Origin of the sequence: Xenorhabdus sp. TS4, assembly GCF_014467265.1 — a bacterium.
In the GTDB taxonomy this organism is placed as follows: Bacteria; Pseudomonadota; Gammaproteobacteria; order Enterobacterales; family Enterobacteriaceae; genus Xenorhabdus; species Xenorhabdus ehlersii.
In genome coordinates this window covers 1-115,343 of the sequence record NZ_NKHQ01000003.1, presented here as the reverse complement: position 1 = coordinate 115,343, position 115,343 = coordinate 1, and the positions used below count along the sequence as shown (strand labels likewise).

Below are 115,343 nucleotides of genomic sequence, written 5' to 3'. Positions count from 1 at the left end.
AAAGTCAATGACACGACTGGTAATCTGACAGTGAAAGGGGGTTCTGGTTTCACTTCAATCAACAAGACACAAAGTGGGCTAATCAGATTTGAGGGCGCCGCTGGTGGAGTGAAAATCAATCATACCGGAGACAAGAGTGGCATCTCTTATTCTGGCGCTGCTGGATATAATAGTATCACTCGTAAGGGCTTACAGGGTGATATTAGCTTCAAGGGAGCTGGTGCATACAACGAATTCTGGCATGAAACTAATCAGGGAAATTTCTATTTCGCTGGAGCTGGTGGCGCAAACAAGATCGATCGTACCTGGTTTAACCGTTATCAGGGTTCACGTGGTGATTTGACATTCAAGGGTGCCGGAGCTGCAAATATCATTAGCTCCCGAGTTGAGAATGGCAACATTGATTTTGAGGGGGCGGGAGCAGCCAATAATATTGTCCGTAAAGGTAAAATTGGCGACATCACATTACGTGGTGCAGGCGCATCTAACCGTGTTGAACGTATTCGTCAGGTGGATGACGTCTACTCTGAAACCCAAGGAGATATCCGGTTTGAGGGGGGGGGTGGATACAATAGCCTCTATTCCGATGTTGCACACGGTAATATCTATTTTACGGGTGTCGGCGCTTATAACGAAATTACCCGTAAAGGAACAGCCAATGATTTCAATAGTGAAGGGATAGAATACGCTAAAGCGGAAGAGGTTGTGCTGACAACGGCAACCATGAGTGGTTCATGGATTGGCAACTCCCATCAGGTGGCAGGGTTTAAATCGACGCGGGAGTTGAATACTTACCTGTTTGCGTTTGAAGATGGGACTTACACTAAAATCAACAAGGTTCAGCTCCGTAATGATCCCGAAACGGGCAAGCTGAGATACGTTTCGACCGCCTGGTATAAAGAAGGAAAGCATCTTAAGGGGTTGGAAAAACAAGATATCTCAAGGCGAGGGGGATTTAATTCAGTCGGTGAAGACGGCGCATACACGTTGTCAAACCTGACTGTTGAGCAGCGGAAACAGGTAACGGTTTATACGGTTGAGAAAAAACTGACGGAAAACCAATGGGTGAATTATGGCAATGGTGTCCAGATCGACGCGGCAGATATCACTTTATCTGATGCCAAAATGGGGGGTTATGCTATTTACCGCGATGGAACCACCGTTGATGTAAAAGCTGTCAAATCCAACCGGATGCCAAACACCTATATTTATGGTAAGCAACTTGGCAAACATACCAAGGTTGTGGTGGTTGAGCTAAGGAACGACCCAAAAACAGGAATGCTGCAATATCTTGCTCGTCCCTTATATAAAGAAGGCTACCATACAGCAAATTTGGCGAACGAAAATATCTCCCCCGCCAATGGCTACCAATATATGGGAACCGGCAGCTACTCGCTAAGTGATCTTCATTACAGTGTTAATGCTGTGCGCACAAATTCCAGTCGTGTGCCTGATATGCATGAATATAGCGATCTGGAGCTGTTCAAATCGGCAACTGGCAATGGTGACAGTTCTGGGGATATTCATTATGCCGGTGCGGGTGGTGGTAACATCATTAAATCTAACGTTACCCGTGGTAATGTCAGCTTTAAAGGTGCAGGCATTGCGAATGTGATTGAACATAGCTCTGAGTTTGGTAACACCGAATTCGATGGTGGTGGTGGGGCAAACGTCATCATCAAAAAAGGCAAAGAAGGTAACCTGAATTTCAATGGTGCTGGCATTGCCAACGTATTGCTGCACCAAAGCCAGCACGGTGATATGAATGTCAATGCGGGTGGGGCAGCAAACGTATTGGTTCGCGTTGGGGATGGCCGCTATCTTGCTCACCTTCTGGCTGTTGGCAATATCTCCATTCATAAAGGCAATGGCAACAGCCGTATCTCAATGGGTGGTGGTTTTAATACCCATACCCAAATCGGTCATGGTAATGCTTTCTGGACTGGTGTTGGTGGTGCTAATGTCCTGACCCAAATGGGGAACGGTGACGTTTCATCAATACTGGTTGGTGGCGCCAATGTTCTGACCAAAGTGGGTAAAGGCGATTTGCAGTCAGCCATGTTTGGCGGTGCCAATATAATTACCCACATTGATAATCATGATGCTTCTTATTCCGGCTCTTCAAATACATCAGCAATTGCGCTGGGCGGTGCCAACATTCTGACTAAAAAGGGCAAGGGTGATGTACAGGCTCTCATGGGCGGTGGCGGCAATGTCCTGACACATATTGGTGATGGTAAAACCACCGGTATTATGCTGGGCGGCGCGAATATCCTGACCAAAGTCGGCAATGGTGATACTACAGGTATTATGTTAGGTCTCGGTAACGTTTTGACTCATGTTGGTGATGGGCAAACGTTAGGCATTATGGGGGCAGTAGGCAACATCTTCACCAAAGTGGGTGATGGCACAACCATTGCGGCTATGATTGGTGCTGGCAATATTTTCACCCATGTCGGAGAAGGAAATGCCTGGGCGCTGATGGGGGGGAAGGGCAATATCTTCACGAAAGTTGGCAATGGTGATGCACTGGCACTGATGCTGGCATTGGGTAACGTCTACACGCATATTGGCGATGGTATGAGCGTTGCCCTGATGATCGCCAAAGGCAATATTGCGACCAAAGTCGGCAATGGTGATGCGCTGTCAGCCATGATTGGCAAAGGCAATGTCTTTACCCAGATTGGTGATGGTTCCACTTTCGCAGCCATGATTGGTGGGGCAAACGTGTTGACCAAAGTGGGTGATGATCTGACAGCGGCACTGATGGTGGGTGAAGCCAACATTTATACCCATGTCGGAAACGGCACCAGCATTGGTTTGTTTGCAGGTAAAGCCAACATCATGACGAAAGTGGGTGATGGCACAACATTGTCTGCCATGTTTGGCGAAGCCAATATTATGACCCATGTCGGTGATGGCTTGACCGGTGTATTGGCATTAGGCAAAGCCAATATTGTGACAAAAGTTGGCAATGATTTCATGGGCGTTGTGGCAGCTTCCGAAGCTAACGTGGTGACTCATGTTAATAATGAAGGCAATAGCACCACGGCAGCCTTGTTAGCGGGTAAAGGCAATATTCTGACCAAAGTGGGTGATGGAACCGCGGTCGGCCTGTTGATTTCTAAAGTCGGCAATATCATGACCCATGTTGGTGACGGCACGACGGTCGGGTTTGCGAAAGGTGAAGGCAACATTATCACCAAAGTGGGTGATGGGTTGGGCATCAATGCCGCCTGGGGCAAAGCCAATATTTTCACCCATGTTGGTGATGGTGATCGCTATAACCTCGCCAAAGGTGATGCGAATATCATTACCAAAGTTGGCGATGGTCAGGAAGTTAGTGTTGTTCAAGGGCAAGCCAATATTTTCACCCATGTTGGCAATGGTGATGACTATACCGGCGCCTGGGGTAAGGCTAACGTAATGACCAAAGTCGGCGATGGTCGCAATGTTGTGCTCACCAAGGGCGAAGCCAATATCGTGACTCAGATTGGTGATGGCGATAGTTTCAACGCGTTATGGAGCCAGGGCAATGTTGTCACCAAAGTGGGTGATGGCATACAAGTGACCGCTGCCAAAGGTAAGGGTAATATCACAACCACGGTGGGTAATGGCCTTAGCGTGACTGCGGCTCATGGCGACCTGAATATCAATACCAAAGTCGGTGATGGTGTTTCCGTCAATGTGGCTTGGGGTAAATTCAACGTCAATACTCGTGTGGGTGACGGCCTGAATGTTTCAGTTATGAAAGGCAAGGGCAATGCCAATATCCGTGTGGGTGATGGCCTGAATATCAATGCTTCTTATGCCCGTAACAACGTGGCAATTCAGGTGGGTAATGGTGATTTCTATAGCCTTGCGGTGGCGGAAAGCAATACACAGAGCAATAAACTGGATGCGCTGTTTGACAATATCAAACAGACAGTACTTGGTAGCGCCGGCAGCCAAGGCATCAATTATCTGGTAAATGGCGATGAAGCGAATACATCGGGAACCCATAAAGGACGTGGTGCCATTGAGCTGCCGGAAGTTTCCTCTCTGAATGGCTTTAAGCTGACAGAGATGGATGAAATCACTTCTGACTTGAAGGACAGTCTGAAAGGTTCTGTGACGGGTGTTGATACCCCGGATATGGGGAGTATCGAGAAGACACTCGGCAACGAAAAACACCTGAATCCAAAAAATCAGTCACGCAACTTGATCGTCAATGGTGATTTTGAGCAAGGCGCCAAGGGATGGACATACACCAATGGCATTGAAGCGAGTCATTCAGCTAAGTCATACGGCCTGAGTGCAGAAGGGCATGGCGATCGCGTCAGTGAGCTTGATGTCAAGGGTAACACGCATATCTGTCAGAATATCCAGAATTTGACAGAGGGTGAAGAAATTACCGTCAAGTTCGATTTTGCAAGACGAGTTGGCAGCTCTGCGGATAATGGGCTGGAAGTGTGGTGGAATGGCGAGTTTGTTTTTGCAGCTGCCAATGGTAAAAGCGAGTGGCAAAACAAGACACTGACCTTAACCGCCAAGGCAGGCAAAAATCTACTGGGATTTTCTGGAATCGGCTTGGGTGATGGTTTGGGTTACGTTCTGGATAACGTTTCTGCAACTTCATCATCTTATCTGTCAGACCGTGCCATTACTGACCATATGCAGCAGGATAAGGCTGCCCATAACGCCTTGCAGGATAAGGAAAAAGCAGAAGCTGGTCGCCAGCGTTTGGTTCAGGAAAAAGATAAACAACTGGCAGCGATTGCTGGCACCCAGGCACAACTGGAAGCTACCGATCTGGATATTCTGAACGCTAATGGTCAGACGCAGCGTGATGCGATCAAGGGCGAAGCCCAGGCGGTAACAGATGAACTGATGGCGAAAGTCAAAGGTTTGGAAGCGCTGGAAACCCATGCCGCCTATCATGGAGAATCAGGCCAACAATGGCGTGATCAGTTTGCTGTTGGTTTGCGGCAGCGTATTCAGTCCGAATTGAACAACGCTAGCGAAATTGCGCAAAACCAACTGGATAATTCACAAAAAGCGGCAGCGGAACATCTGGATAATATCAAGGATGCCGTCGCTAAATCAGAAGCAGGTGTACTTAAGGCTGATCAAAACCATCAACATGCTGAGCAGGATGTTGAAGAAGCGTTGATCCAAGCCAGAAACAGGGAAAAAGAAGCTCTTGATCGTGAGCTAAGGGCCAGACAAGCAGAACATGATGGCAACGTAGCAGCGCAGCAAGCAGAGCAACATGGTCAGAATGAAGTCTCCGTGGCAGACAGTAAAACTGTGCAAGTACAAAATGATGCCAAGGGTTCGAAACTGGATGGTAGCTATCAGCCGACCCGTACCGGCGCAAAAGGCAGCGGTTTGTCTGGTAAAGCCTATGAATCCCATTACTATGACGACGTTGAAAAGGCAGAAAAATCCAAGAGTAATATCAATTCTGAATTCACTGTTCAGGCAGATGGCCGATTCAGCAAAGAATTGCAAGATCTGGATAACGATCTGAGCGAACTGAACGATGCCAAAGAAGCCCTGAATCGCTTGCAGATCAATGCGGGAATACGCGCTAAAAAAGAGTCTGGCGCCTCTGCTCTGACATCTCTGCATACCGAAACATCAGTCGATCAGCCTGTCAACCAGTCCATGGATACCGTGACTGAATGGGTCAGGAATACGCCGAGAATTTCAGGATTAGATCTCAGTGGCTTGCAAGCACTGGGTGAAACTTTGGCTCAACCAGAATCCATTGATACGTCAAAAGTGTCTGCGACGGCAATAAAGGCACAAAAAGTAGCTGATGTTTATCGCTGGCTGGATAGTGACAATGGCGCTGCGACAGATAGCTACATTCCTGTCCCTGGTTTTAACCGTGTTGATGCGGATATTCCTGCTGATCTCAGACAGAAAATGGTGACCTTTGTTGAAGGCTACCTGAATGCTACGGAAAATAGCGTACCGAAAGATCAGGTTATTTCACTAGCGAAACTATTTGTTGATGCCACAATTGATTACGACTGGGATAAGCGCGTCGAATTCGTCTCAAGACTGGAAAGCTATGGCTATAGCTTCGAACCTGTACATGGCGATAAGAGCATCGTTTCATTTTGGTCTGGTAGAAACTTCAAGCAATACCGTGAAGTTCTTGATGCAGTACAGACTGATGGCAAGAAGGTAGTTTACGATATTGATGTAAAAGGTAACTCTTTTGCCATTGATCTGAACAAGACGCTGATGCGTTGGGGAGGGATATTCCTCGATTCTGACATTGCGGAACAGAAAGCCTTGCAATCGACCATTAACGCTTCGGCATACAGCAATACCGGATTCTGGAGTTCCCTCTATGCAACCGGATCACGTGATGATGTCTATGTCATTGCGGAAGGCGGATTACGTCTTGGCAACTATTTCTGGAATGTTGAATTACCTGTATTGCGTCAATTGCAGCGTGAAGGCTTGGTAGGGGAAATTCGCCTGCTGGATAAAACGGCCAAAGCATATCAAGGTATGTCACCTGAATCCATTGGACGCAGATTGACAGAAGCGGGTGTTTCTGTAAAAGCGCGTTTTGATTCACTCAGCTTTGCAGAGCAGGAAAAGCTGCTGGCATTGAACCCTGACAAGTATAAGCCGGATACATTGGTTGATCTGGATATCAAAACCAGTGCCATTGATAACCTGCTGAGCCAAGCATTGCCATTCTATGGATTGCGTACAGAACGCAATTTGTTGGTACGTGCATCTGATACTAAAGGCTTTGAAATTCGTCCGTGGCCGGGTAATAACAATGATAGTTTCAAAACTATTATGATGGAAAACCCAGAAGATTCAGCTCAGATTAAATCTATTGAGCGTTTTATTCTCGCCAACTATAACAATTACGACCAATTGCCTGATGAGTTGCATCTGGTGAAAGATCGCATTGTTTCCCACGATCATGGGCGTACCCGTATTATTGCGGAAAAAATCGACGGTAGCTGGAGCTATAAACCGAAAACTGATTTGATGTCTGTAGGGGAGTTGCGGGAAGCCGCTTACGTTAAAGGTAAGATCCTTGGTGACAGTTATCGGCATGTGTTAGATGCCCTCAGTAACTATCAAAATACTTTGCAAAACAGCAAGGATAATGACTTTGAAGCAGTGGAAAAATTAACTGATCTGCTGCACCAGGTTGAAAGTTATTTGAAGGGGCATCCAGATTCAAAACGAGTTCCTGCGTTACAAAATTTGTTGTCACAAGTGAGTGTCCGTCTGGAAGAATCGCTGGTATTAACGGAATTTACGGTGAGAAGTGGCGAAAAAGTTGCCATTAATAATGATGGTACGCCACCGCGTGACAGAGAACCGTTCAATCCAGTGACTCGTTTCCTGAACGATGAGCTTTATGGCTCCAGAGAAGATCGCCGTAATATCGATAATCACACCCAAATAATATTGGATGCGGCTGTCGCCAAAGGTGCCGCGGATAAGATCACCCTACAGGGTGAAGCCGGGCGTCTAACGGGTTATTACCATAGTGGTGCTCAAAAAGATCAGGGTGAACATAGTCCAGCGAAAAAAGTTGTACTTTTCATTCACGGTTCCGGCTCATCTGCGGAAGAACAAGCCAGCATTATCCAAAATCATTACCAAAAACAGGGTGTGGATATGTTGGCGGTGAACATGCGGGGTTATGGTTCCAGTGATGGTCATCCAAGCGAAAAAGGGCTTTATCAGGATGCCCGTACCATGCTCAGCTATTTGGTTAATGACCGTGGCATCAAGCCTGAAAATATTATTATCCATGGCTATTCCATGGGTGGGGCGGTAGCGGCGGATCTTGCCCGTTATGCAGAGCGCAACGGACAGCCAGTTTCGGGTTTGTTGCTTGACAGGCCAATGCCAAGCATGACCAAAGCGATTACCGCCCATGAAGTACCAAACCCTGCGGGGATCACGGCGGGGCTGGCTAAATTTGTTAATGGTCAGTTCTCGTTGGAGAAAAATCTGCAAGGCATCTCGAAACAGACGCCAATCATGCTATTGACCGATAATGAAGGATTGGGCAAAGAAGGGGAAAAACTGCGTGCCAAGCTGGTTGTAGCGGGTTATCAGGTATCGGGTGAACAGACCTTCTATGGCCATGAAGACAGTGGATTGATACGCCAATACGCCGATCTGATTGTCTCAACACTTTCCGAACCTAAGCGTGAAAGTGGTAGCGTGAAGGCAGGCTTGTTGGAAAAAATGGTTTACACCCTGTTTGATGTGAAATCAGGTGGAAAAGAGTTGGATAAATACTCATTCCATTTCACGCAGGGAGAGTCTCTGCTAAATAATCTTGAGAAATTGGTACCGGAAATTGGCAATGTACTCCTGACTAATGGGAATCACGTTGAGTCAAAAGAATTTCTGGAAGGCATCTGTTTTGCCTTATCTGGCCGTTACCTGATAGAAGAGCGAGTACATGGAGTCGGTGGTGGTAAAGCGTATTTATCGTGGCTGACGGATGCGGTCAAAGCCTACAATGACAATAGTGTGAATAAAAAGAGTGATATCAATTCGATTGAAGCCTCTTTGCTTAATCAGTATCGCCGCCAAAATATTGGTCCGGCAATTCAAGATCTGCTGTCAATGCAGTATAGCCAGACGCAAAATATGTCTAATTTGGTAAACCGCAGGAAAGCCAATCAAGCTTATGGCGGCAAGCTAAAAGCCAACGGGCTGACAGGAGATAGAATTGACCGCTCGATGAGCAATGATGTTGCTGGCTATGAGTCTGTCATGGAGCAACTACGCAATGTGGATAAGACGACATATATGTCCTTTATGTCTGAAGATCACGCAATGGCCGTTGTTGTGCATAAAGGGGAAAATCAAACCGTTTGGTCATTCTATGATCCTAACTTTGGTATCAAGTCATTTGATAACTATAGCGATTTTGAACACTTTATGGACTCTTTCCATAAAGGAATACTAACGGGATATCAATCCAAATTGGGTTATGAATATGTCGCCAGCAGAGAAGAAAACCAAAGTTTCTATGTTAACTACAATACGTTTGAAGATGGCACCATTACCCATTATGACGGAGTCTGGAAACAGGCGCGTGCAGGTGAACAACAGTACGTATTGCGTGCACTGAAAGAGCAGGGTAAGGCATTTAAGCTGGGTTCAAATGTCACAGGACGAGTGGTTGATTACGGTAACGATGCCGTGACGTTAGAAGTGACAACGAAGAAAGGTGAGAAAGTCCTGGTTGAAGTTGAAAGTAACAATTTCAGGCAGGCGGCTAACCTTGTGCAGTCGAATATCGATAAAGTCGTTGCTAATTCGGAAAATGGTAAATTTACACTCAAAGCGTCGGCGGAAAATATTACCAAACAACCAAATGCAGGGCAGAGTGCGACTGATGCGTTTGATGTGAAACCTCAGTCTGATGAATCAAAAGTACTCAAAGGTATCAAGAGCGACCTGAAACGTTACGGCGAAGCACTAAAACCACAGTCATCCAGCCCAGGTAAAAAACCGAAAGATATTCGCACAACGGAGGATTTTTTAGCCGGCTACAAGCAGGGTCATGCGGAGCAGGTGGTGAATGGCTTCCGTCCAAACATGAATATCAAGCAATTGGTAGATTTGCTGGTTAAAGGTAACTGGAGTCCAGAACAAAAAGGGGCTTTGGCCTGGGAAATTGAAAGCCGCGCCTTAAAAGTCACCTTCCAGCCAAGAGCTGAGAAATACAATCGCTTGTTCCGTGATGTCGCTTCAACGGGCATTGCTGATACTAAGGCAAGCGAACAACTGGCACCACAGTTGTTATTGTTGAATCTGTCAAATGATGGTTTTGGCGGACGTTGTGATCCATTATCGAAACTGGTTCTGGTTGCGAAACAACTTGAAAATGATGGTCAGGATGGTGTTGCCCGTCAATTGCTGGAAAAAATGTATTCTTCGGCGGCTGTACTTAGTAATCCAGATCTGTATTCTGCAACTGAGCGCGCCAACGCGGATAAGCTGTTGGGCTCTTTAGCAGCACTGCATGCCAAGAACCCGATGGCAGACACATTTATCAAAGTGTGGAAAGAGAAACTGGAAGACACGAAAGCACTGACAGTAGATGGCGTGATCCAGAGAATTACCGCTGGCAATACAGAAGATAAACCCGTGTTGCTTGAACTGGATGGACCAGACCATGCAATGGCGGCGTGGGCCAAAGGAAATAGTGAGGATCGTGTTTATGGTTTCTATGATCCAAACGTGGGGATTGTTGAATTTTCGTCAGCGGAGAAGTTTAGTGCTTACGTGACGCGTTTCTTCGGTGAATCCGATCTGAATATGGCACAAAGCTACAGGTTGCCGAAGAACGCAGCAGGGGAAAGTGTTTTCGAGCGTGTAGCAGTCATTGATGGTGAGGTTTTGGCAACTTATCGTCCAAGAGCGGCTGATAAAATCACTATGCGAGACATGTTAGAACTGCCGGTATTTGATGATACCTCAATCAAGAAACCGATAGGGATTGATGCGGCTGATGGTGTAAAAAAACCATTAAGTGATAACTCGCTGGAAAGCCATATGCACGTGAATAACCAAGATGTTAATTCTTGGGAAGATATTGCGGTCAAACCACAGCCTGAAGGTGGCGATAGCCGCTTTGCTGGTCAGGTTATTATCCAGACAGAAAATGATCCTGTGGTTGCGGAAGCCGCTGCGAACTTGGCGGGTAAGCACCCGGATTCCAGTGTGATCGTTCAGCTTGATGCCAACGGTCAATATCGCGTGGTGTATGGTGATCCGGCTGTTTTGTCCGATAAATTACAGTCCGGCAAATTACGCTGGCAGATTGTTGGGCATGGACGTGAAGAGTTAGCGCAGAATCATACGCGCATGAGCGGTTACAGTGCGGATGAACTGGCCTTGAAACTGAAACAGTTCCGTACTGATTTCAAACAGGTGGGGAGGCCAGATCATATCAGCCTCGTGGGTTGTTCTCTGATAGGCGATGATAACCGCAATGGTTTCGCCCATCACTTTATTTCGGAACTGGATAAGCTGGGTATCCGTACCACCGTATCGGCGCGCAGCAGTGAGGTTGCGGTAGACAGTATTGGCCGTAAATACACCAAAGATGCGCAGGAACAGTGGGTACACAAACTCACGGATAATAAGCTCGTGTTGGGGTGGAATGACAAAGGTGAATTGGAAAGTCACTCTGAACGTGTTCGCCGTGGTATCGCTGAAAATGACATCAACTTATCCCGCGTGGGTCAGACTGAGGTTGCTGCAAAAGCGCAAGGCGCTATTGCGGACAATGCCGAGACATTCCATGCGCCAAAACAACGTGATACGGCAGATAACCATTCAACAGTAGTATCATCAAATAACCAGCTGAGTTATTCCGGTAATATTCAGGTACAAGCTGGTGATGGTGAGTTTACGGTCATTAACTGGGGAACCACCAATGTAGGTATCAAGGTCGGTACAGGCGGCTTTAAGTCCATGGCCTTTGGTGATAACAATGTGATGGTCCACATTGGTGAGGGTAACAGCAAACACAGTGTTGATATTGCCGGTTATCAGGCATTGGAAGGAGCACAACTGTTTGTAGGCAACCGCAACATCAGTTTCAACATAGGACGCAGTAATGATCTGATCGTCATGCTGGAAAAATCCATTCCGACACCACCGTTGGTTAACCCATTTGACGGTGCAGCACGCATTTCTGGTGTATTGCAAAACATTGCCGGATCGTTTAACTCACCGGACTGGTTAGCTACACAAAACCAGCAATGGACATTGGAAAGTGCGAAGAAATATGTCAGTGATCTGTCCGGTCTCGATTTAACCAGCAGTGTAGACTATAAAACCCTGACAGATCTCGACTCGCAAAATGAACGTAGCAGCCGTGGCCTGAAAAATGATCTCGAAAGCACATTGAACAAGAAATACAACCAATGGCTGAGTGGAAATGGCAATACTCCTGAAATGGGCAAAATCAGTCGGGCGGATAAGTTCCGTCAAGCGAATGAAAAACTGGCCTTTAACTTTGCCGTTGGTGGGCAGGGTGCTGATATTCAGGTAACGGCGGGTAACTGGAACTTTATGTTCGGTGACAATATTCAGTCGATTCTGGATACCAACCTGGGATCGCTGTTCGGCTTGATGACGCAGGAATATACCTCAACGGGGATGGCAAAAACCACGTTTACCTTTAGCCCAACGGACTTGCCTCGTCAGCTCAAAAATAAATTGTTGGGGGATCTGGCAGGCGTCAACGCGGATACCACGCTGGCAGATATCTTTGGCGTAGATTATACCCCGAAAGGTGATATTGTCTCCCGTTCAGGCCAGCCTGTTGATGGTGTCGCTATTCTGCGTCAAATGCTGGAAATCATCGGTGAATTCAGTAGTGATCAACTGCAAGCCTTCACTGATCAAGAAAAACTACTCGATAGTCTGAAAGCTAGCTTGAATATGGGGGCTGATGGTGTGAGATCTTTTGCTGAAAGCCACGGCCTGAAAGCAAAAGCACCTGATGAAAGTCAGGAAGGGCATGTATCCATCAGCAAAGGGGATGAATCAACACCGGAAACAGCAGATGTACAGGCAGATCGCCCCGTTGGTTTGACTTCCCTGAACCTGCCAAACCTGTTTGCAACGCTGTTCAATCAGGATAAGCAGGCCGAGATGAAATCGCTGGTCACTAACCTGAAAAAGAACCTGACAGCTGATCTGTTGAACATAGAGGATAAAACCTTCGACTTCCTGCGTAACAGCGGCCATCTGCAAGGAGACGGTGATATTCACGTTTCCCTTGGTAACTACAACTTTAACTGGGGGGGTGATGGTAAAGATCTCGGTGCGTATCTGGGCGATAACAACAACGTCTGGGGCGGCCGTGGTGACGACGTCTTCTATTCCGTAGGAACCTCGAATATTTTCACCGGCGGCCAGGGTAATGATGTGGGTGTTATGATGGGGCGTGAAAACATGATGTTTGGCGGTGCGGGCAACGATGTTGCGGTATTGGCTGGACGGATTAACTACGCCTATATGGGAAGTGGCGATGATCAGGCCTTTGTCTTTGGTGAAGGTGGCATGGTTGATGGCGGCAAGGGACGCGACTATATCGTGGCTTCCGGCAACTTTAACCGCATTGATGCGGGAGAAGATCAGGATTACGTTGTAGCCATTGGTAATAATAACCGAGTGGATTTAGGCGAAGGTAACGACTTTGCGACAGTATTCGGTAACTATAACCAGATCGATGGTAATGTGGGCAACAATGCCATCAAACTGATGGGTTATCACGCTATCATCAATGGTGGTACAGGTAATGATCACCTGATTGCCGATGTGGTATCTAAGTTCAGCCAGCTTAACGGCGGTGATGGTGATGATCTGCTGATACTGGGCGGATACCAAAACCGCTTCAAGGGTGGCACGGGCGTGAATAGCTTTGTGGTCAGCGGTGATGTGATTGATAACGTAGTTGAAGATATCAAGCAAGGTGACAAGATTATTTTCAATGATATCAATGGGCAAAACCTGTGGTTACAACGCAGCGGTTACGACTTGGTGCTGTTGACCCAGCGTAATGTCAAAGATACCTCTGCACAGGGGCAGTTTGAGGCAATGGGTTCTGTGACGTTCAACGACTATTTCAATGGTAACCGTGCGGATATCATCACCCAAATGGGGGATAAAGATACACAGGGCGAGCGTGAATATACGGTACTTTCTGCCAATGCGGTAGATTCTCTGGTGCAGGCTATGAGTGGATTCGCGCCTAATATGGGAGACAGCGGCTTTATTGATTCGCTTGATAGTAAAACGAAGTCAACCATTATGACGGCGTGGTCTGATACCATAAACGGGAAATCTAAACTTGCCTGATAGTTTTATTAACTGATCTTGATTAATAAATGGCCCATGAATGTGGGCCATTTTTCAATTAACGTGTTATCGGGATTTACGTTATCCATCTATGATTGCTTGTAAGATGGCTTGCCTCTTTTGTAACTTCTTCGGGATCTTCCTTTTTCACTGTCGTAGCTTGGGTGGAACGGTTAAAATTATGTGCTTATTTCCAGCTCTTTTTCGGTATTGCCGATAGTTGATGTGACTTGAACATCTAATTTCAGCATACTTTTAATAACCAGATTCGCTACATTTGCGACCACGAAGAGGGCATTAGGTACCCATAACCGCTTATGCGCAGGCGTTCCGACAAACCAAATACTTTCTTTTTCCTTAAAGTCAGGAGGGATGACTCCCATTTCTGGCGAGATCGATATGGCGCGTTCTGAACGCTGGCCGTGAGTATCAATCTCAAGTATCCCATCCTCGTCAAGGATAAAGTCAGGTTGGTGATAACCAACAGCAGCGACAATCGCATCAAATGGTTGATAATCCTGCCCTAAGTTGACTAACCAGGTATTTGCCTCTCCTTCTTCTATAACAACATTTAGAATTTCTCCTTTCTGAATGAGCAGAGAACCACTATCCATATAGTGCAGAAGTTTCTGTGCATTGGGCAAAGCAATGGCGGTGATATATCGATGAAGCATTTTTTCGAAGTTGGGATGAAATGAACCGCCAAAATAGGTGTTATCATTTAAATGCACTTCGTTAACGACATACACGAAATTGACTATCATATCTTGCCATTGACTCTTCCCTTGCTCGGCAATAGCGATTTCTTCACGCAGACGTTCCCGACAACTATTGGCATTAGAAAACTGTTCTCGCCAGGGTATTTTTGTGTATTTTTTGAGTGCACGGTAGAAATATTTTAGATACGCGTGCTTCAATGAGTCAGGAAAAAAATGGGTCAATTGATTCCCCTGACGGTTCATTATCGACATTGTATTTTTATGCTCAAAGAAGGTTCCAGGGCTTTTTACAAGCCGCGAACGGACAGCGGGAATATCTCCTGATGGCGAAATCATGGTGACGCTATGGCCTTCACGACAGAGAAGAATAGCCGCATCGATTGCTGCAAGTTTACTGCCGATAACCAATACCCGCGATTGCGGGGGTATTCTGGCTAACATCTCTTTCTCTGGATAGGGGCTGTGGATAAAAGTTGGGCGAGTCAAGTGGGGTTTCAACACCTCAGGGAGCCGAGAAGCACCTAAGCCTGTACAGAAAATGACATCAGTCACTTCCAGTGATTGAGGTGTCAAGCTATCACCATGCCAGAGTGTGTAACAACGATGTGGATTGACCTTCAACCCCCTAAATAAATGGGGCATATGGAAAACATCGATTCCTGTTTTGAGAGCAATAGTGCTAAATTCCAGAAATCTTTGATTCAGATAGTTTCCTACCCACTGCCGCGGCACGAAAGATTCCGGTGTAACGATATGGCCGTGTTTATGCAAATAATCCAGAAAGTCCAGAGGATTATCAGCCACGACTGACATGGTATCGATCGAAGTATTGCAGAGTACATCGCCATCCAAATTGAAAAAGGCCATTCCTGGGCCAACCGGCCCAGGTTCAATAACATAAATGATTTGCGCTGCACGATGTTGCACTGCTGCGATGAATGTCGCCACCCCAGCAGCCCCGCCTCCGACAATGGCAAGACTTCTTTTGTGAAAGGACATTACTATTTCCTCAATATATTGTGAAAATAAGGAAGTTTTACCTGGCTGACTTAATGCGCAGGAACTCATTCGGCAATGGCTTCAACAATCGAAATGTGACAGCCTGTATCAATGACACGATTGAGTTTTAAGCCTGCGTTAGCCAACAATTGTCGTAGTTCATCCTCTGTGCGTTCACGTCCTTCTTCGTAGATCCCCATACAGAGAAGATCCATTTCTTTACCTGCATGTGAAACGTTGCCATTAGGGATCACAGGGTCCATTACCAATATTCGTCCATCAGGGGACATCGCTTGTCGGCAGTTACGTAGAATTTGTATACATTGTTCATCAGACCAGTCGTGCATAATGTACTTGAGCAGATATATATCGCCCTGAGGACATGACTCGAAAAAGTCGCCAGAAGTAATCTCCCACCGCGTATCATCACCTAGCGCGCCAAGTTCATGTCTGGCGAGTACGTGTGGTTGGTCGAAAAGAACCCCTCGCAGGGTTGTATTAGCCTGTAATACTTCTAATAACAGGCTACCAAACCCGCCAGCTATATCGACAACTGTTGCGTTTTTCGGGAAATCATAACTGTGCACGAGAAACAAATTTTCCACTTTAGACATTGAGGACATACCGACGTGAAAATCATCAGTCTGCGTGTCCGTCTGCGCCCAATAATCAAAGAAAGGAAGTCCGTAGAGGTGTTTGAAGGCAGGATTGCCGCGGACGCTTTCTACAATCTCACCAAGAGGTTGCCAAAATGTCCGGTCAGTCATCATCAATACTGCGGCTCGGAGGGAATGGTGTGTGTCTTTGCGCAGAAACTCTGCGGCTGGAGTGAGTGAAAACCATTTATCTTCGGTTTCATGAAAGATATTCCGTGTGGCAAGCAGCCGCAGAACTCGGTGTAACTGCTGCTCTTGGGCTCCGACAGTTTTGGCGAGTTCATGCACTGTTTTTGGCCCATTGCTTAAATGATCGGCTACACCGAGAACCGTGGCAGCACGAAGTGCCGCTTGATAGGTATACCCCATTGTTTGATTAAGTAAATGTAAAGCTGCTGATGTGTAATTAGAAATTGCTGTGTTATTATTTAAAATGTTCATATAGATCTCATTTATAATATAATTATTAAAATAAAAATTAAAGAAACATAAGTTACCTTATTATTTCAATTATATTATTAATCAGAAAATTGTTCATTTTTCAACCACAAAAAATCTTATACGGAAGTATATTGTTATAATGATTATTATTAATAAGGATGATGAATAAGGTTGTTTTTACGAGAAGGTTATGCTGTGTTTGTAGTGAGAATTTTTAGGGGGTATATTTATTAAATAGCACAATAGAAAAATACATTAAGGTATAATAAAAACGCTATCATAAATAACATCAGTAATTTATATTATTTGCGTAATGAAATTTTTTGTTAGTTTGATAGCATATAAAAATATTTCATAAAGTACCCCCCTAAAAACCGTGGGGGATTATTTTGTTAGAGTTGACAAACAAGGGCTGCATCAATGCTATTTCTTTGAAAATCATCCCAAAAACCTGGTGGATAACTTTCAATATCGCTCTCCAGTAGCATGGGTTTATGCCATTCAAATTTTAATCCCGCCTTAGTGATTGCATCCTTATATTGTTCACGGCTCCAACGATGCATAGTAAAAGGGCTGGGTGGGGTAGTAAGAAATTCAGCCCTCACAAGAGTTGTATCTTTCACTGGCTCTTCACTTAGAACCTTTATGCAATAATTTTCATAGTTCCCTTTTTCTAAACGATAATCAGGTTCAAATGTATAAGCGATGAGTTTACCGGAAGGTTTAAGATGATCTGCAATTACACGAAACATACTTTCAAGTTGTTCAAGTGTTTCCGCATGGCAAAATAACCAGGCGGCAACTATCAGATCAAATTTGCCAAATGACTCCATTTTGTTGACATCTCTGATATGAAATTCTATGTCGTCGCCATATTGTTGCGATTTGTTTTTAGCAATTTCTATCATCTTATCTGATATATCAATACCAATAACTTTTGAAGCGCCGCGATTTCTGAATTCCCGACTAAATAAGCCATATCCACATCCTAAATCTAACATCGATTTTCCTTTTACATCCCCTGCCAGATTTAAGAGGGTACGAGTGACTATTTTGATTTGAGCACTAGAGTCTGAGAAATCTTCGTAAAGATGTGCAATGGGATTATATAAGATGTTATCTTTCATAATTCTTTGTCCTTAATTAAAGTCAAGATGTTTTATTTATCTGTAGGATATATTATTTAATATTGGTGTGATGATTACTAATTGCTTTTTTATTTTTTACATATTAAGGTGCCAGTAATGAATTGGATATAATTATTTTTATATTAACTCTTTATTTTATCAACCCATATTCAGATGGGTTGATATCCATAATTATTTTGTGTCTAAAAAGCGATGAATTGCCCTGAGTACAGCTTCAGGTTTTTCTGCATGTACCCAATGCCCACAACCAGCTACAACCCATGCTGTTGCTTGTGGAAATTGGTTGATAATATCTTCCCGATATTCTTCAGTAATATAATCTGAATTTCCACCACGGATAAACAGGGCGGGTTCATACCATGCAGGAATAGTTTCCCAGCCGATAATTTTTTCGTACTCTTTTTGCAAAACGGATAAGTTGAATTTCCATTCCCCTTGACGGAATGATTTCAGTAAAAATTGAATAACACCCTCTTCCCGAATATCCTGGTGCATAATATCTGCTGCTGCTTGTCGGGTTTGTACACCGGCGGTCGTGACTTTGTTCAGTGCTGCGAAAATGCTGTCATGGCGGCGAACCGGGTAAGCGACAGGAGCCATATCAATCACCACGATTTTTTCAATCCGTTCTGGCGCAATAGCTGTCATGGTCATGGCGATTTTGCCACCCATGGAATGCCCAATAATAATGGCGTTGGGCACACTTAGCTCATCAAGCAGTGTCAGGACATCCTGTGCCATATCGTGATAATCCATATTTTCCATACGTGGTGAAAGACCGTGGTTACGTACATCGATTTGAATCACCGAATAATGTTGCTGTAAATCACGCCCCAATACTCCCAAATTGTTTAAATCTCCAAAAAGCCCATGAATCAAGACAATGGGAGTTGAAGATTGCGGATTTTCTACAGTGTGAAGATGATAATTTAATTGACGATTTGATTTCATGATTTGCCTGAATTTAATACCATTTATACAATGTTTAATATTGAGATGCTTAATATCATGATGCGTGAATTGTGACAAACTCAATGGGATGAAATAGTTGTAACTAATTGATTTATTTTAAAGGAAAGTCGCTTTCCTAAAGATTCTCAATTTTTAAAGGAATCACTTTAAGTTATTGAAAGTTTAATTGTTTTGTTTTGTGGCATTATATCTTATAATCCCAAGATAATTTTTTCATTAAGAACAGTACTGGATAGAAATGAAAACGATAGAAGTTGATGAAGAACTTTACCGCTTTATTGCAAGCCAAACTCTGCATATCGGTGAAAGTGCATCTGATATTTTACGGCGCATATTGAAGTTAGACGCCGGGCAGCCAGTACAAATTACAGAGCCTGCCAACGACCCTGCACCTGTTGTTAAAACCCCTGTTGCCCGTTCCCGTGATGCTGTCCGTGTTATTCGTGAATTATTGCTTTCTGATGAATATGCTGAAAAGAAAAAATCTGTTGAACGTTTTATGCTGATCTTGTCGGCATTGTATAGCCTGAACAGCGAGAATTTTTCTAAAGCAACGGAAGCGATGCATGGCCGCACCCGTACCTATTTTGCCGGTGATGAGTACACCTTATTGGCTAGGGGTAAGCAAACTAAGCCACGTCATATTCCCGGTACACCTTTTTGGGTGATCACTAATACCAATACTGACCGTAAACGTAGCATGATTGAACATATTATGCAGGATATGAAGTTTCCGGCAAATTTGATTGAGAAAGTGTGTGGCACTATTTAATTCAGTTAGTTGCCCTACTACTAATACAATCGCTTAGTTTATTAGTACTGCGCTGGCGATAAGTCAGTGCGGTTTCCCAGGAGAAATAATAAAGTGGCAATTCATCCAAGGGCAGGGCAGCTCGCCCAGCAGCATGATTTAATCAATATTGCTCAGCTCACTTCACAGTATTACACCTTACAACCACATCCTGAAAATCCAGCACATAAGGTCAAATTTGGTACTTCTGGCCATCGTGGCAGTTCTGGGCGTAGTAGTTTTAACGAAGCGCATATTCTGGCTATTTCGCAGGCGATTGTGGAAGTTCGTTCGCAACATGGGATTACTGGACCATGTTATGTGGGCAAAGATACCCATGCACTTTCAGAAGCGGCATTTATCTCCGTATTGGAGGTGTTAACGGCAAATGGTGTGGATGTAATTGTGCAGGAAAATAATGGGTTTACACCGACTCCTGCCATTTCTCATACCATCTTATGCCATAACCGTCAGGGAAAAAGTTCGGCTGATGGTATCGTGATTACGCCATCCCACAACCCGCCAGAAGACGGTGGTATTAAATATAATCCGCCTAACGGCGGACCCGCCGATACCGATTTGACGGCAATCATTGAACAACGTGCAAATGAATTATTGGCCGTTGGTCTCAATGGGATCAAGCGCCTGCCTTATGAACAGGTATTAAAAAGTGAATATCTGCATGCCCAGGATTTGATCGATCCTTATGTCACTGCTCTGGGTGAAGTTGTGGATATGGCGGCGATCCAACAGGCAGGTTTAAAGATTGGTATTGATCCACTGGGCGGCTCAGGGATCGCCTATTGGCAGCGGATTGGGGAATATTACAATCTCGATCTGACACTGGTTAATGATAAGGTCGATCAGACATTCCGTTTTATGACATTGGATCATGATGGCGTGATCCGTATGGATTGTTCATCCCGTTGGGCGATGGCGGGGTTACTGGAGCTGCGTGGTAAATTTGATTTAGCCTTCGCCAATGATCCTGATTATGACCGTCATGGGATTATTACACCGGCTGGTTTGATGAATCCCAACCATTACTTAGCAACGGCTGTCGATTATCTATTCCGTCATCGTCCACAATGGCCGAAAAATATCGCAGTGGGTAAGACACTGGTTTCCAGCGCCATGATTGATCGTGTTGTAGCCGATCTGGGACGGGAATTAGTAGAAGTTCCCGTCGGTTTTAAATGGTTTGTGGATGGATTATATAAAGGCCAGTTGGGCTTTGGTGGAGAAGAAAGTGCCGGAGCATCTTTCTTGCGCTTTGATGGCACTCCGTGGTCAACCGATAAAGATGGTATCATTCTTTGCTTGTTGGCTGCTGAAATGACCGCAATGACTGGTGAAAATCCACAGCAACGTTACGATAAATTGGCGGCCAGATTTGGCACACCAAGCTATAGCCGTATTCAGGCTCCAGCGACTCATCAGCAAAAAGCATTGCTGTCTAAATTATCACCGGAAATGGTCAAGGCCGACATATTGGCAGGTGACCCGATTACTGCCCGTTTGACCACTGCATCGGGCAATGGTGCTTCCATTGGTGGCTTGAAAGTGATGAGTGACAATGGTTGGTTTGCTGCCCGTCCTTCTGGTACGGAAGAGGCCTATAAAATCTATTGCGAAAGCTTCCTTGGTGCGGAGCATCGTGAAAAAATTGAACAAGAGGCACAGGAAATCGTCAATCAGGTATTTGCTGCGGGTTGATTGGTTTCTATTTCTGGCTGGAAAAACACAAGCCGTAGCAGTTGCTGCGGCTTCTTTGCTTTTATCCCAAAGCAACCATCAAAGCGCCTATGGCAATCAGTACGACGCCAGCGGAAGTCACCAGAGAAATTTTCTCGCCAAATAGAATTACCGCCAGAACGACGGCAAATACCACGCTCAATTTATCGATAGGAGCAACCTGGGAAACATTACCATGTTTGATCGCTAAAAAATAGAATAGCCAAGAGAGGGCTCCGGCAAGACCACTTAATAGGATAAACAGCAGCGCCTTACGATTGGCAAGAATTTCACTGATAAGAGTCAATTTTCCCTGCACAGCGACAACGCCAACCAGAAACAGTGCCATAATGACAGCACGAATAGCGGTTGCCGTATTGGCATCCAAATTTTGCAACCCAATTTTTCCAAAGATAGCCACCAGCGCTGCTGTTAGTGCGGAGAGTAAGGCATAAATCAGCCATGTACTCATATTCAATTAATCCTGTGTTTGATATTAACGTGTTTGTATCAGAGGAGTGAATCATAGGCTAATTTTGTTGATCTGAATATATAGAATTCCATTAAAATGCTAAAAATTTTTATGCGCTTTATTCTTCGAATGGCTGCAACTTTTAATTATGTGAAAGTACCATTAATTAAAGATCGCCCAAAGAGTTGTAAATTAATCCATGCAAAAAAGCAGACCAAGTTTTTTTGCAAAATGCCTTTTATGATGAACATCACAGAAAGTAACTCATCCTTTATTCTCCTCCTGATATTTATTAATAAAGGATGAGGTGAACTTATCTAATACAATGTTTAATCATTATTTTCATTTTATTAAAAATAAAATAGTTGATGTGATCTTTCTATTAAAAAGGTTTGACTATGAAATCTGACTTTTGGAGAAAGGTTTATCTTATTGTATTCGGCAGCTTATTCATTTTATCACTGACAAGTTGCGTACAAGATAGCGGTATACAAAATAAAAATCATTCGCTCAAAACCCAGGAGGAACTGATGGCACCTAGTTTGAAGCAAATATCTGGTAGTGAACAAATCTACCGTTGTCATTCTGAGTCAGAAATTTCTCAAGCTTCCGCACATTGGGTTGATCGACAAACATTATTATGGTCAGGTGGGGCAGGCCAGCCTATTGTTCGCTTATACTACAATCACGACACTAAGGTAAAGTCCAATGACCAAGGTTATTTTACCGATAAGTATCTGGCGTTAACACCGACAAACTTAAATCAAGAAACAGCGAGGAGATTTCCTCATCTGGCAAAATGGGCAGCATTCCGTCTACCAGAAGGAACAGATATTGATCTTCTTCTGACCGGAGATTTGGTGGCTTTGGCTGCTAATGAGCAAGGTTTGCTAATATCAGCAACTCAAGTACAAACGGCGGGTGTGTTGGATGATCGTTTCGCTGATGCTGCTGATAAGCTGGAATATGGGGCACGGATAAACGATAAGGGGGTGATTTTCCGCTTATGGGCACCAACTGCCCAAGAGGTGGACTTGGTTCTTTATAATCAAGATAAGCAAATTATCGCCAATTATACAATGGAACGCGATACCGCGAGTGGCTCTTGGTCATGGCAAGGCGATAAGAAATTGATTGGTGCTTACTATCGTTATGCCTTAAAAGTCTACCATCCATCTTCCCGTAATGTGGAACGTTATGAAGTTACCGATCCCTATTCTTATAGTCTGTCCACTAATTCAGAATATAGCCAGATTGTTAATTTGGATGATACATCCTTAAAACCACAAAACTGGGATAACCTGTTGACGCCACGCCCGCAAAATACACCAATGGATATTGCCAGCATGGCTATCTATGAAGCACATATTCGTGATCTTTCCGTTGCAGACAGCACGATACCAGCAGCCTGGCGTGGTAAATATCTGGCTCTGACTGACAAGAATAGCGATATGTTCAAGCATCTTAAGGCATTGAGTCAGGCGGGAATGACTCATATAGAGTTATTGCCTGTGTTTGATATCGCTTCCATTAATGAATTTAGCCATCAGGTGGCTGATCTTGATCACCCTTTTAAACGTCTATGTCAGGTCAATCCAATGGTGAAAAATAGCCGTTTTGCGGGTTATTGCCATAGCTCATTGACTGTACGGGAGGTTTTGCAGCAATTGCGGTTTGATGACAACATCAATAATCCGCAGGTACAAGAATTAAATACGATGGTGGCAAAGACGGATTCCTATAACTGGGGCTACGATCCGTTTCACTATTCAGTACCGGAAGGTTCTTATGCCACTGATCCAGAAGGTTCCAGTCGCATAAAAGAGTTTCGTTCTATGATACAGGCTATCAAACAGCAATTGAGTATGAATGTGATCATGGATGTTGTCTATAACCATACCGATGCGGCAGGCTCTGCGTCCCGAACGTCAGTGTTGGATAAGATCGTGCCTTGGTATTACCACCGTTTAGATGAAATAACAGGCAATGTTGAAAATAATACCTGTTGTGCTGACACTGCGCCTGAACACCGTATGTTTGCCAAACTGATTGAAGACTCACTGGTAACCTGGGTTAAAGATTATAAGATAGATGCATTTCGGTTCGATTTAATGGGTTATCACCCCAAAGCGCAAATTATATCGGCACTAGAAAAAGTACGAACTATTAACCCATCGATCTACTTTTTCGGCGAGGGCTGGAATTCTGGGCAGGATGATCGGTTTGAAACCGCATCACAAGTTAATCTTAAAGGGAGTGGTATTGGGACTTTCTCTGATCGGTTACGAGATGCGGTACGTGGTGGCGGGCCTTTTGATGTTGCCGATAGTATTCGCAGTAATCAGGGAGTAGGCAATGGTGCCGAAATATTACCCAACGAAATTTCTGACTTAGATACAGATCAAGTTCATCATTTATGGGATCTGGTACGTCTTGGCATGGCTGGTAATTTGGCGGATTTCGTCATGATCGATAAAGATGGAGAGGTAAAAACAGGCAGGGAAATTGATTATAAGGGTACTGCTGCGGGTTATGCATTAGATCCCATTGAAGTACTGAATTATGTATCTAAGCACGACAATCAAACATTGTGGGATATTATTAGCTACAAAGCTGCCCAAGAGGCGGATTTGGTGACGAGGGTTCGTATGCAGGCGCTCTCTCTTGCAACGGTATTCCTTGGGCAAGGTTTGGCTTTTGATCAACAAGGGTCAGAATTATTGCGTTCAAAATCATTTACCCGTGATTCTTATGATGCTGGCGATTGGTTTAATCGTGTTAGCTATGACTATAAAGACAATAATTATGACGTGGGACTACCTGAACGTGATAATGACGGCAAAAATTATCCACTGATTAGTCGGGTGAAAAATCAGGTGGAAAAACCAGGCCAAAATGAATTATTACAGATGATGACGTTTTATCAGGAGCTATTGCGTTTACGTCAATTTTCACCACTGATGACACTTGGCGATGGTGTTGCTGTCAAGCAGCGTGTTGATTTCGTTAATGTTGGTTCTCATCAGCAACTTGGTTTACTGGTCATGACGATTGATGATGGCAATATGACGTCGGGTGATCGTGATTGGCGGTTTGATGGTTTAGTCGTCGTCATTAATGCTGCACCTTGGTCGGTAACTGTCAACGAGCTTAATGTCGAAGGGCTGAAATTAAATGATATTCAACGTGAATTAGGCGAAGCATCTTTGGCGGCGGGAATACAAATAACAGAAAATGGTGAGGTAATCATGCCTGCATGGTCAGCAGCCGTGTTGGTTCTGCCACAAGAAGGAATCCGTGGAACAGGTTTGCCTGTTCGTAAGAAGTAACGAAATCAGGTATGGTATTTGAGTAATTGAGTTTTGGGGCGGACTCATTTTTATTTACATCTTATTGAGAGCATTTTCAATTTTTGGTGGCTCTTCCAACGGCAGAAGAAAATGAAAACTGATCCCGCCTTTTTTATTGTTAGCCACCCATATTCTTCCACCGTGGATTTCAATAATGGAGCGACAGATCGCCAAATCTAATCCGACACCAGGGATAGTCGCTTCTTTGCTGGCGCGTGAGAACTTATCAAAAATAAGCTTTTCTTGCCTTTGTGGAATTCCTGTGCCTGCATCCCAAATTTCAAGATGTATCTGTTTTTTTTCTATTGTGGCTTGTATACCCAAGGGAGTTTGTTCATTGGTGTATTCAATGGCATTTTCCAGCAGGTTGATAAAAACACGTTCCAGTAAGGCGGCATCACAGTGCAGCAATAAATCATTAGGTAAAGAAAGTTCTACAGTATAGCGATTGAGGGTATGTTCCAGAGAGTGCAAGGCATTGCCGACAATGTCTTCCAGTGGATACCATTCAAGATTAAGCTGAATGCCACCTGATTGCAGTCGTGCCATATCAAGCAGGTTATTGACCAGTCGCGAAAGGCTGAGAATTTGTTGGCGAATTTGGTTAACTTGTTGGGTATGGGGTGAACTTTCTGTCGATAAATCCAACATCAGTATTTCAGCCTGCCCGAACAGTACGGTCAACGGAGTAAGTAAGTCGTGAGATAGTGCTGCCAGTAATGAATTACGCAGCTGCTCCCGCTCAGTTTCTAACCTGGCAGATTCTGCACTGCGGGTAAGGTGCAGGCGTTCCAGCGCATTGGCAATGAGTCCCGTGAAGATTTGTAATAGCCGCTGTTGTTCCGGTACTAGTAACTGGCGCTGGTTAGGGGATTCAATAGCCAGAACGGCAAAAACCTGCGAGGGCGTAGCGATAGGCAATAATTGATAAGGGACACCCGGTAATGTATCAGTACCAGCTCCCGCAGGTTGTTTTTTCTCAAAACACCATTTGGCGATCGCTTCATCGATCTGCATTTGACCACCATTATGGGATTTAACTTGATATAAATGTCGGTTGCTATCTGGCAGCAGCAGACCCGTTTTTGCCTGAAAGCTATCGGAGAGAAAGTGATAGCTGATACGGGCTACGTCTTCTTCGTTCAGAACTTTGCTCAGTGTCCGAGTTATTTCATATAAGTGCCGTGTTCGTTGTTCGCGATAACGGGCTACTCTGGCTTGATAGCGTATACCTGCGGTAAGGTTTCCAACAACTGCCCCGACAATCAGCATTACAACCAGTGTGAGCAGATATTGTATGTTTTTGACTTCCAATGACCAACGTGGTTGGACAAAGAAAAGATCAAAACTGATGACATTGACAAAAGCAGCAAAGACAGATGGCCAACGACCATAAAACAGCGCGATGATGACAACACCGAGCAGGTAGAGCGCCACCAGGTTGGCTTTATCAAGGGTCAGTAAGAAGGTTCGGGAAAAGAGGGTAATCAGGGCACAGAGTACAATAGCCATCAAAAAACCCTGAATCGGGACTCGCCATTTATCATTGAATGTTCGGTTATCTTTTGGCTCTTTGTCTCCGTGTTTTTTATCTTCCAACGCGACAATAATCAAATCCAAATCAGGGCCGAGTTTTCCCAGACGCTCTGAAAAGTCACGATACCATTTAAAGCCGAGAAAATTTACCTGTGAATTGTAATAGCGGCCAATAAGGATTTTACCCAAGTTATGTTCTCTGGCGTAGCGCAGGATGGCTTTTTCTTCATCAGAATCGGAGAGTGTTGCGGTTTCAGCGCCCAGATCTTGTGCTAACTTTAAGGCTTGCAAAATGGTACGTCGTTTACCTTCTGGCAATCGATGTAGTTTGGGGGTTTCAACGTAAACAGCATGCCAGGTACAGTTGAGTTTTGCTGCCAGGCGAGCGGCTTTTCGAATCAGTTTTTCATTGCCGGCGTTGTAGCCAATACACAGCAGTAAATTCTCTTGTGTATGCCATACGGGTTCTTTTCCTCGAGTATCACGAAAAGCACGCATTTGGTCATCTACGCGATCTGCTGTGCGACGCAGGGCCAATTCACGCAGAGCAATCAGGTTCCCTTTGCGGAAAAAATGTTCAATGGCACGCTCTGCCTGACCTGAAATATAAACCTTGCCGTCATTGAGCCGTTGACGCAGATCATCAGGCGGAAGATCGACCAGAACCACATCATCGGCCTGATCAAATATATGGTCAGGAACGGTTTCCCGTACGCGAATACCGGTAATACCGCCGACAATATCATTCAAACTTTCCAAATGTTGCACGTTGATGGTTGTCAGTACATCAATGCCAGCTTCCAGTAATTCTTCGACATCTTGCCAGCGCTTCGGGTGGCGGCAACCTCTAGGGTTACTGAATGCCAGTTCATCCATCAGAATAATGGCCGGATGGCGGGCAAGGGCGGCATCAATATCAAATGCCGCTATCCTGCGTTCATTATGGCGGAAATATTTTGCGGGTAATTGGGGTAACCCTTCCAGTAGGGCTGCGGTTTCTTGTCGATCATGGGTTTCAACAACACCGACAATGACATCTAACCCTTGCGCCAGCAGTCGTTGAGCTTCTTGCAGCATGGCATACGTTTTGCCGACCCCCGCACAAGCACCAAAAAATATTTTTAGTTTGCCACGTGGTTTTTCGTTTGCCAGTGTCAGTAATTCATCAGGATCAGGGCGATGTAGTTCATTTTGTTCCATATCTTAATCTGCCTTTTTGGTTCAGATTATCCAACGCCAGATTCAGTTCCAGTACATTGACTATGGGCTGCCCCATATATTCCAGCAGGGGATATTGAATATGTTGCTCAATGAGCTTATGGATGATTGCAAGTGGCATATGACGGGCTATCGCCACTCGTTGTGCCTGGAATTCAGCCGCTTCAGGGGATATATGGGGATCGAGCCCACTACCCGATGCCATGATTAAATCAACAGGGATTGGAGAATTTTCGGGATAGTTAAATAAACGTACCTGGATAATGTGTTGGTGTATTTTACTGCTCAATGCAGGGTTGGTTATAGCAAGATTACTGCCTCCAGATGACAGGGTGTTGTACGGTTTTTCGGCTGTCATAGAAGGTCGCCCATGAAAATAGATGGCTTTGGTAAAATTTTGACCAATTAATTCAGAGCCAATCCATTTTCCATTCTGCTCTATTAGCGAGCCTTTAGCTTGATGGGGAAATAAAAATTCTGATATTCCCGTCACCAGTAGTGGATAGGCAATCCCCGTGACTAAGCTAAGAAACACCAGCAGAACAATGGAAGAACGTAACCAGATCATTTTTCATCACCTTATTTGAAGCCCGATTTTTAAATACGCTGTAGTGAAAAGATCGTTAGTTAAACATTAAGGCAGTGAGCAATATATCAATCAACTTGATACCCACAAAAGGCACCAGCAGGCCACCAAGGCCATATACCCACAGATTCCGGCGTAAGAGTGACAATGCATTCATTGGGCGATAACTGACACCTTTTAGAGCCAATGGCAGTAAAAAGATTATGATTATTGCATTGAAGATAACCGCAGACAGTACCGCAGATTCTGGAGAATGCAGATGCATGATGTTCAACACATTAAGTTGTGGATATGTGACCGAAAAGGCGGCGGGAATGATGGCAAAATATTTAGCAATATCATTGGCAATACTGAATGTGGTCAAAGCCCCGCGGGTCATTAGCATCTGCTTGCCGATATGGACAACCTCGATCAACTTGGTGGGATTGGAGTCCAGGTCAACCATATTGCCCGCCTCTTTCGCTGCTTGTGTGCCTGAATTCATGGCAACGGCAACATCTGCTTGTGCCAGCGCGGGTGCGTCGTTTGTACCATCACCCGTCATGGCAACCAGGCGCCCTTCGGATTGATATTGGCGGATAAGAGCGAGTTTCGCTTCGGGAGTGGCTTCTGCCAGAAAGTCATCAACACCCGCTTCGGCGGCAATTGCCGCAGCAGTGAGGTGATTGTCACCCGTGATCATGACAGTCTTGATCCCCATTTTGCGCATTTCACTGAAGCGTTCTTTAATTCCGCCTTTCACAATATCTTTTAAGGCAACAACTCCCAAGACTTGCTGATTCTCAGCAACAACCAAGGGGGTTTCTCCCTTATGCGCAACTTGCTGTACCAATTGGTCAATCACATCTGGGAAATGGCTATGATTAGCTTCAATATGGCGGCGAATAGCATCGACAGCACCTTTGCGGATCATGCGATTACCAATATTGACGCCACTCATGCGGGTCATTGCAGAGAAGGGGACAAATGTCGCTTTTAATTCTCGAAGATCACGTTCACGCATATTGAAACGTTGTTTCGCCAAAATCACGATACTACGCCCTTCAGGGGTTTCATCTGCAAGGGAAGAGAGTTGAGCAGCATCAGCCAACTGCCGTTCCGTTACATCTGGTGCAGGTAAAAATTGGGATGCCTGACGATTACCTAGCGTGATAGTGCCAGTTTTATCGAGTAGCAAAACATCGACATCCCCAGCGGCTTCAATGGCTCGCCCGCTGGTGGCAATAACATTGGCTCCCAACATCCGGCTCATACCCGCAACGCCAATCGCTGACAGTAATCCACCAATCGTGGTGGGGATTAGGCAAACCAGTAAGGCAATCAATACCGTAAGTGTAATAGGTGCGCCAGACTGGTTAGCCTGGACACTGAACAAGGAAAAAGGCAGCAAGCTTATACAGACCAGCAGGAAAATAATGGTCAGTGCAGTGAGCAGAATGGTGAGGGCTATTTCATTGGGTGTTTTACGTCGCTTAGCTCCTTCAACCATTGAGATCATTCTGTCTAAAAAGGTTTCTCCCGGATTGACTGTGCATTCGATGATTAACCAATCTGATAAAACTCGCGTACCGCCAGTGACAGAAGAAAAATCGCCGCCGGATTCGCGGATAACTGGTGCAGATTCTCCTGTAATAGCGCTTTCATCAACGGAAGCTCCTCCTGCAAGGACTTCTCCATCACAAGGAATAATTTCTCCTGCTTCCACTAGCACAATATCACCTTTGCGCAAAGTGTCAGAAGTGACTTTTTCTTTTGTAGCCTCACGGCTGGATGATGTCAGTTTGGTCGCCCAATTAGTTCTTTTTACACCTTTCAGGCTGGATGCTTGAGCTTTGCTGCGTCCTTCAGCCAGCGCTTCTGCAAAATTGGCAAACAGTACGGTAAACCATAGCCAGAGAGCAATGGCACCGGTAAAGAGCGTGCTGCCCGTTAATTGTCCTACTAATATACCGATCCATAAGATAGTGGTCAGGCAACTTCCCACATAAACCACGAACATGACCGGATTGCGCCATTGTTGAGCCGGATGGCATTTTTTTAACGAATCGATAAATGCATGACGAATTAAAGTCGGTTCAAATAATACTTGTTGTTTATTTTTCATACGTTATCTCACATTCTCACGGCCAAAGTTGTAGGTGTTCTGCGATAGGGCCTAGAGCCAGGGAAGGAATAAACGTAAGGGCACCAATTAGTAAAATGACCAGAATTAATAATCCGATGAAGAGCGAGCCGTGGGTCGGTAAAGTGCCACTGCTAATCGGCTGGCGTTTTTTGTTAACCATGGAACCTGCGATTGCCAGAACAGGCAGAATGAGACCAAAGCGCCCAAGAAACATGATGACGCCCAACAATAGGTTGTAAAAGACATTGTTGGCGTTGAGTCCGGCAAAAGCACTGCCGTTGTTGTTGGCTGCGGATGAGAAAGCATAAAGCACTTCGGTGAAGCCATGAGCGCCGGGATTTGCAATAGCACTGCGACCTACGTCGATTGAAATTGCTAGAGCGGTGCCCAATAAAACAAGCGAAGGAGTGATTAAAATCGCCAATGCGACCATTTTCATGTCATAGACATCGATTTTTTTGCCTAAGTATTCTGGTGCGCGGCCAATCATTAAGCCCGCAATAAATACAGCAAGCAGAACGAACAGTAATATGCCATAAAGGCCAGAACCTGCCCCACCGAATATGACTTCCCCAATTTGCATCAACCAGAGCGGTATCATGCCACCCAGTGCAGTAAAGGAGTCATGCATCGCATTTACGGCACCACAGGAAGCGGCTGTCGTCACAACGCTATAGAGAGAAGAGGCAAGGATACCAAAGCGGGCTTCTTTGCCTTCCATATTAAAGTGGTTACCGATATTGGGATGTATGAGCTGGGCATTGCCTGCGGTTTCGGCATACATCACAACGCTGGTAGCAATAATGAAAATAATGCTCATTGCCCAGAGCAGGGTATATCCCTGTCGATTGTCGCCAACAACCAGACCGAATGCGAAACATAATGCACAAGGGATCAGGAAAATGGCCAGGATCTGGACAAAGTTACTAAGTGAAGTTGGGTTTTCAAATGGATGGGCTGAGTTTGCCCCAAAAAATCCTCCACCATTAGTGCCCAAAAGTTTTATAGCTTCTTGGGAAGCGACTGGTCCCATAGGCAGCAATTGTTGTTGCCCCTCAAGAGAGTGGATGAGGACATAGGGAGAAAAGTTTTGGATAACGCCCTGACTGACAAAGAATAAGGCCACAATAATCGCAAGCGGCAGCAAGAGATATACAGTGATGCGTGTGATGTCGATCCACGCATTTCCCACTGTTTTAGTGCCTTGACGGGAAAACGCCCGCATTAAGGCAAAAGCCACAGCAATTCCCGTTGCCGCAGACAGAAAATTTTGAACAGTCAATCCGGCCATTTGGCTCAGGTAACTGAGGGTATTTTCTCCGCTATAAGCTTGCCAATTGGTATTAGTGATAAAACTGATCGTGGTATTAAGGGCCAGATCCCATCTCATGCCAACAAAATGTTGTGGATTCAGTGGCAGATGACCTTGGTTGATCAGCAGCATAAACAGTAGTAATAGTCCGGCTATGTTGAATATGAGGATGGCGAGAGCATACTGCCACCAGTTCATTTCTTTGACATTACTACCAGGTTTCTTCAGGCCACAACAACGCCACAGGATGGTTTCTGTTTTTATCAGCCAGCGAGGTAGTTCTCCTTCGACGAGCCTGGCAATCAGGATACCAAGCGGTTTACCCAATAGAAATAGTATGAGCAGGAAACTGGCAATCAGTAAAAAAGCGGATATTGCCATTTAGAAATCCTCCGCATTCAATAACGCATAAATGAGATAGCCCAGTAATAGCGTCACCAGAAAAATGCCAAGGATCAGGAAGATATTCATGGTGGTGTATCTCCTTGCTTATTTCTTCAAGAAATAGTCAGTTACAGCATAGAAATACCATACAAAGAAATTATTAAAAGGGTTCCTGAAAACGTAAAAAAAGTATAAGTGATCTGTGGAATTCATCGACAAAGCATCATAAGGCAAGTGTAGCAAACCATGTCGAGTTAATTTTTTGTTTTCAATTTGTTTGTTTTGTTTCTGTTTAAGTGTGATTTTGTAATTAAATTACGCAATCAGAGAAAAAAGGTGATTTATATCACTAAAAAAGTGGTCGGATGAGTAGTAAATTTTCATTTTATCAGATAAAATTTTATGCATATTACAGGTTAAGCCCATGAGGGGGTATCAATGTCTATATATCGTGCATACTCTTGGCATCAGATTCTCTTGCGGCGTATTGGCGCTATATCACTGGGTGCCATTGCGCTTCCTATTATGCTGTTTCGTCGTGATCGTGCCCGCTTTTATAGCTATCTGTATAAAGTATGGCGAAAAACCAGTGATAAGCCAGTATGGCTGGAATGTTTAGAAATGACTTTAGAGACACGGAATCGCTAAAATAGCATTATGACTGAGAGCCTAACCGGGCATTTTGAATATAACATCTTGAACTGTAGTATCTTGCATATAGTATCTTGGCACCTTGTCGGTTTATGCTGGCAAGGTGTTTTGTTTTATATTGGATTTATAACTAATCTATTTTGACTTAATCCATGGCAGGTATGTATTTTATGATGAAGAAAATGCTAAGTGACAAGGGGAATGTGATGAACAATGTTGAATTGGAGCATGTGCTCAATACGGAATTGAAGATCCGCGAATTTCAAGATTACGCTCCCAATGGATTACAGGTGGAAGGCCGCCCTCATGTTCAACGGGTAATTACAGGCGTGACAGCCTGTCAGGCACTGTTGGATGAAGCTGTTCGCCTTGAGGCGGATGCTGTCATCGTTCATCATGGATACTTTTGGAAGAATGAATATCCTGTTATCCGTGGCATGAAGCGTCGCCGTTTGCAAACACTGCTTTGCAATGATATCAACCTGTATGGCTATCATCTTCCGTTAGATGCCCATCCTGCTTTGGGTAACAATATCCAATTGGCGCGTCAGATGGGAGCAAAGGTTATCGGCGAGATTGATACTCTTCTTCCTCATGGTGCTTTTGATCAGCCTATTACACCGACAGAATTGATTGAACGTCTTGAAAAAAGCCTGGAGAGAAAGATACTGCATTGTGGTGATAATGCACCAGAAGAGATCCGCACACTGGCATGGTGTACAGGCGGTGGTCAAAGTTTTATTGAACAGGCGGCAGAGTTTGGTGTTGATGCCTTTGTGACAGGAGAGGTATCAGAAAAAACGATCCATGTTGCCCGTGAAATGGGACTGCATTTTTTTGCGGCAGGGCACCATGCGACAGAGCGCTATGGCATCAAAACGCTCGGTGAATGGCTGGCAAATAATTATGGATTGGATGTGACTTTTATCGATATTCCCAATCCGGCTTGATTTTTTAGCTAATCTATATAGCCCCTGGATTTTATTTCCATTTTGGGAGTTGGGGCTTTTTATCTTGCAAGAGAGATAAAACAATCATTGCGATCCCACAACATATTAATACGCTGCCTAATGCCTGACTCCAGCCTGCCAATGCCAAACCAAGTCCCAGCAGCAAATAGTAAAATAACCCAAGTAAAGCACCGGCTGTACCTAGCCTATCTGAATAGTTGGTCAATGCAGAAGCTAAAATATTCGGGATCGCCAGCCCATAAGCGATAACTATTCCCAATATCGGAAAAATAAAGAGCCAGCTATTTTCGAGCAGGTATACACCGATCCCACTGAATAAACTGATTAATGAGGCAAGGGCAACTAATTGGGTTGATATCCATTGTTGCTTTAATAGATATTTGTTTAATAGCGAGCCTAATACAACGCCGAAAGTTAATAACAAGCCAGTATAACCAAATATTTTCTGTGATAACCCAAATTGTTGGAAACGAAATGGCGCTAATTGGTAATAGCTGAATAAACAAATATTGAAAAATGCGATCAAAAACGCATTTCGCCAAATTGAAATATCTTTAAGCATCATAATTACTGTGCTGAATAAAGCCACTTTTGTTACGTCAGTCGGCCTGGTTTCTGGTAATCGGGCAATAGACCAATAGATCAGGATAATCGCCAGAATAATTAACCCAGCAAAGACTGCTTTATAGCCAGCAAAATAGTTCAATGTTGAACCACTGAGCATGCCAATGGCAGGGCTGATTGCTAAGGCAATTCCCATGACAGAAAAGACACGTGCTAACTCTTCCCCACGATAAGTATCACGCATAATGGTTTGTGTGCCGACAGAGCCAACTGCGGCCCCGAAAGCAGACAGCATTCGGGCAACGAGTAATAACCAAAATTGTGGTGTCAATAATGCCAGCAGGGAAGCGAGGCCATAGAGTGATAGACCAGCAATAATAGTTGGGCGTCTGCCAATGACATCACACATACGTCCCCATACGACAACACCAAGGGCAAAAGCAAAAAAATAGAGTGATAATGTTTGAGCAGCTTGCTCTGGGTTGACGGAAAATCCAGCGGCAATATTGGTTAATGCGGGACTATAGATGGTTTCTACGATCTGCGGGAACATCATCAAGGCAATAGCAAGCCAAAGTGATGGTTTAGTTTGCATGATTTTTTTCTTTTGCTGATAAGTAATGACTTGAAAGATTAGCATTATAATTTTTGTCTTTTTATGATAATAAAGACTATTTGTTTATTTAATCGGACATTAAATCAGTAGGAATGAGCATGGCATGGTTGCAACAAAGTGATTATTTTGATCCTGATAGCTTGGATATGCCTGTGATAGGGATCGCAGCAGAGATGGGGCAACACGATTCTGGCTTTCATCAACATGATATGGGGCAATTATTGTTTACCCAGCGGGGCTGTATCAAGATCACATTGGCAAACCAGATTTCTGTTCTGCCTCCAACCAGAGTGGCATGGCTCCCTCCAAAGACACGGCATCGGGCAGAAATGCGTGGCTCAGTAGGTTACCGTTCTATTTATTTAAATTCTAATTACTTGAAATCTCATGAATTGGAGTTACTTTCGACACAAAGTGAAGTATTGGAAGCCACACCACTATTACAGGCTCTTTTAGAGCGTATCGCAGTGTCTTCTTTTGACTCTGATTGGGAGCAGGGAAAAGGAGCAAATTTGTTGGCATTATTTTTTGATGAAATTCGCGAGGCGCGTAGGGAACCAACCTTATTGCCGCTGCCGTCTGATCGGCGGTTAACACATTTGCCATTTGATCAGTTGCCATCACCATTACACAGACTGGCTACTTATATTGGTGCCAGTGAGAAAACCATTACCCGGATATTTCAACGTGAAACAGGAATGAACTATCAACAGTGGCGGCAACAATGGCGATTGGTAAAGGCGATAGAGTTATTGGCGCAGAATAAAACGTTATCCTATGTTGCACAGGAACTCGGTTTTGCCAACGATAGTGCATTTGTGACATTTTTTCGCAAAATCATGGGGAAACCGCCAAAGGAATATATGGCTGGCTCAGAGAGATAAAGCAAAAATACACCCCTAATCTCAGAATAAAAACTGGCATAAGAGGTGCAGAAATACACTATTCAACATGTGCCAGAATATGAATAGTGTTATTGATCAAATTACTTTTCCAACTGGCTCTTGAAATCGCGTTTCGTGTGACCAGTATAAAGCTGCCGTGGACGTGCGATCTTCAAGCCTTCATCGTGCATTTCATTCCAGTGTGCAATCCAGCCAATAGTACGGGCCATAGCGAAAATCACGGTGAACATGGTTGACGGAATACCCATGGCTTTCAGGATAATGCCTGAATAGAAGTCGACGTTTGGATACAATTTTTTCTCAATGAAGTATGGGTCATGCAAGGCAATGCGTTCTAACTCCATGGCCACTTCCAGCAGACTGTCATTCAGACCAAGCTCATTTAGCACTTCATGGCAGGTTTCACGCATCACTGTCGCGCGAGGATCATAGTTTTTGTAAACACGGTGACCAAAGCCCATTAGGCGGAAAGAGTCATTTTTGTCTTTGGCGCGAGCGATGAATTCAGGAATGTGTTCGACAGTTTGGATCTCCTCCAGCATCCGCAAGCAGGCTTCATTTGCTCCACCATGTGCTGGTCCCCAGAGGGATGCAATACCCGCAGCAATACAAGCAAATGGGTTGGCACCAGAAGAGCCCGCAGTACGTACTGTTGAAGTTGAAGCATTTTGCTCATGATCTGCATGCAGAATGAGAATGCGATCCATGGCGCGTTCTAATACTGGATTAACCTTATACTCTTCACACGGTGTTGAGAACATCATGTACAGGAAGTTAGCAGCATAAGACAGATCGTTGCGTGGATAAACGAAAGGTTGCCCAAGGGAATATTTGTAACACATTGCCGCAACAGTTGGCATTTTGGACAGTAGACGGTAAGCAGTGATTTCACGGTGACGAGGATTATGGACATCCAGGGCATCATGATAGAAGGCAGCCAGTGCGCCTGTAACACCACAAAGTACGGCCATTGGATGGGAGTCACGGCGGAAACCGTGGAACAGACGAGTGATCTGTTCGTGGATCATAGTATGGCGAGTCACCGTAGTTTTAAATTTTTCGTATTCTTCGGGAGTGGGTGGTTCGCCATATAGCAGAATGTAACAGACTTCCAGATAGGTCGATTCCGTTGCAAGCTGATCGATGGGAAAACCACGGTGTAGCAAAATGCCTTCATTGCCATCAATATAGGTGATTTTCGACTCACAGGAAGCAGTGGAAGTAAAACCTGGATCATAAGTATAGAAGCCTTTTGAGCCGAGGGTACGAACGTCAATCACTTCAGGACCTAGGGTTGGCGTTAGTACGTCTAGTTCGATAGCAGCTGAACCATTTATGTTCAACGTAGCCTTTTTATCAGCCATTTATATCTCCTTAGCGCTTATTTTTATAACCCCTAACAACCAGATAGGCGCAATTTATACTGTGCCGAAAGCATTGTGCTACCGGAGAGAATTTAAAATCAGGCTGGTATCACATTTAACGCTGAAATCTCATTACGGACGACAATGGTTTTCAGGTTGTTAAAAAGTTTTTGGAAGTTATGTTTAAAGTATTATTGACATAAAATGTTATCATTTTGTGCTTATATGATACTTTTGCATAACTTTTATTTTTCGTTAAGATTAATTTTGCATCATAAAATGATGGCAAATAATATATAACGACATATATGTAAGATAAATGTTTAATCTTTGTCAAATAAGATTGTTAATTTTATGAAAAATGTTTGAAGCGTGATCTTTCTCACTGTTCAAGCTAAATGTTAATAATCATATTGTGTGGCAATTGTAATAACAATGTGAAGTACTTATACTTCTGGGAGGTCTCCGGATTATCCTGATGTAGGAGCACCCAGCGTAACCAAATCACAACTTTTGATGAACAGTAGGGATTGTTTAAGTTAATTATGTTGTGTCTTTGTATCCTCTTCGCGCTGTCTGATTCCCGCCCAGGACCGGAGGATGGAAAATAAAAAAAGCTTTGTGGGCAAAATTGTGAAAAAACAAAGACCTGTCAACCTTGATCTGCGGACGATTAACCAACCCGTCTCCGCGATAGCATCGATCTTGCACCGTATCTCAGGCGTCATCACCTTTATCGCAGTTGGCATTCTACTGTGGTTACTAGGGATGTCTCTGTCTTCGCAAGAGGGCTTCCTGCAAGCATCTGAAATCATGACTGGCTTCTTCGCCAAATTTATCCTGTGGGGGATATTGACGGCGCTGGCTTACCACATCTGTGGAGGCATTCGCCATGTGTTGATGGATTTTGGTTTCCTGGAAGAAAATCTCGCTACCGGTAGCGCATCTGCCAAAGTAGCAATAGCAATCGCGGTTATTCTGTCTATTCTGGCTGGGGTATTATTATGGTAAGCAACGCATCCGCTTTGGGTCGTACAGGTATTCAGGATTGGCTGCTATTGCGCGCATCCGCAATTATTATTGTTTTGTATGTCCTTTATCTCGTTGGTTTTGTCGCAACAACGTCGGATATTACTTATGAAGTTTGGCGTGGTTTCTTTTCTTCATCCCTCACTAAAGTGTTCACCATATTGACTCTGTTTTCTATTCTGGTTCATGCATGGATTGGAATGTGGCAGGTACTGACAGATTATGTCAAGCCACTCGTACTGCGTCTGGTTTTGCAACTGGTGATTATTGTAGCGCTGTTAACTTATTTGATTTACGGAACAATTGTTGTGTGGGGTGCATAAATGAAACTGCCAGTAAGAGAGTTTGACGCTGTTGTTATTGGTGCTGGTGGCGCAGGTATGCGTGCTGCACTGCAAATTTCACAAATGGGTTTATCCTGTGCTTTGATTTCCAAGGTATTTCCAACTCGTTCCCACACTGTTTCGGCACAGGGAGGGATCACTGTTGCGTTGGGCAATTCCCATGAAGATAACTGGGAATGGCACATGTATGATACGGTGAAAGGCTCCGATTATATTGGTGACCAGGATGCCATTGAATATATGTGTAAGACTGGCCCAGAAGCTATTTTGGAACTGGAACACATGGGGCTGCCATTCTCCCGTCTGGATGATGGCCGTATTTACCAACGTCCATTTGGTGGGCAATCCAGAAATTTTGGTGGTGAGCAGGCCGCTCGTACTGCTGCCGCTGCTGACCGAACTGGTCACGCTCTATTGCATACTCTGTATCAGCAGAATTTAAAAAATCACACGACTATTTTCTCTGAATGGTACTCGTTGGATCTGGTGAAGAATCAGGATGGCGCCATTGTCGGTTGTACCGCTATTTGCATTGAAACCGGTGAAGTGGTCTATTTTAAAGCTAAGGCGACTATTCTGGCAACGGGTGGTGCTGGCCGTATTTTCCAATCCACAACGAATGCACATATCAATACCGGTGATGGCGTGGGAATGGCATTGCGTGCAGGTGTTCCTGTTCAGGATATGGAAATGTGGCAATTCCACCCAACGGGTATTGCTGGCGCAGGTGTTCTGGTTACAGAAGGCTGTCGTGGTGAAGGTGGTTACCTGCTGAATAAAGATGGTGAACGCTTTATGGAGCGTTATGCACCAAATGCTAAAGACCTTGCTGGTCGTGATGTGGTCGCACGTTCTATGATGATCGAAATCCGTGAAGGCCGCGGCTGCGAAGGCCCATGGGGTCCGCACGTCAAACTGAAACTGGATCATCTGGGTAAAGAAGTATTGGAATCTCGCCTGCCAGGTATCCTTGAATTATCCCGTACTTTCGCTCACGTCGATCCGGTAAAAGAGCCGATCCCTGTTATCCCAACCTGTCACTATATGATGGGGGGTATTCCAACTAAGATTACGGGTCAGGCGCTGGCAGTAAATGAGAAAGGCGAAGATGTGGTGCTCCCTGGGTTGTTTGCCGTGGGTGAAATTGCTTGCGTATCTGTTCACGGCGCAAACCGTCTGGGTGGTAACTCACTACTTGATCTGGTGGTATTTGGTCGTTCTGCGGGTCTGCATCTGAAAGAATGTCTTATGGAACAAGGTACTAGCCGTGATGCCAGCGAATCTGATGTCGACGCAGCACTTCAACGTTTGAACCGTTGGAATAATACCCGTTCAGGTGAAGATCCAGTGGAAATCCGCAAAGCATTGCAAGCTTGTATGCAGCATAATTTCTCGGTATTCCGTGAAGGTGATGCGATGGCAAGAGGATTGGAAGAGCTGAAAGTGATCCGCGAACGTCTGAAAAATGCTCGTCTGGATGATACTTCATCGGAATTCAATACTCAACGCATCGAATGTCTGGAATTGGATAACCTGATGGAAACGGCTTATTCAACTGCGGTTTCTGCAAACTTCCGTACAGAAAGTCGTGGTGCCCATAGCCGCTTTGACTATCCAGAGCGTGATGATGCTAATTGGCTGTGCCATAGCCTGTACTTACCGCAAACTGAGAGCATGACTCGTCGTGAAGTGAATATGCAGCCAACGTTGCGTGAAGCTTTCCCGCCGAAAGTGCGTTCTTACTAATTGCATTGCTGATGTTCCAGTTGCGGAGAAATAGATTATGAAACTTGAATTTTCAATTTATCGTTATAATCCAGATGTCGATGATGTACCTCGTATGCAGGATTACACACTGGAAGCAGAGGAAGGGCGTGACATGATGTTGCTGGATGCGCTCATCCAGCTAAAAGAGCAAGATCCAACCTTGTCATTCCGCCGCTCTTGCCGTGAGGGTGTTTGTGGCTCTGATGGCGTGAATATGAATGGTAAAAACGGTTTGGCATGTGTTACACCCATTTCAGCGTTGCGTCGTGGCAATAAGAAAATTGTTATTCGTCCATTGCCTGGTTTGCCAGTGGTTCGTGATCTGGTTGTTGATATGGGGCAGTTCTACACGCAATATGAAAAAATCCGTCCTTATCTGATTAATGATGGTAAAAATCCACCCGCACGTGAGCACCTGCAATCACCAGTGCAGCGTGAAAAGCTGGATGGTTTGTATGAATGTATCTTATGTGCTTGTTGCTCAACGTCTTGCCCATCATTCTGGTGGAATCCGGATAAATTTATCGGTCCAGCGGGTCTTTTAGCGGCATACCGTTTCCTGATTGATAGCCGTGATACTGAAACAAGTTCACGATTGGATAATCTGAATGATGCATTCAGTGTTTTCCGTTGCCACGGAATTATGAATTGCGTCAACGTATGCCCTAAGGGATTGAATCCGACAAAAGCGATTGGTCATATTAAATCTATGTTGCTGAAACATAGCGCATAGCAAAATAAAAATTTGTGCATAAATAACACATAAATAGTGTGTAAATAGTGCATATAATGTTGCCCTCCACAATTTTGAAATAAATATCAAATCAGTGGAGGGCATTAAAGAATGAAAAATGATAAATTGCCTACTGCTAAAGACGAAATGTGTTTCCAAATAAAGGGATCTTTAAAAACTGATATTCGGTTTTTAAAGGTTCCTTGATGGGTAGGAAAACCCAAAGAAGAACATGCATTAAGCACGTCCAAATGAACCTTTTATCAACACCGCTAATTAAGCGGTATTTGTTAACCACGGCGAAAACTAAAGCTTTTAAAGCTTAAGGGCTCACAATGCAGAACGGCGCAATGAAGGACTGGCTGGACTCAAGCTTTCTGGCTGGTGCAAACCAGTCTTACATAGAGCAAATCTATGAAGACTATATAACTGATCCTAATTCTGTTGATGCAAGTTGGAGAGAAATTTTCCAACAATTACCGGATGCAGGACTTAGCGGCGAACAGCTTCACACACAGACACGCGATTATTTCCGTCGTCTGGCAAAGGATGCCACGCGTTACCACACTTCAGTCAGCGATCCAGCAATGGATGCAAAACAAGTCAAAGTTTTGCAGCTCATCAATGCATTCCGCTTCCGCGGACACCAACATGCAAACCTTGATCCATTGGGATTATGGAAACAGGAACCTGTACCCGATCTTGATCCTGCTTTCCATAATTTAACAAAATCGGATTTTGAAGAAACGTTTAATGTAGGCTCTTTTGCCATTGGCAAAGAGACCATGAAATTGGCTGATCTGTATGACGCGCTGAAACGCATTTATTGTGGTTCAATTGGTGCGGAATATATGCACATCACCAATACGGAAGAAAAACGTTGGCTCCAGCAACGTCTGGAGTCAGTGACAGTAAGTTCACAGTTTAGTGCAGAAGAAAAACGCCGTTTCCTGAAAGAATTAACATCAGCGGAAGGTTTGGAACGCTATTTAGGTGCCAAGTTCCCAGGGGCGAAACGTTTCTCCCTGGAAGGTGGCGACGCACTTATCCCTATGTTAAAAGAGTTGATCCGTCACGCAGGTAAACAAAGTACCCGCGAGGTGGTATTAGGAATGGCTCATCGTGGTCGCCTCAACGTTCTGGTCAATCTCTTGGGCAAAAAACCGATTGATCTGTTTGACGAATTTGCGGGTAAACATAAAGAGCATCTGGGTACAGGTGACGTAAAATACCATCAAGGTTTTTCTTCTGATTTTGAAACCGAAGGCGGTTTGGTGCATTTGGCACTGGCCTTTAACCCCTCTCACCTTGAGATTGTCAGCCCTGTTGTTATCGGCTCTGTACGTGCCCGCCGTGATCGCCTTGATGAAGGTCGCAGTAACATGGTTCTGCCTGTCACCATCCACGGTGATGCCGCAGTCACAGGGCAGGGGATTGTTCAGGAAACGTTGAACATGTCTCAGGCTCGCGGTTATGAAGTTGGCGGTACTGTTCGTATCGTAGTGAATAACCAAATTGGCTTCACCACTTCTAACCCGAAAGATGCCCGTTCAACACAATACTGTACTGATATTGTGAAAATGGTTCAGGCACCGATTTTCCACGTTAATGCAGATGATCCGGAAGCTGTTGCATTCGTCACACGTCTGGCGCTTGACTTCCGTAATACCTTCAAACGTGACGTGATGATCGATCTGGTCTGTTACCGTCGCCACGGTCATAACGAAGCTGATGAGCCAAGTGCAACTCAGCCACTGATGTACCAGCAAATCAAAAAACAACCAACTGCACGTAAAATCTATGCAGATAAGCTGGTAGCGGAAGGTTTGCTGGAGGCCAATGACGTTACTGAGATGGTGAACCTGTACCGTGATGCACTGGATCATGGTGAATGCGTTGTCGATGAATGGCGCCCAATGGGGTTGCACTCATTCACATGGGAACCCTATCTGAATCACGAATGGGATGAAGAGTATCCACATAAGATGGATATGAAACGTCTGCAAGATCTTGGCAAAAGCATCAGCACTGTTCCTGCCGAAGTGGCAATGCACTCACGTGTTGCGAAAATCTATGGCGACCGTGCAGAAATGGCGAATGGCAATAAATTGTTTGACTGGGGTGCTGCGGAAACACTGGCTTACGCGACTTTGGTTGATGAAGGTATTCCTGTCCGTATCTCTGGTGAAGATGCGGGACGTGGTACTTTCTTCCACCGTCATGCCGTTATTCATAACCAAAACAATGCTTCTGTTTATGTGCCTTTGGCGAATATCCACAATGGACAGGGTGTATTTAATGTATGGGATTCTGTCCTTTCAGAAGAAGCTGTACTGGCATTTGAGTACGGTTATGCAACAACTGAACCTCGTGTCCTGACGATTTGGGAAGCCCAATTTGGTGACTTTGCCAACGTGGCTCAGGTTGTGATTGACCAATTTATCAGCTCTGGCGAACAGAAATGGGGCCGTATGTGTGGTCTGGTTATGCTGCTGCCACATGGCTATGAAGGGCAGGGACCAGAGCACTCATCGGCACGTCTGGAGCGTTATCTGCAACTGTGTGCTGAACAAAACATGCAGGTTTGCGTACCATCGACTCCAGCTCAGGTTTATCACATGCTGCGTCGTCAGGCTCTGCGTGGTATGCGCCGTCCGCTCATCGTTATGTCACCAAAATCACTACTGCGTCATCCATTGGCAGTGTCTACTCTGGATGAATTGGCGCACGGCAAATTTGAACCAGTGATTGGTGAAATTGACGCCTTGGAGCCAAAAGGTGTTAAACGCGTTGTGCTTTGTTCCGGTAAAGTTTATTACGATCTGCTGGAACAGCGTCGTAAGAACGAACAGACTGACGTTGCTATTGTGCGTATTGAACAGCTGTATCCATTCCCACGTCAGCACTTGCAAGCTGAGCTTGAGCAGTATGCCCATGTTCATGACTTCGTCTGGTGTCAGGAAGAGCCACTGAACCAAGGGGCTTGGTATTGCAGTCAACATAATTTCCGTGAAGCGATCCCATTTGGGGCTTCTTTACGTTATGCAGGTCGTCCGGCATCTGCTTCCCCAGCTGTGGGATATACGTCTGTTCACCAGCAGCAACAGCAAGCACTGGTTAATGACGCACTGAATGTTGAATAAATTAAGGATAGAAAATGAGTAGCGTAGAAATTCTGGTCCCAGACCTTCCTGAATCTGTTGCAGATGCCACTGTGGCAACATGGCATAAAAAACCAGGTGACACCATAGAGCGTGATGAAGTGCTGGTTGAAATTGAAACGGATAAAGTTGTTTTGGAAGTACCAGCAAGTGAAGCCGGTGTTTTGGAATCCATTTTGGAAGAAGAGGGCGCCACTGTTCTGTCCAAACAACTGTTAGGTCGTATCCGTTTAGGTGACAGCACGGGTATACCTGCCGAAGTAAAAGCTAAAACAGAGGCAACGCCAGCACAGCGGCAGACTGCGTCTTTGGAAGAAGAAAGCAACGATGCACTAAGCCCTGCTGTTCGTCGTCTGATTGCAGAACATGATTTAGATCCTGCTGCCATTAAAGGCAGTGGTGTTGGTGGCCGTATTGTCCGTGAAGACATTGAAAAATATGTCGCTGCGAATAAAAAAGAGAGTGATAAGCCTGCTGCATCTGCTGAACAGCCATCCTTATTGCCACACCGCAGTGAAAAACGTGTCCCAATGACGCGTTTGCGTAAGCGTGTTGCAGAACGTTTACTTGAAGCGAAGAACAATACAGCAATGCTGACGACTTTCAATGAAGTCAACATGAAGCCAATTCAGGAATTGCGCAAGCAGTATGGCGATGCATTTGAAAAACGTCATGGTGTACGTCTGGGTTTTATGTCTTTCTATGTGAAAGCGGTTGTTGAAGCGTTGAAACGCTATCCAGAAGTGAACGCTTCCATTGATGGAACAGATGTGGTTTACCACAACTATTTTGATATTAGTATTGCTGTATCTACACCACGTGGCCTGGTTACACCTGTATTGCGTGATGCAGATGCATTGAGCATGGCTGATATTGAGAAAAGCATCAAAGAGCTGGCTATCAAAGGCCGTGACGGTAAACTGACTGTTGAAGAACTCACTGGCGGTAATTTCACCATTACCAACGGCGGTGTTTTCGGCTCCCTGATGTCCACCCCGATCATTAACCCACCACAAAGCGCTATCCTTGGTATGCATGCCATTAAAGATCGCCCAATGGCTGTAAATGGTCAGGTTGAGATCCTTCCGATGATGTACTTGGCACTGTCCTATGACCACCGTCTGATTGACGGTCGTGAGTCTGTCGGCTTCCTGGTGACCATCAAAGAAATGCTGGAAGATCCAACACGTTTGTTGCTGGATGTATAGCATCACTATCGGCGGAGGGTGTTAACTCCGCCAGTCTGAAGTAGTACGACGTTGATGTAAAAATATATGCAGGCCAGCCCTTTTGGGCTGGTCATATCCAGAGCAACAAAATAGAAGGTAATTTACCTTTCTTAAATTAAATTATGGATAGAACATCATGAATTTACACGAGTATCAGGCAAAACAACTTTTTGCACGGTATGGTTTACCAGCACCTGCTGGTTATGCTTGTACCACTCCGCGCGAAGCAGAAGAAGCAGCATCCAAGATTGGTTCAGGCCCTTGGGTCGTTAAATGTCAGGTTCATGCAGGTGGCCGCGGTAAGGCTGGTGGTGTGAGAGTCGTCAATAGTAAGGAAGATATCCGCACTTTTGCTGAACAATGGCTGGGTAAACGACTGGTAACTTACCAGACAGATGCACAGGGGCAACCTGTCCATCAGATCTTGGTGGAAGGGGCAACTGATATTGCCAAGGAGCTGTATCTGGGGGCTGTTGTTGACCGCGGTACACGTCGTGTAGTATTCATGGCCTCTACTGAAGGTGGCGTCGAAATAGAAAAAGTGGCGGAAGAAACGCCTGAGCTAATTCATAAAGCCATTATCGACCCACTGTCTGGCCCTATGCCGTATCAAGGCCGTGAATTGGCATTCAAACTTGGTTTGACTGGTAAACAAGTTGGTCAATTCACCAAGATTTTCTTGGGATTGGCGAACCTGTTCTTAGAGCGTGATTTGGCATTGGTTGAAATTAACCCTTTGGTGATCACAACGCAAGGTGATCTGGTTTGTTTAGATGGAAAATTGAGCGCTGATGGTAATGCTATGTTCCGTCAGGCTGAACTGCGTGAAATGCACGATCCTACACAGGAAGATCCGCGTGAAGCCCAAGCTGCACAATGGGAATTGAACTATGTTGCGCTGGATGGCAACATTGGTTGTATGGTGAATGGTGCAGGTCTGGCAATGGGAACGATGGACATTGTCAAATTGCACGGTGGTGCACCGGCCAACTTCCTTGATGTAGGCGGCGGTGCAACAAAAGAGCGTGTTACCGAAGCATTCAAGATCATCTTGTCAGATGAAAATGTTAAGGCTGTTTTGGTTAATATTTTTGGTGGTATCGTCCGCTGTGACTTGATCGCTGACGGCATTATTGGTGCGGTGGAAGAAGTGGGTGTTAACGTACCGGTAGTCGTTCGTCTGGAAGGAAACAATGCTGAACTGGGTGCTAAAAAACTGGCGGATAGCGGTTTGAACATCATTGCAGCTACCAGTTTGACAGACGCAGCTAAACAGGCAGTAGCAGCAGCGGGGAATAAATAATGTCTATTTTAATCGATAAAAACACCAAAGTGATTTGTCAGGGTTTTACTGGCAGTCAGGGCACTTTTCACTCCGAACAGGCGATAGCTTACGGTACTCAAATGGTGGGTGGCGTGACACCGGGTAAAGGTGGCACTGAGCATTTAGGATTACCTGTATTCAATACCGTACGTGAAGCCGTTGAAGCAACGGGGGCAACCGCTTCTGTAATCTACGTTCCGGCACCATTCTGTAAAGATTCCATTCTGGAAGCGATTGATGCAGGCATTAAACTGATCATCACTATTACAGAAGGCATCCCAACACTCGATATGTTGACAGTTAAGGAAAAGCTGGATCAAGCAGGTGTTCGTATGATTGGTCCCAACTGTCCGGGTGTCATTACTCCTGACGAGTGTAAGATCGGCATTATGCCTGGTCATATTCACAAGTCAGGTAAAGTGGGCATTGTTTCCCGTTCAGGCACACTGACTTATGAAGCGGTTAAACAGACCACAGATGCTGGGTTAGGGCAATCTACCTGTGTTGGTATTGGTGGTGACCCGATCCCAGGTTCAAACTTCATTGATATTCTGCAACTGTTCCAGGAAGATCCACAGACAGAAGCAATTGTCATGATTGGTGAAATTGGTGGTACAGCCGAAGAAGAAGCTGCGGCTTATATCAAAGAACATGTGACTAAACCGGTTGTTGCTTATATTGCTGGTGTGACTGCACCTAAAGGTAAGCGCATGGGCCATGCCGGAGCGATTATCGCAGGGGGTAAAGGGACAGCAGATGAGAAATTTGCTGCACTGGAAGCTGCGGGTGTGAAGACTGTCCGTAGCCTTGCAGACATTGGCGATGCTGTAAAAGCGTTATTGGTATAACAATCACAAAATAAACTATTTTTATAGAAAAAGGCTGCCTCAGGGTGGCCTTTTGTTTTTATTTATAATATTAACAGTAGGTTAGTTCATTCATAAGATAAGTTATTTCTCAATTTAATTGAATTGGATTTTAGGAAAATCTATTTATTTGATTAATGAAATTGGAAATATCGGAAAAATATATTTTTTAAAGAATGAAAACGAAAAGTTAATTTTCTAACGAATTTTACAGCAAAAAATAAATTACAAACCATGGCAAATAACAACTTATTAACACGAAGTAAACTATAATGAAATAATAACTGTAAAGCTTAACAAAATAAGGAAAAAATTGACTAAAATCAATTTATTACTCTAGATTGTATTCGCTAAACTTGATTAAATTGATCTAGTATATATAGGTATTAACCTGAGAATGTATGGTATTGTTGACCTATATTCAGAATTCTAAGCTGAGTCACGTAAAAGCTATTTATTGTATGTGAATATAGGCGTAATATTATTGTGGTATCTATTGAATTTTTGATTTTGTAATAATTCATTGTTGTGTTTGAGGCATTTATTGCTGGTAGTTACGAGACTTTCGTTTTACGAAGTCGGGTTGCCGCAAGTCGGTGTCTTCCTGCTAGGAGCAAGGAGTCAAGATGTTTGATATTGTCGAACTGTCACGATTACAGTTTGCCTTAACTGCTATGTACCATTTTCTGTTCGTACCATTGACGCTCGGTATGGCGTTTTTGCTTGCGATCATGGAAACGGTATATGTCCTTTCTGGCAAACAAATCTATAAAGATATGACAAAATTCTGGGGTAAGTTATTTGGTATTAACTTTGCCTTGGGTGTCGCAACGGGCTTGACCATGGAGTTCCAGTTCGGAACCAACTGGTCATATTTCTCACATTATGTTGGTGATATTTTCGGTGCGCCTCTGGCCATCGAAGGTCTGATGGCATTCTTCCTCGAATCCACATTCGTTGGTCTGTTTTTCTTCGGGTGGGATCGACTGAGTAAGAAACAACACTTGGCGGTTACTTGGCTGGTTGCATTAGGCTCTAACTTCTCTGCATTGTGGATACTGATTGCGAATGGTTGGATGCAAAACCCGATTGCGTCTGACTTTAACTTCGAAACCATGCGAATGGAAATGGTGAGCTTCAGCGAACTAGTACTTAACCCAGTTGCACAGGTGAAATTTGTCCACACTGTTGCAGCCGGTTATGTTACTGGTGCCATTTTTGTATTGGGTATCAGCTCTTACTATCTGCTTAAAGGGCGCGATTTGGCGTTTGCCAAACGTTCTTTTGCGATTGCAGCAAGTTTTGGCATGGCTGCGGTACTGTCTGTCATCGTTCTGGGTGATGAATCTGGATATGAAATGGGGGACGTGCAGAAAACCAAATTGGCAGCAATCGAAGCAGAGTGGGAAACTCAGCCGCCTCCGGCTTCATTTACGCTGATTGGTCTTCCTGATCAGGACAAAATGGAAAATAAATATTCCATCCAAATTCCTTACGTTTTAGGTTTGATTGCTACCCGCTCTACAGATACACCGGTCGTTGGTCTGCGGGATTTGATGAGCCAGCACGAGCAGCGTATCCGTAATGGCATCAAGGCTTATGAATTACTGGAAGAACTGCGTGCAGGTAATGTTGATCCAAGTGTTCGCAGTGCATTCAATGAAAGTAAGAAAGATCTTGGCTATGGCATGCTCGTGAAGCGTTATACCCAAAACGTAACTGATGCCACAGAAGAGCAAATTCAAGCCGCAGCGAAAGACTCTATTCCACGCGTAGCACCGCTCTACTTTGCATTCCGTATCATGGTTGCTGCTGGCTTTATTATGCTGCTGGTTATCGGTCTGTCGTTCCTGAGTGTTCTGCGTAACCGTATCGGTCAACATAAGTGGCTGCTTCGTGCTGCATTGTTCAGTATTCCATTGCCATGGATTGCCGTTGAGGCTGGTTGGTTTGTCGCAGAATATGGCCGTCAGCCATGGGCGATTGGTGAAGTGTTGCCAACTGCTGTCGCGACTTCAACACGTAGTGTAGGCGATCTGATTTTCTCAATGGTGCTGATTTGTGGTCTGTACACTTTGTTCTTGATCGCAGAGATGTTCTTGATGTTCAAATTTGCCCGTCTTGGCCCAAGCAGCCTCAAGACTGGACGTTACCATTTTGAACAAAAAACCGCTGCTTCAGCGAATAATATTGAGTAAGCAGGAGTCCACTTATGCTTGATTATGATGTATTACGATTTATATGGTGGCTGCTGATTGGTGTGTTACTGATCGGTTTCACGGTGACTGATGGTTTCGACATGGGAGTTGGTATCCTGCTGCGGCTCATTGGTAAAAATGATACCGAACGCCGCATCATGATTAACTCAGTTGCCCCGCACTGGGATGGTAACCAAGTTTGGTTAATTACCGCGGGGGGGGCCCTATTTGCCGCATGGCCGATGGTATATGCAGCCGCTTTCTCTGGCTTTTATGTGGCAATGATTCTGGTCTTGGCAGCACTGTTTTTCCGTCCGGTTGGCTTCGATTACCGTTCAAAACTGGAAAGCAGCAAATGGCGCAATATGTGGGATTGGGGGCTGGTTATCGGTAGCTTCGTACCTGCATTGGTTATCGGGGTGGCATTTGGTAACTTGCTGCAGGGCGTACCGCTGGCGGTAGATTCTTACCTGCGTGTCTCCTACGAGGGTTCATTCTTTGGATTGCTGAACCCTTATGGATTGCTGGCCGGGGTGATTAGCCTGATGATGATTGTGACGCAGGGTGCAACTTATCTGCAAATGCGTACAACAGGCGAACTGCACCTGCGCTCCCGTACTGCAACCCATGTTTGTGCAGCGATAACGGCAATTGCATTCCTGTTGGCAGGGATATGGCTGATTTATGGCATTGATGGCTATGTTGTAACGGGAGGCTTGGATGTTAATGCGGCATCCAATCCATTACATAAAGAAGTCATCCAGCAGGCAGGCGCATGGCTGACCAACTTCAATAACTATCCGGTTCTGTGGGCTATACCTGTGTTGGGCGTATTGCTTCCTCTGCTGACTATGCTGGCTACCTGGATGGATAAAGGTGCCTGGGCATTCTTGTTCTCATCACTGACAGTAGCTTGTATTATCCTGACTTCAGGTATTGCTATGTTCCCGTTCGTGATGCCATCAAGCATTGATCCGAATGTCAGTCTGACAATGTGGGATGCGACATCCAGTCAGTGGACGTTGCAAATTATGTTCGTTGTTGCACTTATCTTCGTTCCTATCGTGCTGTCTTATACCATTTGGTGTTATTACAAAACCTTCGGGCGTTTGGATAAGAACTATATTGATAACAACAAACACTCACTGTACTAAGGAGCATAGGCATGTGGTATTTTGCTTGGATTCTCGGAACGCTTTTGGCTTGTAGCTTTGCGGTCATTGCTGCTTTGGCACTTGAGCATAGCGAATCACAGAACGCTTCTGAGAGTGACAAAAAATAATGTTGGCTGATAAATGCTACCAACTTATGGATAAGAGCCTATTGAGGGCTCTTATCCTCATTATCGCCTTAACACTTGCTGCATGTGTGTTTTGGGATCCTGCACGTTTTGCTGCCAATACCAGTTCACTACAAATATGGCAAGGTAGTTTATTGATCTGGGGAGTTTGTTCTGGCGTTACTTTTGGTGTTGGTTTTCATCCTAAGCGTATTATCTGGCAATTATTTTTTCATCCGTTACCTGCATTTTTCATTCTTCTTTTTGGCTTATATCATTTCTTTAAGTAAACTAATTGTAATTTTATAGGCCGTCGGCCTATAAATTTTTTTTACTGACAAGTCATTCCAAAGCGCTATTGTCTTAAGTATAGTGACAGCGTCAATTCGCCTAATTAGGATTATATGAGTAATATGTTATTCCGTTGGCCTATCCGTGTTTACTACGAAGACACAGATGCTAGTGGTGTGGTTTATCACGCTCGGTATTTGGGTTTTTACGAAAGAGCTCGTACAGAGATGTTGCGGGAAAGAGGTTTCCACCAACAGTCTATGCTAGATGAACAAGTTGGCTTTGTTGTTAGTCGCATGACGATTGACTACCGGAAACCAGCAAAACTGGATGACCAACTGGTTGTTGAAAGCGAAGTTACGAATATCCGTGGTGCTTCTCTGACATTTATTCAACGAATTGTCGATTGTAATGGCGTAGTTGTCAGCAGCGCAGAATGCCTGGTTGTCTACGTGAATTCATCTCAAATGAAGCCAATTGCGCTTCCAAAGTCTATTGTCGCGGAGTTTAAGCAGTGACTGACATGAACATCCTTGATTTATTTCTTAAGGCAGGTTTCTTAGTGCAGCTGATCATGCTGATTTTGATTGGCTTCTCTATCGTCTCTTGGGCAATCATTATTCAACGAACAAAAATCCTTAATGCCGCAAGCCGTGAGGCAGAAGCATTTGAAGATAAATTTTGGTCTGGTATTGAATTATCTCGCCTTTACAAAGAAAGTCAGTCACGCCGTGATTCGTTAAGTGGTACTGAGCAGATATTCCATTCCGGGTTTAAAGAATTTGCTCGTTTACATCAGGCAAATAACCATGCTCCAGAAGCTGTTATCACAGGGGCTTCCCGTGCCATGCGTATTTCATTAAATCGTGAATTGGAAGTATTGGAAAATCATATTCCATTTCTGGGTACGGTAGGTTCCATCAGCCCTTATATTGGTTTGTTTGGTACGGTTTGGGGGATCATGCATGCCTTTATTGCGTTGGGAGCGGTCAAACAAGCAACTCTGCAAATGGTTGCGCCTGGTATTGCTGAAGCTTTGATTGCAACAGCTATCGGCTTGTTTGCGGCAATTCCTGCGGTGATGGCCTATAACCGCCTGAACCAGAGGGTTAACAAACTAGAACAAGTTTACGATAATTTTATGGAAGAATTCCTGGCTATCCTGCATCGTCAGGCTTTTGCTTCCAATACTAATAAGTCGTAATAAATCGTAAGGGGAAATCAGCGAATGGCGCGCACTCGTAGTCGCAGACGTGAGCTAAAATCCGAGATCAATATCGTCCCCTTGCTGGACGTGTTGCTGGTATTGCTGCTTATTTTCATGGCAACAGCACCGATTATCACGCAAAGTGTGGAAGTTGATTTACCTGATTCGGTGGATTCAAAGACAGTTTCCAGCACTGATAATCCGCCGGTCATTGTGGAAGTTTCTGGGGTAGGGCAGTACAGCATGATTGTTAATCAGGAACGCTTGGAATTATTACCTGAACAGCAAATCGTTGCAGAAGCTCAAACCGTGATGAAAGCCAATCCGAAAACGATTTTCTTGATCGGTGGTTCTAAGGAAGTTCCTTATGATGAAATTATCAAAGCGTTGAATATGCTTCGTCAGGCAGGTGTTAAATCGGTGGGCTTAATGACTCAGCCTATCGGCGCCTGACAACGGCTGTCACTTAAAGTTTCTGGATGTCGAGTGTGGGAAAGACAAGCGAGCAAAATAATAGGCTGAATCGCGCTATTATCATTTCGGTAATATTGCACATTATCCTGATCGGATTTCTGATTTGGGGTTCTTTGGTGCAAAAAACAGAAATGGGGGGCGGTGGACAAAGTGGTACTGTCATTGATGCAGTTATGGTTGATCCGAATGCGGTCGTGCAGCAATATAACCAGCAGCAACAGCAACAGGCCAATGCAAAGTTAGCTGAACAACAGCGGAAGAAAAAAGCTGAGCAACAAGCGGCTGAATTGCGGGCAAGACAGGCGGAAGAACAGGAACGCTTGAAAGCGGCTGAAGAAGAGCGAATTAAAGCATTGCAAGAAGCTGAAGCGCAGAAAAAACAATCTGAAGTTGCTGCTGCTAAAGCACGTGAAGAGCAGGAGCAGGCTGATGCCGCCGCTGCCAAAGCGCGTGAAGATCAAAAGCAGGCAGAAGAAGCGGCGGCAAAAGCACTGGCAGAAAAAGAACGAATTCTAAAAGAGCAAGCTGAAGCCCGACAGAAAGCGGAAGCCCAAGCGAAGAAAGAAGCGGAAGAGGTGGCAAAACGTAAAGCGGCGGCTGAGGCAAAAGCTAAAGCGGAAGCCGAAGCTAAGGCCAAGGCAGCAGCAGAAGAGAAAGCTAAGGCAGAAGCAGAGGCTAAAAAAGCAAAAGCCAAGATAGAAGCAGCAAAACAAGCTCAAACGGTTAATGATCTGTTAGGTGGATTAACGTCTAATACACCTAAGCTGGGGGGAGCGGCTGCGGCAGGAAAAGGTGGCGGTAAGAAAAGTGGTCTTTCTCAACAAGATATTAATAGTTATCTGGGGAAAGTTCAGGCTGCAATAGAGAGTAAATTTTACGATTCGAACCTGTATATTGGTCGTACTTGTGATTTAAATATAAAGCTGGCGCCAGATGGATTACTGATTGATATCAAAGCAGGAGCGGGTGATCCGGCGTTATGTCGAGCTGCAATTACCGCCGCTAATTTGGCAAAAAAAATGCCGCCTCCACCAAGCAAAGAGGTTTATGAATATTTTAAGAATTTCACGCTAGAATTTAAACCGCAGTAAGTTAAATGTTTGGTAGATAATCGTTATGCTCTAAGCAAACTTTCGAATAATTTAGATGTACAAACAAAATTATTAGATTTTATTTAGGTATCTAGTTTTGTTTGTTGGCGTTTGTTAGAATCCGGCGGATTATTGCGGCAGATAAAAGATCGCGATAAGGGAGAGATGATGAAGCAAACTTTTAAACAGATGTTTAAAGTCATACTGGGCTTTCTGGTGATGTGGGCAGCACTTGCTCATGCAGAGGTTCGCATTGAAATTACGCAGGGTGTTGATTCTGCTCGTCCTATTGGGATTGTCCCATTTAAATGGACTGGAGCGGGCGAGTCACCTGAAAATATTGGTTCAATTATTGCCGCGGATTTGAGAAATAGTGGGAAATTTAATCCGATTGATTCTGCTCGTATGCCGCAACAACCGACTACTGCATCAGAGGTGACGCCTGCGGCATGGGCGGCGTTAGGGATCGATTCAGTCGTTGTTGGACATATTCAACCCAGTGCAGATGGTAAATTCCTGGTTTCTTATCAGCTTGTTGACGTTGCTGGTGCGCCAGGAACGGTCTTGGCGCAAGAACAATTCACAGTTGAAAAGAAATGGTTACGTTTCGCGGCACACACAGCCAGTAATCAGGTATTTGAAAAACTGACAGGTATTAGAGGTGCATTTACTACTCGTATAGCTTATGTCGTTAAAAATAACAGTGCGGGTAAGAATCGAGATGAGCTGCGTGTTTCTGATTATGATGGTTATAATCAATTTACCGTACATAGCTCACCGGACCCATTGATGTCACCAGCCTGGTCGCCAGATGCTTCCAAACTTGCCTATGTTACATTTGAAGGTGGTCGCTCTACGCTGATTATTCAAACACTGGCAACAGGTGCTGTTCGTCAGGTAGCTTCGTTCCCTCGCCATAACGGAGCTCCCGCATTTTCTCCGGATGGAACTAAACTTGCTTTTGCATTATCTAAAACCGGCAGTTTGAATCTTTACGTGATGGATTTAGCGTCTGGCCAAATCCGTCAGATCACTGATGGCCGCAGTAATAATACTGAGCCAAGCTGGATGCCAGATAACCAGACACTGGTCTATACCTCAGATCAGGGTGGGCGTCCACAATTGTATAAAATCGATATTAATGGCGGTGCTCCACAACGCCTAACTTGGGAAGGACCACAAAACCAAGATGCAGATGTTAGCCCTGACGGTAGTTTTATTGTGATGGTTAGCTCAGCGAGTGGCAGTCAGCATATCGCCAAACAAGATCTGGCAACGGGATCTGTCCAAGTCTTGACAGATACGTTTCTGGATGAAACGCCGAGCATCGCACCTAATGGCACTATGGTGATTTATAGCTCCACTCAAGGGTGGGGAACTGTATTGCAGCTAGTTTCGACTGATGGGCGTTTCAAATCGCGTCTTCCGGCTACCGATGGACAGGTAAAATTCCCTGCCTGGTCGCCGTATCTGTGATGCATAATAATATGTATGGCAAACTATAAAAGGATCAAAGAGATGCAACTGAACAAAGTGCTAAAAGGGCTGATGTTAGCTTTACCAATCATGGCCGTAGCAGCGTGTAGTTCTAACAAAACTGGCAATAATGATCAGTCTGGTGTAAGCACTGTTGATAATTCTTCTAAGACTCTGTCTGCTGAAGAATTAGCACGTCAGCAGATGCAAGAGCTGCAAAACAACAACATCGTATACTTCGGTTTCGATAAGTATGACATCAACAGCGAATTTGCTCAGATGTTGGATGCACACGCTGCCTTCCTGCGTACTAACCCATCTGTTAAAGTGACTATCGAAGGTCACGCGGACGAGCGTGGTACTCCAGAGTACAACATTGCTCTGGGTGAGCGTCGTGCGAACGCAGTGAAAATGTATCTGCAAGGCAAAGGCGTTTCCGCTGATCAGCTTGCTATCGTTTCTTACGGTAAAGAAAAACCAGCTGTACTTGGCCATGACGAAGCAGCATATGCGAAAAACCGTCGCGCTGTGATCGTATACTAAGAGTAATGCATGAACAGTAACTTCAGACGTTATATGTTGGGTCTGTCGTTATTGGTTGGCGTAGCGGCTCCTTGGGCCGCTACCGCCCGAGCGCCAATCAGTAATGTCGGCTCAGGCTCCACCGATGAGCGCCTCTCCCAATTAGAGCGTATTTCTGACGCTCATAGTCAATTATTAACTCAGCTCCAGCAACAGCTTTCTGATTCTCAACGTGATATCGATACACTCCGTGGTCAAATTCAGGAAAACCAGTATCAATTAAATCAGATCATTGAACGCCAAAAAGATCTTTATCTGCAATTGGATAAAATCACCAATCCATCCAGTGCAGAGAGTTCAGAGCCAGAAAATCGTAATGCTGTATCTTCGGCACCTGCTGGGAATAAACAATCTGCTGTGTCAGCGAGTACAGGAAGTGAAAAAAGTGATTACGATGCTGCCGTTTCTTTGGCTATCAACACCAAAGAATATGATAAAGCGATTGTCGCATTTCAAAACTTTGCTAAAACCTATCCCAAGTCTAAATATTTGCCGAATGCCAATTATTGGTTAGGGCAGTTGAATTACAACAAAGGCAAGAAAGACGATGCGGCTTATTATTTTGCCACTGTCGTGAAAGACTATCCCAAGTCACAAAAAAGCAGTGATTCCCTGTATAAAGTTGGTTTAATCATGCAGGAAAAGGGGCAAAAGGATAAAGCGAAGGCGGTTTATCAGCAGGTGGTTAAGCAATATCCTGGTACTAATGCAGCAAAAATGGCCGGGAAAAAGCTTTCCGGGATGTAATAATTATCCCCGAAAGGTCAGATATCGGTCTTTTGGGGGATGATTGACTGCTTAATAAGCATTTAAACAAGTTTTCTAAAATAAACATTGCGTCACACTGAGAAATCAGTAATATATGCCGCCGTTGGCAAAGATAACTGCCAAACAGGTTTAGATGGGTCGTTAGCTCAGTCGGTAGAGCAGTTGACTTTTAATCAATTGGTCGCAGGTTCGAATCCTGCACGACCCACCATCTAAACTCTCACTCAAGTACTCCTTAGATGGGTCGTTAGCTCAGTCGGTAGAGCAGTTGACTTTTAATCAATTGGTCGCAGGTTCGAATCCTGCACGACCCACCATCTAGATTCTTAACTCAAACACTCCTTAGATAAGTCGTTAACTCAGTCAGTAGAACAGTTGACTTTTAATCAATTGATCGCAGCAGATAGCTTAATAAGTTGATTACCGACTTCACATTTTTTCCTTATCGTTTTTAAATCTTTAAAATAATTAAAGACTTTTTTTCTTAAATTCGCTATCTTGTTTAGTATATAAAACAGAAAAGAGCAAAATAGCCTAATTATCTCGTAATTTCATGTTTTTTGTATTGATATACTAAACATTATTTATGGTAAGGATAAGAAAGTATGGATTTTTTCAACATTGATAACATATTAGTGCATATACCACTAGGAACGGGCGGCTATAACCTTTCATATATTGAAGCGATTGGTACGATAGCAGGGCTGTTATGTATTTGGCTCGCTAGTCAGGAGAAAATCATTAATTACCTGTTTGGATTAATTAATGTCTCACTCTTCGCTGTCATCTTCTTTCAAATTCAACTCTACGCTAGCCTCATTCTGCAAATCTTTTTCTTCGCGGCCAATATCTATGGTTGGTATGCATGGAGCCGAGTCAATGAGCAAAAACAAATAGAGCTTAAAATCCGGTGGCTCAACCCTAAACAGATGGCTGTTGTTGCCGCGGTTTCCATTTTTGCCATATTGATCATGACATTTAATATCGATCAATTATTTGGTTATATGGCAAAAGTGGTGGTGCTTGCTCTACAGGGAATAGGCTTTAATATCATCATGCCTGATTTACAGCCTGATGCTTTCCCATTCTGGGATTCAGTGATGACAGTATTATCCATTGTGGCAATGATACTGATGACGCGTAAGTATGTAGAAAACTGGCTGATTTGGGTCATCATAGATGTTATCAGTGTCGTGATTTATTACTATCAAGGTGTTTTGGCGATGTCGCTGCAATATATTATTTTGACAGGTATTGCATTAAATGGTGCTCGCCTGTGGATCAAGGCAGCGAAACAAGCGGATAACAACCAAAAGAAAATGTAAATTAAAAGCGATCATCGGCCATAGATAATTAACGTTCTATGGCCTGTTATTTGATATTTTTCTACAAAACACTTTCTTCTTATTTGTCTATTTATTTGAATTAACATCATTTTTACTCTCAATGGCATTTTCCATAAAAAAGTATTCTATTTTTACTCACAAAGATTATTTACAGAACAACGCCTAACAGTTAGATTGAGATCACAAAATTATTTTAAATAACTGTAAACGTATTAGGTGAAAGGATAATGAATTACCAGAATGACGATATAAGAATAAGAAAAATAACAGAATTATTACCACCAGTTGCATTACTCGAAAAATTTCCGGCCACAGAAGAGAGTGCTATTACTGTTCGTAAGGCACGTGAATCTATTCATAATATTTTAATTGGTGAAGATGATCGTCTATTGGTAGTGATTGGTCCATGTTCAATTCATGATCCACAAGCGGCGTTAGAATATGCAGCGCGCTTGAATAAATTACGTGAAGAATTGAAAGCCGATTTGGAAATTATCATGCGGGTTTACTTTGAAAAGCCCCGCACAACTATCGGCTGGAAAGGGTTGATTAACGATCCAAGCATGGATTGCAGTTTTAATATCAATGGCGGATTACGTACTGCCCGTAAGTTATTGCTCGATATTAATAATATGGGGTTACCTGCGGCAGGCGAATTCCTGGATATGATTACTCCTCAGTATTTAGCAGATCTCATGAGCTGGGGCGCAATAGGGGCACGTACAACGGAGTCTCAAATTCATCGCGAGTTGGCATCGGGGTTGTCCTGCCCGGTTGGTTTCAAAAATGGCACAGATGGAACGATCAAAGTCGCTATTGATGCGATTAATTCAGCGAGTTCATCGCACTGTTTCTTGTCTGTCACGAAATGGGGTCACTCCGCGATTGTGAATACAATAGGCAATCAAGATTGCCACATTATTCTGCGTGGTGGCAAAGAGCCTAATTACAGTGCCGAACATGTCAGTGCCGTTAAAGAAGGGTTAAAAAAAGCGGGTTTGGCTCCCTGCGTGATGATTGATTTCAGCCATGCAAATAGCGCGAAGCAGTTCAAAAGACAAATGGATGTCGGTGTTGATGTCTGCGGCCAGATTGCGGGTGGTGAAAATGCGATCATTGGTGTTATGGTTGAAAGTCATCTGGTTGAAGGAAACCAAAGTCTGGAGAGTGATAAGCCTTTGGTGTATGGTCAAAGTGTGACTGACGGTTGTATTGGCTGGGAAGATACAGAAGCGTTACTGTTCCAGTTGTCTCAGGCCGTCCAGAGCCGCAGAAGTTAATTTATCGCAAAAATACCATAAAAAAGCCGGAAATCAATCCGGCTTTTAACATTCTTTTTATGCGACCGTTGAGGATTACTTCGCTTTACCCTGATTTGCAACTGCCGCCGCTTTTGCCGCGATTTCATCAGCGTTGCCTAGATAATAGTGTTTGATAGGTTTCATGTTCTCATCAAACTCATAAACCAGTGGTACAGCAGTTGGAATGTTCAGTTCAAGAATTTCTTCTTCACTCATATTATCCAGATACTTTACCAATGCCCGCAGGGAGTTACCGTGAGCAGCGATAATGACTTTTTCGCCTTTTTCTACACGAGGCTTGATAACTTCTTCCCAATAAGGAATAACACGCTCAATAGTAGTAGCAAGGCTTTCAGTGACTGGGAGTTCTTCTGGTTTCAGGCTGGCGTAACGAGGATCGTGGCCTGGGTAACGTTCATCATCTTTGGTCAAATCAGGAGGAGTAATAGCGAAGCCACGACGCCACAATTTAACTTGATCATCGCCGTATTTGGCTGCGGTTTCTGCTTTATCCAGACCTTGTAATGCGCCGTAGTGACGTTCATTCAGTTTCCAGCTTTTCTCAACAGGTAGCCATTGCTGATCAACTTGGTCCAGAATATTCCACAAAGTGTGAATAGCACGCTTTAGAACGGAAGTATAGGCGAAATCAAAAGTAAAACCTTCTTCTTTCAATAGTTGACCAGCTTGTTGTGCTTCAGAGCGGCCTTTGTCGGACAATTCAACGTCAGTCCAGCCAGTAAAACGGTTCTCTTTGTTCCACTCGCTTTCTCCGTGCCTTACAAGAACCAGTTTAGTTACAGCCATAGCTTAAACTCCTATCAGTACTTTTTAATACAAAATGAAAAGATCGCTGCGGGCATTATATGGCGCGACAGGCTAAAACGGCAAACAATAGTCTCGTATCTCCTGTTTTAAATCATGTTTGGTGATAATTACGGCGATTATATATCCGGAAAGAAGGGGATAGCGGGGAGTTTATGATCTGAACCGTCCCCGAATAGAAGGAGACAATTCAGATCAAATGGAATTCAGTTTAGTGCATGACTACTGATTTTATTGGGTAGGTGAAAAATAGCAGATGCATCAGATTGAGTGAAAAATGGAAAGCAACAGCCACCCATAAACGCCCACTCCACAGCCAGGTCAGGCCATAAATTAATCCTGCCAGCGTAGCAAAAATCACCAGCAAACCACCGCCCGCAAAATGGGCAGCGCCAAACAGCAGGGAGGTAATGACAAGGGCTAAGTAAGGATTCATCCATTGACTGAGCTTCTGCTGAATATAGCCACGAAACAGCGCTTCTTCAGCCAAAGAGACAAAGAAAAGATTAGCAATAACAAAAGCAGGGAACCAATTAGGTAAATGGAGTTCAACGGACAATCCACCTAATACGGTTGCAAGCCATAATAATGCTGGAATAGCTGCGATCAATAATGCCCATCCATGAGCAGGTGCATTAGCCAAAGGTTTTCTGGTGAACAGAGTAGGCATACAAAATATCAGGATAAATGGTAGCAGCGCTTTGTCAAAGTTGAAATACATTGAAAAAGGAGCGCTGAGCGGGCCTGCCTGCACTTTATCCAGATACTTGAGGTTATGGAATCCTGGAATGTAATGCACAAACAGTAAAATACCACCAATGAGCAATAACAGCTCTATAACGATTTTGGGGACAAAATGTTTTTTGCTGTTTTTTTGGCAATAAATATATGCCATACCTAAAAGAGTTATCACTGTCAGCGTGATTATAGCGGGATAGGTAAGTACGTTAGTGCTGATCCCAACAATGATAGCGAAGAGCGCGACGAAAAAAGCAATTTTCTGGCGACTCTCTAAAAGCGCCAATGCAATGGCAAGTAATGCCCAAGCCATATAATTCCCTATTATCTTTAAAAAAACCAATGAAATAGTCTAAAAATGGACGGTGATTTTATAGTAATGGTTAAAAAATTCAAAAATAATAATAAAAAATATCAAAAAAATATGACTTGATTTTATTAAAGAGTGATTAAATAGAACGGTAACAGGAACCCCTCTCCATCAAGAGAGGGATCATAGTCATATATTGAGCGAAGAATGAAAATTACAGCGATTCTAAGGAAATATTTTCAGTTTCATACCGATAAATATCACCGTCAGAAATAAATCGCAGGCGATGGGTAATGCACTGTGGCGCATCTTCTTGATGATGAGAAACAAACAGAAGCTGCGTATCACCATGAGCAATCATGATATCAATGAAGCGCAGGACTAACTGGCGGTTTAGAGGATCAAGCCCTTGTAAAGGTTCATCCAAGATCAATAAAGCGGGATGCTTCACCAGAGCACGGGCAATCAAAACTAACCGCTGTTGCCCCCATGACAAACTATGAAAGGGGCTAGTTGCTGTTGCTCCCGATAGCCCCAATAAATCCAGCCACTCATCGGCTAACTGTTGCTGCCGATCTGAAACGGCCTGATAGAGTCCTATTGAATCGAAGAAACCCGATAGAATAACATTCCGAACGTTGGTACTGACACGATACCCCAGATGAATACTGTTACTGACATAACCAATATAACGTTTGATGTCCCAAATCGTTTCACCACTTCCCCGTTGGCGGCCAAATAATATTAACTCATTGCTGTAACCTTGGGGGTGATCGCCCGTAATCAGGTTGAGGAGTGTCGATTTTCCAGCGCCATTTTCACCGATGATTTGCCAGTGTTCATTAGGATTCACTTGCCAGCTTAAGCCGTGCAAAATGGGTTTATCATTGTATTGGACAATAACATCACGCATTGACACTAACGGTTGATCAGCTGGAAGTTGTCCATCAGTCCGGTATTCATCTGTTTCGGGAAGACGAATGTTTTTTAGCCCTTCACTGTGTGCTAACTGTGCCACGAGAGACTCTGCTAAAATGCGTTTTTTCTTTCCGGCCAGCGTCAGGTGACAATCCGCCAATACACCGACTTGTTCGACAAAATCAGGAATTTCATGGAATCGGGTTAAGATTAAAACTAAAGTAATGCCTTTTGCAGCCAGAGAACTCAACAATTGGGAAAGTTGATTGCGGGCATAATTATCTAGCCCATCAAAAGGTTCATCAAGGATAAGCAGATCTGGGTTTACCATTAATGCCTGACATAGCAAAACCTTACGAACTTCCCCTGTTGAAAGGTATTTGAATCGTCGTGAGAGTAGATCCTTAATACCAAAATATTCGCTTAATTCAAGGCACAATTCATTGTCTTTATGGTGAAGTTGGATGATGTCTGCGGCAGTACGCCCAGTATCCTCTTCTCCTTCACTGAGCAAATCTGTATTGTTGCGTTGCCACTCTTCATCAATCAGTTTCTGTAATTGTTCGAAAGATAGACGTATTGGTGTGCGAAACGAACAATGACGGTCACCTGCCAGTTGGATTAATTCATCCGACAGTGCACGAGCTAATGAAGATTTTCCACTGCCATTTGCGCCAACAAAAGCCCAACTTTCCCCAGAAATAATTTTCAGCGACGGTAGCCGTAGGGTACGGGTGTCACTTAAACGGAAACTACCTTGCGTTATTTGCAATTCAGACATTTTTCTTCCTTTTTAAGCAACATCAATTAAAGGATCATCAGAAATAAGCGGAATAATGTTCAATGTCAATGTGTAGCTATTTGTTATTCATTGAGAGTTAATCATTTTTGCAATCGATTTAACATAGGGTAGCAATAATCACTTTGTCGGCATTGAAAAGTGCGGTGACAGAATCGCGGGGCTGGAGTTGCAAATGGGTTACTTCCTGATTAGATAACGTAACACAAAGGGATTCACCGCCATCAAGTGTCAGAATAATTTCACTGTATTCTGTTCCTGTTTCAATATGGCTCACCTGGCTGGATAGGATATTATCGAATGGGACAGAAGGAGCATGTTTAGTTAAGGTTATCCACGGCGCTTTAATTAACACCAGTACTTCTTTTCCGGTAACTAAATTCAGCCGATTGGCACTTTGTTCCGTGACAGCCGCATAGATTGATGTTTTACCATCTGCCAGCAGAACCCGAACATGTTGTTGAATATTTGCGTGGCTACGTTCAATGATCGTACCAAAAAATTGATTTCGGGCACTGGTTTGTAACGAAAAACGAGATATAGCCGCAAGCAAGCTATCCAGAGGCAGGGAATCCTCTTTTAAAACATCAAACGCTTTTTGTTGAATTTTCTCCAGCAAATCATAAAGCTGCAACAGACGTTCGCCATAATGGGTAAGTTGGGCACCGCCGCCGCCTTTTCCACCCGTGGCACGTTCCACCAGGATTTCATCGGCGAGCTGATTCATTTCATTGATGGCATCCCAGGCACTTTTATAGCTGATCCTAGTCTGTTTTGCGCCTTGGCTGATAGAACCCGTGATTTTAATTTGCTTAAGCAACGCAATTCGTCGGGGATCAGCGAACAGACGTTGTTGCAATTTTAGTGTTAATAATATTTGGGCTTGCATAGTGGTTTATTTAGGGCAACTATTTGAAAGTTTTTACAACAGAACCATAAGAATCGCACGTTTCGTCGGTTACTGTTACTGTTTTATTGTCTAGAATAACCCAATTAACGTCTGTGTTATGTCAGATTCAGATATGACACAGTTAATTTGTTAGTCACTCAGGATATGAGGTTAGCATGTTTGAATTGCTTAAAAGTATGGGATTTGCGCTGATCATGGTCCCCGTGGTGATGGCGGCTATTTTGGCGTTGATTTACGGGCTTGGAGGATTATTCAATCTTATCTCCAAAACAGAAAATACCAGTCGATAGTCTTGAGCTTTACAATTTCTATTACCCGGTTATCCGGGTAATCATCAATTCCTGTCTTCTCTTCATATGCAACTTTTCATATGTAATTGTTGCATTGAGATCAACATAAAAACTAAAACTAACTCACAACTTGCCGATTAATCTAAGAATGGCGTTTTCATTTAACGTTGTATCTTGTTATATACAACGCACCATATTGATTATCTTAGGTGAGTGTAAAATGAAAAATAAAGTTTATCAGTTGCTGGCAGGGGCTGCGGTCACTTTTGCGCTTGTCGGGAATGTCTGGGCCGCAGATAAGGTGACGGTTTTTGCGGCTGCTTCATTAACCAATGCATTGGATGATATTGCGGCACAGTATAAAAAAGAGAAACGGGGCGATATTGTTGCCTCCTATGCTTCATCATCAACACTGGCACGTCAGATAGTGCAGGGAGCACCTGCGGATATTTTCATTTCTGCCGATCAGCAGTGGATGAATTATGCTACTGACAAACAATTAATTGCCGAAAATACTCGTCATACCTTGTTGGGTAACCAGCTTGTCCTGATTGCCCCTAAAGAAAGTAACTTGGATCAAGTTGAGATCAACCGAGAAACAAAATGGAAATCTTTGCTGGCAGGAGGGCGATTAGCGGTTGGCGATCCTGATCATGTACCAGTTGGTATTTATGCTAAAGAATCGCTGCAATATTTGAATGCATGGGATACGGTTAATCCACTGATGGCACGTACTAACAATGTGCGTAGTGGTATGGCCTTGGTAGAACGAGCCGAAGTCCCGCTGGGCATTGTTTATGGCTCTGATGCCGTTGCCAGCAATAAGGTGAAAGTTGTGGGTGTTTTCCCACCTGAAAGCCATAAACGGGTGGAATATCCGATGGCAATAATCAAAGGTCATGAAAGACAGGCGGTTCGCGATTTTTATGATTACCTTAAAACCCCTGAAGCCGCTGCCATTTTTAAACGTTACGGCTTTAGTCCACTGTAGGAACTGATCTTTTGGAGATGTTAAGTGAATATGAGTGGCAGGCAATTTTATTGAGCTTAAAAATCTCAGCGATTGCTGTGCTATTCAGTTTGCCATTTGGGATCTTAATGGCATGGATGCTGGCTCGTTGCCAGTTTGTTGGTAAATCCCTGCTTGACAGCATTATTCATCTACCACTGGTATTACCACCAGTAGTGGTGGGATATCTGTTGCTCATCAGCATGGGGCGGCGCGGGGTCATAGGAGAATTCCTTTATGACTGGTTTGGTGTCAGTTTTGCATTTAATTGGACAGGGGCGGCATTAGCTTCGGCTGTGGTAGCTTTTCCGCTGATGGTCAGGGCCATTCGGTTGTCATTGGAAAGCATTGATCGGCGCCTGGAACAGGCTGCCCGTACTTTGGGGGCAGGTTCGTTTAAAGTCTTTTTCACCATTATTTTGCCATTGTCATTACCTGGCATCATTGTTGGTGCGGTATTGGCGTTCGCCCGTTCATTGGGAGAATTTGGTGCCACCATTACCTTTGTTTCCAATATTCCGGGGGAGACCCGAACCATTCCTCTTGCCATGTATACCTTGATAGAAACGCCAGGCGCTGAAACCGCCGCAGCCCGTTTGTGCGTCATTGCTATTGTCTTGGCACTGATTTCATTAATGCTTTCCGAGTGGTTGACACGTTGGGGCAGAAAACGTTTGGGGGCAGCATGTTAGAGCTGGATTTTGAGCAGCGCTTGGGTGAGCTGCACATGCAGGTGGATACTACTTTACCAACGGAAAGTATCACTGCCATATTTGGTCTTTCGGGGGCAGGAAAAACCTCACTGATCAATGTGATTGCGGGATTGAGCCGTCCACAAAAAGGTCGCATTGTTTTAAACGGCGCTACCTTAGTGGATACAGAGCAAAATATCTTTGTGCCACCAGAGAAGCGCCGAATTGGTTATGTTTTTCAGGATGCGCGCCTTTTCCCGCATTATCGCGTGAAGGGAAACTTACAGTACGGCATGGCACCAGAGATGAAACCCCAGTTTGACAGCATCATTGGCCTGTTGGGAATTGAACATTTACTGTCACGTTTCCCCATCACATTATCTGGTGGAGAAAGACAGAGAGTAGCGATTGGCCGTGCATTATTGACTGCTCCTGAAATCCTGCTTATGGATGAACCGCTGGCATCATTAGATTTACCGCGTAAACGCGAGTTATTACCTTATCTTGAAAAGCTGTCCGAAGACGTCAAAATCCCGATCCTTTATGTCAGTCACAGTTTGGATGAAATTTTACGTTTGGCAGAGAATGTTATTGTCATGGACAACGGAAAAATCAGGGCAACAGGAACCTTGGAAGAAGTCTGGTCGAGCAGTGCACTGCGTCCGTGGCTGCAAAAAGAGAGTCTAGGTAGCATACTGAAAGTTTCTGTGATGGAACATCATCAACGTTATCAAATGACCGCAGTTGCGGTGGCTGACAAACTTCTTTGGTTGCCACAAGTTAATGTTTCTCCAGGAACTGATCTGCGTATCCGTATTGATGCATCCGATGTTTCGTTGGTCTTGGAGCCACCAAAAGCCAGTAGCATCCGTAACACCTTGCAAGTCAAAGTCATTGAGTTTTTCGAAGATAATGGTCAGGTTGATATCAAATTAGCACTGAGTGAACATTGCCTATGGGCAAGAATTACGCCGTGGGCGCGGGAAGAGCTTAATCTGCGGGCAGGGCAATGGTTGTATGCACAGATAAAAAGTGTTTCGTTGAATCGTCACTTATAAATATATAGGACGTTATATATAGGGAGCAGAGCAGTGGACTGATTTGCTCCCGTTGGATTGAATTACAGTACGTATTTTCTCAGAACTTCAGCAATGCCGGGTTGGGTATTGTCCCGTGTGACAATATCTGCGCGTTCTTTGACGGCATCAACGCCATTACCCATCGCGACGCCCAACCCAACGTTCTCCAGCATACTGAGATCGTTATAATTATCACCAAAAGCAATCACATCTTTCATACTCATGCCTTGCGATTCCACCCATTGTTGTAACCGCATGCCTTTGCTATTGCCTTTCTTGGCGATATCAACCTGATCAAACCATGACCATTCACACTCAAGGCCAACATTTTCCTCAATTTGGTCACTAATCTCGCGCAGTTTCACTAAATTGGATGAGCTGGTGGCAAACTTCCAAATCGAATTCACATTATGGATTGCATCTTGAAAATTATCTGTTTGGTGGACATTAGGGCGCTGGTGTTCAGGCAAGGAATCCGACCATGCAAGGGTTCGGACTACAGTGTGAGGAAATTGATATAAAATGGCATCATCAACATACATCAGATGCTGAACTTCCGTGCCTTGCAGATAGGAAAGTGCTTGCGAAGCTTCTTGAGCGGAGAGTGGATTAGAGGCCAATACTTTCTTTGCATGATAATCATATGAATAAGCCCCATTGCAGCAGATGGCAGGCGTATCGAGTTGCAATGCTTGATAGAAAGGATGGATGGCGACATGATGGCGTCCGGTTACAATCAAAACTTTGATACCTGATTGGCTGGCTTCATTTAGGGCTGCCAGTGATTCTGGCAGAATACGTTTTTGTGGATCGAGCAGAGTTCCATCTAGATCCAGTGCGATAACGCGATACGACATGGGTTGGCCTCTAAGTTGTCTATGATATCAACAAAATATTATACGTTAGTTGAATATAGTTAAACCGTCATATAGGCAGTTTAGTAGTTAAGATTTTTCCAGAATCTTTACAGATCAATGAAATGGCAATGAAGCATTAAGGAGAGAACATGAAACAGGTGGTTTATACAGCCAGCCCAAATAGCCGACAAATTCACGTATGGTCGCTTAATGTGACAGGGGAACTTTCGCTTCTCCAGACCGTAAATGTGCCAGGTGAAGTACAGCCAATGGTTGTCAATCCTGATGGCAAGCACTTATATGTGGGAATTCGTCCTCAATTTAGTATCGTAACTTATGCAATTGGGGTAGATGGATGTCTTGAACAGCAAGCCATTGCACCATTGCCGGGTAGCCCAACTCATATATCCACTGACAGAACAGGGCGTTTTTTATTTTCTGTTTCTTACAGCTTCAATAACTTAAGCGTCCATCCTATTGATGAACATGGGATCGTTAAAGCACCAGGCCAAATTGTAGAAGGTTTGCAAGCGCCACACTCTGCTAATATTGATCGGGAAAATCGTCAATTGTTGGTTCCTTGTCTGAAAGAAGATCATATTCGTATTTTTAATTTGGATGAGCAGGGTTATCTGACAGAAAGCCGGACAGATGAAATTACGGCCGCAGCAGGTGCAGGCCCCCGTCATATGGCATTCCATCCGGAAAAACAGGCCACCTATTGCATTAATGAATTGGATTCAACTGTTGATGTTCTGCGTCAATGGGAAAAATATCGTATTGTGCAATCAATTGATTCGTTACCAACAGATTTTTCCAACGTTCGTTGGTCGGCTGATATTCACATTACACCGGATGGTCGGCACCTTTATACCAGTGAGCGTTCAGAGAGCCTGATCAGCCATTTCCGCGTTTCAGAAGATGGTTATCACCTGACATTAGTCGGGCATTATCCGACAGAGACTCAGCCTCGTGGTTTTGCCATTGATCACAGTGGTCGTTTCCTGATTGCATCGGGGCAGAAATCGGACCATATTTCAGTATCGCGTATTGACAAATATTCGGGGGAATTAACGCAACTGGCGCGCTATCCGGTTGGCAAAGGCCCGATGTGGGTGACGGTATTGTCACTATAAACTTAGGATTCCAGTCACATAGCAACCTATGTGACTGGAGAATACGCCTTTGCCACTTAAGATAAAAAATTAATAAAATTTATTGATGTTGGATCAAATTAAAAGTTCCGATACCAGATAAAACAATAGGATATGTGATTAATATGTGATTCTGTTGTACAGAATATAAATCTCCCAAATAAACATTTCCTTTTAAAAGACGTAATATAATATTTCTTGGATAAATATAAAGTTGAATATTTAATGGAGTGTTGATAATGGAATAAGGATATTTTACGACGCCGCCAAGATGAATATTATTAAAATTCAATAGTGGTGTATTATATCCTCCCTGAATATAGCCATTGAAATTGGTTTTTTTACCTATATTTGGTTGATGTCCAATGATGGCAGGGTAAGAAGATACCTGTATAAAGGGATAACTGCCATATTGATGATATGTGTTAATGTTAAAATGCCCACTGATAAATTCTGTTTGTTGCAGGGCAGAGCTGGTTAATGAATCTGGTTTGACAGTTTCTGCAAACAGATGGGCTAATTCAGGCTTTTCTTTTGCCAGATTTTCATAATGTAAAATTTCTTGTTCATACCTGTTTTTAGATAGTTCAAATACATCTTGCATTTCTTCATTAGAAGGTGTGATTAAATTTTCTGTATTCATGATATTTTCCTCTTTATTTAAATAAGTGTGGTGACGTCATGAATATACCAAATAATTTATTTTTAGGTGATGTAATAGCCTCTGTTTTGGTAATTAATATTTGTCAGTGATTGACGTTTGGAAATGAATTTTATTCCAGTCATATAATGAGATATATGACTGGATATATTCTTATTTAATTTATTGCATCAGTAATTGCCTTTATCAGTCTTGCTAGCTGTTCTGTTTGAATAATATAAGGTGGCATCAGGTAAATTAACCGACCAAATGGCCTGATCCATACACCATGTTGAACAAAATGGCGTTGCAATGAAGCGACATTTACGGGCTGTTTCATTTCAACCACACCTATCGCGCCCAACACCCGAACATCTTTGACTAAACTGTGTGATTTGAGGGGAAATAGTTCTGCTTTTAATTGAGTTTCAATTGATTGAATACGCTGTTGCCACGGGCTATCAGCGAGCAATTTCAGATTGGCACTGGCGACGGCACAAGCCAGAGGATTTCCCATAAAAGTTGGGCCATGCATAAAACAGCCCGCTTCACCTTGGCTGATAGTTTCAGCAACGTGGCGGGTAGTCAGTGTTGCGGACAATGTCATATATCCCCCCGTCAATGCCTTGCCTAAGCACAATATATCGGGTTCGATCTGTGCATGTTCACAGGCGAATAGCTTGCCAGTCCGTCCAAATCCGGTCGCTATCTCATCTGCAATTAACAATATCTGATATTCATTACAAAGCTGACGAACCTGGCGTAGATATTCAGGATGATAAATCCGCATCCCGCCAGCACCCTGAACAATAGGCTCTAAAATCACAGCGGCTATTTCATCATGATATTGCAGCAATAATCGTTTTAAAGAATCGATATCCTCTGCTTGCCATTCATCATCAAACTGGCATTGCGGAGCATCGGCAAACAGATGATTGGGGAGATGGCCTTTGTACAGATTATGCATGGAGTTGTCTGGATCGCAGACAGACATGGCTCCAAAAGTATCACCATGATAACCATGACGCAGGGTCAGGAAACGATGGCGTTTTTTCCTTTTGGCTTGCCAATATTGCAATGCCATTTTCAGGGCGACTTCTACAGCGACAGAGCCTGAATCCGCCAAAAAAACACACTCCAAAGAATCAGGTGTCATTGCCACCAATTGTTTGCACAGTGCAATCGCGGGAGGGTGAGTTATGCCACCGAACATAACATGGGACATCTTATCGATTTGTGATTTTGCTGCCTCATTGAGGGCAGGATGATTATAACCGTGGATAGCCGCCCACCATGAAGACATACCATCAATCAATGTACGCCCGTCTGATAAAACCAGCTCTACACCTGTGGCTGATACGACAGGATAAGTGGGAAGTGGATCCGTCATTGAGGTATACGGATGCCAAATATGGCGCTGGTCAAATTCAAGATCTGAAGGAGTCATAATAACTTTGATGTAAACCTTTTTTGGTTCATTTTGGTTGACATGATAACGGGGTTATTTAAACTGACAACATTTTTTACATCGGAGATGTTATTGTGAGCGAGCGTCAACAATGGACAATTAGACAAACACAGGCGTTGTTTGATAAACCTTTTTTTGAATTATTATTTCAGGCACAACAGGTACATCGCGAACATTTTGACCCACAACAAGTACAGGTCAGTACACTGCTTTCGATAAAGACGGGGGCTTGTCCAGAAGACTGTAAATATTGTCCACAAAGTTCCCGTTACAAAACTGGCTTAGAAAAAGAGCGGTTGATGGAAGTGGAAAAAGTTATTGAATCAGCGTACAAAGCGAAAAATGCGGGCTCAACCCGTTTCTGCATGGGGGCGGCCTGGAAAAACCCGCATGAACGTGACATGCCGTATTTGGAAAAAATGGTCAGGGAAGTCAAGGCATTGGGAATGGAAACCTGTATGACGTTGGGAATGCTGAACCAATCTCAGGCACAGCGTTTGGCGGAGGCAGGTCTGGACTATTACAACCATAACCTGGACACCTCGCCAGAATTTTACGGCAATATCATCACCACTCGCAGTTATCAGGACAGACTGGACACTTTAGGTAATATCCGAAATGCAGGTATTAAAGTCTGCTCCGGCGGTATCGTTGGTTTGGGTGAGCAAATTCGCGATCGGGCAGCATTATTGGTGCAATTGGCAAACCTACCTAAGCCGCCGGAAAGTGTACCAATTAATATGCTGGTAAAAGTCAAAGGAACACCACTGGAAGACAATGAAGATGTCGATCCTTTTGATTTTATTCGTACCATTGCTGTGGCACGGATCATGATGCCAAAATCTCACGTCCGCTTATCCGCAGGACGTGAACAGATGAATGAACAAACCCAGGCACTGTGCTTTATGGCAGGGGCTAACTCTATTTTCTACGGTTGTAAATTGTTGACCACACCAAACCCGGATGAAGATAAAGATTTGCAACTGTTCCGCCGTTTGGGTATCAATCCTCAACAGACAAAGACGGCATTTGGTGACAATCAACAACAGCAAAATTTGACAGAAGCCATCATTCATGATGCTGATAACGAACAATTCTATAATGCGGCAATATGATGAGTTGGTCAGACTTTCTCTCCCGACGTTTGGCCAAACGTCAGGGCACCCCGCTATGGCGTAACAGGCAAGTCCATTACGGATCTGATGGACGTTTATTGTCCACTTCGGACGGCCAATATCTTAATTTTTCCAGTAACGATTATCTTGGGCTGAGCCAACATCCCCAGATTATTGCTGCCTGGCAGCAAGGCGCCCAGCAATATGGTGTAGGCAGTGGCGGTTCAGGGCATGTTACGGGCTACACTGCGGCACATCATACTCTGGAGCAACAATTGGCTGAATGGTTGGGATACCCTTGCGCTTTACTTTTCATTTCCGGTTATGCCGCTAATCAGGGGGTGATTACGGCCTTGATGGAAAGGGAAGATCGCATTATTGCTGATCGCCTGAGCCATGCGTCGTTGCTCGAAGCAGCAATGCACTCTCCTGCACAACTTCGGCGTTTTTTGCACAATGATATGGGATCTTTGCAGCAACATTTGACAAAAGCGTGTCTCGGTAAAACGCTGGTGGTCACGGAAGGGGTTTTTAGCATGGATGGAGATTATGCACCACTTAACGTTATTGCACAGCAAGCGAAATCGACGGCAAGTTGGTTGATGGTGGATGATGCTCACGGTATCGGCATTCACGGTGATGAAGGGCGCGGCAGTTGCTGGATGCAAAATGTTAAACCGGAGATTCTGATTGTCACTTTTGGCAAGGCATTTGGATTGAGTGGAGCTGCAATTTTATGCGATGAACAAACCGCAGAATACCTGCTCCAATATGCCAGGCATCTGATTTACAGCACCTCAATGCCACCTGCGCAGGCAGTGGCCCTGTCCGAAGCAGTACGACAAATCAGGGCTGGGGATGAATTGCGTCAGCGGTTGCAAAGCAACATCCGTTATTTTTGTCGCGAAGCACAGCATCTGCCTTTTGTATTGATGAATTCAGAAACGGCCATTCAGCCGTTGATCGTTGGTGACAATGAGCGTTGTACCGCACTGTCTTATGTACTTAAGCAACAAAAAGTGTGGGTTAAAGCGATACTTCCACCCACTGTTCCCACTGACAGTGCGCGATTGCGTATTACATTGACAGCAAACCATACCCGACACGACATTGATGCATTACTGGAGGCGTTGCATGGCTCTGGTTGTTAAAGCCGTTGACAAGGAAGCGATCGCCGGTGCTTTTGGACGTGCGGCTGCCAAATATGACACTGTGGCTAAGTTGCAACAGCAAACCGGTGAGTATTTGATGGGATTGGCACAAGCGGAAGATATCGGTATGCGGGTATTGGATGCAGGGTGCGGAACCGGTTTTTTCAGTGCTCGTTGGAAACAGCAGGGTAAACAAGTTATCGCACTGGATCTGGCTTCCGGTATGTTGGGCCAGGCAAAAGGGCAGCACGTTGCTGATTATTATTTGCAAGGAGATATTGAACATTTGGGGTTAGCGGATAACAGCGTCGACATCTGTTTCAGCAACCTGGTGGTACAATGGTGCAATGATTTGTCATGTGCGTTGCGCGAATTTTATCGTGTTACCCGTCCCGGTGGGCTGATTGTATTTTCCACGCTTGCACAGGGTTCACTGAATGAATTAGCAACTGCGTGGGCGCGAGTGGATGATTATCGGCATATTAATCAATTTCTGCCATTGCAAATAATTATCCAGGCATGTCAACCCTATCGACATAAAGTTATTGATCGGAAATATTACCAGCGCTATCCACAACTGTTGCCCTTACTGAATTCTCTAAAAGGGATTGGTGCAACACACCTTCATCATGGTCGTCAGCAGGGATTGATGACGAGAAAACGTCTAAATACCCTTGCAGAAGCATACCCGCGAAACAATGGGGATTACCCATTAAGCTATCAAATTGTTTTTGGAGTCATTTATTGTGACAAGTAAATATTTTCTTACAGGAACTGATACTGAAGTAGGTAAAACAGTGGTGAGTTGTGCTCTGCTGCAAGCTGCTAATAAGAAGGGATATTTGACTGCCGGTTATAAACCTGTGGCATCAGGAAGTAAAATGACATCAGAAGGAATTCGTAATAGTGATGCACTGGCCTTACAGCGTAATAGCACGGTGTCACTAACTTATCAGGAAGTGAATCCTCTGGTATTTATGGAACCGACATCGCCACACATTGTAAGTGCGGAACTTAATCAACCAATAGATTTTTCCGTTTTATCGGAAGGTTTGGCTGTACTGGTAAAAAAATCTGACTGGGTTTTGGTTGAGGGCGCAGGAGGATGGTATACGCCATTATCGGAAAATACGACTTTTGCCGATTGGGTGATCCAGGAGAATTTACCGGTAATTTTGACAGTTGGTGTCAAATTGGGCTGTATCAACCATGCTGTATTAACCGCAAAGGCAATTCAGTATGCTGGACTAAAGTTAGCAGGCTGGGTTGCCAATGAAATTGAACCAGCCGGCAAGCATCAGGTTGCCTATCTGGAGACACTGGAGCGCATGATCCCCGCACCTTTACTAGGCGTTATTCCTCATCTGAGTGGATCATATGATAAAAATAACCTAGGAAAATATATTACTATTGATTCTTTGGTTAACTAATTGTTTACTTTGGGTTAGTTAAAATTGATGTTTAGAGCTGTTCTTTAATCGATGTTCTTACGTAGAAGATGTTTTATTTCAACAACGATTGAGCCAATTTTGATCAACAAATAGCGTGAGTCAATCCCAAAGCAGCATAAAAATATTCCACTATTGAAAAAATTTATAAGTGGGGATAACTCCGCAACTACCCATGCTTAATAGGTTTTGCTGAGTTATCCACTATTCCTGTGGATAACCTTGTGTATTAGTTTTAGAAAAGTATCCTCGTGCAAGGCAATACGCGGCTTGCGCCAGATTTGTTGTTATTCTCTACTTGGATTTTTTTATAATCAAAATCAATACGTTAAATAAAATCAAATCCTTTTTGTATCTCTTTGCTATTCAGTGCTTTATCATTTCAGTCATTAATACAAAAATAGAAAAAAGTAAGATCATTATCTGGGGATAAAAATAGCCACCTTTAATGTTAATGAAAGGTTAAAATTATAAGATTAATAACATCCGAGCAATAACATTATTTTGCCAACTTACTTGAAGCTGGTTTTTTATCCAGTATGATAAAAAGAATTTTGTCGATGTATGGATGGCGTGGGGAAAATGAGCAAAGAAATAAATAAGGTATTTAAGTTACATTCTGATTTTAAGCCGGCAGGCGATCAGCCATCGGCCATCAGGCAGTTACAGGAAGGACTGGAAGATGGACTGGCCCATCAAACCCTTCTGGGAGTTACGGGATCGGGTAAAACTTTCACGATTGCCAATGTTATCGCAAACTTAAATCGACCCACTATGATCCTTGCCCCCAATAAAACACTGGCGGCACAGCTCTATAGTGAAATGAAAGCGTTTTTCCCTGAGAATGCAGTGGAGTATTTTGTTTCCTATTACGATTATTACCAACCAGAAGCCTATGTACCCAGTTCCGATACCTTTATTGAAAAAGATGCGTCAGTGAATGAACATATTGAACAGATGCGGCTGTCCGCAACGAAAGCCTTGCTGGAACGTCGTGATGTCGTCGTCGTGGCTTCTGTCTCTGCGATTTACGGTTTAGGTGATCCTGATAGTTATTTGAAAATGATGCTTCATTTAACTGAGGGCATGTTAATTGACCAGCGTGCCATCTTGCGTCGTTTAGCGGAACTGCAATATACCCGTAATGATCAGGCATTCCAGCGCGGAACATTTCGGGTACGTGGTGAAGTCATCGATATTTTCCCCGCAGAATCGGATGAACGTGCTTTGCGCGTAGAATTGTTTGATGATGAAGTCGAACGCCTGTCCCAGTTTGATCCGCTGACGGGACAGGTCGAGTACCATGTGCCGCGTTATACCATCTATCCCAAGACCCATTATGTTACACCGCGTGAACGTATCCTTCAGGCGATGGAGGAGATCAAGATTGAGCTGGAACAACGGCGCAAGATTTTGTTAGCGTCAGACAAGCTATTGGAAGAACAGCGTGTCACCCAGCGAACACAATTCGATCTCGAAATGATGAATGAATTGGGCTACTGCTCTGGTATTGAAAACTACTCCCGTTATCTGTCTGGACGTTCTGCTGGTGATCCCCCCCCAACGCTGTTTGATTACCTGCCGGCAGATGGTTTGCTGGTGGTGGATGAATCCCACGTCACTATTCCACAGATTGGTGGAATGTACCGAGGGGATCGCTCACGCAAGGAAACATTGGTGGAATATGGCTTCCGTTTGCCGTCAGCGCTGGATAACCGCCCGTTGCGGTTTGAGGAATTTGAGGCCCTGGCTCCGCAGAGCATTTATGTTTCAGCCACGCCCGGCAATTATGAATTAGAAAAATCTGGCCACGAAGTTGTTGAGCAAGTTGTGCGTCCAACGGGGTTAATTGACCCTGAAGTTGAAGTTCGACCGGTGGCAACTCAGGTCGATGATCTGCTGTCTGAAATTCGTATCCGTGCGGTAAACAATGAGCGAGTGTTGGTCACAACCTTAACCAAACGCATGGCGGAAGACTTGACTGAGTATTTGGAAGAGCATGGCGAGCGAGTGCGTTATCTCCATTCTGACATTGATACCGTAGAGCGAGTGGAAATTATCCGTGATCTTCGTCTTGGTGAATTTGATGTTTTGGTTGGTATCAATTTATTGCGTGAAGGCCTGGATATGCCGGAAGTTTCCCTCGTGGCAATTTTGGACGCAGATAAAGAAGGTTTCCTTCGTTCAGAACGCTCCTTGATCCAGACCATTGGTCGTGCAGCACGTAACCTGCATGGTAAGGCCATTTTATATGGTGACAAAATTACGAATTCGATGGCAAGGGCTATTGAAGAAACAGAACGCCGTCGCGCCAAACAGCAGGCATTTAACCAAGAGCACGGCATCGTTCCGCAAGGTTTGAAGAAAAAAATTGGTGATATCCTGAAAATTGGTCAGCCGATTAATGGCAAAGGGAAGGCCAAAGGAAAAAGTAAAGTTACCTTGGATACAGATGATTACCGCAACCTGTCGGCGAAAGAGCTGGAGAGAAAAATCCGTGTGCTGGAAGAGAAAATGTACCAACATGCACGGGATCTCGAATTTGAACAAGCAGCCAATATTCGTGACCAGGTTCAGGCATTGCGGGCGCAATTTATTACCAATTCCTGAAAATGTATATCCGTGTCTATGTGATTCATCGTGACTTGTTAACTGGTCTTTTGGAGGGATTATGGCTGCTATTATTTTGAGTGACATGAGGGCCAGTGTTAGTGAGTTAAAACGTAACCCCATGGCGATTGTCAGTGCTGGAGGGGGCTCTCCAGTTGCTATATTGAATAGAAATCAACCTGCATTTTATTGTGTTCCTGCGGAACTGTATGAAAAAATGTTGGATGCTTTGGATGATCGGGAATTAGTCAAGATAGTGCAGGAGCGTGAAAATCAGCCTCTAATTGATGTGGATTTGGATCAGTATTGATGATTTATACGGTCAAATTTAGGGAAGATGCTGCAAAAGAGTGGGCTAGACTGGATAGCACTATATTCCGCGACAATTTGTTAAGAAACTAAAGAAGTTATGTGAAAATCCACATATTCCTTCTCTTAAACTCAGTGGAATGCCCAATTGTTATAAAGTAAAATTACGTGCTTCTGGTTTTAGGCTTGTTTATCAGGTCATTGATGATAAATTAATTACTATTTAACATGATTAATGATGGATAACAGTATTTATCATAAATAAAGACAAACCCCATTATTTTAAATAGAGTTTGTCAGTGGATTGAAATGCTAACCCAATTTTTGCAGAGTATGCTCAATTGCCTGGCGCAATAATTCACGATCGTGACGGTAAGGGATATCCTGCGCTTCCAAAACCTGTTGTGTCACAATGCGGTCACTGAAAGGGCTGATATCGGTACGCGGGCCGACAATCAGCGCATTAATCATCTTGCGACCAATCTTATTCTCCATGATGGTAAGTTTATCTTTTAATGATAGATTGGCAGCAGCGTGACTAAGTTCTTTCCCTAAGTTACCGATATAAATCATGTTTGCATTACTGCGTCGTAAGGATTGTGTTAAATCCTCCAATAGCAACAACGGCATTAGGCTGGTGAAAAAGCTGCCTGGGCCGATCAAAATCAAATCTGCTTGCTCAATAGCATCCAGTGCTTCTTTAGTGGCATTGACGTGAGGGTAAAGCAATAGTTCTTGTGGTACACAATTAAGTTGATCGATATTCACTTCACCATACACAGTATTGCCTTGCTCATCGACAGCCATTAAATCAACCGGTTGTTCTGACATAGGAATCAACTGTGCATTGACTTTCAGTAAATTGCGGAGCAGGTTAATTGCCTCAAGAGGACGGACACTTAAATGATCAAGGGCTTTCAACATTAAGTTGCCTAAATTATGTCCAGATAATTCGCCATTGCCACTGAACCGATATTCAAACATGGCAGAAGCAATGGTCGGTTCCGTGATTAACTGATTCAGACAATTGCGCATATCTCCCCATGCAATCCCGCCTTCCGAGCGCCGTATTCTACCAGTTGAACCCCCATTATCCGTTGTCGTTACAATTCCTGTCAGGCGTGCTCCGAGAGAAGAAAGGGAAGACATAACGCGTCCGAGTCCATGACCGCCGCCGAGGGCGACAACGCGATCCAAATCAGCTAATGTGCGATTTCGCATAGGATTCCTGTTATTGGCTAAACATAGGGGCTTTAATAAATCTCGTGTAATTTATCACAAAATATGATGCTTCCAGAAATTGATGCGATGCTATGCGATCATTGCGAATAGATAGCCTGGAAACACTGTAGGGCGCTGATGTTATCGCGTTTAGTTAACTCGTTGTATAATAAGGTATATATCGGATCAGGAATTAGCTTTTTATTTTAGGTTCATATAAAATTTAACTGATATTAACCCCTAGCCTCTGTGTCTAAGTCGCTGTTCTATCAAATGGATATCACATTGATATGATGCTCTGGCCGTGGCTCCTGAGTCACCAGGATGCAAGGTAGAAATGCCAGCATCTCCCGTACTTGGAAGGTGTTATTGTGGAACAACTCGTAGATGCATTCTCGCGCAAGTTCTATTACTTGAGATTGTCTATTACCGATGTGTGTAACTTCCGTTGCACATATTGCCTGCCTGATGGATACCGGCCTCATGGCCATAAATCATTCCTTTCCCTGCCAGAAATTCGTCGGGTTAGCCGGGCATTTGCTGAACTTGGCACAGAAAAAATTCGTTTAACTGGAGGAGAACCAACCATGCGCCGTGATTTCTGCGACATCATCGCTGCGGTTCATGAAAATCCACAAATCAAAAAAATTGCTGTCACAACGAATGGTTACCGTATGGAGCGGGATGTTTCTCAATGGAAATTGGCTGGCCTGACAGTGATTAATGTGAGTGTTGATAGTTTGGATCCCCGCCAATTTTACGCTATTACCGGACAAGATAAATTTTTCCAGATTATGCGTGGCATTGACGCGGCTTTTGAGGCGGGGTTCAACACAGTGAAAGTCAATGTCGTGTTGATGAAGAATGTGAATGATACCAACCTGCCAGCCTTTCTTGATTGGATTAAACATCGTCCTATCCAGTTGCGTTTTATTGAATTGATGGAAACGGGGGAAGGTCGTGCCATTTTTTATCGTCATCATCTTTCTGGAGAAGTGATCCGCCGCAAACTGCTACAACAGGGATGGCAACAACAGCAACGTGCGCGAAGTGATGGGCCGGCGCAAGTTTTTCGTCATCCCGATTCTCAGGGAGAAATTGGCCTTATCATGCCGTATGAAAAAGACTTTTGCCAAAGCTGCAACCGTCTGAGGGTATCAGCAATTGGCAATCTGCATTTGTGCTTATTTGGTGAACAGGGTATTCCATTGCGTGATTTATTGTCTGATAACGTATCGCTTGATGCCCTGAAACTACGTATTCAAGGTGGGTTGCACCATAAGCGTGAAACTCACTTTTTACATCAAGGAGACAGCGGGATCACTCCTAATCTTTCTTTTATTGGCGGTTAGCCTGTATTTTTCGGAAGCCGTTTTAGGTGCTATTTTTAGGAATGTAAAATGTCTCAATTAACCCATATCAATACTTCGGGTGAAGCTCATATGGTAGATATTTCTACCAAATCAGAAACTGTGCGTGAAGCACGGGCAGAAGCATTTGTTGAAATGCAGGCTGAAACCTTGGCCATGATTATTGCTGGTGATCACCACAAAGGAGATGTTTTTGCTACTGCTCGTATTGCAGGTATTCAGGCGGCGAAACGGACGTGGGAATTGATCCCGCTGTGCCATCCTCTGTTGCTTAGTAAAGTGGAAGTCCGGCTGGAAGCGCAAACAGAACACAATCGTGTCAGAATCGAATCCTGTTGCCGCTTGGCAGGGAAAACAGGTGTGGAAATGGAAGCTTTGACGGCGGTATCTGTGGCTGCTTTGACAATTTATGACATGTGCAAAGCGGTACAAAAAGATATGGTCATCGGGCCTGTGCGTTTGTTGGAAAAAAGTGGTGGCAAATCAGAAAATTTTAAGGTGGGGGTATGATAAAGGTACTATTTTTTGCTCAAGTTCGCGAGCTGGTAGGAACGGATTCACTTGAACTACCTAATGATTACCCAACTGTAGCGCATCTTCGTCATGCACTGACTGAAAAGGGAGAACGATGGGCACTGGCATTGGAAGAAGGCAAAGTGTTGTCTGCTGTCAATCAATCTTTTGTCCACGCTGAACATGCTCTGAATAATGATGATGAAGTGGCTTTTTTCCCACCTGTTACGGGGGGATAAAAATGGAAAATACGCGGATCAGTATCCAACAGGAGACATTTGGTGTTGGTGAAGAGTATCAATGGCTCTCGCAATGTGATGAAGATGGTGCTGTTGTGACTTTTACCGGAAAAGTTCGTAACCATAACTTAGGAGACACCATTAAGACACTAACACTGGAGCATTATGCTGGCATGACAGAAAAGATGTTGCAGAAAATTGTTGATGAAGCCCGCCAACGTTGGTCGTTGCAACGGGTCAGCATTATTCATCGCATTGGTGAATTGTACCCTGGAGATGAGATCGTATTTGTTGGTGTCACCAGCTCTCACCGCAATATGGCTTTTATGGCGGCTGAATTCATTATGGATTATCTGAAAACTAAGGCTCCATTCTGGAAAAAAGAATCACTTGCGGAGGGAGAGCGCTGGGTAGAGGCGAGGCAGAGTGACTGGGATGCGGTAAGTCGCTGGTAAAACAGCTTTTGGGGGTTCGTTCTGCGGACTATCTCGGAAACTGGACAAATAAATAATATGTCACTGAAATTGCCATTAATTGGCGGATGGTTTTATTAATGTTCTATGCTAATGTATAACTTTTGAATAGATTGTTTATTTTTAAACATTCTTAATCCTTAAACATTGTCATGAAAAGGTAATCATCATGGATCGATATCAACGTTCTAATGATTCGATTGTCCAGAAAACTGGTTCTGGTATACAAACTTACATGGCACAAGTCTACGGTTGGATGACTTGTGGCTTGTTGTTAACTGCATTTGTTGCATGGTATGTGGCAAATACCCCTGAAATTTTATACGCCATTTTCAGTAGCTCTATTGTTTTTTATGGCTTAATCATCGCACAGCTTGCGTTAGTATTTGTGCTGTCTGGTTTGGTTCATAAAATGAGTGGGGCAATGGCGACAGGGCTGTTTATGCTGTACTCTATGCTAACGGGTTTGACACTTTCCAGTATCTTTGTGGTTTATACCAGTAGTTCTATCGCCAGCACATTTGTTGTTTCAGCGGGTATGTTCGGTGCATTGAGTATCTATGGTTATACCACCAAACGTAGTTTGAGTGGTCTGGGTAGCTTCCTGTTTATGGGGCTAATTGGTATTGTTCTGGCTTCTTTGCTAAATATCTGGCTGAAAAGCCCAGCGTTGATGTGGGCAATCACCTATATTGGTGTTGTAATTTTTGCTGGCTTGACGGCATACGATACCCAAAAACTGAAAGAAATGGGTGAACAATTGGATGTTAACGATAAAGAAAACCTGCGCAAGTATTCAATTACTGGTGCACTGACTCTGTATCTGGACTTCATTAACCTGTTCTTGATGCTGTTGCGTATTTTGGGTGATCGTCGATAGTCACTGATATATTGAATTATTTTTTGATATAAAAACCCTGCCTTGTCAGGGTTTTTTAAAAGGTCATTTAATCTTTCGAATCTGCTTTAAATTTATCAGGCAATCTTACTTCGAAACAGCCGATAAGCGATCCCCCCAGTTGTTGCAGTAATCACCAATAAAGGCCATAAGTTTGGCCAAATAACGGATAAATCAGCCCCTTTCAAATAAATCTGCTTGGTAATATCTGTAAAATGCCGGATTGGGTTAATCCAGGTGATGTTTTGTAACCAAACGGGCATATTCTCGACCGGAGAGATATAACCAGAAAGCAAAATAGCGGGCATCATAAACACAAATACACCAATAAATGCTTGTTGCTGGGTGGAACAGACAGCAGAAATCAGCAAACCGAAACCCACCAGGGATAAGCCATAAATCAACATACAGCCATAAAATAGCAGCAATGAACCCGCGAAAGGAATTTGATAGAACAGTGTTCCAATCAGCAAAACAATGTTTGCTTGCATCGTTGCCACAACCAATGCCGGAATGGCTTTGCCAAGGAAAATTTGCCAGGTTGCCAGTGGAGAGACCAGCAACTGATCCAGCGTTCCTTGTTCCCGCTCACGGGCGACTGACAATGCTGTGACAATGAGAACACCAATCGTAGTAATCATGGCAACCAGCGACGGTACGACGAACCACTTGTAATCCAAATTGGCGTTATACCAGTTACGCACAATGAGTTCACTATTATTGAAATTAGGGGCATTTCCCAACAGTTGTTTTTGGTAATCCATCACAATCTGCTGGATATAGTTGGCTGCAATTTGGGCACTGTTTGAATTACGCCCATCCAACAAAACTTGAATTGATGTCGGGTTATGGTTGGCGAGATCAGCACTGAAATTTTGTGGAAAGCGCACCAGCAATAATGCCTTGCGGTTATCCAGAGTAGGGCGGATCTCTTGCGAACTAGTTAGCAAAATAACATCAGGAAATGCTTTTGATTTTGCCAACCGTTGGGTCAATTCAATTGATGCATGTCCTTTATCCTCATTATAAATAGCAATGGTGGCATTTTTGACTTCCAGCGTTGCGGCCCACGGAAACAGGATCATTTGTATAATCACAGTTAAAATCAAAATGTTCCGTGTTTGCGGTTCTCTCAGAAGAGACTGTAACTCTTTCATGATGAGTGTATACAGACGATAAAACATGCTCTTTCCTTATTTACTCCAGATGCCGACGGGTTTTCCACGCGGTCAGGCCGATAAAGACAATGGAACTGGCAATTAGCAGGAGCAGGTTTGTCATCAACACAGTACCAATGTTCCCAGCCAGAAAGAGCGTCTGTAGGCTGCTGACAAAGTAACGAGCCGGTATGACATAAGTCGAAGCCTGAATAAGTACGGGCATACTGTCTATCTCGAAAACAAAACCAGACAACATAATGGCAGGCAAGAAAGCTGCATTGAGAGAAATCATCGCCGCATTGAACTGATTACGTGTTAGGGTGGAAATTAGTAACCCCATACCCAGGGCAGTAGCGAGATAAAGGCTGGAGACTAATGCTAATATCCAGAGTGAGCCGCGATAGGGAACTCCCAGTACAAACACTGTGAATAACATGCAAAGTACCATGACAAAAGACCCCAGCATTTGATAGGGTAATAATTTAGCGAGCAACAATTCGGTGCGGGTAACTTGGGTCGAAAGTAGTGCTTCCATGGTTCCGCGTTCCCATTCACGGGCGACGACGAGCGAGGTAAGAATTGCGCCTACCACGGTCATAATAATTGAAACAGCACCAGGAATAAGGAAATGCTGGCTAATGGCGGCGGGATTAAACCAATAGCGGATTTGTGTATCAATCAAGGGAGTCGTTGCAACCCCACGATTTTGCCCTCGCTGTTGTAACCAGATTTGCCAGATACCTTTGGTATAGCCCTGCACAAAATTGGCGGTATTAGGTTCACTGCCATCGGTAATAACCTGGATGGGGGCATGGCCGTCTGCGCGGGCAAGCTGGGCATCAAAATTGACAGGGATGACGATAATGCCCCGAATTTGGTTTTCCTGCATTTTTTTGATTAAGAGCTGGCGATTGTCGCTGATGGTGGCATCAATATAGGGCGATCCTGTAAATACATGCACCAATTCTCTGGCGTCCTCGCTCTGCTGTTCCATTAGAATACCAAGGCGAAGCTTGCTGGAGTCCAGGTTAATGCCGTAACCAAAAATAAAGAGCAACATCAAAGGGATAACTACCGCAATCAAAGCACTGCTGGGATCACGGACAATTTGCTTAGTCTCCTTGATACAGAGTGCTTTCAATCGACGCCATGAGAAACTGACCGCTTGTTGGGATGTTATATGTTCAGGATGACTCATTGCGGCTCCTTATCGTAGTTCAACACGAGATCGATAAAAGCATCTTCCATGGAAGGGTTAGGGAGCTTATCCGTGGTAACCAGTTGTTTCAGTTCATCGGGCGTTCCGGCTGCAATCAATTTGCCTCTAAATACCAGCCCGATACGATCACAATATTCGGCTTCATCCATAAAGTGGGTTGTGACCATCACAGTTACCCCTTTGTCTACCATGCCATTGATATGTAACCAAAATTCTCGACGGGTCAGCGGGTCCACACCCGAAGTGGGTTCATCCAAAAACAGAATATCAGGTTCGTGCATCAATGCGCAGGAAAGGGCAAGTCGTTGCTTAAACCCGAGCGGAAGGCTATCAGTCTTTTGATGTAAGATTGGCCTAAGATTGAACGCTCGGATCATATCAGACATCTTTTCTTGTTGATGGCGACCTTTCAAGCCGTAAACACCGGAGAAAAACTTAAGATTCTGCTCAACAGTCAGGTTGCCATAAAGTGAAAATTTTTGGGCCATATAGCCAAGGTGTTGGCGGGCTTTGCCTGAACCGGTTTTTAAATCCATATCCAGAACCAGCGCTTTGCCTGAAGTGGGGATCATTAAACCACACATCATTTTGAAGGTAGTCGATTTTCCGGCTCCATTTGGCCCCAATAGGCCGAATATTTCCCCTCGTTTCACCTGAAAATCGACTTGGTCAGTGGCAGCAAAATCGCCAAATTTTTTAGTCAGGCTACGGGCTTCTATCACGGTTTCCGTTGGGTTTGGTGGGATTTGAGGCATTATTTCTGCCAATTCGGAACGATGGGATGGGCCACCACCCAATAAGTCGATAAATGCATCTTCGAAACGTGGTTCGGCCTCGAAGAGATTGGCTTCAGGCAACCCTATTTGTTGGAGTAATGCATTTTTATCCGCTTCTTCTTTTAAGATCAGACGAACATATTTTCCCTGAATTACACCATCAGTCACTTGGGGCAAGGTGAGGGCATGTTGCAACATTTTGCGCCGCGCATCTTGTTTGACATCAAGCAAAAAAGATCGACCCGCAATATTTTGGGTTAATTCTTGTGGCTGGCCGCGATAGAGCAGCTTACCTTGGTTCATAAGCAAAACATCACGACATAATTCGGCTTCATCCAAATAAGAGGTGCTCCATAAGATCAACATGCCGTCAGAAGCGAGTTCATGAACCATTTGCCATAACTCACGGCGGGCGATGGGATCAACGCCTACACCAGGTTCATCCAGTAGCAAAACTTTCGGGCTACCTAATAAAGTGCAAGCAAGCCCCAGTTTTTGTTTCATGCCACCGGACAATTTCCCGGCTAACCGTCCGGTAAAATGGGTTAAATCCGTGAAGGTGAGTAATTTCTGAAAGGTAGTTTTGCACTCTGCGCCCAGTACACCACGCAAATCGGCATATAAAGTGAGATTTTCCATTACGGTTAAATCTTCATACAAGCCAAATTTCTGCGGCATGTAACCGAGGTCAGAACGTACTTGAACACTGTCCTTGATGGGATCAAGTCCCATAATTTCAATATTGCCGCTATCAGGCTTCAATAATCCGGCTAACATTCTTATCAGCGTGGTTTTTCCAGCACCATCTGGACCGACAAGACCCGTCACTGATCCACCCTGAATTTCTGCTTGTAGATGGGATACAGCAGGAACGTCTAATCCTGGAAAAGTTTTCTCCACACCGTTCAGTTTTATCGTATAAGCTGAACTGGTCATGTTATCGCCTACTTATTTGTTTCAGTAAAATTTATTTCAGCAAAACGCAAGGTAACAGGCATTCCTTGTTTCAGTCCCTTATCGGGATTAAGGACAATGATGCGCAGGCGATAAACTAAGTCTGTTCTTAAATCAGGTGTTTCGACATTTTTGGGAGTAAATTCGGCAGTGGGAGAAACAAAACCGATTTTGCCATGATAGGGCTGGTTTTTCCGCCCATCGGTATAAATCAAAACTTCCCGTCCAGCGGTAGCCTGATTGAGATGAGGTTCATCAATATATGCCCTGATCCAAACGGGATTGGTGAGGGACAGGGTAAAAACCGTGTTGCCCGCCGCCAGCATGGTGCCTGGTTCAATGGCTCTGGTTAGGATCATCCCTGCCGATGGAGAAGTGAGTTGAGTATCTTTCAGGTTGAGTTCCGCCTGTGCTACGGTTGCTTCTGCCTGAGTAAGTTGGGCTTTTGCTGCCGCAATTTCTTCTATGCGATAACCCGTCTCGAACTGACGCAATTTATCTTTTGCCGCCTGGTAAGCTGCCAGTGCTTGATTGCGTCCAGTTCTGGCATTTTCCAGATCATTATCTGAGATGGTTTTGCTTTGCCACAAGCCTTGTTGGCGTTTCAGGAAGCTATCGGCAAAATGGAATGCTGACTCTTTTTGTTTTACTTCAGCACGTACTTGGGCAATTTCTTCGCTGCGATAACCCGCTTCAGCTTTGGCAAGATTGGCCTTGGCGACATCACGAGCCGCTTTGGCCTGATTCAAGGCATTAATAAAGGGGGTATCATCAAGGCGACCAAGTGTCTGGTTCACCGTAATGGCATCACCTTCATCCACTTGTAGATCAGCCAGTTTACCGGCAACCCGAAAACTGAGGTTGACAGTCCTGACATCGACATTGCCATACAGGGTTAGCTCCCTGCTATTTTGTTCCTGATAATAGTAGATACCGACAATCGCACTGATAACAACAATGAGCGCCAATAGGGCAAGAGCAAACTCTTTACTGTTCATACCATCCCTTATGCCTTGTTCAATTTATACCCTCTATCTTTCAAGTGGTGGCTTCGTTGGTTATGCCATTGCTTAAGAGTTATTGGGTATGTATTTTTGATTTCTCTCTTAACCCATCAAGCAATAAATTGATGTGTTGAGATAAAACCTGATTGATTAATTCGTATTCTTTGGCGCCAATATTGTCCCATCCGGTTTGGCGCAATAAGGCTTCCCTGGCCAGACGGAAAGAAAGGATTTCACCCAATAAAGCATGAGTGTGAATCTGGGTGGAAATTTGGCGTTCATCGGCTCCGATATAATTGGCGATGAGTTTATTCAACCGCGAATAAATTGGGGCTAGTCCCTGTTCATGCATGACACTGTAAGCCTCTGTTGGCGTCAATTGTTCATGGGACATGATCCGGCTGATATTGATACTGCTTTTCTCGAAAATCAGGCGGTTATAGCTCACCATTCCCTGATGAATAAATGCCAGTATTGGGTCTTTTGGATAGGGTTTGGGTGTCTTCTCAAAAAAATGATCAATGGCTTCAATGAGAGGTGAAAACTCTGCTTTTAGCTTATCGGCAATATGTTGCACAACGGCGAGGTATAATCCTTCTTTGGAACCGAAATAGTATGCGATAGCTGCGATATTTTGCTGTGCATGTTGGGCAATGTTGCGGGTAGTAGCGCCATCCAGACCTGATTTGCCAAAAATTTCTATTGCTGCTTCCAGAAGTTGTTGTTTGGCGTGCTCGCCTCGTAATGTCTGGGCCTTCTTTGCTACCATGTCAAAATATTTCCTGTGACAAAGAGTTTTCGGGAGTGCTGAAAACTATATCAATCGTATGATTAACTTTAAAACTAAAGTAATTAGATGTAAAGTTGCTACAAATTGTCTTTTTAATAGACACCCATAAAAAATAATCGTCCAGTTTTGGCTCATTTCCCTTGGCTAAAGAGATTTAGTCAATTTTAGACGAATTTATTGCTCTCTTTGGCCTGCGTGGAAAGACATATCTGTTATAATCATGCCCTATTTATATACGGTGCATTGCAGTTTGTGTAGTTTCTTTGCGTTTTACCGCGTCTGTTTTCTTCCCATAAAACTGCCCCTGAATTGATATCAGGCATGGTGAAGTCTGGAGTATTTCTTATTTATGAATTTTGAGTCACTCGGCTTGAAGGCTGATATTTTGCGTGCCGTTGAAGAACAAGGCTACGTGGAACCCACCCCTATTCAGCAGCAGGCCATTCCTGTTGTGTTATCCGGCAAAGATCTGCTGGCCAGTGCCCAGACAGGCACGGGAAAAACCGCAGGGTTTACTTTGCCTATCTTGCAACTTTTGTGTGAATCCCCGATTCAGGCAAAAGGTCGCCGTCCTGTCAGGACGTTGATTTTAACCCCAACCCGAGAACTGGCGGCTCAGGTGGGGGAAAATGTACGTAGTTACAGCAAATATCTCAAATTACGTTCATTTGTTGTATTCGGCGGTGTCAGCATTAATCCGCAGATGATGAAATTGCGCGGTGGTGTGGATATTCTGGTAGCAACGCCGGGGCGTTTGCTGGATTTGGAGCATCAAAATGCGGTAGATCTTTCTCGCGTAGAGATTCTGGTTCTAGATGAAGCTGACCGCATGTTGGATATGGGCTTTATTCACGATATTCGTCGTGTGTTGAACAAGCTGCCAGCAAAACGCCAAAATTTACTCTTTTCTGCGACATTCTCTGATGAAATTAAAAGCCTCGCCAATAAGTTACTGAAAGATCCAGTAAGCGTAGAAGTGGCACGGCGTAATTCGGCCTCTGAGCAAATTGAACAAGCAATCCATTTTGTAGACAAAAAGCGCAAGGGTGAATTGCTCTCTTATATGATCGGCAGCCAGAACTGGCAACAGGTGTTGGTATTTACGCGAACCAAACATGGTGCAAACCGGTTGGCGGAGCAATTGAACAAAGATGGTGTGACTGCTGCTGCGATCCACGGCAACAAAAGTCAGGGGGCAAGAACCCGTGCGCTGTCTGATTTTAAGACAGGGAAAATCCGCGCGTTGGTGGCAACGGATATTGCTGCCCGTGGACTGGATATTGACCAATTACCCTATGTCGTCAACTATGAGTTGCCAAATGTTGCCGAAGATTATGTGCATCGAATTGGTCGTACTGGGCGTGCAGAAGCTACTGGGCAAGCAATATCGCTGGTGTGTGTCGATGAACACAAACTCCTGAAAGATATTGAGCGCCTATTGAAGCGAGAAATTCCACGCATTGCCATTCAGGGTTATGAACCTGATCCTTCTATCAAAGCTGAACCTATCCAAAACGGGCGCAATAGCCGTGATAATAACTCTCGTGGTAATAATCCTCGCGGTAATAACCCACACAGAAATGGCAAACCAAGCCATTCCAAACAAAACCGGGTAAATAAAAATCGGGCAACCAAAACTCCACGTGCTTCGGTGGCGGGAGAGTAATCCATGCGCGTTTTGCTGGCTCCGATGGAAGGGGTTTTGGATTCTCTGGTTAGAGAACTGTTGAGTGAAATCAATGACTATGACCTGTGTATTACTGAATTCCTGCGTGTGGTTGACAGCTTACTGCCGGTAAAATCTTTTTACCGGTTGTGCCCTGAACTGCATTATCAGAGCCGTACACCATCGGGAACGCCTGTCAGGCTCCAGCTCCTTGGGCAATATCCAGAATGGTTGGCAGAAAATGCTGTCAGGGCGGTTGAGTTGGGATCATGGGGTGTCGATTTAAACTGTGGTTGTCCGTCCAAGACAGTAAATGGCAGTGGTGGAGGCGCTAGCTTATTAAAAGATCCCGAACTCATTTATCAGGGAGCTAAAGCTATGCGTGAAGCCGTGCCTGCACATTTGCCGGTAACGGTAAAAGTACGTCTGGGATGGGATTCTGCTTCACGCCAATTTGAGATTGCGGATGCCGTCCAGCAAGCGGGTGCAACCGAGCTGGTTGTGCATGGGCGGAGCAAAGAAGATGGTTATAAAGCAGAGCGTATCAACTGGAAGGCGATAGGGGAGATTCGGCGTCGCCTTGCTATTCCTGTCATTGCCAACGGTGAAATTTGGGATTGGCAGAGCGCCCAAGAGTGTATCAAAACGACAGGATGTGATGCTGTGATGGTAGGCCGTGGCGCCCTGCATGTGCCAAATCTGAGCCGCGTAATTAAATATAACGAACCAAAGATGCCATGGAGTGATGTACTTAAGTTACTGCAAAAATATACTTATCTCGAAAAACAGGGTGATACGGGGCTTTATCACGTTGCCCGTATCAAGCAATGGCTGGGGTATTTGCGCAAAGAGTATAATGAAGCGGATGAGTTATTTATGCAAATCAGAGTATTAAAAACATCTGCTGAGATCGCCAATACTATCGTTTAAGACAGTTGCTCGCCCGATAGGGATAGGGTGGGGAGCAGTCACAGTCTCAACTTTCTTAATTCTTAACGGTAATTATTTTCCCCAGTGACACATCGCTATATCGCATGATGTTATATAGATAGGGGGCTGTCTGTGTCTCTGGGATATATATTAATGAATTTTTATCATTAAATAATATTATGAAAAAATATATTATTAAATAATAATTTGTTGCCATTTTTATTTTAATTTCCATTTGGCTGTTTAAGTAATTTAATTTATGTAATATTATTTTTGTAATTTATTCTGGAAATATTTCAGTGTTGGATATAATATTATATATACCTAATTTGAACAATGGGATGTCGCTATTGTTTTTTAATATCGCAATGGAAGAAGTCAAGAATTCCTTAAAAGGATAATGAGTTTTTTATTCTTATTTTTTCAAAGGGGAATTATAATGAACACACAAAAAAGAAATGGCTTTTCAAAAAAAATCATGAGGCTACCCACCTTTAATCTTGAATTATTTGGTGGAAAAAGGGAAGGTCATCTGTTTGCTAATGGAAATATGCAAGTTGGTATCATTATTAATATACAAGCTGCGACCGATAATGAGGAGGTGGTAACCTTATCTCCTGAACAATTAAATAGTATTGAATTAGTTAATAAAATAACAGGTGAGAAATTATCTGGTGATTGGCAATACAGTTCTGAGGAAAACGATTACCGTCACCAGTTTCCAGGACGTAGTATAACAAGAGACACAAATTTATCATATGGAAAAGACGCGCTCAGTGATGACTCTGAACCTCAGAAAAAAATTTATTGGCTGAAAACAAAAAAAAGTGAACTCATCGAAATAATAGCAAAAGTTACATTGGATGGAGAAACGTATTCATCAGATGATTCTCATTATAAGGGATCACATATTGTTGTTACAGGTCATGAACCAATCACTTATCATTTTGATGATCTGGTGCCAACACCACAAATTGAAGAAAATGTCGCCTATGGCACATATGAATTAAAACGGACCATCACTGTAATTGATATATTAGGAGGAGAGCATACGCAAATTTCGTTTCAATACCCGGAATGGACTCAAAATAATTATTATCTTTTTCCTAAAAAAGGTCAGGGGTATGCAATTCATGATGTTGAAATTCGAAATACCATAAACGATGAAGATACCTTTAAGTATGATTACCGAAGATTTACCCATCATACAAGAAGTAACAATCTTTACCTTTGGTTTCTTTGGGGGACATATAGTGCCAAGAGAACAGCTGGAGCTGCTTATCGGGTCGTAATAAATGATTCCCCAGATCTCAGTAGCAGTCTGAAAAGGGAAGCTACCCCACAAGAGGAGATAGTCACAACAACACGCACCGATGTTGTTAGTTTGAGTAGGCTTTATTTCGAAAGCCCGGGGGGTGATAATTTTTGGGTTGATGAGGCTGACCAAATTCCACAATTCAAATTCCGCGATATCTATGGTAATGAGTCTGTCTTTCTAAAAATTATCATGGACAATGCAGATTCGTTTCACCTACGGGAGGGGTGAATGAGCAAGAATGACGTCTCTATGCAAAATAGTTGCTATTTTATGCAATAAATGCATCAGATTTTACATACAAGCGTCAAAAAGCCAATGTTTATACAAAGTAGAATCTTGCCATGATAACAACGAAGAAAAACCCAAAGTCTATCGTGCGGATCCTGAATAATAAGTCTGAAATGGCTACTGCTTAAAAAAATGAAGATGTTTGCTCTCTCTATAATATTTTTGTCAGTCGCCGTAGTAAATTTTCCTTGAGCATCCTCTGATTATGAAATGAGAAATACGTTTTTCCATAAATAAAAAAGAGAGGCGCTAAAATGCCATATGATTTTTTCTCAAATGCCCACAACTTTCAAAGTGCGGCCACAGGCAGCGTTGATCCACGAACCGGTTTGTTTACTTATACCATGCTGGTTGCCCAGTTAACCGGCAATAATCATCTCGGACCAACCCAGACGATAGCGCTGGCGTATAACCCGCTTAATACCGACAACCAGGGGTTTGGTATTGGCTTTTCCCTGGGGCTGACCCAGTATGACAGCTGGCAACGGTTATTAAGTCTCTCCACCGGTGAGCGCTATAAAGTGGATGAATATAAGGACGCCGTCTATCTGAAACAGTATAAGCAGGATATTGTGCGGTTTGAAAAGGACGTTGCACGGAATGTTTACTGGGTGATCCATAAATCGGGTACAGTTGAAGTGTTGACCGGGCCGAACAATGCCTATCACCTCAAAGTTCCTACACAGATATTTACCCCGCTAGGCCATTCTCTGAAACTGGACTGGATTTATAAGACGGAGACTATGCCCCGTCTTGCTGCTATATCGGACGAAAGGCGGGTGCTGTTAAAAATCGAGTATAAAACGGCTTTTTATACCCGTATTACGGTCTGGCCCGAATCATCGGAATCTTATGATATCCGATTACTCTTTGATAATGATAAAGTCACTCAGATTAGCAATGAGACGAGTAACCACACATTAATTTGGAAGCTGGAATATGATTCAGACAGCGGTTTTTTAAACCGGGTTTCATCTCCGACAGGTGCCACTGAATTTGTTGATTACGATTTTGACGGCCATCAGTTTCCCAAAGGGGCAGAATTACCACCTTTGCCTTATGTCACCCAGTACACGCAACATACAAAGCAAGGTCCTGAAATCATCAGGCACTATAAATATACCGAATATAATTTTTTGGGTTATGGGAGTAACGAGAGCTGGAATGATGATGAAGATTATCTCTACGGTGCCTTAAGCAATTACTGGTATGGCTCGACCGAACGCTGGGACAACGGCACAACGCAACGCCATATTACCCGAAAGTATAATAAATACCATCTATTGGTTTCCGAATCTACGGAGCAAAATGGGTGCAAGCGGGTGCATAAGACCGACTATTATGCCCAAACGGGGTTGTCGTTTGAAAAACAACCCCCTCAGTTCCAGATGCCGAAAACGGCCAGTGTCAGCTTTAATGATGCCTCTGACGTGGAGGTTGTTCAGACCGAATTTGATGAAGCGGGTAACCCGACAATGCAGATTGCCCCGGATGGCACCCGCACTGACTGGGTTTATTATCCGGTAGAGGGGGAAGAAGGTGCCTGTCCGGCCTCACCGCATGGCTTCGTGCGTTTTGTCAAATCCAAGACCGTTACACCCGGTAAATCCTCTCCTGAAGGTGTTTATGATGATGCGCCGATATATCAGGTGGTTTATCGTTATGATTCACTACCCACACTCGCCGGTGCACCCTGTGCTTATACTGTGGTCTGCACCTATCAGGGCTGGCATAGCTCAGGCCAGTTGTTGCATAAAAGCCAGACCAGCTATGTGAATGATGTGAATTCTCCCGATCATGGGCGCATTCACCGTATTGACGAGACCCGCTATGCCACCTTGGAAGGAAAGATCGCTGCGGCGGGCAAGACATGGACAAGCCAGCAAACCTTCAGTTATATCCTGCGAGGTGAGGCACTGATAAAAAGCACCGAATGGACAGGGCATGACCAGCTTAGCTTCACAACCCAAGTCACTCAATCGCAGGTCAGCGACAAGTTATGGCATGAAGTGGATGCACAGGGACGGACTACTGATTATGTCTATGATGATATTGGACGTATTTCAAAGCATATCAGTAATGCCCATACCGATTATTGCCAAATGGTGCAGTATGATTATGCCATTGAAGCGATTGGGGCGGTGACGACAACGAAAACCGATGTGTGGGGCAATCAGGTGCGTATCCGCTTTAATGGGTTGGGACATGCCTATCAGAAGGAAATACTGGAAAAGGGGCAGCCCGATCAGCGCTGGCAGTTAGTGTCTGAAATGGAGAGGGACAGTTGGGGACGTGTGGTGACCCAAACGCGGCATGACTGGCTGCCAGTGGAAAATGGCACTGACAGTGCATCCCGTGTGGTTCAGGTTTCCTCCCATCAACGGATTGAATATGATGACTGGGGAAAAGCACATCGGATTACCCAAGATACCGGCGGGAGCATCCAACACGATTATGATCCGGTGACCCGCACCGCGCAGATCACCCGACAGGCGGAAGGGCTGTCTTTTAGTCAATGTACGGTGAAGTACAATAAACGTCACCAGCCTGTCACGTTAACGCTCTATGATAGCCAGGGCAAGCAGCATAGCCAGCAGTACCATCACTATGATGGTCTGGGACGATTGCGGGCCACCTTTGACGCATTGGGGCAAAAAACCGAGTACGCCTACGATTTATTGGGACGATTGTTGACGATAAGTTACAGTGATGGCACTGTTGTTCGAAAATCTTATGCCCCATTTACGGCAGACAGTTTAGTGACGCAAATTGCGGTTGGCGATAAGGTGCTGGGTACGCGTAGCTTCGACAGCCTGCATCGCTCGATTTCAACCACCAGTGGCGGGCGTACCTACTGTTCCTCCTATCAGGGGGAAAACCCCTATCCCAGCCAGATCACTGATCCGTTGGGTCAAACGACGTTGTATACCTATGAACCCTTGCTCGGTCAGGCCTTGACACAGGTGGATGCGGGGGAAATACAGCAGCGCTTTACGTATGATCCCAAGACTGGGGTAATGACGGAGGCCAGTGCCGCCCAACGGGCTACTCATAGTATGGGATATACCGCTTCCGGACGTTTGCAGCGGGAAACCTTCCGTTTTGAGGATGCCAAGGCTGGGGCTGCACGAGAGGCAAACTATACCTATTCCCCTGTCGGCGGACTGACCGCTTATCAGGATGTGACAGGAAAAAATTGTCATGTCAGTTTTGATGAGTTTGGCCGTCCGATTGCAGCGCGGGATGCTGATATTGACGTTGTATTAACCTATGATGCGGCCAGCCGGGTCAAGAGCTGGTGCGTTCACGATAAACAGCATGACAAAACATTAACCACCACGCTCAGTTTTGATGATTTTGAGCGTGAAACTCAACGCCAAATCCAGACGGAAACGGATACGCTGACGCTTGAACAGACTTATACGGTCACAGGACAAATAGCATCACGCATGACCCGTTCACAGAATGCTGGTTTGTTGCGTCAGGAGAATTACACGTACGATCCCGCCCGTTATTGGCTAACAGTGTATCACTGTACTGGCTCAGAATGTCCACGTGATGCCTATGGCTTTAGTATTACCCGTCAGCGTTTTACTTATGACCATTTGGGTAACATCCTCACTTGTGTGACGACCCTCAATGATGGAAGCTGTGATACAGCGACATTTACCTACAATCCGTCAGATCCTTGTCAGTTGCATACCGTAACCCATACGCACCCAGATTATCCAGCCACAATCACTTTGGTGTATGACGCTGCGGGTCGCCTGATACACGATGAGGCTGGTCGTCATTTAACTTATGATGTCTTGGGGCGGTTGATTTCAGCCAGTTTAAGTGACACCACCAGTACCTATACTTATGATGCGACCAACCGACTGGTGCTGCAACAAATGGGAACAGACAAGACCCATGAACTTTATTATCAGGGGGCGACGCGCATGACAGAAATTCTGCGCGAAAGTGGCATGGCGACCCGACTGTTACGTGCTCAGGGGGAACTCGTTGCTACCATTACGGATACCCATACGCATTTATTGGGTACTGATAGACATAGCAGTGTGTTGGTTAGCGACAAAAGTGATGGTACCCAAACCCGCTATCGCTATTCGCCTTATGGGCAGCAGGCAGAAGAGGAACGCAACCCTGATATTCCGGCTTATAATGGTGAGCGTGTTGATCCCGTGATGGGAACTTATCACTTGGGTAATGGCTATCGGGCTTATAATCCGGTTTTGATGCGTTTTAATGCGCCTGATGGCTGTAGTCCGTTTGGCGCAGGGGGGCTAAATGCGTATGCCTACTGCCTCGGTGATCCCATTAATCGTATTGATCCTACGGGGCATATCAGCTTGGGCAGCCTGTTTGGGATTATTGGCGGAGTCATCGGGTTGGTTGTTGGCTTGGTTGTGGCTATTCCCACTGGCGGGGCATCACTGGCTGGTGATACTGCCATTATTGCGGGGCTTGTTGCCGATGTCACGGGGATTGCCAGTGCTGCCACAGAAGACAGCAATCCCAGAGCCTCAGCAACGCTCGGATGGATCTCTCTGGGGCTTGGGGCGCTGAGTCTGGGAGCTGGTGTTCTTGGCGGTATTGCGACAGGCATGAGGAAAGTAGGTGAGCAATTGATGGAAAGTTTTAGTCATGGATTGAGTGGAAGAGGAGAGCAGCGTGGTATGAACCTGGCTCTTCCAGGGGGAGTACAAAATAGTACTAGCGATTATGTAGTCGCGTTTAGGAATGCTATAAATGAAGGGAGGGTTATGCGCGTTGAAAACCCTGCAGGAACTGGTATTTATACTATAGGACTTGAAACTCAAGGATTATTACCTGAGGGAGAAGTGGGACACTTAAGAAGAGTATTCTTTAGGCCAAGAGGAGATAATTCCACTATAGAAATTATTAATAATATGATTCCATTAGGAAATGTAGTTGAACGTCCAGTAGATATCTCGAGTGGACAATTTGAAGCATTATATTTGAACTTTACAAATACCAGTATATTAGGTACTGGTGATATGTCTTCTCGTGTGGTTGACTCTGTCAATACACTTCGCCTTATCGTGCAATCTCATATAGTAGAGGGACTTCAAATGAATAACAATACTATAAACACGATGAAAGAGTTATGGCAAGAAGCTGGATTTTCTCGTTTTAAGCTCAATGACTGGCTATATTATATGATACGAGAAGCATTTCCTACCGCAGATTTCCCGCCCAATATTTTATTAAATGATACAGCATTTCAATTTTTTAATAATAATTTTATTCCAAAGATTAGGGTATTTACAGCATTAATAGAGGCGAGATTGCACTTGTAATATAAGTTAGTTTAACTATTAGGCGCTTAATTTTATTTTATGTTCCATGTCCCAACACTAATTAGCCTGTTGGTTCATTTATTGCAACTTTTACAATTTGCAATTCTTTTCGTTGGTGTCTTAAATTAAGGCGTAGAAGAGAAATTGAATTTGTAAACCAATAAACTCATCAGTTTTGGAGGTTGTCTATGGGTATTCTGTCATGGATTATCTTTGGCCTCATTGCTGGCATCCTTGCTAAATGACAAGACAGGGCATGTTACTTTGATGCCCTTTGTTACGATTGATTATTTCGAATAATCTATTTTTCTAATGGAAGTGAATCATTGGCTCCCCATTCAGCCCAGGAGCCATCGTATAATCTTGCTTCCTTATGACCAATCATATCAAGCCCCAAGACTAAAATAGCGGCTGTCATACCAGAGCCACAACTGGTAATGATAGGTTGGTTTAAGTCAACGCCCTGTTTGCGAAATATTGCCACAATTTCTTCTGCTGACTTATAACGCCCATTATCAATCAGGGCCGTCCACGGAACATTTTTAGCGCCGGGAAGGTGTCCCATTCTTAGACCAGGACGGGGTTCTGGCACTTTTGCCTGAAAACGGTCTTCTGCTCTGGCATCCACAAATTGTACTGCTACCTCATTACGGAGAGCATCAAGGATCTGCACCTGAGAACAGACTTTTTCAGGGGTAAACTGCACATTGAAAACTTCAGGTGAGCGGGTAACTTTTCCTGATTCGGTTGGATAACCAGCTTGTTGCCAGCCTTGTAAGCCTCCTTCGAGGATACGGATGTGATGGGCGCCAAAGATTTTGAATGTCCACCAGGCCCGTGGGGCGGAAAACATATTGCCTTGATCGTAAATTACCACCAGATGATCTTCACTGATGCCCATTTTACTGACAGCCTGACGGAAAGTTTCTGGCTCCGGCAGCATGTGTGGCAGGTTGGTTTGTAGATTGGCAACTTTATCAAGATCAAAAAATTGTGCGTCCGGAATGTGTTTCTCTAACCAGAGTTGGTGATAATCAATGGATTGGGTGGGCATTGGGGCACTGGCATCAATGACAATGACATTCTCATCATGAAGATGTTCGTTTAACCATTGTGAACTGACAAAATATTCATTTTTCATGAGATTCCTCATCTGGTGTTACGATACAAACCAACATATTTATTGTGGCCCTGTTGGCGTATTTTCCTGCTGAGTCTGTTGTGGCGTTTCTTCTGGTGTGGTTGAACGGGTATATATATTCATCCCTGCCAGAAAGATCCCACCCATTGAACCGATGGAAAATAATATAATGATAATGAGCAGGATTTTTTTCATCTCTGTGTCCAATAAGGTTTTAATAAAAAGATTATAACAATCATCAAAATCCAAAAGATAGAAAGGCAAAAGTATATCGGCTTCTCTATTTCAGACAAGCACTAACCCATTTTCTTGCATTCACTTTTGGCATTGATAGAAAAAGTTGGCAACCGTTTCCCAATAATGGCCTTATGAAGCTGATTTGGGATTAACTCTATGGGAGAATAGCCTCCTCATTTTTCAGCAGCAAAACTTATGGCACTTTCCAGTTCAATAAAAAAACAGATAAGTCAGTGGTATAAATCATTGTCTACTCATATTGATGGTTTCATTCCACGCGCCCCGCAACGCCAAATGATCGCTGAGGTTGCCAAGACATTGGCGGATGAAGAAGGGCGGCATTTGGTGATAGAAGCACCAACAGGAGTAGGAAAAACGTTGTCCTATCTGATCCCTGGGATTGCCATCAGTCGGGCAAAACAGAAACCATTGGTAGTCAGTACAGCCAATGTTGCTTTACAAGATCAAATCTATAGCAAGGATTTACCGCTGCTGCGTAAGATTATTCCTGATCTGAAATTTACCGGCGCTTTTGGTCGGGCACGTTATGTCTGTCCGCGCAACTTGGAAGCCATTTGCGCCGCAGAAGGGGAGCAGATTGACTTGATGTTTCTGGTTGAAGACCAGACTGAAATAGCCAATAGTGAAGAGCGGGAACTATGCCGTCGATTGCGTAGTGATTATACGACATTTGTTTGGGATGGCTTACGTGATCACCATAAACTGGCACTGGCAGATTCTCTGTGGACAAAAATTAGTACGGATAAAATGAACTGTCTGGCACGCAATTGTCAGTTTTACTCCCGTTGTCCATTTTTTCTTGCCCGTAGGGAAATTGAAGATGCAGATGTTGTCGTTGCCAATCACTCTTTGGTTATGGCTGCGTTGGAAAGTGAATCTGTTTTGCCGGAAGCAAAAAATCTGTTGTTGGTTCTGGATGAAGGGCACCATATTCCCGAAGTAGCAAGGGATGCCTTGGAAGTTGAAGGGGAAATAACCTTATTCCAACTTAATGGGCAGTTAGATGCATTTATCCGTCATGTAGAACAGTACCTGGTTCAATTCCGACCGACAAAACCGCCTGCTTTGGCAAATATCCCTCGATTGCAGACTCATTGTGCAACAATCCGTGAATACTTTACGGAATTGGCGGAGATAACACAGGCATTATTGCCTGAGCGTGGTGAAGCGGAAGAATACCTATTCGAACTGGGAAAGTTACCGGATAGTTTACTGCTATGCTGTCAGCAATTATTTAAACTCACTGATGGATTGCGTGGTTTGGCGGAAGCGATTTTAAATGATTTAAGTGATCAGACAGCCAAACAAGATATTGTCCGCTTGCATCGTGCTATTTTGCAATCCAGCCGGATATTGGGTTATTTTGAGAATATAACAAGACTGTGGCGTTTGGCTTCACAAGAAGAGTCTTCCCATGCGCCGATATCAAAATGGTTAACGCGCCGCTATGAGAAAAACCAATCACATCTTTATTTTCATTGTGCCGGAATTCGGGTCAGCGAACAATTAACTCAGCTACTATGGCGCACCATTCCTCATGTTGTAGTGACATCGGCCACGTTATGTTCACTAAATAGCTTTTCCCGCATTCAAGAACTTACCGGATTACACCAAAATTATGGTGATCGTTTTATCAGCCTGTCATCACCTTTTGAACATGTGCGACAAGGGCGTTTGGTCATTCCTCAAATGACACAAGAGCCGACCATTCAGCATGAAATGCAGCATCTTGAGGAAATGTCACGTTATTTTCGTTCCCAACTGATGGCAGGGAAACATCGGGGAATGTTGGTACTTTTTAGCAGCCAACGAGCAATGGAAGGGTTCCTGACTTTTGTTACAGACTTGCGGTTGATGTTATTGGTACAAGGTGATCAGCCTCGTTATCGATTAGTAGAAACACATGGCAAGCGTATTGATGAAGGACAAACCAGCATTCTGGTTGGGTTGCAGTCATTCGCAGAAGGATTGGATCTAAAAGGCGATTATCTTTCACAAGTCCATATCCATAAAATTGCATTTCCCCCCGTAACTAATCCGGTGATTATTACTGAAAGCGCATGGTTGAAATCTTTAAAACGTTATCCATTTGAAGTACAGAGTTTACCCAGCGCTTCCTTTAACTTGATCCAACAAGTGGGGAGGCTAATTCGTAGCCATGAGTGTTATGGTGATGTGGTGATTTATGACACTCGGTTATTCACCAAACGTTATGGTTCACGTTTATTGAATTCTTTGCCGGTATTTCCAATTGAACGGCCAAAGGTGCCGTCGGAAAAGGAATTGGCGATAATGAAAAAGGATAAATAACTCAAGGATGGGTTATTTATCCAATCACATTGCATCAGTGTTCCATTCTGATGACTTGGTTTTGATGTATCTTATAATCATTGATCATTAACCCTTGCAAAAAATTCTCATCATGAGGGCTTAAAATAAAATTTTTTTGTCGGCAAAGGATTCGATCTGCGCCCTAAAAAAAGTGATTAATTTTAAATCAATATCATTGGTGGGTTCATCAAAAATATAAACATCAACATCAACATCAACATCTACTATCTAGGCAATTTCATGTAGTTACCCTTGACAGAACCCCAAAAGATTTGCGCAAGCTGGTTGGCGGGAAAAAGACCTTATTATTGCAAACTGGCCGGATCTTTTTCGATGCGCAATAATAATGCCTTCAGGAAAAATCAAACCAATCCAGTTATTGAGTAAGCTTGCTTCTTACCCACGACAAAATGAACTGGCAACAGCCTTACGTGAAGTGAGGTGAGTAGAAAGAACCCTGAGAATATTTGTGGCCTTGCGAAGGAAAAGCTTAGAGTGTCATTTTGCCCCCTACCAGAACCGCCCCCTATTTATAGAAATTTTTACAAGAAAATGTCATTAATCAATGATGCCAATTATATTGATAATCATTTCTATTTGCATTATCGTAATGGCGTTTTCCTTCTCAGGAGTTCATGTCTCTTCCTGATGAACGTTTTGTCAACCAAGCAAGCCACATAATGTTACAGGATATTGTCATTGATGGGAGCGCAACGCTCGGTACCTGATAAACCGAATGTTTAAATCTGTTTACCTGTATGCCACTATAAAAAACGGAAAAACTATAATTCCATGGAATGGGTAAGTATTAAAAATTTAAACCAAAAACTAGTTAAAGGAAAGGAATATAACATGAGCCATATTGCAGCATTGAGAAAAGTCAATAATTTAAAACAAGAATTTGATTTAATAGAAGAAATATGGTCACCGAAGGTGATAGCTCAAACAAACGAATATAAGATAATCATATTACTCGCTGAGGGTGATTTTATGTGGCACACACATGAAGATGAAGACAAGGTGTTTATGGTTATTGAAGGTGAACTTCGTATAGATTTTAAAAATGATCACGTAATAATAAAGCAAGGTGAGTTTTTTGTGGTACCTAAAGGGGAAGAAAGTAAGCCTTCGTCCAAGGAATTAACCAAGCTATTATTAATAGAACCCTATATAATTGCGAATTCAGGCCAATAAATTATTAATAAAAATTGTCAGGTCGTGAATTCAGATAATAAGTGTTACGCGTGATTTGAGATGGAGGTAGGGAGAGCGGCTGATTAGCTCCCCCCTGTTCCTACCACCTACCAGTCGGTGCGGTCAATGTGCTGATTTTTAGAAGCGTACTTTCATACCGATACCCACTTCACGCGGCTCCAGCATGTATCCTGAAGTCCCAGCCTTACGATCGTTGTATTTCTGTGTCGGCGCACGTCTGTCAAAGATGTTATTTCCGTAAGCAAAGAGTTCCAGATAGTTGGTCGGATTATATGATAAACGGAGATTGGACACTAAATAGGAACTGACTCGCAACTCGGGATCGTTCTGGTCATTTGAGAAGTAACGATCTACGTAACGAAGATCGCTACTCAGACGAACTTTTTCGGTGATGTTCCAGTCAGTACCGATATTAAACATGTAGCCAGGCGCTTTAGCGAACTGTTTTCCCTCAAACAAGTTACCTCGATAATCGGCGAATTTTTTGATTTCGGTATGAAGCAATCCAAGTCCACCACGTAGGCGAAGATTGTCCAGCACACGATAATCGGCCCCCAGCTCAAGTCCATAGGTTACCGCCTTATCGGCGTTGACAAGGATAGAACCACCGTTAGGTCTGTCTTTCGTGTAATCCTCTACAGAACTCTGGAACCCCTTATAATCTGTATAAAAGATATTACCGGTTACCAGTAATCGATTATTGAGCGCGTTACCACGCGCAAACAACTCATAATTCCAAGCCTTCTCTGGAGCGAAGGTGTAATAGGAATGCCCAGAGAAATTCACACCTGTACCACCCGGCGCATAGCCTTTGCTTATCAGAGTACCGATGGTTATATCGTCAGTAACGTCATAGGCGAGAGAAACTTTCGGCAGAATAGCATGGAATCCTTTGCTATATTCATGATAAACGCCGGGCACATAGCTGGTGACCCCTTTATGCTTAACCAGGTCATATTGATAACGTAAACCGCCAGTCAGAGTCCATTTTTCCGCAAAACGCCTGGTAGTCTCTGAGAAAAGACCGACACTGGTATTAGTCAGATCGGCATCTGCCTTGCCCAACTGATTATCAAGCACATTCGTGGCCTTATCACGCGAATAATAGAGCCCTGTCACTCCACTCCAAATTGAATATTCATCACCAAAATTCAAACGTATTTCGTTGGAAACATTGTTCGAATCGCGATTTGCGATACCTGGAATTGCCTTCGTGAAAGTGTAACGGTACTTCGATGCAGAATATTGGAGCTGGTTGGAGAGCACCATATCGTTTTCGAATGTATATTGAAGATCTAAGATGCCGACATCACTGTTGGTCTTGGCTCTGTTGGTGCTTAGCGTCAAGTTATTCAAATCACGGTAGGGTAATGACGCCGACTCACTGTCAGGATTTTTTGCGGCCATATGGGAGTAGGTCAGTTTGGCCAACCAAGGGCTATCCAGCGGTTGCCAAAGTGCCTTAACGCGGACATCCAGATTTTCGAAATCTTTGTTCATATCAGAATCAGAGAAACTGGGGTTGGTATATTTAATGAACGTATTTCTGCCGCTGTAATCCATGGCGAGGCGTACTGCGAGATCGTCTGTCAATGGGCCATTGACAGTAAAGGAAGCACGTTTCTTTTGGTGGCTTCCGTACAAAATCTGCCCATCGAATTCGGGGGTAAAGGTGGGATCATTAGTCTTGACAATCACCGCACCGGCGATGCTATTTGCCCCCTGTGTCGTCGTTTGTGGGCCTCGGAATACTTCTACTGAATTCACGTCCCAAACAGGCCCTCTCCCCAAACTAAATTCAGCGGAGCTGATATAACGTCCATCAACACTGATGGTCGCTCGCGGTATGGGTTTGGAAAGAAAAGTATTCCCTCCTACGAGAGGCCCGTTTGTCTCAATACCGCGAATACTCGGCGCACCTGTACTGCTAGTGTAAAGCACATTGGGTGTACCCTGCAAAATATCAACGATAGTTGTCGCCTCAGGCTTACTCTGTATCTCCTGCCCGGAGATAACCGTGACTGAGCTTGACGTTCTCTGCAGAGATCTTTCTGTTTTTTCACCCGTTACCGTGATGACATCGGCGTCATCGCTCCCCGTTTTGTTTTTCTCTGCTTGAGTCAAAGCGGTAGCTTGTCCCCCCAAGGACGATAAGGAAAACAAAATCGCACTGCTAAGTAACACTTTTCTGCGCGAAAAAAGCAGATTCCCCATCTTTATACCAATAGGCGTGACTGTCTTTATAGATTTAATTCTCATTATCATTATCATTATCATTAACGTTCACAGGCTGCCAATATTATGTTAACCTTCACATTTGTCAATTGTATATTTGTCAGTTCGCTTCAAATACGGCAGCCACTGCAACGCACATTCTGCGGGCAGCATTAGTCCTCCTATGTGGCATTTAATGGATATTGGCTCGTATTAATGCATTGTGAAAAACGACAGCTCAGTTTGATAAAACGAGAAAATCCATGTTGAATATTGATTCAGGAAAGTTATCGCACGTATCTGACAACCGGAAGACTATCGCAGCGCATGAAAAAGACACCAGAGACACTATCAATAATTCAATGCCGTATGCAGATGTACCATTCGATCTTATTCAACAATCGTTGGGGATGACACCTGAGAATGACCTAATCTTCGACGTTTATATTCAGATTCATGCCAATAATGTGCTGAATGATGCCCTTAAAACCCCGCCTGGTAGCGATATACGCTACTGGCAAATCGATTCCGATAAAAAAGCATCCATGTTCGGTCTTAAATTCGAAATTATGGAAGATGTTAATGAACCACCCATTATGGATGTGATTCGGTCAGGGGCGGTTTGTTATCTGACCGAGCCATATAACCCTACTCCGCTCTGAAAGAGAAAACGTTATGCGATCTGCTATTACTGTCATATTACTGTGCTTGATGGGGACATCGGCCTTTGCTGCAACGCGGCAGGTCACGGATACTATGGGACGGGAAGTCGTTATTCCTGAGGAACCCCAACGTATTGTGGTGATGAGCGAGCCAGCTATCGGTCTGCCCCTAATGGAACTGGGAGTTCAACCGGTCGGCAGTTATGGTCGTTCGGAAGATGGCACCTATCAGTTTGGTGCAGATTTCGTCGATGCTGTGCTCGGTGAAGGATACACAAAACCACAAGGTATCAGTGCTGGTCGGGAGATCGATCTGGAAAAACTTTACGCACTTAAACCCGACCTTATTATTGGAACAGAATTCGATATCGACAAGGTAAAACAGCTTTCAACGGTGGCTCCTGTTTATCTGCAAAATTTCCTTTCTGGAAAATTCCATCATTTCAATATTGAAGAAAATTTGGCCAGACTTACCGGGCGTGAGCAGAATTTTCAAGAACGGCGGGATATGTATTTACAACGCGTAGCGGAAACGCGCGAACTTTTGCCGGAAAATCCGGCTAATAAGACCTATCTACCTATTCTTGTAACAGATCAGATCAATGTCGTCGGAGAAGCAACTGGTTTCACTCAAGCATTGGAAGATCTTGGTTTCACCCGCTTGAATCTCTCGGCACAAGGCGGTCTTTCTGCCCCCTCATCTCAATTACTTTTACAGTTGAGTGCCGACAAATTAGGCGAACTCAATCCGGACGTTCTGGTAGTACTCAACAGTTGGGGCAGCAAGGAGCACGATGAGAACGCTATTCGTTCCGCACTCGATCGGATTGTGCCTGGATGGGCTCATTATATGAAACCCGCTAGCGAAAAACGGATTATTTTTCTTAATGCAGGCAAAGTTTTTACCCCCACGTTTGCCAGTGCGGAACATACTCTCAGAGCCGTGGGAGAATGGGCTAAGACAAAGCAATAAAATGATCTCGTCCGCCAGAGGCTGTGTGAATGCAACTTATTTTTATACTTGCTCCTATTAATCAGGATTTTTCAATCAAGTGAATAAGTGATGAGAGAATTAACGTCAATGCAGGCAGCCTGCTGGGTTGGGCGAGAACTATTCCCGGAGGAAACACTTTGTTATTCAAAATATACGCATTATTCGGTGGCAAAAATCGCCAAATTACTGCGTATCAAATCTTGTTTAGTAGAATCCTTACCCACTATATCGATTCTATCTGTGTCTCCGGGTAAAAATGATAATTTCCTCCATTACTTGCGGGATTGTTGTTGCAAAACGGAAAAACGTTGAACGTATTACAGTCGATGTTGATTACATTTCGGCTCAGGACAAGATCATCTCAGGTTCATGTAATGGCCAGACACCACTGATGATGTGGGCGTCCATTCGCAGTCACTCGTTTGCCGATTGGCAGCGCCGCGCCACCACGGCACATCATCACGACAGTAGTAAAATCGATGCATTAATCAATAATGTCATTGCTGAATCGCGCCAGATAGTCCAAATGCAGGATGCTGTCATGTGAGAGGTAAAAACAACTACATTGGGGCTTACCTTGTGATTTTGGTATGCTAGCCAAATCATAACTATTACACTGTAATTTATTTTATATAAGATAAACTGAAGGAGCCTTTGGTGCTTACAGCAAAAAATATCACCGCAACTTACGGCAAGAAAACCGTATTGCATGATTTGTCAGTAGACTTTGCCCAAGGGCGCATCACTGCACTCGTCGGGTCTAATGGCTGCGGTAAGTCGACACTGCTGAAGTCCATCATGGGTTTCATCCCACTGAAAAGTGGAGAAATTCTGTTGGAAGGTAAACTGATTACAGGGATAGGTCGCAAAGCGCTGGCTCGAAAAATCTCTTATCTGCCGCAGGAATGCCACTGCCCGGATTACATGACGCTGGGAGAGTTGATCGAGCTGGCAGCTTGTGGGCGTAATTCGTTTTTCGGCGGGCCATCCTCGCGGGATCGCAAATTGTTTCATGATGTACTGGAAATCGTCGGCTTAGCCGATAAGGCAGGCTCTCAAGTCAACTCCCTTTCAGGAGGGCAACGCCAGCGCGCTTGGGTGGCGATGGTGCTTGCACAGGACACTGACATCATTCTTATGGACGAGCCAGTGAACCACTTAGATATCAAATATCAATACACGGTGCTTAAACTGGTTCGCGATCTCTCACTCCAGCACGGAAAAACCATCGTTGTAGTATTACATGATTTAAATCTAACAACGACTTTTGCCGATGATGTTGTGATGCTGAATACTGGCAACGTTATTGCTGCAGGTGCTGTCAATAAAACGATAACGGTAGATAATATCCAGCGCGTATTCGATATTCCGGCCGATATTTTCAGTTACAACGGTAGCCTTATCTGTCAGCCTTATCCGGGCATAAACCACCCTGGAAATCAGTCCGGAGTATGGCGATGAAATCCAGTCTGTTCTTTATATTCGCGTCTTTTGTATTGCTGCTGATCTTTTTTTCTAGTCTCTCTTTTGGCGTGAATATTGCGTCAGTTTCGCAAATTTATGCGGCATTAACACAGTCCGAACCGCAAAACTATGAGCAGGCAGTTATTTTATACCAGCGACTGCCACGGGCTTTGATTTCTGTTTATGTCGGTGCGGTGATGGCATGCAGTGGTCTCGTCTTTCAGGGGCTTATCCGCAATCCACTGGCCTCCTCATCAACATTGGGAATCAATGCCGGCGCAACACTGTTTGTCATAATAGGTGCAATCAGCTTTGAGTTCGATCTGACATTGCAAGGCATAGCAGCTCTTGTCGGCGGGTTATTCGGCTTTCTGTCATCTCTTGCAGTATCTCGCCTGGCGGGCGTTAACGGCGTTTCTCGCGACTTGCTACTGATACTGTCAGGCACATTAATAGCGATGCTTTATCTTGGGATAAGCAATGCTGTTCTTCTTGCCTATCCTGCATTACGAACCGAATATTTGAGCTGGTTAGCAGGGGCTATCAATCATGCCTATATCACAAGACTTCACCATTTCTGGTGGTTCGGTATACTGGCCTTGATGGTACTTTTATTACTGGCACGTCCACTGACACTTATTCTGCTCGGTTACGAAAAGGCGCTTTCGATTGGCGCGAATGCAGCACTTGTTTCACGCATTGCGCTGATTGCAGCCATAGTTGCATCCAGTTCTGCCGTTGCCATATGCGGTCCGATTGGTTTCGTGGGACTGGTTGTACCCCATATTGTCAAGCCTCTGGTTGGTCAGAATTTTATGCTGTCGCTGCCAGCTTGTGCTCTAACGGGGGCAAGTATCTGCTTGATTGCCAATCTCTGTGCGCAGACACTCTTCCAGCCTTATGTCATACACACCGGCATTCTAATGGATTTTTTGGGGGGATTGTTTTTTATCTGGATTATCAGAAAGCGCTATCTTTCAGCAACATCGGAGAGATCGTTATGAACTTCGGTCAGGCAACAGATGGACAAAGGGTATTACGTTTCGATAACGGATTGCAGATGCGTACCCGCGATATAAAAGTCGGTTTATGCCTATTTACCATCACGATCATACTCGTGGCTATTTCTTTAAACGTCGGGATTACGAACGTTGGTATACGTGAATTCACGCATATGCTTTTCGGATACTCCCTTGAGCACCATCAGTTTTATGCACTCTGGGTTGTACGAATACCTCATATTTTATTGGGACTGATGGTAGGTTGGTGCGCAGCCCTTGCCGGTGCTATTTTGCAGCCGATTGCTCGCAATCCGCTGGCCGACCCCGGCCTTTTTGGCATAAGTCAGGGATCTATGACGATGATCATAGTCTTACTGGCGTTTGTTCCTTCCGCACCTAAGATGTTGATCGTCCTTGCTGCACTAGTTGGCGGACTGATTGTTGCGTTGTTTTTGACCTTGCTCGTCGGCAATAATCGCGCAAGTGGCTTGGCAATTTTACTGATGGGGATTGCTGTCTCATCCGTTCTTAGTTCTGTCAGTTCTTTTCTTATTCTCTATCTTCCGACAGAGTTATCCTTGAATCTTGCTGGATGGATGCAAGGATCGTTGTTTCAGGCCAGTTGGTCAATTATTGCATCATTTATGCCATTATTCTTATTGAGTATTATCGGAATTCTGATCACTGGCCCCGCTTTAAACCGCTATGAGCTTGGAAACGAACTTGCTATGTCCCTTGGGGAGCCTATCAAATATTCCCGTCCGTTGCTGATGATATTTGCTGTCCTGCTAAGCGCAGCATCTGTCACTGCAGTAGGGCCATTGAGCTTTCTGGGAATATTGGCGCCGCATCTGGCCAGCTTTATTTCATCGGCCACAGGCCGCGCCCGACTGTTTCTTTCCGCTTTGGTGGGCGGCAATCTTGTCGTCACTGCGGATATTATGACGAAAACAGCACCCGCAGGAGTCTTTCTCCCTGTCGGGTTGAGTTTCACACTTATTGGCGTGCCCCTGTTCATCCTGACGATGCGGCTGAGCGCACTACGTAAACGCTGAATATCTTGGGCGTAATATCAATTTATTGAATTATGTATAATTACACCGGATGCACGACCAGTTAGTGAAATTCAGAATCTCGCAAATCAATGCGTTGCATGGTTTGCTACTGGAATTTGGTGAAACCGTGCATAAGGGAAGAGCTTAAATGATTGACAGGTATTTCAAAGAGAACGATGCCTGTCAACGGCTAGCCACCATTCCAGGTATTGGGCCAGTGATCGCCACAACTATTGTCAGCCGTGTTGGCGATCCTGGCCTGTTGTTCTTTATGGGTATACCTAAACAAGACGGCGTAATGAGACACGCCTTATAATCTTTATTAGTTCAGGTGTTTCATAGCAAATTTAAATACCATCAAATATAAAATCTATTGCAGCCTTAATCCGGTTACGGTATTGCGTGGCATCGCAAAATTTTGCACCCAAGACATGAACAGATATGCTTGCCAGCTCATGAGTCATTACAGCGTATTCTTTGTCGTCTATAAGTCTGACCAGGGGAATCATTCGATCTGGACGACGGTTGTCTGGATATTTTTCAATAGGCAGTAGTGGAATAACAATTCGGCGGTTTAACTGTCCTATAATGTCGCTCGTTACGTCCAGCAACAGCGGGTAAACGGCAGTTCTTCCAATATTATGATAAACGGTGAATTGCATAGTTAAAACGTCCTGTATTCATCACTGAAACAGCCATGTTCATCATGGAAACGGTTTAATGCCTCTAGAGCCTCCGTGTTCTCTTCTTGCCATTTCCTCGCCTCATAATGACGTAATTCAGCATCCAGAGCAGCGGAAAGTGTTGCACTAAAATTGATACCCGCTTCACGTGCCCGACTCAGTAAACTTCGTTCTATAGTCATTGTTACGCTCTGTGTGTTTCTTTGTTTTGCTGTCATGGCTTATCTCCATCATCAATTCCACGTGTAGGATACACGGGCATCTGCACGAAGTATAGTTCTAAAAAGCCAGAGGTTCGGTGATAGTACAGATACCGATATTTGCATTATCATCACACATTGTGCTCACGTTTTTACTTGCCATATGTATTGTCATCCCGGCCACAGTGAACGTCACCTGCCAGCGCGCCCAAACATGAGTAACAATTTGCGCGGTCGTGTGCATCAAATTTACCGTCAGATATGCAACTAATTCTGTCGTTTGTTCAGCAGATAAACGGCTTTCAGAGCCGCTATTTTCAGGAGCGAGTTTTTCCTCAGAGAAATAATCCTTCAGATTCAGGTGCGTTTGCTGATGAAATTACATGTCCATGATCTGAGATGAATGAAAAATCAAGCATCTTCAATTACGATAGGTATAGTGACTTTATTGGTTGATTTTATTTATATCTTTAAATTTTATTATCTACCCTTTTGAAGATTAATTTTAGTAAGGCTATATACCCGTCATTATTAAGGTACTAAATACCTTCAATAACGACGGGTATACATCACCGAATTTAACTTACAGACTTCTGAAATCACACTTATTTAATAGCGTTGAAGTTATATCATATCTATTGGTGCATACATTCGCTATATACCTCTTTAAGGCAATATTGATATTTTTTATGATGTTTAATATGCTTGGAACATATAATTAGTGCGCGTGCTTCGCATTGTTCAGATTTATTATGCAATTTTGCTTCTGTTGCAAATGTATTCCAGGATGTTAATAGCAGAATAGCTGTGCATAGAGTAAGTGAAGTCTTCATCTTGTACCCTCTATATAAACTTTAATATTTTCAATGTTTTTATTCTGTATCAGAATAAAAACCCATTTATCATAAATTCTCTTGGCTGAAATTCCAATCTATTTAGTGATTTTCTGGAGCTTCGTCTATGAATTATGTATTTAATAGATTGATTTTCTAAGTGATATTGCTATTTTTTTGGCGGAAAAACTTAATTGGCAGTGGTAATGGTTAGTCTCCTGACTCAATATGAGCGATACTATCCGATTTTAATCCCATTAATAAAAAAGGATAAATAATATAAAAATTAATATTATTTATCCTTTAAGCAAGAATAGGATTGTAACTGTTATTTATCTATTTTTTTCAGGAAGCAGGTTTTCAGGACTAATCCCTTAATTTTATCGGCATTGCATTCAATCTCATCTTCGCGGTGAGTCAGGCGGATGTTTTTGATCAGCGTGCCGCGTTTCAGCGTTTTGGAAGTCCCTTTGACTTTCAAGTCTTTGATAACCTGTACTGAATCACCGTCGTTCAGTAATGTGCCGTTAGAATCTTTGACTTCGATATCCATCTTATAGAATCCTCATGTTTATTTTTAAATCAAACAGGGATTATAGAGAGAAAAATGATTTTTTTAAAGGCTTGCGGGATTTTTAAGGTTATAACTTCTTTTTTTAATGTTTTTTCCATCAATAATGGGCATTGATGGAAAAAAAGCCACAGATGTGGCCTTAACATAATGAAGAATAATATTTTTATTTTATTGCTCAATATTTGCTTCGATAAGCCATAAAAATTTGTCGAGATCACGGGATGCTGCGGTAAACATATCCGCAGTGTCTTCATCTTCTGCATCAACAATCGCCTGACGGATATCATTAGCAACGACAGCATAACGATCTGCCAGTGCCTTTAGATGATCTTGTACACTATGAATACCTATTGGGTAGCTTTCCAGTGTGGTACGTTTATACACTTCTTGAACAGTGCCCAGCGCCGTTCCACTTAATTGAACAGCTCGTTCTGCAAATGTGTCAAAATGATCCGTAATGGAATGACGAAAATCATCCAGCATTTCATGAATGGCGATGAAATTGCGGCCACGCATGTTCCAGTGAGCCTGTTTAGTCAACATGGATAGATCGATAAATTGGGTTACCATATGATTTAAGGCAGTAATCGTTCTCTGTTTAATACCTTCATCAAGATTGTTTCGGGTATAAATCAGGCCAGAAGGTTGGGTTTTGATTAATTTTGCTGTATTCATCATAATGCTCCTTTAATTCTGAGTAATGAGTTATCTCATTAGATAGAATAAATTTAGTTGATCATCTGCCGGAAGTCATATTGCTTATCTCTATCGAATTAATAGTTATTATATTGGTCGGTAACATATTGATAATTTGTGAAAATAAAAAACCAGAGAATGAAATTCTTTCTCCGGCTTCAATAAATCATATCAATTTTTCTAAATTCATTATTCTATTTTTTCTATTTTAGTTTTTCGCTTAATAGTCGAAGTGGAGCCTATAGAAGCACAAATAATGCAAAAGAGAGCAATCCATTGAGTTTTTGTCAAATGCTCATTAAGGAAAATGATGCCTGATAATGCTCCTAATGCAGGTTCAAGGCTCATTAATGTCCCAAATGTTTTGGCTGGCAGGCGAGTAAGTGCAATCATTTCCAGAGTGTAAGGAAATGCGGTGGATAAAATGGCGATCCCCAGAGCAATAGGCAGCAGAGAAGTATCGAACAGTAGTTCAGGGCCAGTCTGTATTAATCCGATTGGGAAGAAGATAAAGGCAGCAATAAGTGAACCGATAGAGACTGTCGCGGCACCATAGCCCGCACCAGCACGTTGCCCAAAGATAATATAAAGTGCCCAAAAAACGCCGGCTCCCAGTGCGTACACAATACCGACAGGATCGAGTGTATTGATGCTATTCCCGATTGGCAGCAGGAAGCTTAATCCGGCAATGACCAGGGCAATCCAGAGAAAATCGAGCGGGCGGCGGGAAGAAAACATGGCCACCGCTAAAGGTCCGGTAAACTCAAGCGCAACGGCAATGCCGAGCGGAATTCGGGATAAGGACAGATAAAACAGATAGTTCATTGCTCCCAGGGAAATGCCATAGGCGAAAAGGGGGAGTAATGAAGAACGCTGAAATTTCAGTCGCCACGGTTTAAAAATCAAAAATAGAATAATCGTTCCTAATGCAAGTCTCAGAGCTGTGACACCAGGCGCACCAATGACAGGAAATAATGTTTTAGCCAGTGAGGCTCCAGCTTGGATTGATGTCATTGACAGTAACAATAAAATCACAGGAAGCAGTGGAAAAGAAGCTGCCCGATGTTTGGAAAGAGACATTTAAAAAAACCTCAGTTACAACGTATTATTTAAGAGATGCCATCTTCGCAGTGAAACAGATATAACTCAACAGTATTCTCAGTTGCATGTTTGTTAATAGAGAGTTTTGTGTCTTTACCAGAAGGTTTGACACATTGGAAGAATTCAGTGGGGGGGACTTGATCGTTTTAATAATTATATTATTTTGTTGGTGGAAATTTATACTAATTCATTGAAAATAACCGAGAGAATCTAATGATAATAAGAACGGCTACTATGCAGGATATTGAGGATATTTTATCTCTTTATAGTGTATTGTTCAGTGAAATGGCGGCATTGCAGCCGGATAGGATGCAAGCGGCTGAACAAGACAGGAATTTTATTGCTTCCAATATCAATAACGATAAGTTTCACTTATTAGTTGCAGAAGATGAGAATGGCAGCATCAGAGGTTTTGCTATTGCTCAAGAGCAAAAGACGCCTCCCTTTAATTGCCTGGTTCCGAGAACTTATGGTTAACGCGATGCTCGACTTTAACATCTTATAACGTTGGCTTGTTGAAGCCAGTCGCGTTGACTTTTACCTTGTTTAAAATTGGCAAAAATACCCAACGTGTGAGAAAGAAGTTTTCTAGCAATTCG

At 43.9% G+C, this 115,343-nt stretch carries 90 protein-coding genes, 2 tRNA genes, 4 pseudogenes and 1 riboswitch (1 of these 97 running past the window's edge); of the genes and pseudogenes, 62 read left to right on the top strand and 34 right to left on the bottom strand.

Annotation, left to right across the window (positions count from 1 at the left end; translation table 11 throughout):
* Positions 1-13,878, top strand: the 3' portion of a protein-coding gene (gene rtxA, locus Xets_RS23170; RefSeq protein WP_187651116.1) for an MARTX multifunctional-autoprocessing repeats-in-toxin holotoxin RtxA. 213 nt of this gene lie to the left of the window's left edge; 13,878 of the gene's 14,091 nt are visible here — the last part of the coding sequence; the start codon falls outside the window, past its left edge; the stop codon is at positions 13,876-13,878.
* Positions 13,879-14,057: 179 nt separating this feature from the next.
* On the opposite strand, the gene Xets_RS02535 is transcribed toward rtxA, so the two are convergent.
* The 4 genes from Xets_RS02535 to ybfF form a co-directional block, all read right to left on the bottom strand.
* Complete coding sequence (locus tag Xets_RS02535) at positions 14,058-15,596, bottom strand: FAD/NAD(P)-binding protein (RefSeq protein WP_187651115.1); 1,539 nt, start codon at positions 15,594-15,596, stop codon at positions 14,058-14,060.
* 65 nt (positions 15,597-15,661) lie between these two features.
* Complete coding sequence (locus Xets_RS02530) at positions 15,662-16,693, bottom strand: methyltransferase (protein WP_099131125.1); 1,032 nt, start codon at positions 16,691-16,693, stop codon at positions 15,662-15,664.
* A 392-nt stretch (positions 16,694-17,085) separates the two neighbouring features.
* Positions 17,086-17,820: a class I SAM-dependent methyltransferase gene (locus tag Xets_RS02525; protein ID WP_099131126.1), complete on the bottom strand. Its 735-nt coding sequence runs from the start codon at positions 17,818-17,820 to the stop codon at positions 17,086-17,088.
* A gap of 192 nt (positions 17,821-18,012) precedes the next feature.
* Positions 18,013-18,792: an esterase gene (gene ybfF / locus Xets_RS02520; RefSeq protein ID WP_099131127.1), complete on the bottom strand. Its 780-nt coding sequence runs from the start codon at positions 18,790-18,792 to the stop codon at positions 18,013-18,015.
* 259 nt (positions 18,793-19,051) lie between these two features.
* On the opposite strand from ybfF, the gene seqA reads away from it, so the two are divergent.
* On the top strand, positions 19,052-19,585 hold the full coding sequence (gene seqA, locus Xets_RS02515; RefSeq protein WP_074018432.1) for a replication initiation negative regulator SeqA: 534 nt from the start codon (positions 19,052-19,054) through the stop codon (positions 19,583-19,585).
* A 93-nt stretch (positions 19,586-19,678) separates the two neighbouring features.
* The gene (gene pgm, locus Xets_RS02510; RefSeq protein ID WP_099131128.1) at positions 19,679-21,319 is read left to right on the top strand and encodes a phosphoglucomutase (alpha-D-glucose-1,6-bisphosphate-dependent); all 1,641 of its coding nucleotides are present in this window, start codon (positions 19,679-19,681) and stop codon (positions 21,317-21,319) included.
* 61 nt (positions 21,320-21,380) lie between these two features.
* Here pgm and Xets_RS02505 read toward each other — a convergent pair whose 3' ends face one another.
* Positions 21,381-21,809, bottom strand: coding sequence for an EamA family transporter (locus Xets_RS02505; protein WP_099131129.1), 429 nt, complete (start codon positions 21,807-21,809; stop codon positions 21,381-21,383).
* A gap of 530 nt (positions 21,810-22,339) precedes the next feature.
* Here Xets_RS02505 and pulA point away from each other — a divergent pair.
* The gene (gene pulA, locus Xets_RS02500) at positions 22,340-25,138 is read left to right on the top strand and encodes a pullulanase-type alpha-1,6-glucosidase (protein ID WP_255430553.1); all 2,799 of its coding nucleotides are present in this window, start codon (positions 22,340-22,342) and stop codon (positions 25,136-25,138) included.
* A gap of 54 nt (positions 25,139-25,192) precedes the next feature.
* Here pulA and kdpD read toward each other — a convergent pair whose 3' ends face one another.
* Genes kdpD through kdpF form a run of 5 tightly spaced genes read right to left on the bottom strand, consistent with a single transcriptional unit; the run spans position 25,193 to position 32,407 of the window.
* On the bottom strand, positions 25,193-27,895 hold the full coding sequence (gene kdpD, locus Xets_RS02495) for a two-component system sensor histidine kinase KdpD (protein WP_187651113.1): 2,703 nt from the start codon (positions 27,893-27,895) through the stop codon (positions 25,193-25,195).
* Positions 27,882-28,481 carry a potassium-transporting ATPase subunit KdpC gene (gene kdpC / locus Xets_RS02490; protein WP_099131132.1) on the bottom strand — a complete coding sequence of 200 codons (600 nt, stop codon included), beginning with the start codon at positions 28,479-28,481 and terminating at the stop codon, positions 27,882-27,884. Before kdpC ends, kdpD begins: the two co-directional genes overlap by 14 nt.
* Positions 28,482-28,536: 55 nt before the next feature.
* A complete protein-coding gene (kdpB, locus tag Xets_RS02485) occupies positions 28,537-30,603 on the bottom strand; it encodes a potassium-transporting ATPase subunit KdpB (protein WP_187651112.1) in 2,067 nt (688 codons plus the stop codon).
* A gap of 16 nt (positions 30,604-30,619) precedes the next feature.
* Positions 30,620-32,317 (bottom strand): potassium-transporting ATPase subunit KdpA, encoded by a 1,698-nt coding sequence (kdpA, locus tag Xets_RS02480; protein ID WP_099131134.1) that lies wholly within the window; start codon positions 32,315-32,317, stop codon positions 30,620-30,622.
* Complete coding sequence (gene kdpF / locus Xets_RS02475; RefSeq protein ID WP_065814091.1) at positions 32,318-32,407, bottom strand: K(+)-transporting ATPase subunit F; 90 nt, start codon at positions 32,405-32,407, stop codon at positions 32,318-32,320. It lies immediately after the preceding gene.
* Positions 32,408-32,758: 351 nt separating this feature from the next.
* Here kdpF and Xets_RS02470 point away from each other — a divergent pair, with 351 nt between their 5' ends.
* Positions 32,759-32,968, top strand: a complete 210-nt coding sequence (locus Xets_RS02470) for a YbfA family protein (RefSeq protein ID WP_187651111.1) — start codon at positions 32,759-32,761, stop codon at positions 32,966-32,968.
* Between the two features lie 209 nt (positions 32,969-33,177).
* Entirely contained in the window at positions 33,178-33,921 is a 744-nt protein-coding gene (locus Xets_RS02465) for a type 2 GTP cyclohydrolase I (RefSeq protein WP_187651140.1), read from the top strand.
* Between the two features lie 31 nt (positions 33,922-33,952).
* On the opposite strand, the gene Xets_RS02460 is transcribed toward Xets_RS02465, so the two are convergent.
* On the bottom strand, positions 33,953-35,101 hold the full coding sequence (locus Xets_RS02460) for an MFS transporter (protein WP_099131137.1): 1,149 nt from the start codon (positions 35,099-35,101) through the stop codon (positions 33,953-33,955).
* 119 nt (positions 35,102-35,220) lie between these two features.
* Here Xets_RS02460 and Xets_RS02455 point away from each other — a divergent pair, with 119 nt between their 5' ends.
* Entirely contained in the window at positions 35,221-36,006 is a 786-nt protein-coding gene (locus Xets_RS02455; RefSeq protein WP_099131138.1) for a helix-turn-helix transcriptional regulator, read from the top strand.
* A gap of 101 nt (positions 36,007-36,107) precedes the next feature.
* Here Xets_RS02455 and Xets_RS02450 read toward each other — a convergent pair whose 3' ends face one another.
* A complete protein-coding gene (locus tag Xets_RS02450) occupies positions 36,108-37,391 on the bottom strand; it encodes a citrate synthase (RefSeq protein WP_099131139.1) in 1,284 nt (427 codons plus the stop codon).
* A 621-nt stretch (positions 37,392-38,012) separates the two neighbouring features.
* Here Xets_RS02450 and sdhC point away from each other — a divergent pair.
* The 23 genes from sdhC to aroG all read left to right on the top strand — a co-directional run bounded on the left by sdhC (position 38,013) and on the right by aroG (position 59,836).
* Complete coding sequence (gene sdhC, locus Xets_RS02445; protein WP_074022583.1) at positions 38,013-38,402, top strand: succinate dehydrogenase cytochrome b556 subunit; 390 nt, start codon at positions 38,013-38,015, stop codon at positions 38,400-38,402.
* Positions 38,396-38,743, top strand: a complete 348-nt coding sequence (gene sdhD, locus Xets_RS02440; protein WP_099131140.1) for a succinate dehydrogenase membrane anchor subunit — start codon at positions 38,396-38,398, stop codon at positions 38,741-38,743. The genes sdhC and sdhD overlap by 7 nt, the downstream gene beginning before the upstream one ends.
* Positions 38,744-40,510: a succinate dehydrogenase flavoprotein subunit gene (gene sdhA / locus Xets_RS02435; protein WP_099131141.1), complete on the top strand. Its 1,767-nt coding sequence runs from the start codon at positions 38,744-38,746 to the stop codon at positions 40,508-40,510.
* A 37-nt stretch (positions 40,511-40,547) separates the two neighbouring features.
* Positions 40,548-41,264, top strand: coding sequence for a succinate dehydrogenase iron-sulfur subunit (locus tag Xets_RS02430; protein WP_099131142.1), 717 nt, complete (start codon positions 40,548-40,550; stop codon positions 41,262-41,264).
* Between the two features lie 335 nt (positions 41,265-41,599).
* Positions 41,600-44,407, top strand: coding sequence for a 2-oxoglutarate dehydrogenase E1 component (gene sucA, locus Xets_RS02425; protein ID WP_099131143.1), 2,808 nt, complete (start codon positions 41,600-41,602; stop codon positions 44,405-44,407).
* Between the two features lie 14 nt (positions 44,408-44,421).
* Positions 44,422-45,633, top strand: coding sequence for a 2-oxoglutarate dehydrogenase complex dihydrolipoyllysine-residue succinyltransferase (gene odhB / locus Xets_RS02420; RefSeq protein ID WP_099131144.1), 1,212 nt, complete (start codon positions 44,422-44,424; stop codon positions 45,631-45,633).
* A 157-nt stretch (positions 45,634-45,790) separates the two neighbouring features.
* Positions 45,791-46,957, top strand: a complete 1,167-nt coding sequence (gene sucC / locus Xets_RS02415) for an ADP-forming succinate--CoA ligase subunit beta (protein ID WP_099131145.1) — start codon at positions 45,791-45,793, stop codon at positions 46,955-46,957.
* Positions 46,957-47,826 carry a succinate--CoA ligase subunit alpha gene (sucD, locus tag Xets_RS02410; RefSeq protein ID WP_099131146.1) on the top strand — a complete coding sequence of 290 codons (870 nt, stop codon included), beginning with the start codon at positions 46,957-46,959 and terminating at the stop codon, positions 47,824-47,826. Before sucC ends, sucD begins: the two co-directional genes overlap by 1 nt.
* 644 nt (positions 47,827-48,470) lie before the next feature.
* Positions 48,471-50,042 carry a cytochrome ubiquinol oxidase subunit I gene (cydA, locus tag Xets_RS02405; RefSeq protein WP_099131147.1) on the top strand — a complete coding sequence of 524 codons (1,572 nt, stop codon included), beginning with the start codon at positions 48,471-48,473 and terminating at the stop codon, positions 50,040-50,042.
* 14 nt (positions 50,043-50,056) lie between these two features.
* Entirely contained in the window at positions 50,057-51,196 is a 1,140-nt protein-coding gene (gene cydB, locus Xets_RS02400; protein WP_099131148.1) for a cytochrome d ubiquinol oxidase subunit II, read from the top strand.
* Positions 51,197-51,207: 11 nt separating this feature from the next.
* Positions 51,208-51,324, top strand: a complete 117-nt coding sequence (gene cydX, locus Xets_RS02395; protein WP_099131149.1) for a cytochrome bd-I oxidase subunit CydX — start codon at positions 51,208-51,210, stop codon at positions 51,322-51,324.
* Positions 51,324-51,611: a cyd operon protein YbgE gene (gene ybgE / locus Xets_RS02390; protein ID WP_099131150.1), complete on the top strand. Its 288-nt coding sequence runs from the start codon at positions 51,324-51,326 to the stop codon at positions 51,609-51,611. The genes cydX and ybgE overlap by 1 nt, the downstream gene beginning before the upstream one ends.
* Before the next feature lie 114 nt (positions 51,612-51,725).
* Entirely contained in the window at positions 51,726-52,130 is a 405-nt protein-coding gene (gene ybgC / locus Xets_RS02385; protein WP_099131151.1) for a tol-pal system-associated acyl-CoA thioesterase, read from the top strand.
* Positions 52,127-52,816, top strand: a complete 690-nt coding sequence (gene tolQ / locus Xets_RS02380) for a Tol-Pal system protein TolQ (protein ID WP_099131152.1) — start codon at positions 52,127-52,129, stop codon at positions 52,814-52,816. The genes ybgC and tolQ overlap by 4 nt, the downstream gene beginning before the upstream one ends.
* A 24-nt stretch (positions 52,817-52,840) precedes the next feature.
* Positions 52,841-53,272 carry a colicin uptake protein TolR gene (tolR, locus tag Xets_RS02375; protein ID WP_099131153.1) on the top strand — a complete coding sequence of 144 codons (432 nt, stop codon included), beginning with the start codon at positions 52,841-52,843 and terminating at the stop codon, positions 53,270-53,272.
* A gap of 35 nt (positions 53,273-53,307) precedes the next feature.
* Complete coding sequence (tolA, locus tag Xets_RS02370) at positions 53,308-54,384, top strand: cell envelope integrity protein TolA (RefSeq protein ID WP_187651110.1); 1,077 nt, start codon at positions 53,308-53,310, stop codon at positions 54,382-54,384.
* 189 nt (positions 54,385-54,573) lie between these two features.
* Complete coding sequence (tolB, locus tag Xets_RS02365; RefSeq protein ID WP_370588200.1) at positions 54,574-55,860, top strand: Tol-Pal system beta propeller repeat protein TolB; 1,287 nt, start codon at positions 54,574-54,576, stop codon at positions 55,858-55,860.
* A gap of 42 nt (positions 55,861-55,902) precedes the next feature.
* Positions 55,903-56,403 (top strand): peptidoglycan-associated lipoprotein Pal, encoded by a 501-nt coding sequence (gene pal / locus Xets_RS02360; protein WP_047770281.1) that lies wholly within the window; start codon positions 55,903-55,905, stop codon positions 56,401-56,403.
* Positions 56,404-56,412: 9 nt separating this feature from the next.
* Positions 56,413-57,189, top strand: a complete 777-nt coding sequence (gene cpoB / locus Xets_RS02355; protein WP_099131156.1) for a cell division protein CpoB — start codon at positions 56,413-56,415, stop codon at positions 57,187-57,189.
* 156 nt (positions 57,190-57,345) lie between these two features.
* Positions 57,346-57,421 (top strand) — tRNA-Lys (locus Xets_RS02350).
* Between the two features lie 30 nt (positions 57,422-57,451).
* A tRNA-Lys gene (locus Xets_RS02345) sits at positions 57,452-57,527 on the top strand.
* A 288-nt stretch (positions 57,528-57,815) separates the two neighbouring features.
* Positions 57,816-58,535, top strand: a complete 720-nt coding sequence (gene pnuC / locus Xets_RS02340) for a nicotinamide riboside transporter PnuC (protein WP_187651109.1) — start codon at positions 57,816-57,818, stop codon at positions 58,533-58,535.
* Between the two features lie 248 nt (positions 58,536-58,783).
* Complete coding sequence (gene aroG / locus Xets_RS02335) at positions 58,784-59,836, top strand: 3-deoxy-7-phosphoheptulonate synthase AroG (RefSeq protein WP_099131158.1); 1,053 nt, start codon at positions 58,784-58,786, stop codon at positions 59,834-59,836.
* A 75-nt stretch (positions 59,837-59,911) separates the two neighbouring features.
* On the opposite strand, the gene gpmA is transcribed toward aroG, so the two are convergent.
* The 4 genes from gpmA to modE form a co-directional block, all read right to left on the bottom strand.
* Complete coding sequence (gpmA, locus tag Xets_RS02330) at positions 59,912-60,664, bottom strand: 2,3-diphosphoglycerate-dependent phosphoglycerate mutase (protein WP_074018398.1); 753 nt, start codon at positions 60,662-60,664, stop codon at positions 59,912-59,914.
* Positions 60,665-60,893: 229 nt separating this feature from the next.
* Positions 60,894-61,733, bottom strand: coding sequence for a CPBP family intramembrane glutamic endopeptidase (locus Xets_RS02325; protein ID WP_099131159.1), 840 nt, complete (start codon positions 61,731-61,733; stop codon positions 60,894-60,896).
* Positions 61,734-61,944: 211 nt separating this feature from the next.
* A complete protein-coding gene (gene modF / locus Xets_RS02320) occupies positions 61,945-63,429 on the bottom strand; it encodes a molybdate ABC transporter ATP-binding protein ModF (protein ID WP_187651108.1) in 1,485 nt (494 codons plus the stop codon).
* Positions 63,430-63,547: 118 nt separating this feature from the next.
* On the bottom strand, positions 63,548-64,336 hold the full coding sequence (modE, locus tag Xets_RS02315; protein WP_099131161.1) for a molybdenum-dependent transcriptional regulator: 789 nt from the start codon (positions 64,334-64,336) through the stop codon (positions 63,548-63,550).
* A gap of 176 nt (positions 64,337-64,512) precedes the next feature.
* On the opposite strand from modE, the gene Xets_RS02310 reads away from it, so the two are divergent.
* The 4 genes from Xets_RS02310 to modC all read left to right on the top strand — a co-directional run bounded on the left by Xets_RS02310 (position 64,513) and on the right by modC (position 67,406).
* A complete protein-coding gene (locus Xets_RS02310) occupies positions 64,513-64,647 on the top strand; it encodes an AcrZ family multidrug efflux pump-associated protein (protein ID WP_074018394.1) in 135 nt (44 codons plus the stop codon).
* A gap of 220 nt (positions 64,648-64,867) precedes the next feature.
* Positions 64,868-65,638, top strand: a complete 771-nt coding sequence (modA, locus tag Xets_RS02305) for a molybdate ABC transporter substrate-binding protein (protein ID WP_099131162.1) — start codon at positions 64,868-64,870, stop codon at positions 65,636-65,638.
* Positions 65,639-65,655: 17 nt separating this feature from the next.
* On the top strand, positions 65,656-66,348 hold the full coding sequence (modB, locus tag Xets_RS02300) for a molybdate ABC transporter permease subunit (RefSeq protein ID WP_099131163.1): 693 nt from the start codon (positions 65,656-65,658) through the stop codon (positions 66,346-66,348).
* Positions 66,342-67,406 (top strand): molybdenum ABC transporter ATP-binding protein ModC, encoded by a 1,065-nt coding sequence (modC, locus tag Xets_RS02295; protein ID WP_187651107.1) that lies wholly within the window; start codon positions 66,342-66,344, stop codon positions 67,404-67,406. Before modB ends, modC begins: the two co-directional genes overlap by 7 nt.
* A 62-nt stretch (positions 67,407-67,468) precedes the next feature.
* Here the strand turns inward: modC and Xets_RS02290 are convergent, their stop codons facing one another.
* The gene (locus tag Xets_RS02290; protein WP_099131165.1) at positions 67,469-68,284 is read right to left on the bottom strand and encodes a pyridoxal phosphatase; all 816 of its coding nucleotides are present in this window, start codon (positions 68,282-68,284) and stop codon (positions 67,469-67,471) included.
* Positions 68,285-68,433: 149 nt separating this feature from the next.
* Here Xets_RS02290 and pgl point away from each other — a divergent pair, with 149 nt between their 5' ends.
* Positions 68,434-69,420 carry a 6-phosphogluconolactonase gene (gene pgl / locus Xets_RS02285; protein WP_187651106.1) on the top strand — a complete coding sequence of 329 codons (987 nt, stop codon included), beginning with the start codon at positions 68,434-68,436 and terminating at the stop codon, positions 69,418-69,420.
* 79 nt (positions 69,421-69,499) lie between these two features.
* Here pgl and Xets_RS02280 read toward each other — a convergent pair whose 3' ends face one another.
* Entirely contained in the window at positions 69,500-70,081 is a 582-nt protein-coding gene (locus Xets_RS02280; RefSeq protein ID WP_187651105.1) for a hypothetical protein, read from the bottom strand.
* 175 nt (positions 70,082-70,256) lie between these two features.
* Positions 70,257-71,525 carry an adenosylmethionine--8-amino-7-oxononanoate transaminase gene (bioA, locus tag Xets_RS02275; protein ID WP_187651104.1) on the bottom strand — a complete coding sequence of 423 codons (1,269 nt, stop codon included), beginning with the start codon at positions 71,523-71,525 and terminating at the stop codon, positions 70,257-70,259.
* Between the two features lie 95 nt (positions 71,526-71,620).
* Here bioA and bioB point away from each other — a divergent pair, with 95 nt between their 5' ends.
* The 7 genes and pseudogenes from bioB to Xets_RS02240 all read left to right on the top strand — a co-directional run.
* The gene (gene bioB / locus Xets_RS02270; RefSeq protein ID WP_099131169.1) at positions 71,621-72,661 is read left to right on the top strand and encodes a biotin synthase BioB; all 1,041 of its coding nucleotides are present in this window, start codon (positions 71,621-71,623) and stop codon (positions 72,659-72,661) included.
* Complete coding sequence (bioF, locus tag Xets_RS02265; protein WP_187651138.1) at positions 72,661-73,812, top strand: 8-amino-7-oxononanoate synthase; 1,152 nt, start codon at positions 72,661-72,663, stop codon at positions 73,810-73,812. Before bioB ends, bioF begins: the two co-directional genes overlap by 1 nt.
* Entirely contained in the window at positions 73,796-74,569 is a 774-nt protein-coding gene (bioC, locus tag Xets_RS02260; RefSeq protein WP_099131171.1) for a malonyl-ACP O-methyltransferase BioC, read from the top strand. Before bioF ends, bioC begins: the two co-directional genes overlap by 17 nt.
* The gene (gene bioD, locus Xets_RS02255) at positions 74,559-75,242 is read left to right on the top strand and encodes a dethiobiotin synthase (protein WP_099131172.1); all 684 of its coding nucleotides are present in this window, start codon (positions 74,559-74,561) and stop codon (positions 75,240-75,242) included. Before bioC ends, bioD begins: the two co-directional genes overlap by 11 nt.
* A gap of 612 nt (positions 75,243-75,854) precedes the next feature.
* A complete protein-coding gene (gene uvrB, locus Xets_RS02250; RefSeq protein ID WP_099131217.1) occupies positions 75,855-77,870 on the top strand; it encodes an excinuclease ABC subunit UvrB in 2,016 nt (671 codons plus the stop codon).
* A 61-nt stretch (positions 77,871-77,931) separates the two neighbouring features.
* Positions 77,932-78,180 carry a type II toxin-antitoxin system Phd/YefM family antitoxin gene (locus Xets_RS02245; RefSeq protein ID WP_099131173.1) on the top strand — a complete coding sequence of 83 codons (249 nt, stop codon included), beginning with the start codon at positions 77,932-77,934 and terminating at the stop codon, positions 78,178-78,180.
* Positions 78,180-78,397, top strand: a pseudogene (locus Xets_RS02240) (type II toxin-antitoxin system RelE/ParE family toxin); the annotation flags it as partial. The gene Xets_RS02245 and the pseudogene Xets_RS02240, both read left to right, overlap by 1 nt.
* 94 nt (positions 78,398-78,491) lie before the next feature.
* Here Xets_RS02240 and yvcK read toward each other — a convergent pair.
* Positions 78,492-79,400, bottom strand: coding sequence for a uridine diphosphate-N-acetylglucosamine-binding protein YvcK (gene yvcK / locus Xets_RS02235; protein WP_099131174.1), 909 nt, complete (start codon positions 79,398-79,400; stop codon positions 78,492-78,494).
* 225 nt (positions 79,401-79,625) lie between these two features.
* Positions 79,626-79,782, top strand: a riboswitch (molybdenum cofactor riboswitch).
* Here yvcK and moaA point away from each other — a divergent pair.
* The 5 genes from moaA (at position 79,769) to Xets_RS02210 (ending at position 82,875) form a co-directional block, all read left to right on the top strand.
* A complete protein-coding gene (moaA, locus tag Xets_RS02230) occupies positions 79,769-80,752 on the top strand; it encodes a GTP 3',8-cyclase MoaA (RefSeq protein WP_187651137.1) in 984 nt (327 codons plus the stop codon). It overlaps the preceding riboswitch by 14 nt.
* A 48-nt stretch (positions 80,753-80,800) precedes the next feature.
* Positions 80,801-81,280 (top strand): cyclic pyranopterin monophosphate synthase MoaC, encoded by a 480-nt coding sequence (gene moaC, locus Xets_RS02225; protein WP_099131176.1) that lies wholly within the window; start codon positions 80,801-80,803, stop codon positions 81,278-81,280.
* Positions 81,277-81,522, top strand: coding sequence for a molybdopterin synthase sulfur carrier subunit (moaD, locus tag Xets_RS02220; RefSeq protein WP_099131177.1), 246 nt, complete (start codon positions 81,277-81,279; stop codon positions 81,520-81,522). The genes moaC and moaD overlap by 4 nt, the downstream gene beginning before the upstream one ends.
* A 2-nt stretch (positions 81,523-81,524) precedes the next feature.
* Entirely contained in the window at positions 81,525-81,977 is a 453-nt protein-coding gene (moaE, locus tag Xets_RS02215) for a molybdopterin synthase catalytic subunit MoaE (RefSeq protein ID WP_187651103.1), read from the top strand.
* 187 nt (positions 81,978-82,164) lie between these two features.
* A complete protein-coding gene (locus Xets_RS02210) occupies positions 82,165-82,875 on the top strand; it encodes a Bax inhibitor-1/YccA family protein (protein WP_099131179.1) in 711 nt (236 codons plus the stop codon).
* Positions 82,876-82,970: 95 nt separating this feature from the next.
* Here Xets_RS02210 and Xets_RS02205 read toward each other — a convergent pair whose 3' ends face one another.
* The 5 genes from Xets_RS02205 to cecR all read right to left on the bottom strand — a co-directional run bounded on the left by Xets_RS02205 (position 82,971) and on the right by cecR (position 88,775).
* Positions 82,971-84,077, bottom strand: a complete 1,107-nt coding sequence (locus Xets_RS02205) for an ABC transporter permease (RefSeq protein WP_187651102.1) — start codon at positions 84,075-84,077, stop codon at positions 82,971-82,973.
* 13 nt (positions 84,078-84,090) lie between these two features.
* Positions 84,091-85,251, bottom strand: a complete 1,161-nt coding sequence (locus Xets_RS02200; protein ID WP_099131181.1) for an ABC transporter permease — start codon at positions 85,249-85,251, stop codon at positions 84,091-84,093.
* Positions 85,248-86,984: an ATP-binding cassette domain-containing protein gene (locus Xets_RS02195; protein ID WP_187651101.1), complete on the bottom strand. Its 1,737-nt coding sequence runs from the start codon at positions 86,982-86,984 to the stop codon at positions 85,248-85,250. Before Xets_RS02195 ends, Xets_RS02200 begins: the two co-directional genes overlap by 4 nt.
* Before the next feature lie 8 nt (positions 86,985-86,992).
* Positions 86,993-88,000 (bottom strand): secretion protein HlyD, encoded by a 1,008-nt coding sequence (hlyD, locus tag Xets_RS02190; RefSeq protein WP_187651100.1) that lies wholly within the window; start codon positions 87,998-88,000, stop codon positions 86,993-86,995.
* A gap of 79 nt (positions 88,001-88,079) precedes the next feature.
* Entirely contained in the window at positions 88,080-88,775 is a 696-nt protein-coding gene (gene cecR / locus Xets_RS02185) for a transcriptional regulator CecR (protein ID WP_099131184.1), read from the bottom strand.
* Between the two features lie 370 nt (positions 88,776-89,145).
* Here cecR and rhlE point away from each other — a divergent pair, with 370 nt between their 5' ends.
* The 4 genes from rhlE (at position 89,146) to Xets_RS02165 (ending at position 98,322) form a co-directional block, all read left to right on the top strand.
* Positions 89,146-90,462, top strand: a complete 1,317-nt coding sequence (gene rhlE / locus Xets_RS02180) for an ATP-dependent RNA helicase RhlE (RefSeq protein WP_099131185.1) — start codon at positions 89,146-89,148, stop codon at positions 90,460-90,462.
* Between the two features lie 3 nt (positions 90,463-90,465).
* Positions 90,466-91,392 (top strand): tRNA dihydrouridine(16) synthase DusC, encoded by a 927-nt coding sequence (gene dusC, locus Xets_RS02175; protein ID WP_099131186.1) that lies wholly within the window; start codon positions 90,466-90,468, stop codon positions 91,390-91,392.
* Positions 91,393-91,831: 439 nt separating this feature from the next.
* The gene (locus tag Xets_RS02170) at positions 91,832-92,938 is read left to right on the top strand and encodes a hypothetical protein (protein WP_099131187.1); all 1,107 of its coding nucleotides are present in this window, start codon (positions 91,832-91,834) and stop codon (positions 92,936-92,938) included.
* 314 nt (positions 92,939-93,252) lie between these two features.
* On the top strand, positions 93,253-98,322 hold the full coding sequence (locus tag Xets_RS02165; protein WP_187651099.1) for an RHS repeat domain-containing protein: 5,070 nt from the start codon (positions 93,253-93,255) through the stop codon (positions 98,320-98,322).
* Positions 98,323-98,623: 301 nt separating this feature from the next.
* Here Xets_RS02165 and sseA read toward each other — a convergent pair whose 3' ends face one another.
* A complete protein-coding gene (gene sseA, locus Xets_RS02160) occupies positions 98,624-99,463 on the bottom strand; it encodes a 3-mercaptopyruvate sulfurtransferase (RefSeq protein WP_099131189.1) in 840 nt (279 codons plus the stop codon).
* 39 nt (positions 99,464-99,502) lie between these two features.
* The gene (locus tag Xets_RS02155) at positions 99,503-99,658 is read right to left on the bottom strand and encodes a hypothetical protein (protein WP_167450587.1); all 156 of its coding nucleotides are present in this window, start codon (positions 99,656-99,658) and stop codon (positions 99,503-99,505) included.
* Positions 99,659-99,895: 237 nt separating this feature from the next.
* Here Xets_RS02155 and dinG point away from each other — a divergent pair, with 237 nt between their 5' ends.
* From dinG to Xets_RS02140, 3 genes and pseudogenes are all read left to right on the top strand, one after another.
* Positions 99,896-102,031: an ATP-dependent DNA helicase DinG gene (gene dinG, locus Xets_RS02150; protein ID WP_099131191.1), complete on the top strand. Its 2,136-nt coding sequence runs from the start codon at positions 99,896-99,898 to the stop codon at positions 102,029-102,031.
* A gap of 272 nt (positions 102,032-102,303) precedes the next feature.
* A pseudogene (locus Xets_RS02145) lies at positions 102,304-102,494 on the top strand (Tn3 family transposase); the annotation flags it as partial.
* Between the two features lie 410 nt (positions 102,495-102,904).
* Complete coding sequence (locus Xets_RS02140) at positions 102,905-103,246, top strand: cupin domain-containing protein (protein WP_099131218.1); 342 nt, start codon at positions 102,905-102,907, stop codon at positions 103,244-103,246.
* A 138-nt stretch (positions 103,247-103,384) separates the two neighbouring features.
* Here Xets_RS02140 and Xets_RS02135 read toward each other — a convergent pair whose 3' ends face one another.
* Positions 103,385-105,481 carry a TonB-dependent receptor gene (locus tag Xets_RS02135; RefSeq protein WP_187651098.1) on the bottom strand — a complete coding sequence of 699 codons (2,097 nt, stop codon included), beginning with the start codon at positions 105,479-105,481 and terminating at the stop codon, positions 103,385-103,387.
* Between the two features lie 263 nt (positions 105,482-105,744).
* Here Xets_RS02135 and Xets_RS02130 point away from each other — a divergent pair, with 263 nt between their 5' ends.
* From Xets_RS02130 to Xets_RS23165, 7 genes and pseudogenes are all read left to right on the top strand, one after another.
* On the top strand, positions 105,745-106,143 hold the full coding sequence (locus Xets_RS02130) for a hypothetical protein (RefSeq protein WP_099131193.1): 399 nt from the start codon (positions 105,745-105,747) through the stop codon (positions 106,141-106,143).
* A 13-nt stretch (positions 106,144-106,156) separates the two neighbouring features.
* The gene (locus tag Xets_RS02125; protein WP_099131194.1) at positions 106,157-107,116 is read left to right on the top strand and encodes an ABC transporter substrate-binding protein; all 960 of its coding nucleotides are present in this window, start codon (positions 106,157-106,159) and stop codon (positions 107,114-107,116) included.
* Between the two features lie 120 nt (positions 107,117-107,236).
* Positions 107,237-107,684, top strand: a pseudogene (locus Xets_RS27230) (hypothetical protein); the annotation flags it as partial.
* A gap of 110 nt (positions 107,685-107,794) precedes the next feature.
* Entirely contained in the window at positions 107,795-108,598 is an 804-nt protein-coding gene (locus Xets_RS02115) for an ABC transporter ATP-binding protein (RefSeq protein WP_099131195.1), read from the top strand.
* Positions 108,595-109,605 (top strand): iron ABC transporter permease, encoded by a 1,011-nt coding sequence (locus Xets_RS02110; protein WP_187651097.1) that lies wholly within the window; start codon positions 108,595-108,597, stop codon positions 109,603-109,605. The genes Xets_RS02115 and Xets_RS02110 overlap by 4 nt, the downstream gene beginning before the upstream one ends.
* Positions 109,602-110,657 (top strand): iron ABC transporter permease, encoded by a 1,056-nt coding sequence (locus Xets_RS02105; protein WP_099131197.1) that lies wholly within the window; start codon positions 109,602-109,604, stop codon positions 110,655-110,657. The genes Xets_RS02110 and Xets_RS02105 overlap by 4 nt, the downstream gene beginning before the upstream one ends.
* A gap of 40 nt (positions 110,658-110,697) precedes the next feature.
* Positions 110,698-110,913 (top strand): annotated as a pseudogene (locus Xets_RS23165) (transposase); the annotation flags it as partial.
* Between the two features lie 91 nt (positions 110,914-111,004).
* Here the strand turns inward: Xets_RS23165 and Xets_RS02095 are convergent.
* The 6 genes from Xets_RS02095 to rhtA form a co-directional block, all read right to left on the bottom strand.
* On the bottom strand, positions 111,005-111,319 hold the full coding sequence (locus tag Xets_RS02095) for a CcdB family protein (protein ID WP_099131198.1): 315 nt from the start codon (positions 111,317-111,319) through the stop codon (positions 111,005-111,007).
* 2 nt (positions 111,320-111,321) lie between these two features.
* Positions 111,322-111,558 carry a type II toxin-antitoxin system CcdA family antitoxin gene (locus Xets_RS02090; protein WP_187651096.1) on the bottom strand — a complete coding sequence of 79 codons (237 nt, stop codon included), beginning with the start codon at positions 111,556-111,558 and terminating at the stop codon, positions 111,322-111,324.
* A 61-nt stretch (positions 111,559-111,619) separates the two neighbouring features.
* Positions 111,620-111,784, bottom strand: coding sequence for a hypothetical protein (locus Xets_RS23160; RefSeq protein WP_244208766.1), 165 nt, complete (start codon positions 111,782-111,784; stop codon positions 111,620-111,622).
* A gap of 917 nt (positions 111,785-112,701) precedes the next feature.
* The gene (locus Xets_RS02080; RefSeq protein WP_074018355.1) at positions 112,702-112,926 is read right to left on the bottom strand and encodes an alkylphosphonate utilization protein; all 225 of its coding nucleotides are present in this window, start codon (positions 112,924-112,926) and stop codon (positions 112,702-112,704) included.
* 189 nt (positions 112,927-113,115) lie between these two features.
* Positions 113,116-113,622, bottom strand: a complete 507-nt coding sequence (gene dps / locus Xets_RS02075) for a DNA starvation/stationary phase protection protein Dps (RefSeq protein ID WP_099131200.1) — start codon at positions 113,620-113,622, stop codon at positions 113,116-113,118.
* A gap of 210 nt (positions 113,623-113,832) precedes the next feature.
* Entirely contained in the window at positions 113,833-114,723 is an 891-nt protein-coding gene (gene rhtA, locus Xets_RS02070) for a threonine/homoserine exporter RhtA (RefSeq protein ID WP_099131201.1), read from the bottom strand.
* Between the two features lie 234 nt (positions 114,724-114,957).
* Between rhtA and Xets_RS02065 the strand changes: the two genes are divergently transcribed.
* A complete protein-coding gene (locus tag Xets_RS02065) occupies positions 114,958-115,221 on the top strand; it encodes a GNAT family N-acetyltransferase (RefSeq protein ID WP_255430551.1) in 264 nt (87 codons plus the stop codon).
* Positions 115,222-115,343: the final 122 nt, after the last annotated feature.

Bases quoted from the DNA above. Each gene is read 5' to 3' on its own strand.
- ybfF (WP_099131127.1), bottom strand. From the start codon at position 18,792: ATGAAATCAAATCGTCAATTAAATTATCATCTTCACACTGTAGAAAAT.
- ybgE (WP_099131150.1), top strand. From the start codon at position 51,324: ATGTTGGCTGATAAATGCTACCAACTTATGGATAAGAGCCTATTGAGG.
- dinG (WP_099131191.1), top strand. From the start codon at position 99,896: ATGGCACTTTCCAGTTCAATAAAAAAACAGATAAGTCAGTGGTATAAA.
- modE (WP_099131161.1), bottom strand. From the start codon at position 64,336: ATGCAAGCCCAAATATTATTAACACTAAAATTGCAACAACGTCTGTTC.
- modA (WP_099131162.1), top strand. From the start codon at position 64,868: ATGAAAAATAAAGTTTATCAGTTGCTGGCAGGGGCTGCGGTCACTTTT.
- bioF (WP_187651138.1), top strand. From the start codon at position 72,661: ATGAGTTGGTCAGACTTTCTCTCCCGACGTTTGGCCAAACGTCAGGGC.
- Xets_RS02095 (WP_099131198.1), bottom strand. From the start codon at position 111,319: ATGCAATTCACCGTTTATCATAATATTGGAAGAACTGCCGTTTACCCG.
- bioC (WP_099131171.1), top strand. From the start codon at position 73,796: ATGGCTCTGGTTGTTAAAGCCGTTGACAAGGAAGCGATCGCCGGTGCT.
- tolR (WP_099131153.1), top strand. From the start codon at position 52,841: ATGGCGCGCACTCGTAGTCGCAGACGTGAGCTAAAATCCGAGATCAAT.
- cydB (WP_099131148.1), top strand. From the start codon at position 50,057: ATGCTTGATTATGATGTATTACGATTTATATGGTGGCTGCTGATTGGT.
- ybgC (WP_099131151.1), top strand. From the start codon at position 51,726: ATGAGTAATATGTTATTCCGTTGGCCTATCCGTGTTTACTACGAAGAC.
- Xets_RS02280 (WP_187651105.1), bottom strand. From the start codon at position 70,081: ATGAATACAGAAAATTTAATCACACCTTCTAATGAAGAAATGCAAGAT.
- pnuC (WP_187651109.1), top strand. From the start codon at position 57,816: ATGGATTTTTTCAACATTGATAACATATTAGTGCATATACCACTAGGA.
- cydX (WP_099131149.1), top strand. From the start codon at position 51,208: ATGTGGTATTTTGCTTGGATTCTCGGAACGCTTTTGGCTTGTAGCTTT.
- Xets_RS02205 (WP_187651102.1), bottom strand. From the start codon at position 84,077: ATGTTTTATCGTCTGTATACACTCATCATGAAAGAGTTACAGTCTCTT.
- rhlE (WP_099131185.1), top strand. From the start codon at position 89,146: ATGAATTTTGAGTCACTCGGCTTGAAGGCTGATATTTTGCGTGCCGTT.
- Xets_RS02525 (WP_099131126.1), bottom strand. From the start codon at position 17,820: ATGAAAGATAACATCTTATATAATCCCATTGCACATCTTTACGAAGAT.
- Xets_RS02165 (WP_187651099.1), top strand. From the start codon at position 93,253: ATGCCATATGATTTTTTCTCAAATGCCCACAACTTTCAAAGTGCGGCC.
- hlyD (WP_187651100.1), bottom strand. From the start codon at position 88,000: ATGAACAGTAAAGAGTTTGCTCTTGCCCTATTGGCGCTCATTGTTGTT.
- Xets_RS02450 (WP_099131139.1), bottom strand. From the start codon at position 37,391: ATGGCTGATAAAAAGGCTACGTTGAACATAAATGGTTCAGCTGCTATC.
- kdpB (WP_187651112.1), bottom strand. From the start codon at position 30,603: ATGAAAAATAAACAACAAGTATTATTTGAACCGACTTTAATTCGTCAT.
- sucC (WP_099131145.1), top strand. From the start codon at position 45,791: ATGAATTTACACGAGTATCAGGCAAAACAACTTTTTGCACGGTATGGT.
- modF (WP_187651108.1), bottom strand. From the start codon at position 63,429: ATGTCTGAATTGCAAATAACGCAAGGTAGTTTCCGTTTAAGTGACACC.
- pal (WP_047770281.1), top strand. From the start codon at position 55,903: ATGCAACTGAACAAAGTGCTAAAAGGGCTGATGTTAGCTTTACCAATC.
- Xets_RS02290 (WP_099131165.1), bottom strand. From the start codon at position 68,284: ATGTCGTATCGCGTTATCGCACTGGATCTAGATGGAACTCTGCTCGAT.
- odhB (WP_099131144.1), top strand. From the start codon at position 44,422: ATGAGTAGCGTAGAAATTCTGGTCCCAGACCTTCCTGAATCTGTTGCA.
- Xets_RS02505 (WP_099131129.1), bottom strand. From the start codon at position 21,809: ATGAGTACATGGCTGATTTATGCCTTACTCTCCGCACTAACAGCAGCG.
- pulA (WP_255430553.1), top strand. From the start codon at position 22,340: ATGGCACCTAGTTTGAAGCAAATATCTGGTAGTGAACAAATCTACCGT.
- seqA (WP_074018432.1), top strand. From the start codon at position 19,052: ATGAAAACGATAGAAGTTGATGAAGAACTTTACCGCTTTATTGCAAGC.
- Xets_RS02460 (WP_099131137.1), bottom strand. From the start codon at position 35,101: ATGCAAACTAAACCATCACTTTGGCTTGCTATTGCCTTGATGATGTTC.
- Xets_RS02140 (WP_099131218.1), top strand. From the start codon at position 102,905: ATGAGCCATATTGCAGCATTGAGAAAAGTCAATAATTTAAAACAAGAA.
- tolB (WP_370588200.1), top strand. From the start codon at position 54,574: ATGTTTAAAGTCATACTGGGCTTTCTGGTGATGTGGGCAGCACTTGCT.
- pgl (WP_187651106.1), top strand. From the start codon at position 68,434: ATGAAACAGGTGGTTTATACAGCCAGCCCAAATAGCCGACAAATTCAC.
- kdpF (WP_065814091.1), bottom strand. From the start codon at position 32,407: ATGAATATCTTCCTGATCCTTGGCATTTTTCTGGTGACGCTATTACTG.
- Xets_RS02210 (WP_099131179.1), top strand. From the start codon at position 82,165: ATGGATCGATATCAACGTTCTAATGATTCGATTGTCCAGAAAACTGGT.
- Xets_RS02135 (WP_187651098.1), bottom strand. From the start codon at position 105,481: ATGGGGAATCTGCTTTTTTCGCGCAGAAAAGTGTTACTTAGCAGTGCG.
- modB (WP_099131163.1), top strand. From the start codon at position 65,656: ATGTTAAGTGAATATGAGTGGCAGGCAATTTTATTGAGCTTAAAAATC.
- modC (WP_187651107.1), top strand. From the start codon at position 66,342: ATGTTAGAGCTGGATTTTGAGCAGCGCTTGGGTGAGCTGCACATGCAG.
- Xets_RS02430 (WP_099131142.1), top strand. From the start codon at position 40,548: ATGAAACTTGAATTTTCAATTTATCGTTATAATCCAGATGTCGATGAT.
- Xets_RS02170 (WP_099131187.1), top strand. From the start codon at position 91,832: ATGAACACACAAAAAAGAAATGGCTTTTCAAAAAAAATCATGAGGCTA.
- moaD (WP_099131177.1), top strand. From the start codon at position 81,277: ATGATAAAGGTACTATTTTTTGCTCAAGTTCGCGAGCTGGTAGGAACG.
- bioA (WP_187651104.1), bottom strand. From the start codon at position 71,525: ATGACTCCTTCAGATCTTGAATTTGACCAGCGCCATATTTGGCATCCG.
- yvcK (WP_099131174.1), bottom strand. From the start codon at position 79,400: ATGCGAAATCGCACATTAGCTGATTTGGATCGCGTTGTCGCCCTCGGC.
- cydA (WP_099131147.1), top strand. From the start codon at position 48,471: ATGTTTGATATTGTCGAACTGTCACGATTACAGTTTGCCTTAACTGCT.
- aroG (WP_099131158.1), top strand. From the start codon at position 58,784: ATGAATTACCAGAATGACGATATAAGAATAAGAAAAATAACAGAATTA.
- Xets_RS02195 (WP_187651101.1), bottom strand. From the start codon at position 86,984: ATGACCAGTTCAGCTTATACGATAAAACTGAACGGTGTGGAGAAAACT.
- Xets_RS02530 (WP_099131125.1), bottom strand. From the start codon at position 16,693: ATGAACATTTTAAATAATAACACAGCAATTTCTAATTACACATCAGCA.
- Xets_RS02310 (WP_074018394.1), top strand. From the start codon at position 64,513: ATGTTTGAATTGCTTAAAAGTATGGGATTTGCGCTGATCATGGTCCCC.
- sseA (WP_099131189.1), bottom strand. From the start codon at position 99,463: ATGAAAAATGAATATTTTGTCAGTTCACAATGGTTAAACGAACATCTT.
- Xets_RS02465 (WP_187651140.1), top strand. From the start codon at position 33,178: ATGAACAATGTTGAATTGGAGCATGTGCTCAATACGGAATTGAAGATC.
- Xets_RS02110 (WP_187651097.1), top strand. From the start codon at position 108,595: ATGAAATCCAGTCTGTTCTTTATATTCGCGTCTTTTGTATTGCTGCTG.
- Xets_RS02125 (WP_099131194.1), top strand. From the start codon at position 106,157: ATGCGATCTGCTATTACTGTCATATTACTGTGCTTGATGGGGACATCG.
- dusC (WP_099131186.1), top strand. From the start codon at position 90,466: ATGCGCGTTTTGCTGGCTCCGATGGAAGGGGTTTTGGATTCTCTGGTT.
- moaE (WP_187651103.1), top strand. From the start codon at position 81,525: ATGGAAAATACGCGGATCAGTATCCAACAGGAGACATTTGGTGTTGGT.
- Xets_RS02155 (WP_167450587.1), bottom strand. From the start codon at position 99,658: ATGAAAAAAATCCTGCTCATTATCATTATATTATTTTCCATCGGTTCA.
- Xets_RS02455 (WP_099131138.1), top strand. From the start codon at position 35,221: ATGGCATGGTTGCAACAAAGTGATTATTTTGATCCTGATAGCTTGGAT.
- Xets_RS02470 (WP_187651111.1), top strand. From the start codon at position 32,759: ATGTCTATATATCGTGCATACTCTTGGCATCAGATTCTCTTGCGGCGT.
- rhtA (WP_099131201.1), bottom strand. From the start codon at position 114,723: ATGTCTCTTTCCAAACATCGGGCAGCTTCTTTTCCACTGCTTCCTGTG.
- cpoB (WP_099131156.1), top strand. From the start codon at position 56,413: ATGAACAGTAACTTCAGACGTTATATGTTGGGTCTGTCGTTATTGGTT.
- Xets_RS02065 (WP_255430551.1), top strand. From the start codon at position 114,958: ATGATAATAAGAACGGCTACTATGCAGGATATTGAGGATATTTTATCT.
- kdpC (WP_099131132.1), bottom strand. From the start codon at position 28,481: ATGATCTGGTTACGTTCTTCCATTGTTCTGCTGGTGTTTCTTAGCTTA.
- cecR (WP_099131184.1), bottom strand. From the start codon at position 88,775: ATGGTAGCAAAGAAGGCCCAGACATTACGAGGCGAGCACGCCAAACAA.
- Xets_RS23160 (WP_244208766.1), bottom strand. From the start codon at position 111,784: ATGCACACGACCGCGCAAATTGTTACTCATGTTTGGGCGCGCTGGCAG.
- Xets_RS02200 (WP_099131181.1), bottom strand. From the start codon at position 85,251: ATGAGTCATCCTGAACATATAACATCCCAACAAGCGGTCAGTTTCTCA.
- sdhA (WP_099131141.1), top strand. From the start codon at position 38,744: ATGAAACTGCCAGTAAGAGAGTTTGACGCTGTTGTTATTGGTGCTGGT.
- Xets_RS02090 (WP_187651096.1), bottom strand. From the start codon at position 111,558: ATGACAGCAAAACAAAGAAACACACAGAGCGTAACAATGACTATAGAA.
- Xets_RS02130 (WP_099131193.1), top strand. From the start codon at position 105,745: ATGTTGAATATTGATTCAGGAAAGTTATCGCACGTATCTGACAACCGG.
- kdpA (WP_099131134.1), bottom strand. From the start codon at position 32,317: ATGGCAATATCCGCTTTTTTACTGATTGCCAGTTTCCTGCTCATACTA.
- kdpD (WP_187651113.1), bottom strand. From the start codon at position 27,895: ATGGAACAAAATGAACTACATCGCCCTGATCCTGATGAATTACTGACA.
- Xets_RS02535 (WP_187651115.1), bottom strand. From the start codon at position 15,596: ATGTCCTTTCACAAAAGAAGTCTTGCCATTGTCGGAGGCGGGGCTGCT.
- gpmA (WP_074018398.1), bottom strand. From the start codon at position 60,664: ATGGCTGTAACTAAACTGGTTCTTGTAAGGCACGGAGAAAGCGAGTGG.
- Xets_RS02325 (WP_099131159.1), bottom strand. From the start codon at position 61,733: ATGGCTTGGGCATTACTTGCCATTGCATTGGCGCTTTTAGAGAGTCGC.
- moaC (WP_099131176.1), top strand. From the start codon at position 80,801: ATGTCTCAATTAACCCATATCAATACTTCGGGTGAAGCTCATATGGTA.
- Xets_RS02245 (WP_099131173.1), top strand. From the start codon at position 77,932: ATGGCTGCTATTATTTTGAGTGACATGAGGGCCAGTGTTAGTGAGTTA.
- sucD (WP_099131146.1), top strand. From the start codon at position 46,957: ATGTCTATTTTAATCGATAAAAACACCAAAGTGATTTGTCAGGGTTTT.
- sdhD (WP_099131140.1), top strand. From the start codon at position 38,396: ATGGTAAGCAACGCATCCGCTTTGGGTCGTACAGGTATTCAGGATTGG.
- sucA (WP_099131143.1), top strand. From the start codon at position 41,600: ATGCAGAACGGCGCAATGAAGGACTGGCTGGACTCAAGCTTTCTGGCT.
- Xets_RS02080 (WP_074018355.1), bottom strand. From the start codon at position 112,926: ATGGATATCGAAGTCAAAGATTCTAACGGCACATTACTGAACGACGGT.
- Xets_RS02105 (WP_099131197.1), top strand. From the start codon at position 109,602: ATGAACTTCGGTCAGGCAACAGATGGACAAAGGGTATTACGTTTCGAT.
- dps (WP_099131200.1), bottom strand. From the start codon at position 113,622: ATGAATACAGCAAAATTAATCAAAACCCAACCTTCTGGCCTGATTTAT.